Origin of the sequence: Bradyrhizobium sp. U531, assembly GCF_051710265.1 — a bacterium.
Classification (GTDB): Bacteria; Pseudomonadota; Alphaproteobacteria; order Rhizobiales; family Xanthobacteraceae; genus Bradyrhizobium.
Genome location: NZ_JASVEN010000001.1, coordinates 224,882 through 334,225 on the forward strand (window position 1 = coordinate 224,882; position 109,344 = coordinate 334,225).

Consider the following 109,344-nt stretch of genomic DNA (forward strand, 5'->3'; position numbering starts at 1 on the left):
CGACCCGCCGAAACAGCCGGCCCCGAAGGCCTCGGCCGCAACCAGCGCGCCGAAGAAGTCCAAGACCGGTACGGCCGCCAACTGACCCAGTCCTGTCCGGGGGCCATATGGCGCCTTCTGACGAGGGACTCCTCTTCGTTCGGCCGGCGCCCTACATTTGGCAGGGTGTGAGTTTGCGTAGAGGAGGGCAGGACATGGCCGATCGTCCGCGGGATCTCGCCGAGCGGATGGCGCGCCGGCGCAAGCCGGCGGCCGGGCCCGGCCAAGCGGCCGGCGACGGCTATCTGCGCGAGACCTTCACGCTGCCGCGCGCGGCAGCGCGGGAACGGGCCCAGGCCTTCTTCGCCCGCTACCCCAAGGCCGGCTATATGAGCGTGGTCGAGACCTGGCGCGAACTGCCCGGCGGCGACATCGAATTCACCATGCGGCGGCTGCCCAGCGCGGACTGACGCGGGCCTGCTCGAGGGCTCTTGCTAGTCGAGGGTTTCGGCGACGATGCGGATCCGGAACACGGGCTCCTTGGCCTCGTCCAGCAGCTCCATCTGCCATTCGGAATTTTCCTGGAGCTTGCGGGCAAGGCCGGCGGTCATGTCGGCGCAGACGCTGGTCATCTCTTTCCAGGCCGAATCGCGATCGGCGAACTCCGTCGCCTGATCGGCGCAGCCGGAGTATGGGCCATTCCGAATTCGAAAGAAAAACAGCGGCATGGCTGGCACCGATCGCGCGTGACGGCCTCGCCCCAAGGTCCACGGGCGCGCGCAGTCCAATCCCAAACCCGCGTCAGATCAATTCCGGGCGGCTACGGATCATGCCGCCGCGGGCCGTGGCGTAACGGCGCGGCACCGCACGACCATCGACCGCTAGCCGGCCGGCTCGAGCCCTTGTTGCGCGAAGCGCTTCAGCTCCCGATCGATTCGCAATTGCACGCGCCGGATCGCGAGCAGGTCGATCTTGGTCTCGGTCCTGCCGGACTTGACCTGCTCGCCGATGCGGAACTGCCACTGCCAAATGCCGGGACTCGCCGTTTTGGCAACGGTGAACTCAACGCCCCTGTGATTCATGGCAACCTCCCACGATTCACTTTCCATGATTTGCTAACATGTTGGTCGTCATAATATTCCGGCGACGAACAAAATCCGTGGACCTTCAGCCGACCCCGTGGTTCTCCGACCATGAACAGAGTTCCTGGGTTGCGTCCTAACTGTGTTCGCGCAATCGGTTAAAGTGCCTCAAAGGCTCCCGGTTCCCTGCAAGCGGCATGTGCCTTGCTTCGGTCTGGCGACCCGCAAGCAATATGGACCCGACATGCTCGGCATACCCCGGCGCTACAGTCACTTCGTCTTCGGCATCATCCAGTCCGGCTTGACCTCGCTGATCGCGGCGGGGATCGCCAGCCTGCCTGCGGCGAGCGCCACGATCTTCGTCGGACATTGGATGGTGTCGTGGCTGATCGCCTGGGCCGCGATGCTGCCGATCGTGGTGCTGGCCGCGCCTGCGATCCGCGCCTTCTCGCTGCGCCTGACGCGGGAGGAGACGAAGGGGGAAAGCCCGGCATGAAAAAGCCCCGCCTGGGGAGAGCCAAGCGGGGCCGAGAGTTATTGGAGGCTGAGGTGCTGGGCTGCAACACCATAGCCACATCACCCTAGCGGGCTCCGCTTACGACAGCCTGACAGGTCGCGGATTTTGCGTTTGGGGTCGCAGACTGACCCCGCACCCGTCCCAATTTCGACATTCGTTCGCACAACTGCCGACACACCCGTCGGCAAGATTCATCCCGTTCGGCGCAGTCATGGGGGAAACGTGGCACGCCGGCAACGGGGTGGCATCATGGATAACGTAGAGCGGTCTTTCGCCGCCGCGACAGCGGCTGGCTTCGTCGTGCTGGTGATCGGCCTCGTGCTGCTGGCGCTGCTGTAAGGACACGCCGCAGCCGCGCCCTCGTTGATCGCGAGCGCAAGGCCAGACTCAAAACTGGAAAACAACCCCATGCACAGTAGGCGGCATGGAAAATTCTTCGGTTTTTCAAGAGCTTGGAGGTAGTGTTCAGATACCTCTAGAGCCCTGCCGGGGCCGTTCTAGTGGATGTTGATCTCGTTCAGGGGAAGTCGGAGCTCGCTGGCACGCTCTTCGCGGTCCTTCCTGCGGAACTCGTTTTCCTTGCGCTCGAACTTGATGAGCTCGTCATAGGCCGCTTCCAGCCGGGGATTCCGCCCGGTGGTTTCGCGGTGCTTGTCCTCAGTCATGACAGGGGTCCCCACAATTGCGGCTCTCGTCCTGGACAAGACCAAGACCGCGCGATGGTTCAGTGCCGTAAGATTACGGACTTATGACGGCGACCCGGCCGGTTGTCTTTGATGCGCGTCAGCTCACGGGCGGGAAAGCCCCGCGGCATCGCTATTTCGGCGGCTGCAGCCCGGGCGATTTCGCCCAGTCGTGCAGGTGATTAGCCGTCTCGGCCTGGCGCGCCTTCTTGAGCAGGGCGTCCCTTTCAGGGCCGGGAGGCAGCCTGGCGGCATCGTCCTTGACCTGTTTGACCCAGGCGGTGAGCCGGTCCTGAAGCGTCAGCTGATGCTTGAAACGTCGTTGCTTGAACACGGCAGGCTCCTTTCCGTGCGAGGAAGGCGGGAGCGCAACCGGCGTTCTCATCACCGATAATGGCCACGGGTCCGTGCGGTGACAGCTCATTAGGAGGCAGCGCCGGACCGGAGTCTGTTCAATTGTGCGCACAACGCGAATTGAGCTGTGAGGGTTCGAAACCGCAAAAGAACATATTGCGAACCTAGAACAAATGGGGTACGTTGGTTTTATCGACGACCCGCCGCCGCAACCGTTTGTCCCGCACCCGAATCCTCGCCATAAGGAGCACGACCCAATGTCCGCCACTGCCCTGCGTATCGTCGAAGGATCTTCCATGGACAAGAGTAAAGCTCTGGCCGCCGCGCTCTCTCAGATCGAGCGCCAGTTCGGCAAGGGCTCGGTGATGAAGCTCGGCAAGAACGACCGGTCCATGGACATCGAGGCGGTGTCCTCCGGCTCGCTCGGGCTCGATATCGCGCTCGGCATCGGCGGCCTGCCCAAGGGGCGCATCGTCGAGATCTACGGGCCGGAATCCTCGGGCAAGACGACGCTGGCGCTGCACACGGTTGCGGAAGCGCAGAAGAAGGGCGGCATCTGCGCCTTTATCGACGCCGAGCACGCGCTCGATCCGGTCTATGCGAGGAAGCTCGGGGTCAACATCGACGAGCTCCTGATCTCGCAGCCCGACACCGGCGAGCAAGCGCTGGAGATCTGCGACACGCTGGTGCGCTCGGGTGCGGTCGACGTGCTGGTGATCGATTCGGTTGCGGCGCTGGTGCCGAAGGCCGAGCTCGAAGGCGAGATGGGCGATGCGCTGCCGGGCCTGCAGGCCCGTCTGATGAGCCAGGCGCTGCGCAAGCTCACGGCCTCCATCAACAAGTCCAACACCATGGTGATCTTCATCAACCAGATCCGCATGAAGATCGGTGTGATGTACGGTTCGCCCGAGACCACCACTGGCGGCAACGCGCTGAAGTTCTACGCCTCCGTCCGCCTCGACATCCGCCGCATCGGCGCGATCAAGGAGCGCGATGAGGTGGTCGGCAACACCACGCGCGTGAAGGTGGTGAAGAACAAGCTGGCGCCGCCCTTCAAGCAGGTCGAGTTCGACATCATGTACGGCGAGGGCGTCTCCAAGATGGGCGAGATCCTCGATCTCGGCGTCAAGGCCGGCATCGTCGAGAAGTCCGGTGCCTGGTTCTCCTATGACAGCCAGCGCCTCGGCCAGGGCCGTGAGAACTCGAAAGCATTCCTGAAGGCGAACCCCGACATCACCGCCAAGATCGAGACCTCGATCCGCCAGAACTCCGGCCTGATCGCCGAGCAGATTCTCGCCGGCACGCCGGAGCGCGACGCCGACGGCGAGGAGCCTGCGGAGGAGTAAGCTTCAAAGTTAGTTTTTCGCGAGGAGCGGGCGCTGAGGACGTTGAGTTGCCGACGTCGTCAGCGCCCGTTTCGTTTTGGTGCGTTCGTAGAGCGAGAGGCTAATGCCACGTCTGATCCTGGCGACGAGCGATTTTGCGGGCGCAGCGCTCCGGCCGCGTGCGGACCTCGTCATCGGAATTCAGCGGCGTTTCGTTTGGGGACAATTGCCATCTCGAGCCGCACTTGAGACGTTGCTGCAAGCACGTTCGGCCAAGCATCGCGACCTCGGCACGCACTGGCTCGACTTCATCGCTGCGAAATACATCGCGCCGATGGGCGGCACGGATCTCGGTTTGCTCGAACTCTGCGAACGCTGTGACAGCATCGAGCTGTGGGCCGATCCTGCGGCGAACGACCAGTTGATTCTGATCTGGCTGCTCGATGTTCTGCGTCCGCACCGGAACGTTCTATCGAAGCTGGTGCTGGTCCAGACGGACATCGACGTGACAGACAATCGTGATGTTAACCCGGCACAATGGCGATTGCCGAAGCTAGCGGTAACAGACGATCGTCTGAGGCTGGCCAGCCGCGCCTGGAATGCCTATCGCGCGTCCACGCCGGAGTCCTGCTTCGACCTCCTGATGGAGGATTTGACGGCGTTGCCGCGGCTCCGACCGGCGCTCATTGCGCTGCTCGAAGAACTTCCCTACCGGAGGATCGGCCTGGGCGCGTCCGAGTACCGGATGCTGGAGCTGGTGTCCGAGGGGTGGGAGACGCCGGCTCGGCTTGTCTCCGAGGTCTTTAAGGAGCGCGGAGTGTTTGATTTTCGGGAAACGGAATCGATCCCGGATCGGACACCGGTTCTCGCGGGCTTTCCACCGAAAACGGAAAAACCGGATACTGCTCACTGGGAGCGCTTCCTGCAGAGCTGCCTGACGGTGACTGACTTCGGCAAAGCAGTGCTCGGGCGGGAGGTGGATTTCAGCCAGCACAACCCTGTCAATCGCTGGTGGGGCGGCACCGAATTGACCCCCGATCGGCTCTGGCGTTGGGATACCTGTGATCGTTGCCTGATCGCTCCCTGAAGTATTTTGGCGGACAGCCGAAGACCTCTATTCCTGCGCCAGCGCCTTTTTCCCGGCTCGCAATCAACGCCCGCAAAGATTCTTCCACCGCGACCGATTGATGCGTCTTCCGATCTGTCGCCACCCAGATGATCTCTCCGGTGGCGCGAAGGTCGTCGGATCCCTTGGCGAAGATCGCAAGCAGCAGCGTAATCGAGGAGCGGCCGATCTTGGCGACGCGCACGCAGACGTCGATGCCCTCATCGAAGTGGATCGTCGCCTTGTATTCGACCACCGACTTCACGGTGTGGAAGTCGACGCCGGTCCGCTTCACCTCGCCGATACAATGACTGTGGCCTCACTCCGCCGCCTGTGCGTAATCCTCGACCGGCGGGCACGAGCAGACCAGGTTGCGGTCGCCGTAGACGTTGTCGACGCGGCCGACCGGGCACCAGTATTTGTCGGTGCGGGACACGCCGGCGGGGAAGCAACCCTCCGAGCGGCTGTAGGCCCGATTCCAATCGTCGTCCGCGATGTCGTGCACGGTGTGCGGGGCGTGACGCAGCGGCGAGGCCTCGATCTTGAAGCGGTCGGCTTCGACCTCCGCGATCTCCTTCCGGATCGCGATCATGGCGTCGCAAAAACGATCCAGCTCCGCCTTCGATTCCGATTCGGTCGGCTCGATCATCAGCGTGCCCGGCACCGGGAAGCTCATGGTCGGGGCGTGGAAGCCGTAATCGATCAGGCGCTTGGCGATGTCGTCCACCGTCACGCCGGACGTCGTCTTCAGCGCCCGGGGATCGACGATGCACTCGTGCGCGACGCGGCCCTTCGCGTTCTTGTAGAGCACCGGGAAGTGCGCATCGAGGCGGGCTGCGATGTAATTGGCGTTGAGGATCGCGATCTCGGTCGCGCGCTTCAGGCCTTCGCCGCCCATCATCAGGATGTAGATGTAGGAGATCGTCAGGATCGAGGCCGAGCCGAACGGCGCGGCCGAGACCGGACCGACCGGGGCTTCGGCTCGCGCTGCGGGGTGACCGGGCAGGAACGGCGCGAGATGCGACTTGACGCCGATCGGGCCCATGCCGGGGCCGCCGCCGCCATGCGGGATGCAGAAGGTCTTGTGCAGATTGAGATGGCTGACATCGGCGCCGTAATCGCCGGGCCTGGAGAGGCCGACCTGCGCGTTGAGGTTGGCGCCGTCGAGATACACCTGGCCGCCATGGCCATGCACGATGTCGCAGATCTCGCGGATATGCTCCTCGAACACGCCATGCGTCGAGGGGTAGGTGATCATCACCGCCGCGAGGTCGTTCGAATGCTTCTCCGCCTTGGCGCGGAGATCATTGACGTCGACGTCGCCGTTCTTCTCGCAGGCGACCACCACCACGTCCATGCCGACCATCGCGGCCGAGGCCGGATTGGTGCCGTGGGCGGAGGAGGGGATCAGGCAGATCTTGCGGTGGCTCTGCCCGCGCGCGGCATGATAGCCGCGAATGGCAAGAAGTCCGGCATATTCGCCCTGCGCGCCCGAATTCGGCTGCAGCGAGATCGCGTCATAGCCGGTGATGTCGCACAGCCACTTCTCGAGACGCGCGAACAGCGCGTGATAGCCAGCCGCCTGCTCGTGCGGCACGAACGGGTGCAGCGTCGCAAATTCCGGCCAGGTCAGCGGCATCATCTCGGTGGTCGCGTTCAGCTTCATGGTGCAGGATCCCAGCGGGATCATGGCGCGGTCGAGCGCGAGGTCGCGATCTGACAGCTTGCGCATGTAGCGCAGCATCTCGGTTTCCGAACGATGCGCGTGGAACACGGGATGGGTGAGGAATTCGGTGGTGCGCTTCAAATCGTCCGGCAGCGCCTCGCGCGTCTCCGCGTCGATCTCGGCATAGGCGAGCGTGCCGCCAAACGCGCGCCAGACCGCTTCGACCGTCGCCGGCGTCGTGGTCTCGTCGAGCGCAATGCGCAACGCGGTTTCACCGACGCCGAGATTGATCTTTTCGCCCGCCGCGCGTGCGACGATCTCGGCGCGCTTGCCGCCGGCATCGACGCTGATCGTGTCGAAGAAGGTTTCGAACGCCAGCGCAAAGCCGAGCTTGCGCAGGCCGCTCGCGAGCACGGCGGTGCGGCGGTGCACGTTGCGCGCGATCTGCGCCAGGCCCTCGGGGCCGTGATAGACCGCATACATCGAGGCGATCACGGCCAGCAGCACCTGCGCGGTGCAGATGTTGGACGTCGCCTTCTCGCGGCGGATGTGCTGCTCGCGGGTCTGCAGCGCAAGCCGGTAGGCCGGCGCGCCGCGCGAATCCACGGAGAGGCCGACAATGCGGCCGGGCAGCGAGCGCTTGAGCGCATCGCGCACCGCCATGTAGGCCGCGTGCGGCCCGCCATAGCCCATCGGCACGCCAAAACGCTGCGCCGAGCCGATCGCGATGTCGGCGCCGAGCTCGCCGGGCGATGCCAGCAGGGTGAGGGCGAGCAGGTCGGCGGCGACGATCGCGAGCGCGCCCTTGGCCTTCAGTGCGGTGATGGCGGGCCTGAGGTCACGGACCGCGCCCGAGGAGCCCGGATATTGCAGCAGCGCGCCGAGCACGTCCGCCTTGTCGAGATCGGTGAGGGGATCGCCAACGATCAGCGTCCAGCCGAGCGGCTCGGCGCGGGTGCGCATCACCGCCAGCGTTTGCGGATGCACGTCCTTGTCGACGAAGAAGGCTTGCGCCTTCACCTGGGAGTGCCGCTCCGCCAGCGCCATGGCCTCGGCCGCGGCGGTGGCTTCATCCAGCAGCGAGGCGTTGGCGACGTCGAGCCCGGTGAGGTCGCAGATCATGGTCTGGAAGTTGATCAGCGCTTCCAGCCGGCCCTGGCTGATCTCGGGCTGGTAGGGCGTGTAGGCGGTGTACCAGGCCGGGTTTTCCAGGATGTTGCGCTGGATCACCGCGGGCAAAATCGTGCCGGAATAGCCTTGGCCGATCAGCGAGGTGAAGACCTGGTTCTGACGCGCCAGCTCGGCCATATGCGCGATGGCTTCAGTCTCGCTGAGCGGCTTGCCGAGATCGAGCGGAGCGGCCTGACGGATCGAAGCCGGCAGCGTCTCCGCCATCAGCGCATCGACGCTCTTGGCGCCGACGGTCTCGAGCATCGCGCCGACATCGCGCGCGGAGGGGCCGATGTGGCGGCGAACGAAGCTGGCGGTGGTGTCGCCGTTGGATTTGCGGTGCGCGGTCATCATGGGTCCTCGCTAGATTTCGTTGTCGCCGTCATGCCCCGCGAAGGCGGGGCATCCAGTAGACGCAGGCAGTAGTGCTAGAGCCGAGAAGCCGCGGCGTACTGGATCACCCGCCCCAGTGCGCAGTGCGCACAAGGCGGGTGATGACACCGAGTATGGGGCGGCTATTGGCTTCATCTCACGCCGTGTGTGCCTTGTACGCAGCCTCATCCATCAGGCCGCCGAGCTCGCTCTTGTCGGCAATCTTGATCTTGAAGAACCACGCCTTGCCCTGCGCGTCGGAGTTCACCAAGGCCGGCTCGGCCGCGAGCTCGGCATTGGTCTCGAGCACCTCGCCGGTAATTGGCGCGTACACGTCGGACGCCGCCTTGACGGATTCGACGACGGCGGCCGCTTCCGCCTTCTTCAAGCTTCGGCCGACCTTGGGCAGTTCGACGAACACGACGTCGCCGAGCTGCTGCTGGGCGTAGTCGGTGATGCCGACGGTCGCGACATCGCCGTCGATCGCCAGCCATTCGTGATCGGAGGTGTACAGCGTCGTTGTCATTTCAAATCCTCAGCGCTTGTAGGTGTTCTTGACGAAGGGCATGGCGGCGACGGTAAGCGGCAGGCGTTGCCCGCGCACCTCGGCGAAGAGTTTCGTGCCAAGCGCGCTCGATGCGGTGGGCACGTAGCCCATCGCCATCGGGGCGCTCAGGCTCGGGCCGAAGCCGCCCGAGGTGACTTGTCCGATCGGCTCGCCGCCTGCGTCATCCGCGAACAGCAGCGCGCCCTCGCGCACCGGTGCGCGGCCCTCGGCGCGCAGGCCGACGCGACGGCGCGATGCACCATTGTCGAAATGAGCGAGAATCTTTTCAGCCCCCGGGAAACCGCCGGCGCGGGCGCCTCCGGTCCGGCGGCTCTTCTGCACCGACCATTCCAGCGCGGCTTCGACCGGCGTCGTCGCGGTGTCGATGTCGTGGCCGTAGAGGCAGAGACCGGCCTCCAGACGCAGGCTGTCGCGGGCCCCGAGGCCGATCGGCTGCACGTCGGGATTGTCCAGCAGCAGCTTGGCGAGGCGTTCGGCATCGGCAGCCGGCACCGAGATCTCGAAACCGTCCTCGCCGGTGTAGCCGGAGCGCGAGACGAAGCAGTCGATGCCCGCCACCTTGTGCGGGCCGGCATCCATGAATTTCATGGACGGTGCCCCTGCACACAATTTCGCCAGCGCCGCTTCGGCTTTCGGCCCCTGAAGGGCGACCAGCGCGCGGTCGGCGAGCGAATCGATGATGCAGTCACCGGAGAGATTCGCGCGCAGATGCGCCTCGTCGGCGTCCTTGCAGGCGGCGTTGACGACCAGGAACAGGTGGTCGCCGAAATTGGCGACCATGAGATCGTCGAGGATGCCGCCATCCGGATTGGTGAACTGGGCATAGCGCTGCCGTCCCGGCGCGATCGCCACGATGTCCTGCGGCACCAGCCGCTCCAGCGCGCGGGCGGCGTCTTCCACCTTGCCGGATTTCGGCCGGAGCGCGATCTGGCCCATATGGGAGACGTCGAACAGGCCGGCGGCGGATCGGGTATGGAGGTGCTCCTTGAGCACTCCGGCGGGGTATTGCACCGGCATGTCATAGCCCGCGAACGGCACCATCTTGCCGCCGAGGGACACATGAAGCCCATGAAGGGGCGTATGTTTCAGGGAGTCTTTGTCGTCGCGTACGAGCATCTGCAGGGGCCCTCGGCGGTTCCCCGGGGACGATTCCCCGAGACAAACCGGTCGAAGCCCCATCTGTCGCTGTGCCTGAGAGTATTATCCCGTCGGCGGACGCTGGTCCGGGCAAACCTTCCTTAAAAGGTATCTGCCCGTCAGCGCCTCTTTCCAGATGTCGTCAAAGCCACGCGGTCCTTTTGCCTGAGAGTTTCCGGGGCGGTTGCTCCTTCGGCGCCGGCTACCTAGCCGGTCTCTCCCGACGTGGCCGTACGATACAGATGGGTACAGACCACACCGCGGCCAAGCCTGTCAACGCGGCATCAAGGCCTTTCAACGGGATTGCGCGCGGGATGACGCGCCTGCGGCAACCCACTGATCTGCTTGCACATCTGCTTGCACAGTTTCTGGACAGGAAAGCTGGCCTTGTCTAAAAGCGCTTTGGCCCGCAGATATCAGCCTTAATGTCAGGTTTGGATGGCGAGTAGCGGGTCCTGAAGCGCGATGAGAGGCATCGCACTTTAGCTCTTTGTTTGAGCATGATCTTTTCGGAAAACCGCTTCACACTTTTCCGGATCATGCTCTAGCACACCCGATTGGATGAACATGAGCGGCGTCAACGAGATCAGGTCGACCTTTCTGAACTTCTTTGCCGAGAACGGCCACGAGATCGTGTCGTCCTCGCCATTGGTGCCGCGCAACGATCCGACGTTGATGTTCACCAATGCCGGCATGGTGCAGTTCAAGAACGTCTTCACCGGCGTCGAGAAGCGCCCCTATCAGCGCGCCACCACCTCGCAGAAATGCGTGCGCGCCGGCGGCAAGCACAACGACCTCGACAATGTCGGCTACACCGCGCGCCATCTCACCTTCTTCGAAATGCTCGGTAACTTCTCGTTCGGCGACTATTTCAAGGAGCGCGCGATCGAGCTGGCCTGGAAGCTCATCACCAAAGAATACGGGCTGAAGAAGGACAAGCTGCTCGTCACCGTCTACCACACCGACGACGAGGCGCACGGGCTCTGGAAGAAGATCGCCGGCTTCTCCGACGACCGCATCATCCGCATCCCGACCTCGGACAATTTCTGGGCGATGGGCGATACCGGCCCGTGCGGCCCGTGCTCGGAGATCTTCATCGACCGCGGCGATCACATCTGGGGCGGACCTCCGGGCTCGCCGGAAGAGGACGGCGACCGCTTCCTCGAATTCTGGAATCTCGTGTTCATGCAATATGAGCAGGTGACGAAGGAGGAGCGCGTGGACCTGCCGCGTCCCTCGATCGACACCGGCATGGGCCTCGAGCGCATGGCCTGCATCATGCAGGGCGTCGACAGCGTATTCGAGACCGATCTGTTCCGCCATTTGATCGACGCGACGTCGTCCGCGCTCGGCAGCGGGCCGAACGAGCAGACCGTGGCCTCGTTCCGCGTCATCGCCGACCATTTGCGCTCCTCGGCCTTCCTGGTCGCGGACGGCGTGCTACCCTCGAACGAGGGCCGCGGCTACGTGCTGCGCCGGATCATGCGCCGCGCGATGCGCCATGCGCAGCTGCTCGGCGCCAAGGAGCCGCTGATGCACCGGCTGGTCTGGGCGCTGGTCCGCGAGATGGGCCAGGCCTATCCCGATTTGATGCGCGCGGAAAACCTGATCGAGGAAACGCTGCGGCTGGAAGAGACCCGCTTCCGCAAGACGCTTTCGCGCGGGCTCGCGATCCTCGACGAGAAGTCGGCGTCCTTGAAAAAGGGCGACATGTTCGACGGCGACGTCGCCTTCACGCTGTACGACACCTACGGCTTCCCGCTCGATCTGACGCAGGACGCGCTGAAGTCGCGCGGCATCGGCGTCGACCAGGCGTCCTTCACCGACGCGATGGAGCGGCAGAAGGCCAAGGCGCGCGAGTCCTGGAAGGGCTCGGGGGAAGCTGCCTCGGAAGCGATCTGGTTCCCGCTGCGCGAGAAGCTCGGTGCCACCGAATTTTTGGGTTACGAGACCGAGAGCGCCGAAGGCGTCGTCTCCGCGCTGGTGAAGGACGGTGCTGAGGTCGCGAGCCTCAAGGCCGGCGAGACCGGCGCGATCGTGCTGAACCAGACGCCGTTCTACGCGGAATCCGGCGGCCAGGTCGGCGACACCGGCGTGCTGACGGGCGAGGGCGGCATCAAGTTCCGCGTCACCGATACGCAGAAGAAGCTCGGCGATTTCTTCGTGCATGTCGGCACGGTCGAGGGCGGCGAGCTGAAGCTCGGCACCGCGCTGCAGCTCGAAGTGGATCACGGACGCCGCTCGTCGATCCGCGCGCATCACTCGGCGACGCATCTCATTCACGAGGCGCTGCGCCAGGTGCTCGGCGACCACATCGCCCAGCGCGGCTCGATGGTCGCGCCTGACCGGCTGCGCTTCGACTTCGTGCATCAGAAGCCGATCACGCCGGAAGAACTGGCCCGCGTCGAGGACATCGCCAACAACGTGGTGCTTGAGAATGACGAGGTCACTACCCGCGTGATGGGCGTGGACGAGGCCCGCGAAGCCGGGGCGCGTGCGCTGTTCGGCGAGAAATACGGCGACGAGGTCCGCGTCGTCTCGATGGGCCGGACCGCGCGCGAGCGCGGCGCAAACGCGCTCGGCTGGTCGGTCGAGCTCTGCGGCGGCACCCATGTGCGGCGCACCGGCGATATCGGCCTGATCACGCTGACCGGCGAGAGCGCTGTCGCCTCCGGCGTGCGCCGCATCGAGGCCTTGACCGGCAACTACGCGCGAAGACATGCCAACGAGACCATGGCGCTGGCGAAGACCGCGGCAAGCGAGCTGCGCACCTCGATCGACGACGTGCCGGCGCGCATCGCCGCGCTGATGGAGGAGCGCAAGAAGCTCGAGCGCGAACTGTCCGACGCCCGCAAGAGGCTGGCGATGGGCGGCGGCGCTTCGGCCGGAAGCACCGGCGCAGCGAGCGGCGTGCGCGAGGTCGGCGACGTCAAGCTGATGGCGCGCGCGGTCGAGGGCATCGAGATGAAGGATCTCAAGAGCCTTGCCGACGAGGCCAAGAAGCAGATCGGCTCCGGCGTCGTCGCCATCGTCGGCGTCACCGAGGACGGCAAGGCTGGCGTCGTCGTCGGCGTCACCGCCGACCTCACCGCGCGCTTCAACGCGGTGAACCTGGTCCGCGTCGCCTCCGAGGCGCTCGGCGGCAAGGGCGGCGGCGGCCGGCCCGACATGGCCCAGGCCGGCGGCCCCGACGGCGCCAAGGCGACCGAGGCGCTGGCGGCGATCGAAAAAGCGATGGCAGGCGCTTGAGCGCCATGCGCCCTGGTCCGCGAGGGCGTGGGCTTCGCGATCCCGATCTCAGGGATCGCCTCTATGAATTGCTGGAGCACGATCCGCTGGCCTATTCGGCCGGGTCGCGCTTCATCAAGTTCATCATCGGGGTCATCGTGCTCAACGTCCTCACGATGATCCTGACCTCGGTGCCGGAGCTCGACGCACGATTCGGCACGCCGTTCGAAGCCGTCACCATCCTGTCCCTGATCGTGTTCGCGCTGGAATATCTGGCGCGGCTGTGGACCGTGGCGGGACACACCCAGCGCAAGGGATCGGCGCTGTCCGACCGGCTCGGCTACGTGTTCTCGGCGCTCGGCCTGATCGACCTCATGGCGTTCCTGCCCGCCTCGATCGTGCTTGCCACCGGCGGGCACGCGACGCTGGCGGCGCTTGGCGTGCTGCCGTTCTTCAAGCTGATAAGGTACTCGCCGGCGATGCGCTCGCTGCTCGCCGCCGTGCATGCCGAGCGGCGGGCGCTGATCGGCTGCATCGTCATCCTGATCGGCGCGGTCCTGACCTTCGCCTCGCTGCTCTATGCCATCGAGCGCGACGTGCAGCCCAGCAAGCTCGGCACCATTCCGGACGCGATGTGGTGGGCGATCGTGACGCTCGGCACCGTCGGCTATGGCGACGTCGTTCCGGTGACGCCGCTCGGCAAGCTGATTTCCACCTTCGCCATCATGTCGGGCTTCGCCATGATCGCGCTGCCGGTCGCGATCATCTCCACCGCCTTCGCCGAAGAGGTGAAGCGGCGCGATTTCGTCGTCACCTGGGGCATGCTGGCACGGGTGCCGCTGTTCTCGCATCTGTCGGCCGCGGAGATCGCCGACATCATGCGGCTCCTGCGGGCGCGCACCATCGAGCAGGGCGAGGTGCTGGTGCGGCGGGGCGATACGGCCTCGTCGATGTATTTCATCACCGCGGGCGAGGTCGAGATCGCGCTGCCGAGCCAGCATGTGCGGCTTGCCGACGGCACGTTCTTCGGCGAAATCGCGCTGCTGCACAAAACAAAACGCAGCGGCACGGTGACCGCGACGCGAAAGACGCGCCTGCTCGTGCTCGACGCCCAGGATTTTCACGCCCTGATCGCGCGCATGCCGACGCTGGCCGATCACGTCCACACCACCGCCAAGGCACGGCTCGCCGACACCGGCGACCTCGCGCTGGCGGAGTTGGCGCAGGGAGAACAGGAAGAGGGACCGCCCGCGTAGCGCCTAGTTGCGGTCGAGGAAGGGCGCGACGACCTCGCGTGTCTCCTTGCTGGGCACCACAGGCACGATCTCGAAAGTCATGCCGTCGCCCTGGCAGTTCAGCACCCATTCCTGCAGCAGGCGGGCGTCGTCGCATTCCATCAACTGGAAGCAGCGGTCGAAATTCGGCTCGATCCAGCTGCCGTGATATCTCAGGCCGTCCGGAAACTTGACGCCCTCGTCGCGCACGCGCCGGTAGACCGGGATGGGATCGCGGTCTTTGAAACGCTCGATCACCATGAAGAGCATGGAAAGGATCTCCTTGTGCTGGAACGCGTGGCCTGGTCAAGAAGTGTAGCACGTCACATCAGCTCAGCGCGGCTCAAAGCCCGACAGAAACTTGTGAGTCTCGGCATCGATCCTGCTGCCGCGCGCAGCAATCTCCTCACGCGATGATTGGAACGTGTAGCCGAGATGGGTCCCGCCGCGCCATGAGTAAAAGGCGCCGCACCAATAGCCGGTGTTGATTTGGTGACAGCTAAAGGTGAGGGGCTCCGTCCCCGAAGACGCGTCTGATGTGACAAAGACATCCCCTGACTGCGGTGTAGCCTTGAGGGAATCCTGGTAGGTCGAGCGTGTTCCCCCAAACTCACCCAAGATCACCTCGTCCGGCGCAAACAGGTAAATGTTGAGTGGGAAGTCGATCTTGTCATCTCCGCCGCGCTTAGCCGCTTCATGAGCGTTGCAATAGGTCTTGGCCCAGTCCGCGACAGGCCCGGTGCATAGCGCCGGCGTCACCAGTCCGAAGTTGCGCAATCGGAGCCATATGTTCGTGGCCCTGACCGGACGTCGGCCATCATCGCTCGCATTACAGAACTCCCGCTGGCTGATATTGCTCTCGAGGTAATATGCATCCCGGCTGGAAGTCCTGCCGAGATAGATGTTCCAGAATGATGTGGCCGGAATTGAGAGAGCGGCATCGGCGACCGACACGCGAAACGTTGCGGCCCGGCAAGCCTCCGAGGCGGGCCGCATCTTCCAATCATGCCACCATGTCGGGACGACGATCAGGGCGGGCACGATCGAAAATCCCAGAATGCCGACCGCCAGAACGTAGCGCAATCGGAGCCCATAAGCCGCGAAGAGCAGGGTAAAGCCGCGGACGACAACACCGGTTACGAATCCGGTGGTGACGAGCGCCCAAAATGCAACTCCGAGTCCGCCGCCCGGCCCCTCATTGTAGTTGAGGCGGGACGATACGATCCAGTGCTGGATCCACAGTGCTGCCAAAGGGCTGCCGAAGATGCACGTTACCGCCAGCCACCATCGCCAGGTCGGCATCAGCGCAGGCACCGCGTAGGGGACCAGAGCGAGTCCGATAAGGACGAGAGCGAGGTTGGTCGTCACGGAGTTGTTCCTTGTGTCTCGAAACAACCCTTAGATGTGCCTTGTGAGGGCATCGTAAAGGGGCGCAGCGGTAGTGCGTCGGAATCGATAGGAAGCGTTTACCAATCGGTCCCGCGGTCAGCCCTTCTTCAGGAAGACATAGTCGGCGGAATAGGGCGCGCTTCTGAACTCACCCGCCTTGTCGCAGGCGCCGTCGAGCTTGCCGCCATGGGTGTTGATGCGCTGGACCGTGGTGACGGGCATCAGCGTTCCGCTGCCGCGACGGGCGGTGACCTCCAGCTTCAGCCAGGGAATATCGGCCGCGGTCGCGCCCGGCGCGTTGCCAGCGGCCTTGGCGGTGACCGCGCTGCCATCAGTGAGCTCCCAGTTCGGGCCGGCATAGTGGCGGCCGACCGTCTTGCCTTCGGACAGCAGCGTCGCGATCGGTTCGCGGAAGACCCAGGCGAGCTTGCCGTCGCTGGCGGCCTTGCACTCATAGACCTGTGCGCCCTCGGCGTGGACGCTGAGCACGAGGCTCTCGCCAGGTGCGGCGATGGCCGCCGGGAGTGGCTCGGCAGCCCCGGCCGGCCCGATCAGGGCCGCGAGCAGCATCAGGCAGGGGACGGCAAGCTTGATCGACATGGTCGCATCTCCGCGCAAGGTCTCAAAAAGAAACGGGCCGCGCGGTTGCGCGGCCCGTGATGATGTCCGGCCCAGTCGGGCGAAATTGCGGACGGCTTACGCCAGTTCCTTGGTCAGGTTCTCGGCGACCTTGTCCAGGAAGCCGGTGGTCGAAAGCCAGCGCTGGTCGGCGCCGACCAGCAGCGCGAGGTCCTTGGTCATGTAGCCGGCCTCGACGGTGTCGACGCAGACCTTCTCCAGCGTGTTGGCGAACTTGGCGAGCTCGGCATTGTTGTCGAGCTTGGCGCGGTGAGCGAGGCCACGGGTCCAGGCGAAGATCGACGCGATCGAGTTGGTCGAGGTCTCCTTGCCCTTCTGGTGCTCGCGGTAGTGGCGGGTCACCGTGCCGTGGGCGGCTTCCGCTTCGACGGTCTTGCCGTCGGGGGTGAGCAGCACCGAGGTCATCAGGCCGAGCGAGCCGTAGCCCTGGGCGACCGTGTCGGACTGCACGTCGCCGTCGTAGTTCTTACAGGCCCAGACATAGCCGCCGGACCATTTCAGCGCCGAGGCCACCATGTCGTCGATCAGGCGGTGCTCGTAGGTCAGGCCCTTGGCCTCGAATTCCTTCTTGAACTCGCGGTCGTAGATGTCCTGGAAGATGTCCTTGAAGCGGCCGTCATAGACCTTGAGGATCGTGTTCTTGGTCGACAGATAGACCGGGTAGTTGCGCAGCAGGCCGTAGTTCAGCGAGGCGCGGGCGAAGTCGATGATGCTGTCGTCGAGATTGTACATCTCCATGGCGACGCCGGCGCCGGGCGCCTTGAACACTTCCTTCTCGATCACGGTGCCGTCCTCGCCGACGAACTTCATCGACAGGGTGCCCTTGCCCGGGAACTTGAAATCGGTGGCGCGGTACTGGTCGCCATAGGCGTGGCGGCCGATGATGATCGGCTTGGTCCAGCCGGGAACCAGGCGCGGCACGTTCTTGCAGATGATCGGCTCGCGGAAGATCACGCCACCGAGGATGTTGCGGATAGTGCCGTTCGGCGACTTCCACATCTGCTTGAGGTTGAACTCCTTCACCCGGGCCTCGTCGGGGGTGATGGTGGCGCACTTGACGCCGACGCCGACCTTCTTGATGGCCTCGGCCGCGTCGATCGTGACCTGATCGTTGGTGTGGTCGCGGTACTCCATGCCCAGGTCGAAATACATCAGTTCGACATCCAGGAACGGCGTGATCAGCTTGTCCTTGATGTACTGCCAGATGATCCGGGTCATCTCGTCGCCATCGAGTTCGACGACGGGATTGGATACCTTGATTTTTGCCATGATCGGGGAAGCCCTCTTGGGAACGACGCTTCTCGGTGCGCCACGTGAATATCCGCCGCCTCTTAGCACCGCCGCGCGGCGGGCGAAAGCCAAGGGATTATGCACTTTTAGCCGATCCAGCCCCCGCAGATGGGGGGCGGGAAGCGGTCCCCCGGCGGGGCCGCGGCCGACGATCCGGAAGAGATTCAAAAATCGAATCCAACCCGTTATTTCCCTTGAGAATTTCCTCAGGACAGGCAAACGACAGGCGGACGGGGCCGGGCGGTCGCGGCTGATGTTGAATCAATTCCTAAGACGGCCGTGCCAGGGCCTTGAGAGACAGTGTGAAAGCGGAGCGAGATGTCGGGGACTGACAGAAGCAAGGAGGGCCTTTCCCTCGACGGTCCCATCGTGATCCTGGTCGAGCCGCAGCTCGGGGAAAACATCGGCATGGCCGCGCGCGCCATGGGCAATTTTGCCCTGGGTGCCCTGCGCATCGTCAACCCCCGGGACGGCTGGCCCAACATCGCCGCCCAGCGCGCCGCCGCCGGCGCCGACCACATTCTGGAAAAGGTCGAATTGTTCGACACGGTGGAGCAGGCGGTCGCCGACCTCGACCTCCTGTTCGCCACCACCGCGCGCCCCCACGACCAGGCCAAGCCGGTGGTCGGGCCGGAGGCCGCGGCCAGCGAGATCGCCGGGCACGTCGCGACCGGCGGCAAGTGCGGTATCCTGTTCGGCCGGGAGCGCTGGGGCCTAACCAACGAGGAGGTCGGGCTCTCCAACCGCATCATCACTTTCCCGGTCAATCCGGGCTTCGCCTCGCTCAACCTCGCCCAGGCCGTGCTGCTGGTCGGCTACGAATGGTTCAAGCGCGCGACCTCGGGCGAGCTGCCGCACGCCATGCCCGAGCGATCAGAGCGCGCCTCGCAGCACCAGATGCAGGCCTTCTTCGACAACCTCATCCGCGAGCTCGACAAGGTGGAATTCCTGCGCCCTGCCGAGAAGCGCGACACCATGCTGGTGAACTTGCGCAACATCTTCAGCCGGATGGAGCCGACCAAGCAGGACATGCACACCCTGCACGGGGTGGTGATGGCGATCGCTGAGGGGCGCAAGGGCCCGGCCAAGGGCGGCGTGCTCGACGGCGAGCAGGCCACGCGGCTGCGCGCGCTGCTCGCCGAGCATGGCCAGGGCGGCGGCGCCTCCGACAGCGGCTCGACCGTGCGCGGTCTCGCCCGCCTGCTTCGCCGCAACCCGACCGATGCCGAGCGCCTGCTCTGGCAGGCCCTGACCCGCGACCGCCGCTTCGCCGGCGAGTTCAAGCGCCAGACCCCGGTGGGGCGCCACATCCCGGATTTCGTTTCCTTCCCGCACCGGATCGCGATCGAGCTGGTCAACCCGGGCGAGGGCGAGGCGATTGCCGCCGACCGCGCGTCGCGGCGGGCCTGGCTGGAGGCGCGGGACTATCGAGTGCTGGAGATCCGCGCCGCGGATGTCGAGCGCGATCTCGAGGGAGAGCTGGTGCGGCTGCAGGGGATGGTGGAGCAGGGCGGCGCGTAGGTCGCGTCACGCGCAGGTCTTGGTGGGTGAGCAAAGCGACTTGTCCGCCGTAGCTCGGAGAGCGAAGGCGGAAGCGTGCCCACGTTCTGAGTGCGATCAATGAGAGATCGTGGGCATGGCGCTCGCGCGCCTTTGCCCACCCTACGGCACTGCCTGCTGGTCGGCGAACGACGTCAGCGCTGAAACACAACCTTGCCGCCCACGAGCGTCATGTCTGCCTTGATGTCCTTGATCTGGTCCTCCGGCACGGCGGTGTAGTCCGCAGAGAGCACCACCATGTCCGCGAGCTTTCCGGGCTCGATGGTGCCTTTGCGCGCTTCCTCGAACGTGTAGCGCGACGCCGCGCTGGTGTAGAGACGCAGGGCCTGCTCGCGCGTGATGGCTTCTGCCGCGCCGTAGACGATTCCGTTGGGGTCCTTCCTGGTCACCATGACGTACATGTTGAGGAAGGGGTTGATCGGGTTGACGGGAAAATCCGTGCCGGCTCCGAGGCTGTTGATCCCCATTTTTTCGATCAGCGTCCTGGTCGGCACGGCGCGGTCGGCGGTCGCCTTCCCCAAAAATCGTTCAACGGTCGCTGCCTTGTCCCACATGAAAGCGTTCTGGAAATCGACGCGGGCTCCCAGCTTCTGCGCACGCTCCATCTGTTCCGGCCGGATCAGGCTGGCGTGAATGAGGACGAAGCGACGGTCGCGGATCGATTTCTCCTTGTCCGCCGCCTCGAAGGCATCGAGCACCTGGTCGATGCCGAGGTCGCCCACCACGTGAACACCGACCCGCCAGTCATACCGGTTGCAGATGGAGACGAGTTGCTTCAGCCGCTCGGGCGTCTGCTGTGTAACCCCGTGATAGTTGTCGTGTGAATCGGGATAGACGTCGCGCATGAGCGCCGTCTTCAGCGTCATGCCGCCGTCGTAGAAGATCTTGATGCCGGCGAACTTCAGCCAATCGTCGCCGAAACCCGACGAGGCTCCATTGCCCGCCATGATCGCTTCCCATGCTGTCAGATCGGCCGGGGGCTCCGGTCGAAACATCACGCCGGTGCGCAAGGTGGCTTTCCCGGCTGCGGCAAGCTTCTGCAGCGTACGGATATCGCGCGCTTCCGTCGCGCCTTCGACCACGCTCGTGATACCGAAGCTGTTGAGCACGCCTTCGGCAATGGTGAATTGCCGGATTTCGTCGTCTTCCGTCCAGGGCGGGACGGCCTTCTCGACCCGATCGATCGCGGTCTCCTCGAGCACGCCGGTCAGTTCGCCGGCTGCGTCGCGCTCGAACTTTCCACCGCTCGGATCCCCGGTGGTCTTGTCGACCCCGACCCGCTGCAGGGCCATGGTGTTCGCCATCGAGAAATGCCCGACGGTGCGAAGATAGACCGGATTGTTGGGAGCCGCGCTGTCGATCTCCTGCCGCGTTAGGTAGCGCTTCTCGGCCAATTGCGACGGCGGATGCCATGCGCCGCCGATGATCCACTCGCCGGGCTTCTTCTTCGCAGCGAATGCCTTGATGGCATCGAGTGCCTCCGCGACCGTCTTGGCGCGGCCCATGATGACGACATAGTCGCCAAGACCGGCGGCCTTGAAGTGAGCGTGTGTATCGATCAATCCAGGAATGACGGTCTTGCCGGCGACATCGAGCACGCGGGTGCTGGCGCCGGCAAGTGCCCTCATCGAAGAACTGGTCCCCGTTGCGAGGATCTTGCCATCCGCGACGGCGACCGCCTCCGTGACCGTCGATCGATCGTCCAGCGTCAGGATCTTTCCATTGACGAGGACCAGGTCAGGGGCGCTGAACTCAGGTTGCTGCGCCTCGACATTTGCGACGCCGGCGATCCACACGCTCGTGGCAACGATTGCAGATGCCGTCAACTTGCGAACCATGACGCCCCCTTGATCTTGTTTTTGCCGGACGAAGATTTTCGAGGGTATCTTTGATCGTACACGGGTTCAACGCTCGCGATGCCTGGCGGCACTCCACATAGTGGGCAAAGTGGATCGCGCTCTGTGTCATTCTCGGAGGGTGGGTTAGCCGAAGGCGTAACCCACCCCTGTTCGTCCGTCTCTGTGGAAGCTGAGGCGGCGGATTACGCCTGCGGCTAATCCGCCCTACAAACGGGTTGCGAAGTTTACGTTCACGTCCCGGGCTGGTCGAGGAAGACGTAGAGCGCAGCGATCCTGCCGTCCTCCACAATGATCACGTCCCAGCCGGTGTAGTCCGGGGCTTCGCCGCGCGGACCCGATCCCCAGGCCAGGCGCCCCGCGTTGTGAAGCGCCTGCGGCTCGCTCGTCGGCGTGTAGACGAAGTGGGGATGCGTGGCACGGAGCTCGCCTGCGAACTTGTCGATTGCCGCGCGGCCGACAACGACACCGGGCGGTACATAGAGGACAGCGTTCTCCGTCCAGAGCTCGTCGATTACGGCGCGGCGGCGCTTGGCGTCGCCTTCGCCGAAAACTTCCTGAAGATTGCGACGAAGCAGTTCGTGGATTCGATCCGTCGATTCATGGGTCTGGGTCATGGGACGTCTCCAATTTGAAAGGGTGGGGCTGAGGCAGGCGCGGGTTCGCGCTTCAGATCTGGGCCTGACCGCCGTCGACGAACAGCTCGACGCCGTTGACGAAGCTCGCCTCGTCCGATGCCAGGAACAGCACGGCCTTGGCTATCTCCTCGGGCTGGCCGACGCGGCCGGTCGGGATGAGGCCGGCGAGATAGGACTTGGTGCCTTCTGCCTGCTCACCGGCGCCGAACAGATGGTTCAGGCCGGGCGTCTCGGTGACGCCGGGGCTGATGGCGTTGACGCGGATGTGCCGATCCCTAAGGTCGAGGATCCAGTTGCGCGCGAAATTGCGCACGGCGGCCTTGGTCGCCGAATAAACGCTGAAGGCCGGCGTGCCCGAGATGCTGGTGGTCGAGGCGGTCAGCACGATGGATGCGCCGTCGCGGAGCAATGGCAGCGCCTTCTGGACGGTGAAGAGGACGCCCTTCACGTTGGTATCGAAGGTGCGCTGATAGTGCTCCTCGGTGATCGCGCCGAGCGGTGCGAACTCGCCGCCGCCGGCGTTGGCGAAGATCACGTCGATCTGCTGATGCTTCTGCTGGACTGCATCGTAGAGCCGGTCGATGTCGGCAAGGTCAGCCATGTCGCCGCGCACGCCGGTCACGCGACCGCCGATCGATTTCACCGCGGCGTCCAGCGCGTCCTGGCGGCGGCCGGTGATGAACACCGAGGCGCCTTCCGCCGCAAATGCCTTGGCGGTCGCAAGGCCAATACCGCTCGTGCCGCCCGTCACCACCACGACCTTGTTGCTGAACCTGTTCGTCATCGTCCGTCTCCTCTGGGAAGCATTTGGCAGAAGCGCCGTTGCCCTTCGCAGATGCCTACGGAACGATGGTGCGAGTAGTCAGCGAATATGGTACTCAGCGTTCTATGAGAGGAACGATGAAGACCGATCTGAACGACTTTGCCTATTTTGCCGAGGTGGTCGGCCATGGCGGCTTCGCGGCCGCGGGACGGGCGTTGCGAGAGCCGAAATCGAAGCTCAGCCGCCGGATTGCCGGCCTCGAGGAGCGCCTTGGCCTGCGCCTGATCGAGCGATCCAGCCGGCGCTTTCGCGTCACCGAGGTGGGGCAGGCGTTCTACGAGCGCTGCCGTGCGATCCTGGCCGAAGCCGAGCAGGCCGAAGCGCTCGTGACGCAAGCGCAGGCCGAGCCGCACGGTCGCATTCGCTTCAGCTGCCCGACGGGCATGGTCGCGGAAATCTCCGCGCTCACGTCGAGCTTCCTGATCCGCTATCCCAAGGTGCGTCTGCAACTCATCGCCATCGACCGGCCGGTCGATCTGATCGAAGAGCGGGTCGACGTGGCGCTGCGCGTTCGCTCTGTCCTCGTTGGTGATGCCGCGCTCACCATGCGGTCGCTGGGTACATCCACGCGCATCCTCGTCGCGAGCCCGCAACTGGCAAGCCGGCTGCGGACTCCGGATGATCTTGCCGCGCTTCCGACGCTCGCGACGTCAGACGAGGACAATCTGGTCGAATGGCATCTGGAGACGGACGATGGGCAGGCGCGCATTGTCAGGCACGAGCCACGCATGGGGTGCGGTGATTTCGGCGCGGTGCGCGATGCTGCGGTCGCCGGCCTCGGTGTTGCGCTGTTGCCCGATCATCTCTGTCGCGATGCGCTCGCGCAGGGCAAGCTCGTCCATGTGCTCTCGGAATGGCGCGGTCACCGCGGCATGGTGCATCTCGTCTTCACCACCCGGCGCGGCTTGCCGCGCGCGGTTCGCGCACTGATCGACCATTTGGCGACGGGGTTCTCCAAGACGTTGGTCTAGTCGACCTTGCGGACCCCGCCCCACGACAATCCACCCGCTTGAACGATCACCCGCGCCCGAGCTGGATCTCGCGCTCCACCGCGATCCACGTCGTACTTGCCACGGCCAGCAATGTCCCGGCTTCGTCATGAAGCGCGGCGTCGGCCGTGCGTTTGCGGCCGTCGCGGCCGGTGGCCCAGGCTGTGATGATGCAAGGCGTGCCGGGGCGCGGGCGGGACTCGATGCGGGCGGACATCCGTCCGAGCAGGAGCGGGGTCTTCTCGAAGCTGCCGCTTCGTGCATCGTAATTGCAGGCAAAGCCGGTGGGGCAGTCGAGCGCCGACCAGAGAAATTCGGGCGCGACGAGGCCGTCCTCGGCAACAAGCTTCGGATCGGGAGCCCAGCTCGCGGCCAGAGCGGGAGGCCCTGCTGGACGACGAAGCGGTCCGGCGAAGATGCGCAAGCCGTCGCCCTTCGCCCGTGCGGGGCCGCAAACGAAGCAGTGGGGCAGCGGATGCTCCTGCGGCCTGAACAGCGCACGTAGTTCGGCTGCGCGTGCGTCCGGCAAGGTCGCCGTCTCGACCTGCGCGAGCTCGACGCTCGCGGCGCGGCCGGTGGCGACCGCCTTGCCGCCGTCGCGAAGCTCCCAGGTGCCGTCATCCGTTGCGACCGCCGCGAGCGGAGTGTCCAGGGGAGGCGGTGCACGCAGCGTCACCTCGGCAGGTCCGGCAATGTGCCGGGCGAGCCGGCCACAGACATAGCCGCCGTTGCCGGAGTTCGGAGGGCCGCAATAGCGCTTGTCGATGATGATCTCTGTCAACGATCGTGTTCCTGTCTTGCTAGTCCTTCACCACTCTATCGGATCTTGAGCACAATTCTTCCCTGCACGGTACGGCTGGCCACGGCGCGCATGGCGTCCGCGGCCTCCTCCAAAGGGAGGACGCGGTCGATATGCGGACGGATCCGTCCTTCGGCCAGCATCTGCATCAGCGTATCGTTCATGCGCGCGGCCTCCGCGGAGAATTTCTCCGCCCAGGCGCCTGCGAATACGCCGATGATGGAATAGTTCTTCAGCAGCGGGAGGTTCATCGGGATCTGCGGTATCTCGCCGCCGGTGAAGCCGATCGGCATCAGACGTCCGTCCCAGGCCATCAGCCGGGCGATCTGTTCGAAGATCGTTCCGCCGACATTGTCGAAGCCGATATCGATGCCATTTCCGCCCGTGATCGTCTTGATGCGGTCGCGCAGATCCTCGCGGCGATAATTGATGACCTCGCTCGCCCCGTAATCGCGCACCAGGGCCGCCTTGTCGTCGGAGCCGATACCGGCGACGACGCGCAGACCGAGATGGCTGGCGAGATCGACGGCGGCGAGGCCGACGCCGCCGGCGGCGCCGGTGATGAAGACGGTCTCGCCTCGTTCGGCGCGCGCCCGTTCCACCAGGGCGTAATAGGCGGTGCCGTAATTGTGCAGCACCGTGGCCGCGGCTTCGAACGCAATGCCATCCGGCAGGTGCACGCTCTTCGATTCCTTGGCCGTCATCCGTTCGGCGTAGCCGCCGATCCAGCTGCTGCAGGCCACGCGATCGCCGGGGGCGAAGGCGGTGACCTTGTCGCCGACCGCGACGACGGTTCCGGCCGCTTCCGTCCCGGGCACGAACGGCGTCGGCGGCCGCATCTGGTAGAGACCGGACACCAGCAACTGGTCCATGAAGCTCACCGACGCCGCATGGACGTCAATGAGAATCTCGTCGGCGGCAGGCCGTGGATCGGCAATCTCACCGAGACTGAGACCGCCGGGTCCGGTGAACGCGTGGCACAGAACGGCTTTCATCTCAGGTCTCCAGCGCTTCTGAGCGGCGTCGCATAGCCGGCGACGAGCTTGACGAAATCGGCCTGTCGTGCGGCGCCGGTCTTTTCGAACAGGCGGCGCAAATGCGTCTTGATCGTCGAGCCGGCGACGCCGAACGCCGCGGCAACCTCGGGAACGCCGCCGAGCTCGACGATCGCCAGCAGGACGCGCAATTCGGTCGGCGTCAGCCGGAAGACCTGGCCGATCACGTCGGAGCACGGCGGTATGGTCAGCGCCGCCTTGCGAACGAACAGGGCGGCCGAGGCGCGGCAAGCTTCATCCGCGAACAGGCGCGTTTCCGATGCCAGCGGCAGAGCATGGGCGACGTAGCGCTGCCCGTCGGTGCCGATCATCGGCACCGCCGTTTCGCGGGCCGGCCGGGGCGCCGCGAACAGCCGTTGCAGGGTCTGGTTGGCCGCGCCATCGCAGGCGGTGAGGTGGCCGCGAGTTTCGCGCAGGATGTCGTGCGCAATCAGAATGGCGCGCCCGGCCGCATTGGCGTGAATGAGACGCGCATCCGCGGCGACGAGATACAGGCCGATGTCGAGCCCATCGAGCGTATCGGCGAAGGTGGCCGCATCTACCGCCATTGCGGGAAGGGGGAACATGGCGTTCATCGCGGCGCTCCGACAGGCCGGCGATCTTCGTTGCGGCGGCGTGCGAACAGACCCGGCACCAGCATCGGGACGCGCCGGCGATACTCCTGATAGGTCGCGCCGAACAAGGTGATGAGGTCCCGCTCTTCGAACTGCAATGCGACCAGGATGTAGACGGTGTTGGCGAGCGCGAACAGCAGATGACCTTCGGTCATCACGGGCGTGGCCCAGAACGCCAGCAGAAAGCCCAGCATGATCGGATGCCGCACGATCTTGTAGAGCAGCGGGGTCCGGAACGACTGGCCGGGCATCTCGGCGCCGCGCATCGCGAAAAGAGCCTGGCGCAAGCCGAACAGATCGAAATGATCGATCATGTGGGTCGAGGCGAAGGCGATCAGCCAGCCGAGCCAATGCACTGAGGTCAGCACCCAGGCCGCAATGCCGCTCGCCTGCCAGACCGGTACGGGGATCGGCCGCCACTGCCAGAACAGCAACAGGAGGATCAGGCTGGAGAGCAACACATAGGTGCTGCGCTCGTAGGCCGCGGGAATGAATCGAGCCAGCCATCGCTTGAAGGCCGGCCGCGCCATCACCGTGTGCTGGACGGCGAACAGGCTCATCAGCAGCAAATTGACGACGATGGCCTCACCCAAATTCGAGGCGGGGCCGACGTCGATGGACTTCGGCACGACATAATTGCCGACGAAACCGAGCGCATAGAGAAACGAAACCGTGAAGATGGCATAGCTCACGAGGGCGTAGAGCAGGATTGCGAGGCGTGCGAACATGGTTTTTCCTATTGTGCCGAGGACGACGGTGCCGCATGCAGAGCCTGGGCGCTCGCGGGCGAGCAGGCTCGGTCTGGCCCGACCGTACCCACCGGACCGTCCCCTGCGCGTCCCCCGGGGGACGCCGGCCGGAAGAAGGGGATTTCCATGACGGCTTTCTCGCTGGGAACGTTCGGGTTCCCCGAGGTCTACGCCGATGGCCGCCCGATCAAGCTGGCCTTGCGCAAGGGGCTTGCACTGCTGGTTTATCTCGGGGAGGCCAGGGGCGCCGTCGCGCGCGAAATGATGGCGACGCTGTTGTGGCCGGAGACGCCACGGGAGACGGGCCTTGCGCGCCTGCGGCGGCTGCTTCACCGCGTCGAGCTCACGCTCGGCCAGTCGGTGTTCGAGACCGACCGCACCAGCCTGCGATGGTCGCCGGAGATCGCGCTGCAGCTCGACTCGCAGCTGTTCGAGCAGGCCTGCGATCGTGGCGCGTTCGAACAGGCCTGCCAGATTTACCGGGGCGATTTCCTGGCGGGTTTCGCGCCGGAGGACTGCCCCGAATTCGACGACTGGGCGTTCTTCCGCCGCGAGGCGCTGCGGGGGCGGCTGGTACATGCGCTCGAGCGCCTCGTGCAGGACAAGAACGCAGCCGGGGACCATTCCGCCGCGACGGCCCATGCGCAGCGTCTGGTCGAGCTCGATCCGCTCAGCGAGGTCTATGGCCGGCATCTGATCCGCAGTCTGCTGCTGGCCGGCGACCGGAGCGCGGCTGAACGCCATCACGCGGCGCTGACGCAGCGGCTGCGCGATGAGCTCGGCGTCGCGCCGGAGGCCGAGACCGAGGCGCTCATGAGCCCGGCTGCGGCGCCGCACGCCACGCCCACCACGCGTTACGTGAAGGGCGGCGGCGTGCATCTGGCCTATCAGACCTACGGAGACGGGCCGCTCGATATCCTGGTCATGCCCGGCTTCGTGTCGCATGTGGAACGCGCCTGGGAGCACCCGGCGAGCCGGACCTTCCTGGCATCGTTGATGAAGCTGGGGCGGCTGATCGTGTTCGATCGGCGCGGCATCGGGCTGTCCGACCGTGTCGGGTCCGCTCCCGGCATCGACGTCACCGCGGAAGATATCGGCACGGTTCTGCAAGCCGCGGGCTCGCGCCGGGTCGTGCTGTTCGGCGCATCGGAATGCGGGCCGGCCTGCGTCAAGTTCGCGGTCGACGAGCCGCGTCGCGTGGCCGGGCTGATCCTGTTCGGCGCACTGGCAAAGGGCTGCTGGTCAGAGGACTATCCGCACGCCTTGCGCGCCAGCCAGTATGATGCCTGGAGCAAGCACCTGATCGCGCAATGGGGCGGGCCGGTGGGGATCGAGGCCTTTGCACCGAGCCTTGCCAATGACCCGCAGGCGCGCGCCTGGTGGGCCGGGCTGTTGCGTGCCGCATCCAGTCCCGGCGGCATCTCGGCCGTGCTGGAGGCGTTTCGCGACGCCGACGTGCGACACCTGCTGCCGCAAATCGCCGTGCCGACATTGGTGCTGCACCGGACGAACGACAAGGCGGTGCGGATCGCGGCCGGCCGCGATATCGCTGGCAGAATCAAGGGCGCGAAGTTCGTCGAGCTCGACGGCAGCGATCACTGGTTCTTTGCCGGCGACCAGCAGCCGGTGCTGGAAGCGATCGGGCGGTTTACGGATTCGCTGCCGAGACGATAGGGCGCGCCAATAGCCGCTGCGCCGTAGCCCGGATGATCGGAGCGATATCCGGGGAAAGGTCCCGCATGTCGCTCCGCTCATGCGGGCTACGGCAGGGGCCGGAGCGCACTTCGTACCGCATCAGGCCGCGCTTGCGACCTTGTCCGTCGGGCTGCCCTGCTGAAGGCGGTGCAACGCCGCGAGGTTGGTCTCGATCGACGCCAGGCAGCAACGCGACTTGCCGCCCGACTTCGCCTGGTAAAGCGCGGCATCGGCGACAGCGAGCAATCCGGCGACGTCGGCGCCGTGATCCGGTGACAGCGCAATGCCGACGCTGGCGCCGATGCAGGCGTGCATCTCGCCACTGAGCTCATAGGACAGTGCGACCTCGCTGATGAGGCGATGTCCCGTCTGCTGTGCCATCTCCGCAGTGACGCCGTCGAGGAGCACCACGAATTCGTCGCCGCCCATCCGGGCGACCGATGCGTCAGCAGGCAGCATCCGGCGCACGCGCGCGGCCACCGCTTTCAGCACCGCGTCCCCCGCCGCGTGTCCGAACGTGTCGTTGATCGGCTTGAAATTGTCGAGGTCGAAGAACATCACCGCGAACGGCCGCTCGGCGTGCTTGGCAAGCCGGCTGCCGAGCACCTCGACGAAGCCGGCGCGATTGAGCAGGCCCGTGAGGGCGTCGTGATGGGCGCGATGGCTGTTCTCGCGCTCGGCGCGCATGGTGGTGACCAGCATCCGGTTGAGACGGAAAGCCGCGGCCGTCATCGCGGCCAGATACATCGGTACCTGGAGGAAGACGATGTAGAACAGCGGCTCGCCCGCGAGTGCGGCGCCGGGGACGATGGGACCGAGGCTCAACAGGATCATGGTCCCGGCCAGCCTCGGCGCGCCGAAATTGCGGAAGCAGATGCCGCCGACCATCGCCGCCGCCGATAACGACGCCAGCATGGCAACGACCCAGTCGCCGCTGGCAAGGCTGACAATGGCGCCAAATCCGACGCTGGCGCTCCAGGCGACTGCGAGCAGGAGATGAAGATCGGTCGGCGTCGGTCGTTGCAGGCGCGCCGCGCGATGCGCGCTCACGAGCACGACGAGACGGGCGAGGCAGATCGCGATCTCCATCACCAGCCAGATCACGAACGGCGCGGTCTGCTTGCGGCCGGCGATCACGGCGGCAACGGCGATCGTGTTGACTGCGCCGGCGGCAAAGACCGGCAGCGATCCATAGAGCTGGGCGATCAGGGCGGCCCGGATATCGCCGGGCACACCTGGCCCCGGCTCGGCGAGCCAGCGCGTCAGGCGCCAGCGCGGCGTGCTGTAGAGTCCCCTGTTCGATTGCATTGTCGACCGTCCCCGCATTCCGGGCGCCAACAACGATGACCGCTCCTAACAGCCTTTTAAGGCAGCCAGGGATCGCCGGCCGTGCTTGACACAAAGTAAATCGACGCAAGCGAGACCGCGGACGTGCAGGAAGATGCGGTTTGGTGCAAGTGCGAGGTCACACCGCTTCGAGCTGGTCTGCGCCACGCTTCTTCTTCGGCTTCGATTGGCCGAGCAGGGGACCGGCCGTCAGCGCCGCCGTATCGGCCACGGCGGGATCACGCGAGATCATCGCGGCGACGATCGCGCCGTCGATCAGGAGGCCGAGCTGATGGGCGAGCACCACGGGCTCGCTCGAGCCGAGCTCGCCGGCGAGCTTCTCGATGTGGCCGAGCACGATCTTCTTGTGCTTCAGCGCGATGTTGCGGAATTGCTTGGCGTCCTTGTCGTGCTCGCCGACGGCGTTGATGAAGGGACAGCCGTAGAAGCGCTCTTCGGCAAACCAGCTCTTCAGTGCTGGGAAGATGCGCGTCAGCTTGGCCTGCGCATCGCCGCCACCTTGCTCCATGGCGCCGATGAACCATTCGCGCCACTGCTTGCCTTCGCTCTCCAGCACGGCGTTGACGAGATTGGTCTTGGAGCCGAACAGCTTGTAGAGCGTGGTCTTCGCGGTGCCGGCTTCCTCGATGATCGCATCGATGCCGGTGGCGTTGATGCCGTTCTTGCAGAACAGGTGCGAGGCGGCGCTGAGCAGGCGACCGTGCGCGGATTCGTCGTCGCCGGCGCCTGCGTGCGGCGAGCCTGAATTCTTCTTCGATGACGTCTTGTGCAACAAGTGCTTGGCCATAAGCGCCAACTTAATCGCAGCCACGCGGTATCATCAAGCCGCATCTGTCCCGCGCCGAAAAGATTCGCAGCGCAATGCGCATCTGCATCGCCTTTGAGCAATGCGCGACTGATCAATCCGCAGGCGGCGACGCTTAAGCGGCTCCAATGCCTCGCATTTTGTTTTCGGCCCGTTCTGGCACGCTCCATGCAAGGAAACAGACCGTTCGGTATCCTGCCGCGTTCTGCGGCTTGCCAGGGAGAAGAAGATGACTGCCGTCGTTCAGAAGACAGTGCTGACGGGGTGCCTCGCGCCCATCGACAAGAACGGGCTCGAGCAACTGATTGCCAATGGCAAGGCCAATCCGAAGGTCATCAAGACCTTGAAGTGCAAGACGGTCGCGGAAGGCAAGTTCCGCCATGCCAACTACATCCGCAATCTGCAGCCTTATATCGTCGACGAGCCGCCGGGCCTTTTGGGCGACGACACCGCGCCCAATCCGTCGGAAGCCTCGCTCGCCGCGCTCGGCTCCTGTCTTGCGGTCGGTCTGCATGCCAATGCCGTGCATCGCGGCTGGATCGTCAACAAGCTCGAGCTGGAGCTCGAAGGCGACCTTAACATCACCGCCGTGTGGGGCACCGGCGACACCTCCGACAAGCCGGTCGGCTTCACCGATGTCCGCGTCAAGGTCGACATGGAATGCGAAGGCGTCTCGGCGGACGAGATCAACGCGCTGGTCGCTCATGTGAAGCAATGGTCGCCGGTCGCCAACACGTTCACCCGCCCGGTGAATCTCGAGGTGGGCATCTAGCCGACGGCAACCAGGAAGGTGCGGGAGACGATCATGGGTTCACTGGCTTTATCGCGGGCCGACGTTCTGGATCAGCCCGCACCGTCCATCGCGGGCGAGGTGGCGCGGATCGCGCGCGAGCAGCTCGCGCCGCTCGCCACCGGCATCGACGAGGGGACGGTCTATCCGGCCGAGGTGCTGCGCAAATTCGGCGCGGTCGGGGCCTGGGGCAGTCACGTGCCTCACGAGGGTCCGGCCGATCTGCGCTGCGCCATCCAGGCGATGGCCGAGATCGGCCAGGTCTGCGGCGGCACGGCGTTCATGGCCTGGTGCCAGAACACGCTGGTCTGGTACGCCGCCAACTCCACCAATCTGAAGCTCGCCAAACGATTTGGCGACGCATTCTCGACCGGACGCGTGCTCGGCGGCACCGGCCTCTCCAATCCGATGAAGAGCTTCTTCGGCATCGAGAAATTGAAGCTGAAGGGCAAGAAGGTCGAGGGTGGCTACATCGTGCGCGGTGCGCTGCCCTGGGTCTCCAATCTCGGCCCCGACCACTATTTCGGCACGATCTTCGAGCGCGAGGACGACCAGGGCACGGTGATGTTCCTCGCTGATTGCTCGGACCCAGCGATCACGCTGACGCCATGCAAGCCGTTCCTCGCCATGGACGGCACCGGCACCTACGGCGTCCAGTTCCGCGATGTCTTCGTGCCGGACGAGCTGATCCTCGCCGATCCCGCCGGTCCCTTCGTCAAGAAGATCCGCGCCGGATTCATCCTGCTGCAGGCCGGCATGGCGCTCGGCCTGATCAAGGACTGCATCAACATCATGGACGAAGTCGATGCGCCCCTCGGGCACATCAACCGCTATCTGCCGCAGCAGCCGGTGGATTTCCGCGATCTCGCCGCCGAGCTCGAAGCGGAGACCATGGCGCTGGCGCGCGATCCCTACAACGAGGAGGAAACCTACTGGCGCAAGGTGGTCGCGCTCAGGCTTCGCGCCGGCGAGGCCAGCGTCGCGGCGGCCCATGCGGCGATGCTGCACTGTGGCGCGCGCGGTTACCTGAAGAGCCATCGCGCGCAGCGGCGCATGCGCGAGGCCTATTTCGTCGCGATCGTCACGCCGGCCACCAAGCAGCTGCGCAAGATGCTCGCGGAGTCCTGAGCTTACCAAGTCCACCCAGAAGACCCCCCAACCTCAACGGAGAGGCTGCCAATGACGGACGTTCTGATTTCTGCCAGCGAACTTGCCGATCTCTTGAAGCTCGAGCCCTGTGTCGTGATCGACACCCGCAACCCCGACGCCTACGCCGCCGGGCACCTGCCCAATGCCGTGAACGTGCACGAGATCTTCACGTTCCTCGCGACCTCGACGCCCGAGGGCATCAGCGAATTGAAGACCAAATTCGCCGACGCCTTCGGCGCTGCCGGTCTCTCCGGCAAGGAGACGGCCGTAATCTACGAGCAGTCGATGAACTCCGGCTTCGGCCAGTCGTGCCGCGGCTACTATCTCCTCACCATGCTCGGCTATCCCAAGGTGAAGGTGCTGCATGGCGGCTTCGACGCCTGGTCCGCCGCGGGCCTGCCGGTGACGAAGGATGTGCCGACGCCGGCCAAAGCTTCGTTCGGAATCGTGCCGGAAGCCGGCGAGATCCTGATCGACGCCAAGACCATGCTCGGCGCGGTCGGCAAGCCCGGCATCGCCATTCTCGACGTGCGCGACGTCGACGAGTGGATCGGCGACAGCTCCTCGCCCTACGGCAAGGATTTCTGCCCGCGCAAGGGCCGCATCCCCGGCGCGGTGTGGCTGGAATGGTACCGCATGATGAAGCCCACCGCCGAAGGGCCCCGCTTCAAATCCAAGGACGAGATTTTGGCGGAATGCGCCACCGTCGGCATCTCGACGACCACGCCGGTTTATCTCTACTGCTTCAAGGGCGCGCGAGCCTCGAACACCTTCCTGGCGCTGAAGAACGCCGGCGTGAAGGACGTGCGGATGTATTTCGGCTCCTGGAACGAATGGTCGCGCGATCCGTCGCTGCCGATTGAGCAGGGGCTGCCTGTCGCTGCCCAGGTAACAGGCAAGGCGGCATAGAACCTGCATGTTTCCGGTGGCCCGGCTGCGCAAGGCGTAGCCGGGCCACGATGGAATTTTGAGCCGACGCGGCGGACAACGGCGTCCGCCGCGCGGTGTGACAAAGGGGCGCAGCAGCATGTCCACGTTCGACAATCCGTTCGATGCAGACCGCAATCTTCAGCCGGGGTGTGTCTGCGGCCAGCACCGTTCCGCCCTCGAGCACGAGCAGGCGGCGCCGGCACTGCGCTGCGAGCCCGTGGAGAGCGAGGAAAAGCGCTACGAGGGCGTCGTCGCCTCGGCGGTGATGCGCGCGATGTTTCCGCAGGATGTGGCGCGACGTGCCTTCCTGAAGTCGGTCGGCGCCTCGACCGCGCTGGCCGCGCTGTCGCAATTCTTCCCGCTCAAGACCGCGACCGAAGTGTTTGCGCAGACCGGTGCGCCCGAGAAGAAGGACCTCAAGGTCGGCTTCATCCCGATCACCTGCGCCACGCCCATCATCATGGCGGCGCCGATGGGATTTTACGCGAAGCACGGTCTCAACGTCGAGGTGGTCAAGACCGCCGGCTGGGCCGTGATCCGCGACAAGACCATCAACAAGGAATACGACGCCGCGCACATGTTGGCGCCGATGCCGATCGCGATCTCGCTGGGCCTCGGTGCCAATGCCATTCCCTTCACAGTTCCCGCGATCGAGAACATCAACGGGCAAGGCATCGTGCTGGCGGCCAAGCACAAGGACAAGCGCGACCCGAAGGATTGGAAGGGGCTGAAGTTCGCCATTCCCTTCGATTATTCCATGCACAATTACCTGCTGCGCTACTATCTGGCGGAGCACGGGATCGACCCTGACACCGACGTGCAACTGCGCTCGGTGCCGCCGCCGGAGATGGTCGCCAATTTGCGCGCCGACAACATCGACGGCTTCCTTGCGCCGGACAACATCTGCCAGCGCGCGATCTATGACGGCGTCGGCTTCATGCATCTGTTGTCCAAGGAGATCTGGGACGGCCATCCCTGCTGCAGCTTCGCCGCCAGCCGCGAATTCATCACGGCGGCGCCGAACTCCTTTGCGGCGCTGACGCGCGCCATCGTCGATGCCACCGCCTATGCCTCGAAGGCCGAGAACCGCAAGCAGATCGCGGAGGCCATCGCGCCGGCCAACTACATCAACGCGCCGGTCACGGTGCTGGAGCAGGTTTTGACCGGCACCTATGCCGACGGCCTCGGCGGCGTGAAGACCGACGCCAAACGCGTCGATTTCGATCCATTCCCCTGGCAGTCCTTCGCGGTCTGGATGCTGACGCAGATGAAGCGCTGGGGCCAGATCAAGGGCGACGTCGACTACAAGGCGGTCGCCGAGCAGGTGTATCTGGCCACCGACACCAAGAAGCTGATGACCGAGATGGGCCTGTCGCCGCCGGCGAGCAGCTACAAGTCGTTCGCCGTGATGGGCAAGACATTCGATCCGGCCAAGCCGGAGGATTATGTGGCGAGCTTCAAGATCAGGAAGTCGTCGTGATGTTCTCCGCTCTCTTGTCCCGGGCGCGGCGCAGCGCGAAGCGGTGCGACGCAGAACCGGGACCCATGCGGCCCGACTGGGTCCCGGCTCTGCGAAGCAGCACATCGGACGATGCTACGCATCGCCGAGAGTGCTGCATCGCGTCCGGGACACAGGCAGCGGGTCTCGCACCATGACCACCTCCCTCCGTCTCCGTGCCGGCCTCGTCTCCATCGTGCTGCTCGCCGCGTTCCTCGGCGTCTGGCATCTGGCGACGCGCTCGACCGGCACCACCGCGGCGATGAGCCCGGAATACGCCAAGCTGATGGGGCTGACCGCGACGCAGGGCAAATCGGCGATGCCCGGGCCGCTCGATGTCGGTGCCAAGCTGTGGGAGCATTTGAGGCGGCCGTTCTACGACAACGGACCCAACGACAAGGGGCTCGGCATCCAGCTCGGCTATTCCATCGCGCGCGTCGGCACCGGCTATCTGCTCGCGGTGCTGGTTGCGATCCCGCTCGGCTTCCTGATCGGCATGTCGCCACTGCTCAGCAAGGCGCTCGATCCGTTCATCCAGGTCCTGAAGCCGATCTCGCCGCTGGCCTGGATGCCGCTCGCGCTCTACACCATCAAGGATTCCTCGATCTCGGCGATCTTCGTCATCTTCATCTGCTCGATCTGGCCGATGCTGCTCAACACCGTGTTCGGCGTCGCCAGCGTGCGCAAGGAGTGGATCAACGTCGCGCGGACGCTGGAGGTCGGCACGTTGAGGCGCGCCTTCACCGTGATCCTGCCCGCGGCGGCGCCGACGATCCTGACCGGCATGCGGATTTCGATCGGCATCGCCTGGCTCGTGATCGTCGCGGCCGAGATGCTGGTCGGCGGCACCGGCATCGGCTATTTCGTCTGGAACGAGTGGAATAACCTCTCCATCACCAACGTCATCATCGCGATCCTCCTGATCGGGGTCGTCGGCATGCTGCTCGACCAGATCCTCGCGCGCTTCACGCGCATGGTCACGTTTCCGGAGTAGGGCGGTGGGTTCAATGATCATCACTCTCGTGTCCCGGGCGCACTGCGGTGCAAAGCACCGCTGTGCAGAACCGGGACCCAGTCCGGCAGCGTGGGTCCCGGTTCTGCACCGCGTCACTTCGTGCCGCAGTGCGCCCCGGACACGAGACCTGACATGACCGACAAATTCGTCTCCATCGAAGGCATCGCCAAGCGCTATCCCGGCGCGGGCGGTGCGATGACGACCATCTTCGAGAATCTCTGGCTGTCGATGGCGCGCGGTGAGTTCGCTTGCGTGATCGGCCATTCCGGTTGCGGCAAGACCACGGTGCTCAACATCCTCGCCGGCCTCGATGTGCCGAGCGAGGGCGCCGTCATCGTCGACGGGCAGGCGATTTCCGGCACCAGCCTCGACCGGGCCGTGATCTTCCAGAGCCACGCGCTGCTGCCCTGGCGCACCGTTCTCGGCAACGTCGCCTACGCCGTGAGCTCGAAATGGCGGAGTTGGGACCGCGCCAAGGTGAGGGCGCATGCGCAGGAGTTCATCGACCTCGTCGGCCTCACCGGCTCCGAGCACAAGCGCCCGTCGGAATTGTCCGGTGGCATGAAGCAGCGCGTCGGCATCGCGCGGGCGCTGTCGATCACGCCCAAGATGATGCTGATGGACGAGCCGTTCTCGGCGCTGGACGCGCTGACGCGCGGCACGCTGCAGGACGAGGTCCGGCGCATTTGCCTCGAGACCGGGCAGACCGCCTTCATGATCACGCATGACGTCGACGAGGCGATCTATCTCGCCGACAAGATCTTCCTGATGACCAACGGCCCCGGCGCCGTGCTGGCGGAGGTCGTCGAGAACCCGCTGCCCAGGGATCGCGGCCGCACCGATCTGCACCGCCATCCGCTCTATTATGCGCTGCGCAACCACATCGTCGATTTCCTGGTGACGCGCAGCAAGACTTTTGCCGCCGAGACGCCGGGACACGATCCACGCAATGTGCCGGTGATACATATCGGCAAGCCGGGACTCACAATCGCATCAAACGGTGAAGAGCCACGACAGACCTGGATGCCGGGGACAAATCCCGGATTGAGTGCCTAACAAGGAGACGCCAACATGAAACGCGAAGACCTCACCGAGAAGCTGCTCGACATCAAGCGCGAGAAGGGATGGAGCTGGAAGCACATCTGCGAGAAGATCGGCGGCTATTCCGAGGTGCTCATCGTCGGGGCGATCCTCGGCCAGATGAAGCTGACGAAGCCGCAAGCCGCCAATGCTGGCGAGCTGTTCGGCCTGTCTAAGGCGGAAGTCGCGATGCTCAACGAGGTGCCGATGCGCGGCACCGGCACGCCGATGCCGCCGACCGATCCGCTGATCTATCGCTTCTACGAGATGGTGATGGTGAATGGTCCGGCCTGGAAGGCGCTGATCGAGGAAGAATTCGGCGACGGCATCATGTCGGCGATCGACTTCGACATGGCTATGGAACGCGTCGCCAATCCGAAGGGCGACCGCGTCAAGATCACCATGAGCGGCAAGTTCCTGCCGTACAAATATTACGGTGCCAGCGGCAATGTGCCGGAATACGGCTTCAAGGAGGAGTGAGGCGGTTAACCGGTGGTGAAGCGACGCCCCGCTGTTTGCGCTCCAGAGTTTGCCTGATCGCAACCTCTGAGAGCTAGCAACGAGGCGTCACTTCAACCACAGGTAAATGCAATGAAAATTCGCTCGCTCCTGGTTTCCGCAGGCACTGGCCTGCTGGTCATGACTGCTTCCGCCATGGCCCAGTCGCTCGGCCGCGTCGAACAGGGCGGTGGTGGTTTACGACAGGACGGACCGGTCCGTGTGCAGACGTCGATCAACTTCTTTGTCGCCGGTCCGAGCGGAGACAGCGAGGAGGCCCAGAAGCTGCGGGAACGCGCGCGCCGCACGGTTTACGAGATGGCGGCGCGCGAATGCGATGTCCTGCGGGAGGTGCTCGCCCGCGATTGCCGGATGGAGTCGGTCAACACCAACGTCAACCGGCAATTCGGGCCCCAACAAACCGAGGGCTTCAATATCAGCGGCTCGATGAGCTTTCAGATCACGCTGAAATAGAAGCAGGGGCGGGATTATTTCCCCGCCTTCACCTCGGCGGCGGCAACCGCCAGCAATTCGCTCATCTTGGCGCGAATCGCCTGTTCGGTGACGGCGACGTTCTTGGCGGCGAAATCGGCCGAAACCTTGCGCAGGACGTCGGCATCGCCGGCTTCCTCGAAATCGGCTGCGACCACCTCCTTGGCATAGGCCGTGGCGGCATCGCCCGACATGCCGAGCTTCTCGGCGGCCCAGAGCCCCAGCAGCCGGTTGCGGCGGGCCTCTGCCTTGAATTTCTGCTCCTCGTCGAGGGCAAACTTCTTCTCAAAGCCTTCCTCGCGCTTGTTGATCTCGCTCATGCCTGTTGCATTTCCCTGCTGATTGGACCCGGCGTGCCCTCGTTGCGAGGACCCCGGTGCATGCCTAGATAAGGAGCACGAATCGGCAAAACAACGAGCCGTTAAGCCGCAGGGCAAGACGGTATAAGTTGGCGCCGGACGGCCGGATCGATTGTGCTGGGACAGCCAATCGGATAGGTTGCCTAAAGGCTTGGTTCCCGTTTTGTTTCCTCAGGTTTTCCCGGGGGTATGGATCGGTTCCCAGCCGTTCACGGCAGCTCCGCTGTGGGTCGTAATCCTAGTCAACCGGAGCACACCAAATTCATGGATTTCAACAAAACACGGTACATCCCAATGAGCCGTCGGCGTCGCATTTATGAAGGCAAGGCAAAGGTTCTGTATGAAGGCCCGGAGCCCGGTACCCTGATCCAGCACTTCAAGGATGACGCCACCGCGTTCAATGCGAAGAAGCATCAGGTGATCGAGGGCAAGGGTGTCCTCAACAACCGGATCTCGGAGTACCTGTTTCAGCACCTCAACGACATCGGGGTGCCGACCCACTTCATCCGCCGTCTCAACATGCGCGAGCAGTTGATTCGCGAAGTCGAGATCGTGCCGCTGGAAGTGGTGGTGCGGAACGTTGCCGCCGGCTCGCTGTCGCAGCGCCTCGGCATCGAGGAGGGCACCCAGCTGCCCCGTTCGATCATCGAATTCTATTACAAGAACGACCAGCTCAACGACCCCATGGTGTCGGAAGAGCACATCACGGCGTTCGGCTGGGCCACGCCCCAGGAGATCGACGACATCATGGCGCTCGCCATCCGCGTCAACGATTTCCTCACCGGCCTCTTCCTCGGGATCGGCATCCGCCTCGTCGATTTCAAGATGGAGTGCGGGCGCCTGTTCGAGAACGAGATGATGCGCATCATCGTCGCCGACGAGATCTCGCCGGATAGCTGCCGTCTGTGGGACATCAAGTCGAACGAGAAGCTCGACAAGGACCGTTTCCGCAGGGATCTCGGCGGCCTGCTCGAGGCTTACACGGAAGTCGCAAAGCGCCTCGGCATCCTCATGGAGAACGAGCGTCCGCAGGGCTCCGGCCCGGTGCTGGTGAAGAGCTGAAGAGGGTTTTGACGTGAAGGCACGTGTCACCGTTACCTTGAAGACGGGTATCCTCGATCCGCAGGGCAAGGCCATCGAAGGCGCGCTGAAGTCGCTCGGCGTCGACGGCGTCGCCAGCGTCCGTCAGGGCAAGGTGTTCGACATCGAACTCGCCGGCGCCGACAAGGCCAAGGCGGAAGCCGCGCTGAAGCAGGCCGCCGACAAGCTGCTGGCGAACACCGTGATCGAGAATTATCGGGTCGAGCTGATCGGCTAGGTCAGCCTGTTACAGAGCCTTGTAGCCCGGATGGAGCGTAGCGAAATCCGGGTTCGCTCTGCGGGCACTGTTCCGGATTGCGCGGAGCCTGTCATCGGGCGGCGCTTCGCGCCGACCCGTTGGCTCCATCCGGGCTACAAAGCTGGAGCGATTGCTCACAGCCACCCCGCCCGCCGAAACCGCCAATACAGCGCGCCGCAAGCCGTCAGCATCACGCCGAGCAGCATGAAATAGCCGTACTCCCATTCCAGCTCCGGCATGTGCTTGAAGTTCATGCCGTAGATGCCGGCGAGCGCGGTCGGGATCGCGATGATCGCGAGCCACGAGGCGAGCTTCTTAGACACCGCCGTCTCCTGCGCCTGGCCCACCAGCAGGCTTGCCTCGAAGGCGAAGGCCAGCACCTCGCGCATGGAATCGATGCGCTCCTGGATGTTGCGGACGTGGTCGGTGACGTCGCGGAACAGCGGCTGCATCGCCTGGCGCACCATCGACAGCTCGTCATGCTCCAGCCGGCGGCACACCTCCACCAGCGGTCCGATCGCGTTGCGCAGCCGCAACAGGTCGCGGCGCAGCATGTAGAGCCGTTCGATCTGCGCCTTGCTGATCGGCTTCGACAGCACGTCGTCCTCGATGCCCTCGACCTCGTCGTGAATGCTCTCGAGCACGGGTGAGTAATTGTCGACGATGAAATCGAGGATGGCGTAGAGGATGTAGTCCTCGCCGCGGGCGAGCGCCCGCGGGCAGCTCTCGCAGCGCTCGCGCACGGCCGTATAGGAGGTCGAGGCGCCGTGGCGGACCGTGACGAGATAGCCGTCGCCGATAAAGATATGGGTCTCGCCGAAGGCGATACGGCCCTCGATCAATTGCGCGGTGCGCGCGACGATGAACAGGGCCTCGCCATATTGCTCGATCTTGGGCCGCTGATGGGCGTGGTCGGCGTCCTCGATGGCGAGATCGTGCAGGTCGAATTGCTTCTGCACCGCGCCGAGCAGCGCCGTGTCCGGCTCGTGCAGCCCGATCCAGACCACGTGGCCGGGCTTGGCCCGCCAGCTCGAGGCCTCGCTGATGGCGATATTGGCGATGCGCCGGCCGTCGACATAGGCGCCGGCGGCCACGACGCCCTCAGTGGACACCGGCTCGGAATGGGACGTGGGCAGCGACGGGACATTCATGGCTCAAATCCCGGGCAAATCGGCTGGCCGATGCAGATGGCATGGCCTGTGTACAAGGCCGATCCGCAACGCTAGCACTGGTAAAATCCCCGTCAAATGGTTATGCCTCTTGACGAAATGGCCTGTCGGCCAGCCCGATTCCCAAGCCCGTCGGAACCCCTGCCATGAAAGCCGCCATTCTCGTCTTTCCCGGAATCAACCGCGAGCGCGACATGGCGCGTGCGCTGAGGCTGATCTCCGGCCACGAGCCGTCGATGGTGTGGCACGCCGAGACGTCGCTTCCTGCGGGAACCGATCTCGTGGTGGTGCCCGGCGGCTTCTCCTACGGCGATTACCTGCGCTGCGGCGCGATTGCCGCGCGGTCGCCGGTGATGGATGCGGTGCGCGACTATGCGGCCAAGGGCGGCCTCGTGCTCGGCGTCTGCAACGGCTTCCAGATCCTCTGCGAGTCCGGTCTGCTGCCGGGCATCCTGATGCGCAATTCGCGGCTGAAATTCATCTGCAAGGATGTTCACCTGCGGGTCGAGCGTTCGGATACGCCGTTCACGCGCGGCTACAATGCCGGCCAGGTCATTCGCGTGCCGGTCGCGCATGGCGAGGGCAATTATGCGGCCGACGAAGAGACGGTGAAGCGGTTGCTGGGTGAGGGCCGCGTGCTGTATCGCTATTGTTCTCCGGATGGCAGCGTCGACGATCAGTCCAACATCAACGGTGCTGCGCATTCGATCGCTGGCATCGTCAACGACAAGGGCAACGTGCTCGGCATGATGCCGCATCCGGAAAACCACGTCGAAGACATCATGGGCTGCACCGACGGCCGCGGCCTGTTCGCGGGCCTCACCCAGCATCTGGAAAAGGCCGCGTGATCGCGTTCGTGCTGAAGCGTTCGCTCGCCGCGCTCGCGGCGTTGTCGCTTGCGTCATTCTCGCTCGCGACGTCCGCGTTCGCGCAGGATTATCCCAAGCGTCCGATCACCATGATCGTGCCGTTCGCGGCCGGCGGCACCTCGGACGTGATCGCGCGTGCGGTGGCCGAGCAGATGGGCATCGCCCTCGGCCAGACCATCGTGATCGAGAACGTGGCGGGCGCCGGCGGCTCGACTGCGCTGGCGCGCGCCTCCCGCGCCGAACCCGACGGTTACACCATCGCAATCGGCAATGCCGGCACCAATGCCGCGACCTACACGATCTATCCGAAGCTGCCGTTCACGCCGGACTCCTTCGTGCCGATCGCCATGGTGGCGAAGACCTTCGGCATCATCGCGCTGCGCAAGGACTTTCCGGCGAAGGACCTCAAGGAGTTCATCGCCTACGCCAAGGCCAATCCGGGCAAGATCAATCTCGGCCATGCCGGCGTCGGCTCCTCGAACTATCTGATCTGCAAGAGCTTCGTCACGTCGGCGGGGATCGACGCGACGCTGGTCGGCTATCGCGGCGCTGCGCCTGCGCTCACCGACGCCGTCGGCAGCCAGATCGATGGCGTCTGCGACGCGGCCGCCTCGGTCTCGCAGTCGATCAACGAGAAGCTGGTGAAGGGCCTCGTGGTCGGCTCGACCGTGCGGCTCGCCACGCTGCCGGATCTGCCGACCTCCGCGGAGGCCGGCCTGCCCGAATTCGAGGCGCAGGGCTGGAACGGCCTGTTCGCGCCGAAGGGCACGCCTCCGGCCGTGATCGCCAAGCTGAATGCCGCCGCGCGCACCGCCGTGGAAACCGACGCGGTGAAGAAGCGGTTTGCCGACCTGTCGACCGTTGCCCCCGACCCTGACGAGCACACGCCCGACGTGCTGCAAAAGCTCGTGACGCGCGACGTCGAGAAATACCGGAAGATGCTGGCGGACGACGCCAAGTAATCTGCCGGGCCGTGCCCGCGGCTCCGTCCCTTCGTGAACCTGTATCGCGATCGCAGCGACTGATCGTTCGTCGCCATCAAGGCGCGCGCGACCGGGGTGTCGATTTTGTGCGGCGGACAGCAACTCAAAGTTGTTTTGCCGCGATCATTGTTGTATCCGGAATGCTCGCGCCTCATCGTGCTCCCGGATGTCACATGCCCGTTGCTCTCGTCGTTCTGCTGCTCGATATCACGCTGATCTATCACGCCTCCCGGACCGGGCGGCTGCAGCCCTGGGCCTTCATCATCCTGATGGTGCCGCTGATCGGCGCGCTCGCCTATATCGCGGTCGAGCTCCTTCCCGAATGGTTTTCCAGCCCCGGTGCGCGTCAGGCGCGCCAGCGTGTCGCCAATCGGCTCGATCCCGAGAAGCGCTATCGCGAGCTGTCCGACCTGCTGGCCGGCGCCGACACCATCGCCAACCGCGCGGCGCTGGCGGAGGAGTGCGCGAATATCGGCCGATTCGGCGAAGCGGAGGCGCATTACGACCACATTCTGAAGCTGCCCATGGGGCACGATCCCGCCTATGCGCTTCGCAAGGCGCAGGCGGAGTTTTCGGCCAAGCGTCCCGCTGACGCGCTCGCGACGCTGGACGAGCTTCAGAAGCAATGGCCGGACTTCGATTCCGCCGACGCGCATCTGCTCTATGCCCGCGCGCTTGCGGAGGTCGGGCGCCTCGACGAGGCGCTGGAGGAATATCACGCGCTCGCCGGCTACTTCCCCGGCGCCGAAGCGCGGGTGCGCTACGGCATGCTGCTGCAAACGGTCGGCCGCAGCGCCGAAGCCCGCATGGTCTTCAACGAACTCCTGATTCAGATGCGCCGCGCGCCGAAATATCTGCGCCAGGCCCAGGCCGAATGGCTGTCGATCGCCGAGAAGCAGATTTCGGCGTAAGTGGCGGCAGATTGGCCCGGTTCACCTCTCCCTACGGGAGAGGTGAACCGGGCACTGGGCTTGCATCGAGGCAAGGAAAACTCATCGCATCTCAGCGCCGCTTCAGTCGCTCCGCCGGCACCGTCATCGCGGCGACGCCCGCCATCACCAGCAATAGCCCGAGCGCCAGGTTCGACGGCACGCTCTCGCCGAGCAGCAGCACGGAGAGGCCGACGCCGATCGGGATGCGCAGATAGCCTTGCGCGTTCGTGGTCAGCGTACCGAGGCGGCCGAGGCACACATAGAACAGCATCAGGCCGAGCGCGCTCGAAACGATGCCCATGACGACGGTGGCGACGATGGCCGTCGGAGTGGGGTGCAGCGTCCAGGGCTGGTCGATGATCAGCGAGGGCGGCAGCAGGATGAAGCCGCCGAACAGCAGCGAGCCGGCCGCCACCACCATCGGATCGTATTCGGAGAGGCGGAGACCGAAGATGGTCGCGCAGGCAAAGGAGATGGTGGCGAGCAGGATCGCGATCTCCGCCACGATCTCGCTGCCAAAACCGCGCAGCGCATCTAAGCCGACGATGAGGATCGTGCCGGCAAGGCCCAGAATCGCACCGGCGAGCTTGAGCAGCGTGGCCGGCTCGTGCCGGGTGATCAGCGAGGTGATCAGGAAGGCGAAGATCGGCGTGGTCGAGGCCAGCACCACCGTGTTCGACGCCGGCACATAGAGCTGCGACCAGGTGATGATCAGGAACGGGAAGGTCGAGTTGATCAGCTGCTGGGTCGCGAACAGCTTCCAGGCTCTTGCGTCGGTCGGGACCCGGATGCCACGCATCCACAGGATCGCGAACAGGAAGGCGGCCGCGATCAGCGAGCGGGCCGAGATGAAGGTGATCGGCGGGATGGTGGGAAGCGCCAGCTTCGCCAGCGGATAGGTCGAGCTCCAGCAGCAGGCGAGCGCGAGCAGCAATGCGTAGTCGCGCCAGCTGCGGGCACCGGTGGCGGCCATGGACGGCAACGGCTTCGATGCGGCCGCCGTCGCGCGACCCGCCTCCGATGTGCTCTTCGGCACCTTGTTCTTGCTCCCCGGCGCGAAAAGCGCTTGTGGGCAAGTCTGGGCGAGGGCGCGCGAAAAGGGAAGGCGCCGAGCTATGCGTTTGGCTGAGGGAGCGCCTTCCGCTTCATCCGCTTGATCGTGCCGGAAAAGGTCAGCAGCACCCGCGTCCCGGACATCATCTTGCCGCGCAAGAAGATCAGCGAGCCGCCGGCGCGGGTGACCTCGCCGATGCATTCGATCAGTTCGCCCTCGCGTGCAGCGTCGAGGAATTCGCAGGCGAAATTGGTGGTTACCGCCCGGCTGTCCAGGACATGGGTGGCGATCGCGAACAGGGAGTAGTCGGCGAAGGCCATGTAGCAGCCGCCATGGACGTTCCCGGAGCCGTTGAGGTGCTTCTTCTCGACCCGGAAGGCGCTGCGGACGCCGCCGTCCGCCTCGATCCGGTGCCAGAAGGGGCCGACATGGGCTTCAAAACTGTCGCGAATCCAGGTCCGCCAGCCCACAAATTCGCCCTCGGTGGCGACATGGAGGTCGGGGCGGCGGGGCGGGGGCGCTTTGGTCAATTCGTGCAAGGAAATGGGCCTTCAATTGCGGGTCTTTAGCCCTTAAATCCGATCTATCCGCGCCGTGCAATTCCTGTTCCCGCCGCCCCCGCCTGCAAAACGTGGGACAGCGGGAAAATGGGCCATAAAGGGCTTTTCGCGAGCCCCGGATGTTCCTAAGAACGGCCAAACCGCCGCCGAAAGCCCCTGAAGCCATGAAGAACGAACCCAAGATCACCCCCGAACTGGTTGCCGCCCACGGGCTCAAGCCCGACGAATATGAGCGCATCCTGAAGCTGATCGGGCGCGAGCCGACCTTCACCGAGCTCGGCATCTTCTCGGCGATGTGGAACGAGCACTGCTCGTACAAATCCTCGCGCATCCATCTGAAGGGCCTGCCGACCAAGGCGCCCTGGGTGATCCAGGGCCCGGGCGAGAATGCCGGCGTGATCGACATCGGCGACGGCCAGGCCGTGGTCTTCAAGATGGAGAGCCACAACCACCCGAGCTACATCGAGCCCTACCAGGGCGCGACCACCGGCGTCGGCGGCATCCTGCGCGACGTCTTCACCATGGGCGCGCGCCCGATCGCCTGCCTCAATGCGCTGAGCTTCGGTGCGCCAGAGCATGCCAAGACGCGGCACCTCGTCTCCGGCGTCGTCGCCGGTGTCGGCGGCTACGGCAATTCCTTCGGCGTGCCGACGGTCGGCGGCCAGGTGCGCTTCCATACCCGTTATGACGGCAACATCCTCGTCAACGCGATGGCGGTCGGCCTCGCCGATACCGACAAGATCTTCTACGCGGCGGCCTCCGGCGTGAACATGCCGATCGTCTATTTGGGCTCAAAGACCGGCCGCGACGGCATCCACGGCGCCTCGATGGCGTCGGCCGAGTTCGACGACAAGTCGGAGGAGAAGCGCCCGACCGTGCAGGTCGGCGATCCCTTCGCCGAAAAGCTGCTGCTGGAAGCCTGTCTCGAGATCATGGAGAAGGGCTGCGTCATCGCGATCCAGGACATGGGTGCGGCGGGCCTGACCTGCTCGGCCGTGGAAATGGGCGCCAAGGGCGACCTCGGCGTCGACCTCGATCTGGACGCAGTGCCGACCCGCGAGACCGGCATGAGCGCCTACGAGATGATGCTCTCGGAGAGCCAGGAGCGCATGCTCATGGTGCTCAAGCCCGAGAAGGAAAAGGAAGCCGAGGCGATCTTCAAGAAGTGGGGCCTCGACTTCGCGGTGGTCGGCTACACCACGCCGAGCAAGCGTTTCGTGGTCAAGCATGGCGGCGACGTCATGGCCGATCTGCCGATCAAGGAACTCGGTGACGAGGCGCCGCTCTACGACCGCCCGCATGTGCCCTCGGCGGCGCTGCCGGTCGTGCACGCCCGCGACGTGCCGGCGCCGATGGCGCTCGGAGCCGCGCTGGAGAAGCTGATCGGCACGCCCGACATGTGCAGCAAGCGCTGGGTCTGGGAGCAGTACGATCACGTCATCCTTGGCAACACCATGCAGCGTCCCGGCGGCGATGCCGCGGTGGTGCGCATCGAGGACGGGCCGAAGGGGCTGGCGCTGACCGTCGACGTCACGCCGCGCTATTGCGAGGCCGATCCGTTCGAGGGCGGCAAGCAGGCCGTCGCCGAAGCCTGGCGCAACATCACCGCGGTCGGCGGCAAGCCGCTGGCGATTACCGACAATCTCAATTTCGGCAACCCTGAGCGGCCCGAGATCATGGGCCAGTTCGTCGGCTGCCTGAAAGGTATTTCGGAAGCCTGCCGCACGCTCGACTTCCCGGTCGTCTCCGGCAACGTCTCGCTCTACAACGAGACCAACGGCCGCGCGATCCTCCCGACACCGTCGATCGGCGGCGTCGGCCTGCTCGACGATTTCACCAAGTCGGCGTCGCTGGCCTTCAAGGCCGAGGGCGAAGCGATCCTGCTGGTCGGTGAGACCCATGGCTGGCTCGGCCAGTCCGTTTACCTGCGCGACATCTGCGGTCGCGAGGAGGGCGCGCCGCCGCCGGTCGATCTCGCCGCCGAGAAGCGCAACGGCGATTGCGTGCGCGGCATGATCCATGCGGGCACCGCGACCGCCGTCCACGACCTCTCCGACGGCGGCCTCCTGATCGCGCTGGCGGAGATGGCGATGGCTGGCGGCATCGGCGCCAAGCTGCTGGCCGCGCCGACGGCGCTGGTCTCACAGGCCTATTGGTTCGGCGAGGACCAGGCGCGCTATCTCGTCACCGTGCCGGAGACCGAAGCCGGCCGCGTGCTCGCCAAGATGCGCGGCTGCGAGGTGCCCTGCGTGCGCATCGGTACCACCGGCGGCGATGCCGTCGCGATCGCGGGCGAAGCGCCGGTCACGATCGATGCCCTGCGCAAATCGTTCGAGCGCTGGCTCCCGGAATATATGGGCGGCAAGGCGGCGTAAGGGGGCGCCACATACGCCGTCATTGCGAGCGCAGCGAAGCAATCCAGACTACCTCCGCGGAGGTAGTCTGGATTGCTTCGTCGCAAGGGCTCCTCGCAATGACGTGGAGAGAGTTCACCTCACAACACGTGCGACGCGCCCGGGATCTTCCGTAACGCCGCCGTCAAGCCCCAGCTCAAGATCACCGTGAGCACGAAGCCGATCGCCGCCTTCGCGATCGCCGGCAGGCTGTAGTCGAACAGCACGTACTGAATCCAGAGCGCGATCGGATAGTGCACCAGGAAGATGCCGTAGGCATCCGCCTGCATGCGATCGAGCAGGGTCGGCCCCGGCGCTTTCGAATGCAGGAAGAAGGCGAGGATCGCGAGCAGGATCGAGGCCGAGAACAGCACCAGGAACGTGCCGTAGAACACATGATACCAGTGCGGCAGCGGATCGGGATTCCCGAGGATTTCGCGCTTGATGTAGATCATGCACCACATCAGGCAGTACGGAACGAGCGTGATGAACACCCATGACCAGCGGCTCTTGGGGAGCTGGCCGTCGGCGCCGAGAATGCCGCGATCGAAATTCGCCGAACCGACGCTGGCGCCGATGAAGAAGTAGCTGAAGTAGAGCAGGATGCGGCTCGCCTGCACTGAGAACGGCCCGAACTCGAACCATTTGTTGGCGCCGAAATAGACCAGCGCCGGCACGTAGACGAGCACGCTGATTCCGGCGAGCAGCAGCCAGAACATTGCGGGCTGCTGAAATCCGCGCAGCGAGACGCGGTTGCCGGGATCGACCAGATGCGCGGAGACCCGGTAGAGCAGGCTCGCGGTGAGGTCGAACGCCAGCAGCACCCAGACGAACCAGATCGGGCCGCTCGGCCACGGTCCCACCGTCACCGTCTTCCACCAGAACGCAGCGAAGGTCACGTCCGGATCCTGCCGCAGCGCGATGGCGAAATAGGCGAGCGGGATGACGGTGAAAGCCGCGATGGTGAAGGGCAACCCGAGCCGCAGCAGGCGGTCGCGCAGGAAGACCGACGGCGCCTTGCGCGCGATGCCCGGCCAGGTGAACAGGCCCGACAGGAAGAAGAACATCGCCATGAAGAAGCTGTCGGTGGCCAGCACGATCATGTCGAAGCCGGCAAACGACGTCGGATCGGTGTGACCGAAATGGGTGTAGGGGATCACTGCGTGATGCAGCAGCACCACGAACGTCAGGAAGGTGCGGGCGCGATCGAGCGACAGATTGCGCGCCTTGCTCTTGGGCGCGGCATGCGCTTCCGCGCCGATCGTCGCTGAATGTGACATCGTGGTCATGGCCGCCCCGCGCTCCTGCTCCCGGCGGGACTGTGCCGCTGGGAACCAGATTCAGCAAGGGTCGTTTCGACCCCGGCAACGCGAGGAACCAGTTCCGCGCAGCAAAGTTAGCATCCGCGAAAAGGGCGTAGAGAGCCGCTGGGCAAGCGGCGCTGACTTGCGGAGCTGGCGATGACTATTCTGAAATGGGCGCTGATCTTCCTGTTGATCTCGATCGTGGCCGGCGTGCTCGGCTTCACCGGCCTCTCGGCTGCGTCCGCCGATGTCGCCCGTTTCCTGTTCTACGTCTTCGTGGTGATCTTCCTGGTGCTGCTGATATTGGGGCTGACCATCTTCAGGGCGTAGCGGCTGCGTCAAGCACACTCAGCCGTCATGCCCGGGTGTCCCGGGCATCCACGAACTTTCTGATCATAGGCCGCCAACAACGTGAATGGCCGGGACGAGGCCCGGCCATGACGGAAAGACCTGTGCTGGTCTCTACCCCACTTCCTCGATCTTCACCTTGTCCGGATAGAAGGCGAGATGGCCCGAAATTTCCGTCATCGCGGGGAAAGGCGTCTCATAGGTCCAGATTGCGTTGTCGAGCGTCTTGCCGTCGGCCTTGACGCTGTAATAGCTGGCGTCGCCCTTGTAGGGGCAGTGGGTGGTGCGCTCGGTGCGCTCCAGCAGGGCCATGTTGGTGTCCTCCCGCGGCACATATTGCACCGCCGGATATCTGGCCTCCTTCAGCGTCAGCGCCCTCGTGGTGTCGGCGATGACGATGTTGCCCGCGGTGACGCGGACGCGCCGGGGATTTTGGGTGATGGTGATGGGGTGGTCCGGCCCTGGAAGCTTCATGATTTCACGCCTTTTCGATCGATCTGCCGCGCGCGGCACTTTGTCGTGCCTTTATCCCGATGGGATCAGGGATATAGTGCCTGAGTGCGTGACGTAGAAGGCCATTCACGCTAAGTTTGGCCCTGGCCGGCGAGGGGACCCCGGCGCGTGATTCGACGATATGGCGACAAGCCGAGACAAGGAGCTAGACCCGAATGCCCATGGACGCCCACGATATCGAGGCGATGATCAAGGCGGCGATCCCCGATGCCGAGGTGACCATCCGTGACCTCGCCGGTGACGGCGATCACTATGCCGCGACCGTGATATCGGAATCCTTCCGCGGCAAGTCCCGCGTCCAGCAGCACCAGATCGTCTATCAGTCCCTGCGCGGCCAGATGGGCGGCGTCCTGCATGCGCTTGCGCTGCAGACCGGCGTACCCGGTACTTGACGAAGCTGCATCCGACCTGACCAGCGCAACGGGGGCACGATGATGGCTGCGGACAATCCGCGCGGCGCGATGTTTCGTGTCATCACGCCTGATCAGCACAGCCGCGTCACCAATGTCGAGTTGTTCTTCGACCTCGTCTTCGTCTTCGCGGTCACGCAAGTCTCGCACACGCTGCTGCACCATTTTACGCCGCTCGGGGCCGTGCATGTCACGATGCTGTTCCTCGCGGTGTGGTGGGTGTGGGTCTACACCGCCTGGGTCACCAACTGGCTCAATCCCGAGCTGACGCCGGTCCGCATCCTTCTGTTTACGATGATGCTGGGCGGCCTCGTGCTGTCGACGACGATCCCGACCGCCTTCGAGGGACGGGGCCTGTGGTTCGCGATCGCCTACGCGACCATGCAGGTCGGCCGCACGGCGTTCTGGCTGTTCGCAACGCCGCGGCACCGGACGGCCGTCCGGCACAATGCAATCCGCATCCTGGTCTGGCTCTGCATCTCCGCGGTGTTCTGGATCCTCGGCGGCCTCGCCCATGACGAGGCCCGTCTGTGGTTCTGGATCGTCGCCTTGACGATCGAATACATCTCGCCTGCGGTGCGCTTCTGGGTTCCCCGGCTCGGCTTCTCCTCGGTCGAGGCCTGGGCGGTCGAGGGCGGACACATGGCCGAGCGTTGCTCCCTCTTCGTCATCATTGCGCTCGGCGAAGCCGTCGTCGTCAATGGTGCGACCTTTGCCGAGCTGGAATGGACCTCGGCCAACATCCTGGCCTTCGTCTCGGCGCTGGTCGGCGCCATCGCGATGTGGTGGGTTTATTTCCACAGAGGTGCCGAGGCGGGCGCCGAGTGGATCTCGAAGTCCACCGAATCCGGCCGGCTGGCCCGGCTCGCCTACACCTATCTGCACCTGCCGATCGTCGCCGGCATCATCCTGACCGCGGTGTCGGACGAGCTGGTGCTCAAGCATCCATCCGGCCATTCCGACATCCGCACCATCATCAGCACGATCGGCGGCCCGCTGGTTTTCCTGGTCGGCACCATCCTGTTCAAGCACTCGGTCCGCGGCTTCCTGCAACTCTCCCACGGCATCGGCATCGTCCTGCTGCTGGCGCTGTGGTGGTTCGCCGCCGATCTCTCACCGCTCTGGCTGTCGGCCGCGACGAGCGCGATCATGGTCGTGGTCGCGGTGTGGGAGTCGGTGTCGCTGGGGCCGAAACCGGAAGAGGCGGAGGCGCCTTGAACTGGAGAGGCACGAGCAAGCGCCTCGTCCTTCGAGACGACCGCTGCGCGGTCTCCTCAGGATGAGGCTAATCAGCTCAGGTGCTTGTTGAAGCTGCCGCCACGCACTCCGCCCTCATCCTGAGGAGCCCGCCGAAGGCGGGCGTCTCGAAGGATGTGCCGCGGAAAAGGCCCTAACAACGCCGGAGCGCTTACTCCGCCACTTCCAGCGCATGCACCGAGAACATCCCGGCCGCGTCCGTCCAGCTCTCGCGCACGCGCCAGCCGGCGCCCTGCGCCAGCGCGGCGAAGCGTTCGATGCTGTATTTGTAGCTGTTCTCGGTGTGGATGCTCTCGCCGGTCCGGAACGAGAAGGTCGTACCCAGCAGGCGCACCGTCTGGTTCTTCTTGCTGAACAGATGCATCTCGATCCGGTGCCGCTCGCGGTTATAGATCGCGCGATGGGTGAAGGCAGACAGGTCGAAATTGCCGCCGAGCTCGCGGTTGATGCGCACGAGCACATTGAGGTTGAAGCGCGCGGTGACGCCGGCGGCGTCGTTATAGGCGTCGAACAGCACGCGCTCGTCCTTTTCGAGGTCGGCGCCGATGATCATCTGCGCACCCTTGCCGAGGATCCGGCGCGCACTCTTCAGGAACGCCTGCGCCTCGTGCGGCTCGAAATTGCCGATGGTCGAGCCGGGGAAGAAGCCGACCTTGGGCAGGGATGCGACCGCCTTGGGCAGCTCGAACGGCGCGGTGAAATCGGCGGCGACCGGGTAGATGCCGAGCGAGGGGAAATCCCGCTTCAGGCCGTTGGCCTGAGCCTTCAGGAAATCGCCGGAGATATCGACGGGCACATAGGCTGCGAATTTGCAGTGATCGAGCAACAGGCGGACCTTCGTGGTCGCGCCGGCGCCGAACTCGACCAGAGCCGCATGCTCCGGAATGAGCTTTGCGATCTCGCTGCCGCGCTCCTTCAGGATCGCAAGCTCGGTGCGCGTCGGGTAGTATTCCGGCAACTTCGTGATCGCCTCGAACAGCTCCGATCCCGTCGCGTCATAGAAATATTTCGGCGACAGCTTTTTCGGCTGCTGCGAGAGGTCCTCGATCGCCTCGCGGGCGAAAGCGGTGGTCTGCTCGTCGGGAAGATGGGCTTCGGCCAAAGCGCTGGCGTGCACATTCATGATACTCTCCTGAACGCGCTGTCCGGCGCGCATTGTCGTCGGATGAAGGTCTACTCGTAGTCGGCGAGCCGCAGTCCCGTGAACTGCCAGCGGTGGTGCGGGTAGAAGAAGTTACGATAGGTGATACGGCTGTGGCCTTCCGGAGTTGCAAGCGAGGAGCCGCGCAGCACCAATTGGTTGACCATGAACTTGCCGTTGTACTCGCCGAGCGCACCCTCGATGGCGCGGTAGCCCGGGTAGGGCGAATAGGAGCTGCGGGTCCACTGCCAGACGATGCCAAAGGCGTCGTTGAGCTGATGGGACCGTGCGGCGACCTCCCATTCCATCTCGGTCGGCAGGTGCTTTCCGGCCCAGCGCGCATAGGCGTCGGCCTCGTAATAGCTGATGTGGCAGACCGGTGCGTCGAGATCGACCGGCCTGAGGCCGGCGAGCGTCATCACCTGCCACCCGCCATCGGCCTCGCGCCAATGGCCGGGAGCCTGCCAGTCTTCCTTGCTGGCTGCGGCAAAGCCGTCCATCAGCCATAGCGTTGCGGTCCGGTAGCCGCCGTCACGCATGAAGGCGAGCCATTCGCCGTTGGTGACGAGATTGCGTGCGATCTTCACCGGGCCGACCAAAGCGCGATGGGCCGGCTTCTCGTTGTCGAAATGGAAGCTGTCGTCGACATGGCCGACGGTGTGGATGCCTTCGTTCAGCGTCAGCCAGTCGTCGCCGGTGCGCGTCGCGGAGGGAAAGCGCCAGTCGGCATCGTAGGCCGGATAGACCGGGTTCTGCGCAAAGGCGTGCAGGATGTCGGTGAACATCAACTCCTGATGCTGCTGCTCATGGTTGAGCCCGACCTCGACCAGCGGCGCGATCTCGCGCAGCTTGTCGGCAGTGGCCTCGCGGAAGAATTTGACGACGGCCGCATCGACATATTTCCGGTAGGCCCCGACCTGATCGGCGCTGGGGCGGGTGATGTCGCCGCGATGATTGCGGGCATGACGCGGGCCGGCGCTGACGTAATAGGAATTAAACAGGAATGCGAAATCGGGGTGGAAGGGCCGATAGCCGGTGGTGTGCTCGCCAAGCAGAAATTGCTCCCAGAACCAGGTGGTGTGGGCCCGGTGCCATTTCGTCGGGCTCGCATCCGGCATCGACTGGATCTGCTGGTCCTCCGGCGAGAGCGGCGCGGACCGGCGTTCAGTCTCGTGGCGGACGGCGATAAAGCTGTCTTCCAGCCTCCGGGCAAGGCTGCCCTGACTGGACGGTGACGAAAGCGGGGCGGCGGCCGTGGCGGAGGCTTGTTTCGTCACGTTTTTCTCCAGACAGGACAAGAGAACGTTGTTGGCGTTGCCCGGTTCCAAAACCAGGGTTCGTCCTAGATAGGGGCTCCGTTACGGTATGAAAGTCCTCTCCGGCGATGATATTGATGTCATCAGCCTATGGACCTACCTGGGGTCAGAGCCGCCGCCAGGGGGGCCGTCGCCGCCATTTTACTTTGGATGCACAACGGTTTGGGCTACATATATGGGCAGGTATCGGGTTAGATCGGCTGAGCCGGCCCGAGATGATTGGTGAGGGCTCCGCCCCGGAAGGACATCGAAATGAGCATTGAGGAATTCATCGCCAACGAAGTGAAGTCGAACGACGTGGTCCTGTTCATGAAGGGCACGCCGCAGTTTCCGCAGTGCGGCTTCTCCGGCCAGGTCGTCCAGATCCTCGACCATATCGGCGTCGGTTATAAGGGCCTCAACGTCCTCGAATCCGCCGAGCTGCGCAACGGCATCAAGACCTTCTCCAACTGGCCGACCATCCCGCAGCTCTATGTGAAGGGCGAATTCGTCGGCGGTTGCGACATCGTCCGCGAGATGTTCCAGGCCGGCGAACTGCAGCAGCTCTTCACCGAGAAGGGCGTCGTCGTCGCGGCCTGATGACGTGACCGTGCTGACGCGCCGGATTGGCGGCGCCGAGCTTGAGGTCATCGTTGCCGACATCACCACCTTGAACGTTGACGCCATCGTCAACGCGGCCAACACGTCGCTCCTTGGCGGGGGCGGCGTGGACGGTGCGATCCATCGGGCCGCCGGGCCCGATCTGGTCGCCGAATGCCGCATGCTCCACGGCTGCAAAACGGGCGACGCCAAAATCACCGGGGGTTATCGGCTCAAGGCCGCCCATGTGATCCACACCGTCGGACCGGTGTGGAACGGCGGCACGCTGGGGGAGGACGATCTGCTCGCCTCCTGCTATCGCCGCGCGATGGAGCTGGGCGGGAAGCACAATCTGACCTCGGTGGCATTCCCGGCGATTTCGACCGGCATTTTCCGCTTCCCCGCCGATCGGGCGGCCGACATCGCCGTGCGTACAACGATCGAAGGGCTCTCTGCCGCGCCGTCCGTCGCCCGTGTCGTGTTCTGCTGTTTCGCCGAGCCCAGCGCCAGGCTGCATGCCGAGGCGATCGAGCGACATAGCGGCTCTTGTGCCTGATCACGTCCCCGGTACACTCCGCCGGACCATGTTCCGGGGAGGGGATATGATTTCGAAGTCTGGACTGCGTGCGCTCGTTTGCGGTGCGCTTCTGTCGGCTGGTGCGATCTCGCTCGCGCGCGCCGAGGGCACTTACGAGATTCCCGCCGGCGCTCATTTCAATCAGGACAAGCTCGCCAAGGTGAGCGAGTTCTTCAAGAACGAGGTCGCGACCGGCAAGATCGCCGGCGCAACCGTCCTGATCCGGCAGCACGGCAAACCGGTCTACCACGAAGCCTTCGGCGTGCAGGACGTGGTCAGCAAGGCGCCGATCACGGACAAGACCATCTTCCGCCTGTTCTCGATGAGCAAGGCGATCACCTCGGTAGTCGCGGTGCGGCTGATCGAGGACGGCAAGATCAAGCTCGATGATCCCGTCTCGAAATACATCCCGTCCTTCGCCAACGTGAAGGTCGGCGTCGAGAAGAAGGCCGAGGACGGCACCAAGTCGCTCGAGCTGGTGCCGCCGAACCGTCCGATGACGGTGCACGACCTCATGACGCACACCTCGGGCATCACCTATGGCTTCTATGGCGACAGCCTGGTGCGCAAGGCCTATCGCGAGGCCAATATCTACGCCGGCGATTTCGACCTTGCCGAGTTCGCCGAGCGTATCGCGAAACTGCCGCTGCACAACCAGCCGGGCGCGCTCTGGCAATACGGCCATTCCACCGACGTCCTGGCGCGCGTGATGGAGATCGCGGCCGGCAAGCCGCTGATCGACATCATGCGCGAGAAGCTGCTCGATCCGCTCGGCATGGTCGATACCGGCTTCTTCGTCACCGCCCCCGAGAAGCAGAAATTGCTGGCACAGCCGGTGCCGAACGATGCCGATTTCCGGGTCGGCCGCATCAACGATCCGACGGTGGTCAAGAAGATCCAGTTCGCCAGCGGCGGCATGGTGACGACCATGGCCGATTACGAGCGCTTCGCGCAGATGCTGCTCAATGGCGGCAGCCTCGACGGCAAGACCATACTCAAGCCCGAGACGTTCAAGCTGATGACGACCGACAAGATCGGGCCGGGCTCGGGCGTCGATCGGGACTATTTCTATTTTCCCGGCGACGGTTTTGGCTTTGGTCTCGGCCTTGCCGTCCGCACCGATCCCGGCAACGCGAAGCCGCCGCCGCCCGGCGATCTCGGTGAGCTGAAATGGGATGGCGCCTCCGGCTGCTATTTCGTGATCGATCCCAAGCAGGACATGTTCTTCGTCCTGCTCGAGCAGACCCCGACCGAGCGCCAGCGCGTGCAGCGGACGCTGAAGCAACTGGTCTATGAAGCCATGGAGAAGTGACATGAACGGGCGCCGCGCGCTCATCGTGGCGCTCGTTCTTCTGGCCGGCGTGGTCGGTGCAAAAGCCGGCTCCGAAACGCGCGCGGCGCGTTCGCTCTCGGCCGAAGGGCTGGCCAAGGTTTCCGATTACATCAGGAACGAGGTTGCGACCGGGAAGATCCCCGGTGCCGTCCTGCTGCTGCAGCAGCACGGCAAGCCGGTCTATTACGAGAATTTCGGCGTTCGCGACGTCGCGACCAAGACGCCGATGAGCGCGGACACGATCTTCCGCCTCTATTCGATGTCGAAGCCGATCACATCGGTCATGGCGATGATGCTGGTCGAGGAGGGCAGGCTCTCGCTCGACGATCCCGTCGCAAAATACATTCCCGCCTTTGCCGCGATGAAGGTCGGCATCGAGAGGAGAGGCGCCGGCGACAAGGTCGCGCTGACGCAGGAGCCGCTCGAACGTCCCGTCACGATCAAGGACCTGCTGCGCCATACGGCGGGGCTGCCTTATGGCGGCTTTGGCGGCAGCGGCGTGCGCGAGCTCTATGCCGCGGCCGATCTCTTCAACAGCGATCTGTCCAATGCCGACTTCGTCGCGAAGCTCACGACGCTGCCGCTCGCCGAGCAGCCGGGTACGCTCTGGGATTACGGCTTTGCCACCGACGTGCTCGGCCGCGTGGTCGAGGTGGTCTCGGGAAAGACGCTGTTCCAGTTCGAGAAGGAAAGGCTGCTCGATCCGCTCGGCATGGCCGAGACAGCCTTTTTCGTCGCCGATCCCGCCAAGTTTCCGCGCATCGCCGAGCCGATGCCGGAGGACCGCAACATCAGCGCGTCGACGCAGGTACGTGACATCAGACGCCCGGCCCGATGGGAATCGGGTGGCGCCGGCATGGTCGGCACGGCAGGTGACTACGCCCGTTTCGCCCAAATGCTGCTGAATGGCGGCACGTATGAGGGGCGCCGCTATCTCAAGCCCGAGACCGTTGCGCTGATGGCGTCGGATCACGTTGGGCCCGAGACCAACATCGCGCGCGACCAGAACTATTATCCCGGAGCCAGCTCCGGCTTCGGCCTCGGCTTCGCGGTGCGCACCCAGGTGCCGCCGGGCACGTCATGGCCAACAGGCGAATATCGCTGGGACGGCGTCGGCGGCACCTTCTTCTTCATCGATCCCGAAGATGATCTGTTCGGGGTCTTCATGGTGCAAACGCCCTCGCAGCGCGGCCGGATTCAATTGGCGCTGAAGACGCTGATCTATCAGGCGATGGGACGGTAGAGCGTTTCCCCGCTGTCGTAGCCCGGATGAGCGAAGCGACATCCGGGATCGGTGGGAGTGAAGTCCCGGGTGTCGCTTCGCTCACCCGGGCTACGGGATCGGGTGTTACGCCCCTCGCACGATCTCGCGCACGTATCCGATCGTCTCCTCGATCTGGCTCGCATTGACGTCGAGATGGGTGCAGGCGCGGATGCGGCCGTCCATCATGGCGAGCGTGACGCCGCGCTGGCGCAGCGCCGCCACCATCTTGTCGCCGGCAATGCCGGCGCCATCTGGCTTGAAGAACACGAGATTGGTCTCGGGCTCCTGCACCTCGATGCCGGCGATCTGCGACAGTCCGCGGGCGAGCGCGCGCGCATTGGCGTGATCGTCGGCGAGGCGTTCGACATGATGGTCGAGCGCGTAGATGCAAGCGGCCGCGCAGATTCCGGCCTGCCGCATCGAGCCGCCGAGGCGCTGCTTCCACTGCCAGACCGCATCGATGAAGGCGCGCGAGCCCGCCAGCACGCCGCCGATCGGGGCGCCCAGGCCTTTGGAGAAATCGATCCAGGCCGAATCCCAGCCGGCGGTCATGTCGCGCGGGGAGATGCCGCTCGCCACCGTGGCATTGAGTAAGCGGGCGCCGTCCATGTGCGTAACGAGGCCGTGTTGTTTGGCGATCGCGACGATCTCGTCGAGTGCCGCCTTCTTCCAGATCGTGCCGCCGCCGATATTGGCGGTCTGCTCGACGCTGACGACCGTCTGCGCTGCCTGGTAGCGCGTGCGCGGATGCAGCGCCTTGCGGAACGTCTCCGGCGTGAACTGGCCGTCGGGTCCCTTGAGTTGCGTCACCTGGAAACCGCCGATCGCGGCATGCGCGCCGCCTTCGCGGGCGATGATATGCGCGGTCTCGTGCGCCAGGATCTCGTCGCCGGGGCGGCAATGCACCAGCGTCGCGGTGACGTTGCACATCGTGCCCGAGGGCATGTAGACCGCGGCTTCCTTGCCCATCAGATCGGCGACGCGCTCGCACAGCGCGTTCACGGTCGGATCGTCGCCGACCTGCTCGTCGCCGACCTCCGCCCGCGCCATCGCCTCGCGCATTCCAGCCGTCGGCTTGGTCTGCGTGTCCGAGAGCAGATTGATGCGCACCGGCGGCGCCTTGGGATCGATGGGGGGAGGGGTGTAGAGCATCAACTTGCTCCCTTGGGAAATGGCACTCACTCGCGTTCAGCGAGTTTTGGGTGGACGCCGGGCGGCGTGACGAAACCGCATAATAACGATTTCTGTCTCGGTCACACGATAATCGATCAGATAGGGATAAGGGTTGACCGGCAAGCGACGGACGTATGCACGAGTGGTCTGCCGCCCGGCATAAGGGTGATCCCCAAGCAGCGCGATGAGAGCGAGAATGCGGTCGCGCAAGTGGCTGGCTCCCAGGGGAGAGCGCGCCTCAATGTAGGTCAGAACTTGATCGATCTGGGCGAGCGCCCGCTTTGTGTAGCGGACCTTCACAGCCCGTGCTTGGCCCACATCGCACGGACCTCGTCAGAGCTGGCCAGCTCGCCGCGGGCAATTTCCGCCTCGGCCTCGGCGAGATCGGCCTCCTCGGCCGCCGTTAGCTGGATCGGTGGCTGATCGACCCCGGCAAGCTCAAGCAGGGCGCGCGCCAGCTCGTCCTGCTCTGAATCGGGCAAGCCGGAAACCTTGCTGAAGGCCTCTTCCAGAAGACGCGTCATGGTCAACTCCGCCTCATGCAAACATAGCACGGGTGGGCTGAGACATGGGAGTGCTTGCCTCAAACAAAAAGGCCCCGGAAAACCGGGGCCTTTGAATGTCGTTCTGCTGCGCCTATCAGCGCGAATAGAATTCGACCACCAGATGCGGCTCCATCTGCACCGGGAACGGCACGTCGGTGAGCGCGGGGATGCGGATGTACTTCGCGGTCATCTTGCCGTGGTCGACTTCAAGATAGTCGGGCGTGTCACGCTCGGGAAGCTGGCTGGCCTCGAGAACGTGGGCGAGCTGCTTGGAGGCTTCCTTGACCTCGATCACGTCGCCGACCTTGAGCTGGTAGCTCGAGATGTTGACCTTGCGGCCGTTCACCTTGATGTGGCCGTGGTTGATGAACTGGCGGGCGGCGAAGATCGTCGAGACGAACTTGGCGCGGTACACGACCGCGTCGAGACGACGCTCCAGCAGGCCAATCAGGTTCTCGCCGGTGTCACCCTTGAGGCGGCTGGCCTCGACATAGATGCCGTGGAACTGGCGCTCGGAAATGTTGGCGTAATAGCCCTTCAGCTTCTGCTTGGCGCGCAGCTGCACGCCGAAGTCGGAGAGCTTGCCCTTGCGGCGCTGGCCGTGCTGGCCGGGGCCGTACTCGCGGCGGTTCACGGGGCTCTTCGGGCGGCCCCAGATGTTCTGGCCCATACGGCGATCGATCTTGTACTTCGCCTCACTGCGCTTAGTCATCGCGTCCTCTTCGGTTGCATGGTTTGAGGAAACGCGCCCTCCTGTGTGACAGGCCGAAGCCCGGCACCGACAGGTCCGATCCCCAAAGCTTAAGGAACAGGACCACGGGTCGCGAAACGCTTCGCGGGCCGAAATCGGCCCGCGAGCAGGCGGCTTTTAGGGGAATTTGGGGTTCGCTGTCAATGCGAATGGCCCCGGAATCAGGTCCCAACGGCCCGGATCGGTTTCGCCCCGGCTGCGCGCAATTCGGCTGCGATTTCAGTGTTCAGGACCTGCTCAAGACGGGTCAGGACCCGGGCGATCGGGGCGGCGTCGGTAACCCGGTGGTCCCAGCGGATCACGACGTGAATGGTCTGGTCGCCTTCGACCACCCCATAGCTGACGATGTAGGGGCCGGGCGTGATCGGATGGAGCTCGCCGCCGCCATAGGCGGCCACCGAGCTGACCGCGAAGCTGCCGAACCAATTGCCCCGCTGCCGGCCGAAATTGAGGCCCACCGCCCAGGACAGGCGCCGCAATGGCAGGGGCAGGCGGGTTGCCCGCATGATCTTGCGGAACATCGGGACGTCGGCGATCGGCGCCGTCTTGCCGTGCCGGATCTCGGCGTCCACAGCGGCCAGCGGCAGGGTCTCGGGGGCCGCGATTCGCTGCGGCATCACGCATTCTTCGCCGTCCTCGACCCGGGCAATGGCCACCAGCGCCACGCTCTTGGGCAGCTCGTAGAGCATGGGGCGGGGCCATTTGGCGTAGACGGTGCGCAGGATCGGCTCGTCCCTGGCGACGAGGGCGAAGGCTTTGACGAACATCGCCGCCCAGCCGGCCGGGGCGCCCGCGCCGGCACGGGCCTCCAGCAGGGGGCGGATATGGAGCGAACGGGACAGCGAGACGAACGGCACGTCCATCGACGCGTGCATGAGGTCGCAAATCAGCCGGCGCGGCAGCGAAATGGTCTTTGGCGTCCCGCGCATCGCTCTTTCAGGTCCCGCAGATGAAAAAATGTGCAGCGAGCGGGTTCCCGCTCGCCGCGTGCTTTAGCACGAACCAACCCGCTTGGGGCCGGTCGGTTCGCCGCATCAGGGCGCCGGGGACGCCAGCGGCTTGGTCTTGTCCACGACGTAAACTCCGAGCACTTTCATGGCCTTATCGCCATGAGCCTTGGCGTCATGCACGGCGCCGGCCGGAATTTGGTAAGAATCGCCGGCCTTTAGGGTCTTTTCCGGCTGGCCGTCGATGAGCAGGTTCAGCTCTCCTTCGAGCACGTAACCAGTCTCGATTCCCGGATGAGTATGGCGCCCGGCCGCGCCACCGGCCGGGACCTCGGCGATGGCGGTGATGGTGTTGTAGCCATCGGGAAATTCGACCTTCTGGAGCGGGGTGCGCTTGATGCCGGGCTGCTGGGCGAAGGCGGCGACGGCGAGGCCGGTCAAGGTCAGAGCGAGCAAAGTCTTTTTGAGCATGGTTTTTCCTCCCTGGTACGGCGGGAGCCTAGCAGCGCCCCCGTTCCCGGCAAGGTGGCAACCGGGCTGCTCAGCGCCTTACGCCGTCGAATGCCGCCATGATGCCGCGCTGGAACAGCGACCAGTCGAAGCCGAGCGCGATGGCGCGGTAGCCGCGGTCGATCAGGGCGTTGGCCTGGTCGGCGGTGCGGGCGACGCCGCCGATCGGCACGCCGCTTCTGAGGATGCCGGCTTCAGCGCGCGCGACCAGCTCCAGCAATTCCGGATCCTCCATCTGGCCGCGTTTGTTGATGGATGTGGCGAGATCGCCGGGGCCGATCACCGCGACGTCGATGCCCGGCGTCGCCATGATCTCGTCGATGCGGTTGACCGCCTCGACATGCTCGATGGTGACCATGCAGATCATCTCGTCGTCGGCGCTGGCCATGTAGTCCGGCATCGACTGGCCCCAGCGGAACGGGGCGTGGAACGGACCCCAGAGCCGGTCGCCGCGCGGCGGATAGCGCACGCTGCGCACCGCCTTCTCCGCTTCCGCGCGGTTCGTGATCATCGGAAAGTTGATGCCGAAGGCGCCGATGTCCATCGGGGCCTTGGCAAGCCACGGCTCGTTGGCCGCGATCCGGACCAGCGGCGTGCACGGCGTGCCTGTCGTCGCCGCGATCATCGCATGCGCTTCAGTGAGCCCGATCGGTCCGTGTTCGAGATCGACGATGATCCAGTCGAGCGAGCGCGCCATGATCTGCACCATCTGCACGCTCGGGATGGTCGCAATTGCGCCAAAGGCGGGACGGCCCTCGCTCCACAATTGGCGGAGGCGATTGAGCGGCGTTGCGGGGACCGGCATGTGATGACCTTGCGCGAAATGACGACGCGCGAAGCCTAGAGCCTTTTCCGTTCCGATGAAATCGGAACGAGGCTCTGGTTTTTGTCTTGACGCGTTTTCTCAATGCGAAGCGGCATCCGCTTCACTCGAAAACGCGTCTGCAGCGCGCCGTGTCCGCGAAAGTCAGGCCAGCGCGCGGCCGCCGAAGAACGGCGTCAGCGTGGCGCTGAGGCCATGCGCGCGGTTCGACGTGAAGATCATCTCGGCGCCGGCCTGTGCGATGGCGCCCGTTTGCGCGCCGAGCAGGTCGGAGACACGGCGGGCGATCGCCGGCGCCGGGTCGATCCACTCCACCGGCCAGGGGGCGAGCTGCTTCAGCCTGTCGAGCAGCAGCGGATAATGCGTACAGGCGAGCACGACGGTGTCGGTCCGTGCGCCCGCTTCTTCGCCGACGAAGCAGGGCGCCAGCTCGGCGCGGATGGCCTCGTCACTGATTGGGTGGCCGCTCAGCTCGGCCTCAGCCAGGGAGGCAAGCTCGGGCGAGCCGACCAGCGTGACTTCACATCCCTGTGCGAAATCGCGGATCAGCGCCTTGGTGTATTCGCGCTTCACCGTGCCCTTGGTGCCGAGCACCGAGACGCGGCGGGTCTTCGATTGCGCGCAGGCGGGCTTGATCGCCGGCACGGTGCCGACGAAGGGCAGGGAATAAGCGGCGCGCAGGTGCGATAGGACCAGCGTAGAGGCCGTGTTGCAGGCGATGACGACGAGGTCCGGATCATGGGTGCCGATCAGCTCCCCCATCAGCGGCACGACACGGGCGATGATCTCGTCCTCGCTGTGATGGCCGTAGGGGAAGAAGGCGTCGTCAGCGACGTAGACGTAATGCGCGTCGGCGCGCGCCGCCACGACCTCGCGCAGCACCGAGAGCCCGCCAAGGCCGGAATCGAACACCAGGATCGTCGGAGAATGGGTCACGTCGATACCTTAAAAGCCCATGGTTACCATTCGGTTTTTGGGGCGGTTTTGCGGCGGCGGGAGGTTCGCCCCAGTTTGGAACGATTCAATTTCGTAATTGCCGGGTCTTCCCGCTATCAGCTGCCATGCTGCGGTGCGGACGGGGCAATATATCCGCAGAATTCCGGGGAGCCGACATGATCAGGAACACGAAAGCCGGCTGGGGCAGCGTTTCGCGGTGGCTGCACTGGGGCCTGGCGCTGGCCATTCTCGGCATGATCGGCTTCGGCTGGTGGATGAACCATTTCCCGGCGCGGCCCGACCGCTTCTTCTACCGCTCGATCCATGCCGATATCGGCTATCTGATCCTGCTGTTCACCCTGCTGCGCCTGGTCTGGCGCCTGGTGAACCCGACGCCGGCCATGCCGGCCGACACCGCGCGCTGGCAGAAGATCGTGGCCCATGTCAGCCACGGCGCGCTGTACCTCGCCGTCATCGTGGTCGTCATGCTCGGCTGGGCCCATTCCGGCGCGCACACGCCGGATTACTCCAGCTTCTTCGGCTTGTTTCACGTTCCGCAATTCACCTCGCCGGACAAGGCGGCGGCGAACGCCTACGAGGATCGCCACATCCTCTTTGCCTATGTGTTGCTGGCCCTGATCGGGGTTCACGTCGTCGCCGCCCTCTGGCACCACTTCATCCGCCGCGACCGCGTCGTGGCGCGGATGGTGACGGACGAGGCGGGGTAGGGGCGGTCTCGTGTCCCGGACGCGCTGCAGCGTGCAACGCTGCTGCGCAGAGCCGGGACCCAGCAGGCCGCGGCATTCGCTGCAGGATGGCCCCGGACGCAGCGCATCACGTCGTGCGGCGCAGCGTCCGGGGTACGAGACCAGAATTTCCGGCGCAGATATGTATCAATGACGGAGTATGATGCAGCGTCACGACTGATCCAACGCTCGCAGGGAGTCCGCATGCTCACCGTCCATCATCTTGGCAAGTCGCAGTCCGAACGCATCGTCTGGCTTTGCGAGGAGCTTGGCATTCCCTACGAGCTGAAGCGCTATGCCCGCGATCCCGTCACCATGCTGGCGCCGCCCGACTACAAGGCGCTGCACCCGATCGGGGCGGCGCCCGTGATCACGGACGGCGATCTGGTGCTGGCCGAATCCGGCGCCGTCGTCGACTACATCGTTGCAAGATACGGCAACGGCCGACTTGTGCTCGGCCCGACGGATCCCGCCTTTGCGCAGTTTCTGTATTGGCTCCATTTCGCCAACGGCACCTTGCAACCCGGCATGGGGCGGATGATGATTCTAGGCCGGCTTGAGCTCGCCAAGGACAACCCGACACTGCGCGCGATGAAGGGGCGCCTCGATCGCGCTTACGACCTTCTCGATGCGAGGCTTCACGATGCGGAATATCTGGCGGGGAGCGCCTTCACCACCGCTGACATCATGACGGTGTTCTCGCTCACCACGATGCGCTACTTCCAACCCTACGACATCCAGCGCTGCCCGAACGTGGTCAAATATCTGGGCCGGATCAGTGCGCGGCCGGCCTATCGCCGTGCGATGGAGAAGGGCGATCCGGGCATGGCGCTGCTGCTGACCTGAGCGGGGATCAGGCGATCTTGTTGGTGGTCGCCGCCTGCGCGCTCGCCAGCTGCTTCTGCAGCCGGTCGATGTTCTGCAGCAGGCGCTGGCTGGTCAGCACCAGGAAGTAATAGCCGAACTGCGGGTCCTGGAAGTAGATCTCGAGCAGCCGGTCATAGGTGATCGTCAGCACCTGGCCGTCCTCGATGCATTCGATCGTTCCGGTGCGGCGGTTGTCCGGCGTGAGGAAGCCGAGCTCGCCCATCAGCGCGCCAGGCCCGATCTCGACGGTGATCTCCTTGACCAGGAACTTGCCGGTGACGGTGAGCAGCATCTCCTTGGCGGGATCGCCGAGCTTGAACAGCGTGTCGCCGCGGCGATATTTGCGCTCGGTCATGAACGGCTTGAGCCATTCGATCGACATGTCGCCTTCGGCAGCATGGCGCGCCTTCTTGACCAGCTTGAGCATCTGCCGCAGGCGCAGCGCGTTGATGGGCAGCATCAGCAGATAGAGCAGGAACGTCGCGACGTTGGCGGAGAGCGCGCCGAAGATGGCGAAGAACGCGCAGCCGATCATGTTGGCGACGCGCAGCGGCACCATCGTCCGCATCAGGATGGTGGCGACGAAGAAGCCGGCTCCGACCGCTGCGAACATATTGGCGAGCGTGATGTTGTGGACGAAGATCTCCAGCAGCCGGTTGAAGATCGCATCCCAGGTGACGTCGTTGGGGTCGAGCCCCATCTGGACCAGGATCTTCGCGATCCTGAGGTTGTCCGTCGCCGCTTCGAGAATGCGGTCGAGGATCGAGGAAATGTCTGCGCTGCCGGACGGCATGGTACTAACCCCGCGTAAGGCCTTCAGTCCTGGTCGGTATTTGTATAGCCGAAATCGAATGACGACCGCTTGAATGACGCCTTCGGCCGTCATGCCGCAAGAGGCAAATTTTAGCCCGATCCAGCGTTTCGGCAATTGCCCGTTGGTTGTGCGTATGACCCGGACGCGCCCGTGATTCGGCGCTTCCGGCATGGGCTTTGGGGCTTGTAAACGGAGCTTGCACGCCCCGGCGAGCCCGGCTGCGGGCCGATGGCCGCCTTACGGCTTGGCGGTGGGCTGCAGGACCCGCTGTTCGACGAGGTCGAGATGGCCGGGGAGCGAGCCGGCGCGCAGCATCATGGCGACGCTGTTTGCTTCCTCCAGGGTGAAACTGCCGGAGATCTGGCCCGAGCCGCCGGTGATGGGTTCGCGGATCACGGGGGCGGATATCACCTTGTCGTCGAGCACGATGGCGAAGGGCCTTCCGACATTCTCTGCGGTGGCGTGGGCAAAGCGCCGCGTGCCGCGGCCGTTGAAGCGGAACGAGGCGATCGGCTCCTTCGTGCCGGCCCCGAAGCCCGGGCCCGCATAGCTGATGTCGTCGCCCTCGAGCGCGCTGTCCTTGGCAACGAGATAGGGCTTGTTGTCCTTGAAGCCGAGCAGGACCTCGGTGCCTTCGGGGGGCGTGCCGGATTGCGCCTGCTCGCCCGGCATCGAAAGGTCCACGAGGCGGAGGCTGACCCTGACCTTCCGGGCAAGGATTGCAGTCACCGGCGCCGGGTTCATTTCGCCGGGCATGAAGATCCGGATGCGGTCGGTGCCGTCGGGCTGGACGCTGGCGAGCTTGATGCCGGCGTCCTTGAGGCGCTGCTCGATCATGGCGATGCAATCTTCGACGAGATCGTGCAGCCGTGCGGCGGATGCAGCCTCGGTCGGCGCGAGCCTGACCTGTCCGTCGCCGCCATCGGTCACGGCAAGCGCAGCCGACGGCAATCCTTCCGCGGCGGATGCGAGCTTGCGCGCGAGCTGCTCGCGGCCCTTGGCGTCCGCGATCTTCAGTTCAACGCCGCCATCGCGAATCGCAAGTCCGGAGAAGGCGATCTTGCCTTCGCGCAGGGTCTTGTAGACGTCGTCGCGCAAATCCGTGACGACGCTCTCGCGCAGGCCGTCGGCATCGACCCGGTAGACGATGAGCGAGCCGCCGAGTTTTTCCATCTTGTCGCCGACGAAGGCCACGATCCTGGCGCGCATCTTGTCGAGCTGGCTGTCTCCGGCGAGCGAGGCCTGGGGCAGGGCCATCACGGCCGCCACGGCGAGCGTGAACATCAGCGCTCGATTGCGGTTTCGCCGGGGCCTCGTCATGATCACCTCGAGTCTTGCGGCAGGACGCTGGCAGGCGAATCCCATGCCTGTTCTTGGTGCCCGGACCGGGCGCGGAGGTTCAAAGTCCTCTCGGGCAAGTCCGATCGTCGCGGCCGCTGGGCCATGGACGAACGCTCAATCATCCATCATTCTGTTCCCGCCCGACCGGCCTTCGGTCGGGGCCTCGCCGAACCAAGATGTCGAAAAGACAAGCAGCGGGGCAATGAACAGAGGGAGGACGGAATTCCATGGCGGGCATCCACGCGCTCGATCGCTTTATCGGCAATGAACATCCGGAGCTGTTGACGGACGCGGAAGTCCGCGCATTCGAGCAGGTCCCTTATGCAGAGCGCGTTGCAGCCGAGAGCACCTATGACGCCATCACATTGGGTGCGGCGCTCAACCCCGACGGCGCGGCGATCCAGTTTCTGCAAAACGCCGATCCCGCCGACACGCCGCAGGTCGTCACCTACCGCGATTTCATCGCGCGCGTCACGCAGGCCGCCAATATGTTTCACGCGCTCGGCGCGGAGAAGGGCGACGTCATCAGCTTCATGCTGCCGCTGGTGCCCGATGCGTTCGTGACGTTGTTCGGCGCCGAGGCCGCCGGCATCGCCAATCCCGTCAACCCGCTGCTCGAGCCGCATCAGATCGCGGAGATCCTGGACGCCGCAAAGACCAAGATCCTGGTGGCGCTTGGGCCTTTGCCCGGCACCGACATCTGGCAGAAAGTCGAACAGATCCGCCCGCAACTCAAGCACCTCAAGGCGATCGTGCAGGTGTTCGGCGGCGGCGATCCGGACAAGGGCATCTTCGCCTTCAACGATCTGATCAAGCAGCAGCCGTCCGACCGGCTTGTCAGCGGGCGCAAGATTCTCGGCAGTGACGTTGCCGCCTACTTTCACACTGGCGGCACGACCGGCACGCCGAAGCTGGTACGGCACACCCATGCCAACCAGGTCTATCAGGCCTGGGGGCTCAATCTTCTGTTGAAGTCGAAGCCGGGCGCCAATCTGCTGTTCGGCATGCCGCTGTTTCACGTCGGAGGCTCGCTGACGCAGGTGCTTACGACGCTGGCGAGTGGGGGCTCGCTCGTCGTGCTGTCGCCGAGCGGCTGGCGCAATCCGAATGCGGTGAAGAACATCTGGAGATTGGTCGAGCGCTTCAAGCCGGAGGCGCTGTCGAGCGTGCCGACGGTGCTGGCCGCGACGCTCTCTGTGCCGCCGGGTGATGCCGACATCTCCAGCCTGAAATATGCCGCCGGCGGCGGCTCGGCGATTCCCGTCGCCGTCGGCTCGGCGATCCAGGAGAAGCTGAAGCTGGGCGTCGTCGAGGTCTATGGCATGACCGAGACCTCGAGCGTGCACACGCTCGCTTACCCGGACCGGCCGATCCGGCTCGGCTCGGTCGGCCTTCCCATGCCTTACGCGCGCGTGCGCATCGTCCACCTCGACGCCGACGGCCGCCTGATCCGCGACTGCAAGCCGGACGAAATCGGTGTCGTCATCATGGCCGGGCCCGGCGTGTTCGGCGGCTATCTCAACGACGAGCACAACAAGGCCGCCTTCGTCGACGGGGTCTGGGTCAATTCCGGCGATCTCGGCCGCCTCGATGCCGATGGCTATCTCTGGATCACCGGCCGCGCCAAGGACCTCGTGATCCGCGGCGGTCACAACATCGACCCGGCGCCGATCGAGGAGATCATGTTCCGCCATCCCGCGGTCGGCTTTGCCGCCGTGGTCGGCCAGCCCGACGCTTATGCGGGCGAATTGCCGGTGGGTTACGTGCAGCTGAAGCCGGGCGCGACCGTGGAGCCCGGCGAGCTTGAATCGTGGGTGCGCGAGCGTACGCCGGAGCGGGCCGCGGTGCCGGTGCAGGTCATCCCGATCGATCCGATGCCGGTGACGGGCGTCGGCAAGGTGTTCAAGCCGCAGCTGCGCTGGGACGCGGCCGAGCGCGTGTTCGCCAATGTGCTGGCACCGCTGGTCGAGCGCGGCATCGATTGCAAGGTGAAGGTCGGCGCCCATGGCAGTCACGGATCGATCGCCACCGTGACGCTCGCAGGCCTGCCGGCCGATCAGCGTGAGCTGGTCGCCGGTGAGGTGCACACATTGCTCGCGCCCTTCGTGATGCGGCACGAGGTGGTGCAGGCTTAGGCGAGGGCGGCGACGCGAGGCTTGCACGCCTCGCTGCAAGCGCGCATCATCCTTCCAAAAAGAATGGGAGGAAATCGATGCGTCACGTCTCTCGCCGTCGTCACCTTCAACATCTGTCGGCCGTGCTCGGCTCGGCCGCTCTGTCCGGATGGTCAGGGGCCGCATCGGCCGCAGATGCGGACATTCCGCCGGAAGGCGTCGGCAAGGGCATCAAGCACATCTCCTACAGCGACATCGGCGGCCGGCCCGACAGCGTGCAGGTGATGTTCAACCGCCAGCACGTCTATGTCGGACACATGTTCAGCGACGGTGTGACGATCCTGGACGCGTCAGATCCGCGTGCGCTGAAGCCGGTCAATTTCTTCACCGCAGGGCAATACACCCGCACCCACCATCTCCAGGTGGCAGAAGACATGCTGCTGCTCGCGAACGGCGCCAACATCGTCGCGATGCAGTCCTACGACAACATGCGCGGCTATTTCGAGAACACGCTGGTCGACAGCATCACCAAGGCCAAGAAATTCCGCTGCGGCCTGTCGATCCACGACATCTCGAAGCCTGGCGAGATGCGCGAGATCGCGTTCCTCGAGATGCCCGGTTTCGGCATCAACCGCCTGTGGTGGCCGGGCGGCCGCTACGCCTATGTGTCGGCGCATTTCGACGGCTTCACCGACCACATCCTCTGCGTTGTCGACCTCAAGACCATCACGAAGCCGGAGATCGTCGCCAAATGGTGGCTGCCGGGCATGAACCGCGCGGCCGGCGAGCCGGCGACGCCGAAGGGCAAGCGCTTTGCGCTCCATCATATGATCACGGCGGGCGATCGCGGCTATGCCGCCTGGCGCGATGGCGGCTTCACCGTCCACGACATCAGCGATCCCGCCAATCCAAAACTGCTGTCGCACATCAACTGGTCGCCACCCTTCGCCGGCGGCACGCACACGCCGCTCCCGCTGCCGAAGCGACAACTTGCAATCGTCGCGGACGAGGCGAATGCGGATCAATGTGCCAAGGGCCTGTTCCACACCTTCGTGCTCGACATCCGCGCGCCGGAAAATCCGGTGCCGATCGCGACGCTGCCGACGCCTCGCGACCGCGATTTCTGCACGAAGGGCACTTTCGGCCCGCATAATCTGCACGAGAACCGCCCCGGCTCGTTCCAGAGCGAGGAGACGATCTTCGCAACCTACAACAATGCCGGCGTCAGGGTGTTCGACATCCGCGATGCCTTCGCGCCCAGGGAGATCGCGTATTGGGTGCCGCCGACACCCAAGAAGCTGATCGATCCCCGCCCGAACATCGCGCTCGCCGCCAAGACCTGTGACGCCTATGTGCGGCCCGATGGGCTGATGTTCGTCTCCGACTGGAACGCGGGCATGCACGTGCTGCAGTACGAGGGATAAGCGGCGAGCGGACTTGTAGCCCGGATGAGCGAAAGCGATATCCGGGACAGCGACTATCGGGGATGAAGCTGTTCCCGGGTGTCGCTTTCGCTCACCCGGGCTACAGTGGCAGCGTGTGCGGCCCCGGCTACGCCGGCATCCGCGTCTCGATCATGCGCACCCAGAATGACGCGCCGTGACCCAGGATGTTGTCGTTGAAGACGTAGGCGGGGTGGTGGCACTCGTTGCCGTCGCCCATGCCGACCAGCACCATCGCGCCGGGGCGTGCCTCCAGCATGAAGGAGAAATCCTCGGCGCCCATCATCGGGATGAACTTGTCGTTGACGCGCTCAGTGCCGACGATGTCGCGGGCGACGTCGGCGGCAAGGCCGGCTTCGCGCGCATGGTTCATGGTCACCGGATACATCCGCGTATATTTCGTCTCGGCCGAGCCGCCATAGGCGCGGGCGACGCTGTCGGCGACTTCGCCGATGCGGCGCTCGACGAGATCGCGCACCTCGGGATCGAGCGTGCGCACGGTGCCGCCGAGCTCGGCGATTTCAGGGATGATGTTGAAGGCCGTGCCGGAGTGGAATTGCGTGATCGAGATGACCGCCGACTTCAGCGGATCGACGTTGCGTGCCACGATCGACTGCAGCGCGTTGACGATCTGCGAGCCGATCAGCACGCTGTCGACGGATTTGTGCGGGCCCGCGCCGGCGTGGCCGCCCTTGCCGTGAACCGTGATCTGGATGTTGTCGGAGGAGGCGAGCATCGCACCGGGGGTGGTTGCGAAATGGCCTTCCGGCAGGCCCGGCATGTTGTGCATGCCGTAGACCTCTTCGATGTTCCAGCGGGTCATCAGCCCGTCCTCGACCATGGCCTTGCCGCCGCCGCCGCCTTCCTCGGCAGGCTGGAAGATCATGATCGCCGTGCCGTCGAAATTGCGTGTCTCGGCGAGATATTTGGCCGCGCCCAGCAGCATCGCGGTGTGGCCGTCATGGCCGCAGGCGTGCATCTTGCCGGGCACCTTCGATGCATAAGGCACGCCCGAGGTTTCCATGATCGGCAGCGCGTCCATGTCGGCGCGCAGGCCGATGGTCTTGCCCGAGGACGACTTGCGGCCGCGGATCACGCCGACCACGCCGGTGCGGCCGATGCCGGTTACCACCTCGTCGCAACCGAACTCGCGCAGCTTCTCGGCGACGATGCCGGCGGTGCGGTGGACTTCGTAGAGCAGCTCCGGGTTCTCGTGGAAGTCATGGCGCCAGGCGGCCATTTCGTCGGAGAGGGCGGCAACACGGTTGACGATGGGCATTGGAAGGTCCGTTTCTTCTGTGTTCGCGGGGGATGATGACGGCAAGCGTACTCCGCGTCGTCGTCGTCCGCAAATGGTCGCCTAGGCTTTCGCCGTCCCGTTCCGTGGCTATAAGGTGAGGCCGCGACAGGCCGGGGACGGGGGGCAAGCCATGAAGTTCGGACGCGATAGTCTTGTGCTGGCGGCCTGCCTTTCGATCATGGCCGGCCCGGCCTTTGCCTGCGATATCGGCGCCGCTGCGGCGGTGATCGCATCGGTCAGCCAGAAGATCCAGGCCGGCCAGATCAAGCGGCTCGATCTGTCGAAGATCTCCGACCGTCTGCTCGCCAGTATTCCGATTTCGCCGGAGCATTTTGCGAGCTATGCGAGCGAACGCAAGACGCTGGTGCTGACCCCGCGCGATGCGACCGAACTGGCGGCCGCGGTCAATGCGCTGGCGCCATCGCAACTATCTTACCAGCCCGATCTGCGCTGGCAGCTCGTCTTCCTCGATGAGGCCGGCAAAAAGCTGCACACTTTCTTCTTCAGCAAGCGTTACGTGCAGGGGCGTGGCCGCGCGGGCTATCTCGACGGCAACATGTGCGCGTTCGGCACCGCCGCGATCGGCAGCCCTGCGCTGGTGAAATGGCTGCAGAAGCGGTTGTAGCTCGTCGTTCCGCGGCGGCGGCGTAGCCCGGATGAGCGAAGCGACATCCGGGATTTCTATGAGAGGGGTCCCGGGTATCGCTGCGCTCACCCGGGCTACAGAACGTGCTCAGCTCTCGCCGAACACGCGCTTGAAGATCGTGTCGACGTGCTTGAGGTGGTAGCCGAGGTCGAACAGCTCCTCGAGCTCGGCGTCGCTGAGATATTTCCTCACCTCCGCGTCCTTCTTCAGCAGCTGGAGGAAGTCGCCTTCGCCGCGCCAGACCGGCATCGCGTTGCGCTGGACCAGCTTGTAGGAGTCCTCGCGGCTCGCGCCCTTTTGCGTGAGCGCCAGCAGCACGCGCTGCGAATGCACGAGGCCGCCGAGACGGTCGAGGTTCTTCTGCATGTTGGCGGGGTACACCAGCAGCTTGTCGACCAGGCCGGCGAGGCGCACCAGCGCGAAGTCGAGCGTGACGGTCGCATCCGGGCCCATCATGCGTTCGGCCGAGGAGTGCGAGATATCGCGCTCGTGCCAGAGCACGACGTTCTCCAGCGCCGGCGTCACGTAGGCGCGCACCATGCGGGAGAGGCCGGTGAGGTTCTCCGACAGCACCGGGTTGCGCTTGTGCGGCATGGCGGAGGAGCCCTTCTGCCCTTCCGAGAAGAACTCTTCGGCCTCGAGCACCTCGGTGCGCTGCATGTGACGGATCTCGACCGCGATGCGCTCGACCGAAGAGGCGATCACGCCGAGTGTCGAGAAATACATCGCGTGGCGGTCGCGCGGGATCACCTGGGTCGAGATCGGCTCGGGGACGAGGCCCATGGCCTTCGCCACGTGCTCTTCAACGCGCGGATCGATCTGCGCAAAGGTGCCGACGGCACCTGATATGGCGCAGGTCGCGACCTCCTTGCGGGCCGCGATCAGGCGTTCCTTGGCGCGCGTAAACTCGGCATAGGCGTAAGCGAGCTTGAGGCCGAAGGTGACCGGCTCGGCATGGATTCCGTGGCTGCGGCCGATGGTCGGCGTCATCTTGTGCTCGAACGCGCGCTTCTTCAGGGCGGCCAGCACCTTGTCGAGGTCGGCGAGCAAGAGGTCGGCGGCGCGGGTGAGCTGGACGTTGAGGCAGGTATCGAGCACGTCGGAGGAGGTCATGCCCTGGTGCACGAAGCGCGCCTCGGGGCCGACGATCTCGGCGAGATGGGTGAGGAAGGCGATGACGTCGTGCTTGGTCTCGCGCTCGATCTCATCAATGCGCGCGACGTCGAAGGTGGCGTCCTTGGCCTTGGCCCAGACCGTCTTGGCGGCCTCCTTGGGGATGGTCCCGAGCTCGGCAAGGGCGTCCGCCGCATGCGCCTCGATCTCAAACCAGATCTTGAACCGGGTCTGCGGCTCCCAGATCGAGGCCATTTCCGGGCGGGTATAGCGGGGGATCATCTGACGGCTCCAGGAAGGTGGGCGGACACCCCAAGGGGGTGTGGGCTCCGGCCAAAATGCTTTTTACGCCGCGATTTAGCAGAGCGGGGAGGGCGAAACAAACGGTCCGGCTCGTGGGAGTGGGGGATCGCCGAGCTATCCACCGGCCCGGATCCCAAGGGAGCCCCGACCCGCTCGCAGATATTAACTGTCAATCACGGATCATTGACTGACAGATATTGAAATCTGTTAGCTAGACGTGTATATCCGTTCTCGGACGCTCTGGTTGGGCGTCCCGCGACAAGTCCCGGGGAGCCTGACATCCGCGCAAAGCACGGATCGGAGGGCGGATTGAAGAACGGGAACCGCGGACGAATGGAGACTTACGACAATGACGACCGAAATCCTCAATTTTACCGGTGTGATTGGGCATTGGCTCAATTTGCTGGTGGCGCGCCAGATCGCGGCGCAGGCTGCAAAACTGCCGCATTAAGGCATAGGCTTTCCGAACCGACCGGCCCGGGCGCTTCGGAAGCAGCCTTGGTGCCGGAGTAACTGAGCCCTGAACGGGAACATGGTGCTGGCATGAATGAAGCCGTTGTCTTGACGCCGGAGCGGATCCTCGATGTCACCGAGGACGTGCTGCGGCGCTTTGGACTTGCCAAGGCCACCGTGGTCGACGTGGCCCGTGCGCTCGATGTGAGCCACGGCAGCGTCTATCGCCATTTCCCGAGCAAGGCCTCGCTGCGCGAGGCCGTTGCCAAACGCTGGCTGGATCGCATCGATGCGCCGCTCCTGGCGATTGCCAGGGAGCAGGGGCCGGCGGCCGACAGGCTCGACCGCTGGCTACGCACGCTGTTCGCCGCCAAGCGGTCGCGCGTGCTCGACGACCCCGAAATGTTCGAAACCTACCTGACGCTGGCGCGCGAAGCCTGCGCGGCCGTGAAGTGCCACAAGGACACCATGATCGACCAGATCGCGGCGATCCTGACTGACGGCGTCAAGCAGGGCGAGTTGAGTGTCGCCGACGCCAAGGTCACGGCGCGCGCAATCTTCGATGCCACCAGCCGTTTCCATCATCCTGCCCATGCCGATGAGTGGAAAGATGCCGATCTGCCGGCGCGCGTCGATGCGATCCTCGCGCTGGTGCTGCGCGGATTGAAAGTCTGCTAGACGGCCGACGCCGTTCGATGCGCCGAGGCCGATCAGCCTCTCGCTTTTTGAAGGTGGGTGCCGTCGTCAAGCGATGGCGAAGACGTTCGTGCGCGGAAAGCGCCGTCGGATGACGGCACGACCGGCGGACTCTCCGGATAGGCATTGATCGCGATCTCGACGTCGTCCTTCGACCGCTTTCGAAGGCGTTCGAATGCCAGCTCCTGACCGAGCATGGGGCAGCGGAAATGGACGATCGCGGTATCCGGCAGGCGGCAGAGTTCGTCGATGAGCTCGCCGACGGTGATGATCGAGGGAGCGACGACTGCCTTGTGATGACCCTTACTCATGACCTTTGACTCCTTCACTCTGCTGCTAACTGGAACGGAATAGGCTCTGTTCCAATTGATCCGGCAGATTGAGAAATCTCACGTCATTTGAAGCAATGCGGCAGCCCTGCTGCTAAATCCTGGTCAGCCCGCAGGTCGCGGCCAGCCGCACCAGCTGCGCGTCCGTGCGCGCGCCGGTCTTGGTCTTGATCAAATAATGATAATTCTGCACCGTCTTCACACTGAGATTGAGATGCGCGGCGATCTGCTCGGTAGTGGCGCCGCCGGCGAACTGGCGCAGGATCTCGATCTCGCGTTCGCCCAGTTGATCCAGCGCCGAGCCCGCCGACAAACTGTCCTCGGCCAGAATATGCGCGATGTCGTCGCTCATGGCGCGCTCGCCGCGCGCAACCGCGCGGATGGCGCCGACCACGGCGGAGGGCTCACTGCTCTTGGTGACGAAGCCGCTGGCCCCCGCGCTGAAGGCTGATTTCACCAGCACGGCCTCGTTGTGCATGGTGAAGACCAGGATTCGCGCCCGCGGGCTGCGCGCGCGGATGTTGCGGATCGCCTCCAGCCCGCTCGCGCCGGGCATCGAGATATCGAGCACGACGACGTCGGGGTCATGCGCCTTGAAGGCGCCGTAGGCATCGGCGGCGTTGTCGGCTTCCGCCACGACATGCAGGTCGCCCTGGCTTTCCAGCACGCGCCGGTAGCCTTGGCGGACGATCGGATGGTCGTCGACCAGCAGCACGGAGATGCCTGTTGCCGCCACCTCGCTCATGTCGGCCTCACGCGGCGAGCGGGATGGTGGCGGCGACGCTGAGGCCGCGGCGGGCCGGCAGGATCGACAGCGAACCGCCCGCCGCCGCGACGCGCTCGCGGATGCCGGTGAGGCCAAAGCCGGCCGATTGCGCGACGCGCTCCGCATCACCGCCGCCGTCGTCTTCGACGCGGATCAGCAGGGCGTCATCCTCGCCGGCGCGCCGCTCGACGCGCAAGGAGATCTCGCGTGCCGCGCTGTGACGCAGCGCGTTGGTCAGGCATTCCTGTGCGACGCGATAGGCGGTGGTTGCGGCCGCCCCGCGCACATCCGCAAGATCACCCCTGAGGTCGAGCTGGATCGTCGGCCGTGCCGCGCTCTGCGAGCGCCAGCTGTCCACGAGATTGACGAGGCATGCCTCGAGCCCGAGCTCCTCGGGCAGGGGATTGCGCAGCCGCTTCAGCGCATCGCGCAGCGAGGCCATCAGGTGATGGGTGGCCTGCGAGATCATGCGCGCATCCTGTGCGATGCCATCGTTCTTGCTGTCCTTCGCGCTCGCGGTCTCGATCGTGTTGGCGAAGGCGAGGATGGCGGACAGATTTTGCCCAAACTCGTCGTGGAGCTCGCGGGCCAGCGCACGGCGCTCGTCGTCGCGGATCTCGATCAGGCGCCGTGTCAGCGTCGCGCGCTGCTCGGTGGCTTCCTCCAGCCGGCCGCCAAGCTCGCCGACGGCGTTGCCGATCATGGCCAGCTCCATCGAGCGGAACCGGGGCAGCTTGGTGCGATACTGGCCGCGCGCCATGCGCTGCAAGGCGGTGACGATCGCTCGCGCCGGGGCCAGCGCATGCGCGATCGCGAGCGATGCCAGTAAGGCGATGGCAGCCGCCATCAACAGCGCGACGTCGATCACGTTGAGGATGTACTCCCAGGCCAGCGAGATCGCGGCCGCGGCATCCGGCGTTGCGACCACCGTGCCGGCCGATGCGGCACGGGGGCTGACCGGCCGCACCACTTCGGCGTGACTGCCCAGGAAGATCGGCACGATCGATGCGAACCAGCGCGGCGGGGTCTTGCCCAGGCCCTCGCTCTGGCCGCAGAGCGGCTTCTCAAATGCGATGGCCGGCTGGAACTCGACACAGACGCCCGGCGAAATCAGCTTCATCGTCTCCAGCGTGCGCCATTCCGGAACCGGCAGGAGCTGTTCGCGCGTTCTGCTGCTGCGCAACAAGAACTCGTGCCAGTACAAGGCCTGAAGAGCCTGCCCGACCCGCTGCGCCGAGGCCGCAGTCGCCCGGTCGACGCTGCGATAGGCGTCGAACGTAGCCCACACCGTCGCGGCCCCCAGGCACAGAGCCACGATGAGCAGCAGACGGGCGACAAGCTGAAGCACGAGGCGCATGCGATCATCCCCGACGTTTGATAAGCTCAGCCTAACAACGCCGCCGCGCCTTGCCAATTGCGGGGTGTGGCGGGATTGCAGCTCGGGCAAATTTCCCAAGCCGGATTGGGCATGGGTCTTTGGACCTGATACGGCAGCTTTGATCTAATCGGGCAGGAATCTCGACAGGCCCAACGTGGCGCGCAAGGAGCGGTGCAGCATGAGTTCGATGACGATTGGACCGATCGCGCCGGCCGCGACCGACCCATCCGAGCGCAGCGCGCTGCTGTTCTGGATGATCTTCACCGGGCTTTCGATCTTCGCCGTGGTGCTGCTGTGGCGGTTCGGCCTGATCCGCCTGATGCTGAACTCCGACCGCACCTACATTTCCAGCGTCATCGCGGTGCTCTATATCCTCACCTGCGGTCACTGCTTCGTGCGCACGCGGGCGATCGCGCGGGAGGGGGCGGCGGCGCGGCGCTGCCGCGCGGCGCTCGCGGCGCCTGATGGCGGCAAGGTGCTCGATGCCGGTGCGACGGCGCTGCCGCGCGGGCTGGTGCGCGATCACATCGAGAGCCTGGTGACCAAGGCCGCCGCGCAGGATTACCGCCCGGTCGACCAGACCCTGCTGCTGCGGACGCTTGCCGACCGCCTGCGCGGCTCCAACGGGTTTGGCGCCTTCGTCTCGGATACGCTGATGAAGCTCGGTCTGCTCGGCACCATCGTCGGCTTCATCATCATGCTGGCGCCGATCGCGGGATTGGATGCCGCCGACAAGGTCGCGATGCGGTCCTCGATGGGGCTGATGAGCGACGGCATGGCGGTCGCGATGTACACCACGCTGGCGGGCCTCGTCGGCTCGATCCTGGTCCGCATCCAGTATTACATGCTGGATGCCGCGACCCAGCGGGTGTTCTCGGATGCGGTGGTGCTGACCGAGACCTATGTGACGCCGGCGCTGGAGCGCAAGGGTGCGGGACATGAAGGCGCCGGGACCACGTCATGATGGATGATTTCGGTCTCTATCCGCGCGAGGAGCCGTTCGATCCGCTGGGCGTGATGCTGTTCAAGGCGCTCCAGGTCATCGCATTCCTGTTCTTCCTGGCGCTGCTCGCGGTCTCCCCGGACGCCAAGGACGGCAAGATCGACTCCAAGGCCGAGTTCATCATCACGCTGGACTGGCCGGACAATCACCCCGACGATCTCGACCTGTTCGTGCAGGATCCCGCCGGCAATATCGCCTGGTATCGCCACCGCGAGGCCGGCTTCCTCACCCTCGACCGCGACGACCGCGGCGGCTCCAACGACTTCATCATGGTCGCCGGCAAGAAGATCGCCTCGCCCATCCGCGAGGAGATCGTCACGCTGCGCGGCATGATCCCCGGTGAATACACCGTCAACGTCTCGCATTTCGTGGCGACGACCGGGGAGCCCGTCACGGCCAATATCAAAGTGCAGAAGCTCAATCCGACGGCGCAGGTCGTGTTCGACAACAAGTTCACGCTCGACCACACCGGCGACGAGAAGACCGCGGTGAGGTTCCGGCTCGACACGGAGGGCAAGGTCGTCGATGTGAACCAGCGGCCGAAATCGCTGCTCGAGACGTTCCGCAGCAGCTGGCGCAACGGGGCCGATCTCGATCCGAGGACCGGTGTGAGCAGCAACGCCAAGAGGATACGCCGTGATTGATTTGCAGACGGTCATCCTCACGCTGTCGGTCGCCTACGCCGTGATCGGCGCGCTGCTGCTGGTCGTGCTGGTCTATGCGCGGCTGCACTGGTCGCTGAAGGCGATCGCGGTGGTGGTGACCAGCGCCTTCTATGTCGTCAGCTTCACCGAGATGCGCGGATTGCTCGGCTGGGCCAGTTCCGACCGGCTGCCGACGACCTTTAAGCTGTTGAAGGCCCGCATCGTCGAGCCGCATTCGCTTCAGGGCGATCCCGGCTCGATCTATCTGTGGGTCGAGCAGCTCGACGAGGATAATCGTCCGAGCGGTATCCCGCGGGCGTTTCGCGTGCCCTATAACGACGCCCTTGCCGACAAGACCCATGCTGCGGAGAACGAGATCGCGCTGGGACATCCGCAAGGCGGCCGCGCGGCGGATTTCGGCGGCGGCGATGGCAGTCTCATCGACATGGTCCGGGAGTATGTGACGCCGAAAACCATTCTGGAGACCACCGGCGGAGATTCATCGACCGGCGAATTCCTCGCCCCGCCGGCCGGCGCGCAAGGCAGCGTATTCACGCCGATACCTCCGCCGCGGATGCCCGCGAAAGACGAGCAATAGGCTCTTCACCATCGTGCCGCCGGGCGCTGGTCAACCGCCCGGCGCTGGCGCATCTTGTTGACATCCCTCAATTTGGCCTTATCGGCCTTCGATAAGAATTGGAGGGTGGAGGGTGCGTGCTTCTCGCTGTCTTTTCAGATATCCACGGCAACCGGCAAGCCTTCGAGGCTTGCCTGAAGGTCGCCCGTGCGAAGGGTGCGGAGCGCTTCGTCCTGCTCGGTGATTTCGTCGGTTATGGCGGCGATCCCGAATGGGTGGTGGATACCGCGATGGAGCTCGTCGCCCAGGGGGCGATCGCCGTGCGCGGCAATCACGACCAGGCGGTGAATTCCTCCGCCGAGACCATGAACGCGGAGGCCCAGGTCGCGATCGAGTGGACGCGTGGCCGGCTCGACACCGCGCAGCGCCGGTTCCTGAGCGAATTGCCGATGCTGGTCGAGGACAGCGATCGCCTGTTCGTGCATTCGGAAGCCTCGAGTCCCCAGCGCTGGCACTATGTCCGCTCGACGCTGGACGCCGCCAAGAGCCTGATCGCGACGCCCGCCCATGTCACCTTCTGCGGCCATATCCATCGTCCCGCTCTCTATTCGATGTCGGTGACGGCGAAGATGACGAGCTTCACACCGAAGACCGATGTCCCGGTGCAGCTGCTGCGCGGACGGCAATGGCTCGCTGTGATGGGGTCGGTCGGCCAGCCTCGCGACGGCGATCCGTCGGCAGCCTTTGTGTTGTTCGACACCGAGTCGTGCCAGATCACCTATTGCCGCGCGCCCTATGACATCGCGACCGCTGCGGGTAGGATCCGCGACAATGGCCTGCCGCACTGGCTTGCCGACCGGCTGTCGCAGGGGCGCTAGGGGCCGATGCCGAAATCACTGGTCAAGTCCGGCGCGGAGATCGACGGTTACACCATCGGCGAATGTGTTCACGCCGGCGGCATGGCGACGCTTTGGACGGTCACCCATCCCGGCATCGACGTACCCTTGCTGATGAAGATCCCGCGGGTGTCCGAGGGTGAGGATCCCGCCGCGATCGTCTCCTTCGAGATGGAGATGATGATCCTGCCGCGACTGGCGGGGCCGCACGTCCCGACCTGTTTCGGCACCGGCGATTTCGCACATCAGGCCTATGTCGTGATCGAGCGGATTTCCGGGACCACGCTCTACAAGCGGCTGTCCGACCTGCCGCTGCCCTATGACGAGGCGCGGCAGCTCGTCGCCAGGATCGCAACCGCGCTCGCCGATCTGCACCGGCAGAACGTGATTCATCACGACATCAAGCCGAGTAGCATCATGTTCCGCGAGAGCGGCGAGGCGGTGCTGATCGACTACGGCCTGTCGCATCACAACCATCTGCCGGATCTGTTGCAGGAGGAATTCCGCCTGCCTTACGGCACCGCGCCCTACATGGCGCCCGAGCGGCTGTCGGGGGTGCGCGACGATCCACGCAGCGACCTGTTTTCGCTCGGCGTGCTGCTTTACTTCTTCACGACCGGCGAGCGGCCGTTCGGCGAGGGCGAGACGCTGCGCGCGATGCGGCGCCGGCTGTGGCGCGATCCGCATCCGCCGCGAAGCCTGCGCGCCGACTACCCGCCCTGGCTTCAGGAAATCGTGCTGCGCTGTCTCGAGATCGAGCCGGTGTGGCGCTATCCGACGGCGTCCCAGCTCGCCTTCGATCTCGCCCATCCGGACCAGGTCAAGCTCACCAAACGTGCGGAACGGCTGAAGCGCGATCCCCTCAGCGTCGCCTGGCGCCGCCGCTTCAACCTCGGCGTCATGGCGCCGCGCGCAAAATCGGATGTCGCCGCCCAGATCGCATCGAGCCCGATCCTCGCCGTCGCGCTCGATACGGAGGAAGGCGCAGCCGAGCTGAACGAAGCGCTGCGCATGACGACCGAGCGCATCCTCGCCACCTTGCCGTCAGCGCGGCTTGCCTGCGTCAACGTGCTCAAGCTGAACCGGATCGCGATCGACCGGACACTGGACGAGCAGGGCTCCAACAAGCATATCGACCGCCTGGTCGCGCTCAGGCATTGGGCGACGCCGCTCAAATTGGATCAGAGCCGGCTATCGGTTCACGTGCTGGAGGCGGTCGACCCCGCCGCCGCGCTGCTGGAGTTCGCCGAGGTCAACCAGGTCGATCACGTCATCATCGGCGCCCGGCAGAGCTCGTTCCGCCGTACGCTGCTCGGCAGCGTCTCGGCCAAGGTGGCTTCGGAAGCGAGCTGCACGGTCACCGTGGTGCGGCCGCCGCGGATGGCAGGGGATGTCGGTGAGAGCGAGGCCGGCGAGGCAGCCGGATAGGGCTGCGCTCTTTCCGCGTCGATCAGGCCGCGTGGGCGGAGTGGGCGACGCGCTTGCGGCGGATCGGCCAGGAGAATTGCGGGCCGGGCTCGCCGTGATCCGCGCTGCCGCCGAAATACTGGATGATCTCGCGGCAAGGCTCGCAATTGAACAGGTTACGCGAGGCGGATGCCTTGGTCATTTCCTTCAGGCAGTTCGGGCAGTGCGGTTTCATGGGCGGTCCGGAAAGTAGATCTTAGTGTCGGCGTTGAGAAGGAAACGAGTGGTCGAGGTCCGTCGTGTCGAGCCCCGCATCGTCGTCCAGCGTGCCCTCGGTGCGCTCGAGGCGGCCGAAGAAGTAATCGAGGCCCGGATGCGGGCGGCGCGGAATGCGGCACCTGCGTTTCGGTTGACGCTTCACGAGGGCGATCTGCATGGCGCTCAGCCCCGGCGGCGTTGAAGGTGGATGATGCGGGCGGAAGCCGCGATCTTCACCGGTTGCGCCACATAGAGGCTGCGCGCCGCAACCACCACGTTGAACCCGAGCCACAACGCTACACCAGTCCAAATCAGGGTCGTTGCCATGATGTGCTCCCGTCAAAAGCAGGCAGGAGTCACTTGCGGTGATTTGCGCGAATCAGTGAAGTCCGGATGAGTACGGATCAAGGTTGCAAATTTAGGCATTGCGCGTCGCAACACCCGTAAAAACCGCGAAAAATTACCGTCGCTTGCGCGTGTGTTTGATCTAGCTCAAATCGCTTCGCCGCGCGCTCCCATCGCCGCGTTGCGGATCGCGATGATATTGGCCTTGTAGGCGTCCTGCGTGCCGCCCTTGAACACGGATGTGCCGGCAACGAAAGCGTTGGCGCCGGCCGCGGCGAGCGCGCCCGCGACGTCCGGACCGACGCCGCCGTCAACCTCGATGTCGATCGGGCGTCCCGCGGTCATCGCGCGGATGTCGCGGATCTTGCCGATCGCGGAGGTGATGAACTTCTGGCCGCCGAAGCCGGGATTGACCGACATCACCAGCACGAGGTCGACGAGGTCGAGGACATATTCGAGCGTGCTGACCGGCGTGCCGGGATTGAGTGAGACGCCGGCCTTCTTGCCGAGCGCGCGGATCGCCTGAAGCGAGCGGTGCAGATGCGGACCGGCCTCCGCATGCACGGTGATGTGGTCGCAGCCGGCTTTCGCGAACGCCTCGAGATAGGGATCGCAGGGCGAGATCATCAGATGCGCGTCGAACACCTTCTTGGTGTGGGGACGCATCGCCTTGATCACGTCGGGGCCGTAGGAGATGTTGGGAACGAAGTGGCCGTCCATGACGTCGAGATGGATCCAGTCGGCTCCGGCGGCGTCCACGCTGCGCACCTCCTCGCCGAGCCTGGAGAAATCCGAGGCCAGGATCGAGGGGGCGATGGCCAGAGGGCGGGGGGCGAAAGCTTGGGTCATGGCGCGGTTTCCCGGAAAGGCAGCCGTGAAAGATGGCCTCGCCTAACATGCGCCTCCAGCGCGGGCAATGCGGGGGAGGCGCGCTTTCTGTGGGCGGAAATTTCTGCCGCGACCGGCACGAATTGCCGATGTTCCCGGGCCATCCGAAACGCGGCAGCGGCGGATTTCATTGAGCTTTTTGCGCTGGCACGACGCTTGCTGACATCTCCTGCAGAACATTGACCCGCGGCGTGCCGCTTTGGTTGGAGTTGTGCAATGTTGTTCGCCCTTGGTGCCGTCTCGAGCGCCCTCGATGCGATCCAGTCGCTGACGAACTCGAAATCGTCCTCCTCGACCCACAAGACGGGGTCAGCGCAGGGCGCGAGCAATCCGTTTGCGATCAACAGCAGCAGCAACAGCGCGACGAGCGGTGCTACCTCCTCCGTCAACTCGGGAAATTGCGCGCAGATTTCGCCGGAGACGATGAGCGCGCTGATCGCCGCGCAGAGCCAATCGTCCGACGGCACCAGCAGCGCGGCGACCTCGACTTCCGCGAGCTCGACATCTTCGACCTCGAAGGGCCGGGATGCAGCGCTCAAGGACCTGTTCTCGCAGATCGATGCGGACGGCGACGGCAGCATCACCAAATCCGAGTTCGAGGACGCGCTGGGCGCCGGCGGGACCAACCTCGCGCAGGCCGACGACGTGTTCTCCAAGCTGGACTCGAATACGGACGGCAGTGTGAGCCTGGACGAGATGTCGAAGGCGCTGAAGAGCGGCCACCACGGCCACCATCAGGCCCAAGGCACGGACGGCTCGGGCGATGGATCGGATTCCTCGTCGAAGTCCGCTGGCGGGTCGACTTCGACCACGACGACGGCCGCCGACGGCTCGACCACCACCACCGTCACCTACGCCGACGGCTTCAAGATGTCGACGACCGTGCCTGGCGCGAACGCTCCCCGTAACTCGGCTTACGATCTGTTCGCGCAGTTGATGCAGCAGCAGGGCGGGCAGGGCCAGGGCGCCTCAGCGACGGCCGGCTCGTCCATGTCGATGAGCGTGTGAGCTAAAGCGCTCTCCGCGAAAGACGCTGTCATGCCCCGCGAAGGCGGGGCATCCAGTACGCCGCGGCCTCTCGGTTTGACCCCTGTCGTCTCTGGAATACTGGATCGCCCGGCCTTCGCCGGGCGATGACACCTGATGTGTGGCGGGATAGGCGCCTCACTACCCGCCGAACCGATCCTTCCACGCCGCTTGCGCGCCAGTAAACGGCAGCGCGCTTGCGTTGTACACGCCGCGTGCGATGGCGCGCGCGACCACGTTGGCGGCGACGGTGCCGAGCTCGGTGAGGCCGACCAGCGGCTCGATCGGCTTCTCACCGGTCGCAGCCGCGAACAGCACGTCGCCGTCGGTCGGGGCATGCACCGGATAGATCGCGCGGGCCATTCCGGTATGCGCGATCATCGCGAGCCGCTTGGCCTGGGCCTTGGTCAGTGTCGCATCGGTGACGACGGCGCCGATCGTGGTGTTCTCGCGCGCGCTCGCGGCGGGACCACCCTTGATGCGCATCGCCAGCATGTCCGGCGTGAATTTGGGCGGCAGGCCGCGCCCGCCGAACTCGCCGTTCTCCTCGAACGGCGCTGCCCAGAACCACGGCCCTTCGCCGACGGTCGTGCTGCCGACCGCGTTGACGACCATGATCGCGGCGACCTTTATGCCGTTGGCGAGAACCGCCGAAGCCGAGCCGAGCCCGCCCTTGAAGGTCGCGGTGGTGGCTCCGAGGCCCGCGCCGACGCTGCCGAGAGCGAAGTCGTCACGCGCGGCCGCCGCCGCGGCGTAGCCGAGATCGCGATACGGCGCGAAGCGGCCCCAGGACTTGTTGCCGCCGTTGAGCAGGTCGAACATGATCGCACCCGGCACCAGCGGGATCACCGCACCGCGGATATTGAGACCGCGGCCCTGCTCGGCGAGCCAGGCCTGCACGCCGCCGCCGGCCTCGATCCCGAAGGCGGAGCCGCCGGACAGCGCGATCGCATCGACGCGTTCCTGTGTGCTGGCAAGATCGAGCAGCGCATCCTCCCGCGTGCCGGGGGCTCCGCCGCGGACGTCGATCGCTGTGATCGCCGGTTGGTCGAAAACAATCGCTGTGGTGCCGGAGGCGACTTTCGCGTCCTGGGCATGGCCGACGCGGATGCCGGCGATGTCGGTGAGCAAATTTTTCAAGGCCGGCACTCCCTACGCTACGATCACCAGCGATAGCGTACGAACACCGCAGGCTCAACTGGCGAGCGCGGTCCTCAGCATCTTGGCGAGCTCGGACTTGCGGTAGGGCTTTGCCAGCAGCAGCACGCCGGAATCGAGCCGGCCGTGATGGACGATGGCGTTCTCGGTGTAGCCCGAGGTGAACAGCGTCTTGAGGTCGGGGCGGCGCCGGGCCGCTTCGTCGGCAAGCTGGCGGCCGTTCATGTTGCCCGGCATGATGATGTCGGTGAAGAGCAGGTCGATGGCCTTGTCGCTGTCGATGATGGTGAGGGCGTCCGCGCCGTTGGCGGCCTCGAGCGCGGTGTAGCCGAGGCTCTTGACCTGCGTCACAACATATTGCCGCACCAGCGCGTCGTCCTCGACGATCAGGATCCTCTCGTTGCCGCCGGCGATGGGCGTATTCTGCAGCACCTCGAACTCGGTCTCCTGCACGCCGCTCGAGCGCGGCAGGTAGATCTTCACGCTCGTGCCGTGGCCGACCTCGCTGTAGATCTTGATGTGGCCGCCCGACTGCTTGACGAAGCCGAACACCATGCTGAGGCCAAGGCCCGTGCCCTTGCCGACCTCCTTGGTGGTGAAGAACGGGTCGAAGACCCGGTCGATCAAATCGGGCGGAATGCCGCTGCCGGTGTCGCTGACGGCGATCATCACGTAATTGCCGGCGACGACGTCGGGGTTCATGCTGGCATAGCCGTCGTCGAGGAAAATGTTGCGGGTCTCCAGCACCAGGGTGCCGCCGTCGGGCATGGCATCGCGCGCGTTCAGTGCCAGATTGAGGATCGCGGTGGAGAGCTGGCCGGGGTCGACCAGCGTCGGCCAGGCGTCCTCGGTGAGCTGCGGCATGATCGTGATCTGCTCGCCCAGCGTCGGGTGCAGCAGCTTGGCGGCTTCGAGCGCCAGCGCGTTGACGTCGATCTCGCGCGGCTGGAGCGGCTGCTTGCGGGCGAAGGCGAGCAGATGCTTGGTCAGCTGCGCGCCGCGTTCGGCGGCGTCGTCGATCAGCTTGGTGATCGCAGCCAGCTCGGGGCGGTCGGCAACCGCGTCGGCCAGGATGCCGATCGTGCCGGTGATGACGGTCAGCACGTTGTTGAAATCGTGAGCGACGCCGCCGGTCAGCTGGCCGATCGAGTCCATCTTCTGGACCTGCCGGAACTGGGCTTCGGCGGCTTGTTTCTCCGTGAGATCCCGGCCGATGAAGAAATGACGTTTCACGGGCTCCGACCAGGTGCCCATCCAGTTCAGCGAGACCTCGTGGCCGTCAAAATGATAGTAGCGCGCCTCGAAGCTGCGCTTGGTCGCGCCGCGGCGCGCGACGCGCATCTCGTCCCGCGTCTTCTCGAGGTCCTCGGGGTGGATGAATTCGGTCGCGCTGTGCCCGATCAGGTCTTCCGGATTGAAGCCGAGGATGTCCTTCACGCTCGGGCTGACCTGGACGAAATTGCCGAAACCGTCGGTGACCAGGATCAGGTCCTGCGAGGTCTCGAAGATGCGCTGACGCTCTTCGATCTCGCGGCGCAGCTTCTCCTGGGCCTGCTTTTCCTCGGTAATGTCATGGGCGATCTTGGAGGCGCCGATGATCTCCCCGTTGTCGGCTCTCAAGGGCGAGACATTCAGGACGACATCGAGCGCGCGGCCGTCCTTTCGGATCCGCACCGTCTCGTGCTGGGCGATCGTCTCGTTGCCGGCGATGCGGTTGAGGATGCTCCTGATTTCGCCCTTTCTATCCTGCGGCACGATGATGTCGATCGACCTGCCGACAGCCTCAGCGGCGGAGTAGCCGAACAGGTGCTCGGCAGCCTTGTTCCAGCCGGTGATGACGCCGTCGAGCGTCTTCGTGATGATGGCGTCGTTGGAGGACTCGACGACGGCGCCGTAGAGCGCGAGGCGCTTGCCGTAGAAGTCGCGATCCGACGCCGATTGCTCGCGCAGCCTGCCGACGAGACCCACCGTCCGGGCCTGCAGGCGAACGTTCTCGATCAGCAGCACCGCGAGCACGAAGCTCGACGCGCAGAGCCCGTAGAGGCGGCCGGCGTAGAACCCGAGATCGAAACGCGCGACGTTGACGATCGCGGACAGCGCGATGTCGAACAGCCATGCGCACATCACGACCATGAGCCAGACGTCGATCACCGAATGAGGGCGGCGGAACCAGAGCGAAACGAGCGCTGCAAAGCTCAGCGACCACACGAAGGACACGACCCCGATCATGGCCGGCGTGTACCGGCCGTCGCGCAGCAGGACCGGCAGCAGATCGTGCTGGGCCGTGACGAGCCAGGTGAAGAGACCCATGGTCGCGACCACGCCGAGCACGATGGCGCCGATCGCGGTGTTCGTGGCGCCTCTGATCCTGGGGCCGCCGTCATGTTCCTTCAGCCAGGCATAGCCCAGGACGAAGAGCGGGAAGACACCGTGCCAGATCATGTAGAGCCAGACCGTGGTCTGGCCGCCGGCGCCAAATAGCCCGGTCGGTGCGAACAGGCCGGGGAAGGTGAGGGCGTGGACCAGGGCTGCCGCCGCGGTGAACAGGTAGCCGCTCGACAGCCACAGCAGGGCGCGGGTTCTCAGCACCGAAAACTGTGACAGCAGGAGCACGGCCGTGACGATGTCGCTCACCGCGAGGGCGGATTGATAGCTCGCGACGAAGGCGGGGACTGGAAGTAACGGGGTACCGGCGAACGGAACGGCCAACGCGAACAGGATCGAGGAAATGCCGACGATCCATAAAGCCGCGGTGCGGTCGGCCGGCGTGGCCGGCAGGGTCGAAAGGAAGGTGCTTCGGTCGATCGCAGGCGCGTTCATCTCGTGCAGACCCGTTTTGAGCATCTCCGCAGTTCCAACGGTAGTCTTTACTTTCACGACCTGCACGGTAGCCCGTTCCGGGCGTGTGTCGTGAACTGATGCAGCGACGACTCAACCGACGGTTACAGCTTACTTAATTTGGGTAGGAACGCGGAATAGGGATCAGGTAAGATGCGCTTTACTGGGCGGTGTCATAATGCCCTGCGGCTGTGCCGGGTTCCAGGTTTGAATCATATCATTTGATCGATCTGCGGGAGTTGTTCCCATGCCTCGCGTTCTCATTATCGACGACCAGAAGGACGTCCGCGCCATGGTCGCGATCGTGCTCCGGGTCAATCATTACGAGGTGGCCGAGGCCGACAGTGGCGCGGCCGGGCTGAAAACCTTCGCGGAAAGCCCCTTTGACGCTGCGATCGTCGACATTTTCCTCGGTGACATCAGCGGTGTCGACGTCATCGCAGCGCTTCGGGAGCGTGCGCCGGGGCTTCCCGTCGTGGCGGTGTCCGGAATGACGGCGCTGGATTTCATGGAAGAATCGCCGCACCTCGCCAGCGTCGTTTGCCTGCAAAAGCCGTTTCGGCCGAATGATCTCCTGCAAGCGCTTCGGAAGGCACAGGCCGCGGCCGCCGGCGAGCTGCCCGCAGCGGTCTGATCCTGCCGCGACAAAAAAAACGCCCCGGGCAAGCCGGGGCGTTGGGGTCGATCGCAAGGCGGAGCCTGAGCCCCGGAGCCGCGCTCAGGTGCCGTTGCCCTTGATCTCGGCGTAGCCGCCCTTGGCGTCCCACTTGTAGACGACGTAGTCGAGCTGCTTGATGTCGCCCTTGGCGTCATACTCGATCGGGCCGATGACGGTGTCCCACTTGCCGGCCTTCATCGCTTCCATGACCTTCTTGGCGTCGGTGGTGCCGGCCTTCTTGGCTGCCTGCGACCAGACCTGCATCGCCGCGTAGGTATAGAGCGTGTAGCCTTCGGGATCGATGTTCTTGGCCTTGAAGGCGTCGACGATCTTCTTGGCGGTCGGCTTCTCGCGCGGATCGGGACCGAAGGTGAACAGCGTGCCTTCGCCGGCGGGGCCGGTGATGGAGGCGTATTCCTTGTCGGCGAGCGCGTCGCCGGCCATCAGGATCGTCTTGAGACCCTGGTCGCGCATCTGGCGCAGGATCAGCCCGCTCTCCTGATGGTAGCCGCCGACATAGACGAGGTCGATGTTGTCGCGCTTCAGGCGGGAGACGATCGCGTTGAAGTCCTTGTCGCCCTTGTTGTAGGACTCGTACATCTTCTCGGTGACGCCCGCCTTGTTGAGCGCCTTCTTGGTCTCGTCCGCCAGACCCTTGCCGTAGGTGGTCTTGTCGTTGAGGATCGCGATGTTCTTGCCCTTGAAGTTCTTGGCAATGTACTGCGCCGCGATCAGGCCCTGCTGATCGTCACGGCCGCAGACGCGCGCCACGTTCCAGAGCTTGCGCTCGGTGAACAGCGGATTGGTCGAGGCCGGGGTGATCTGCAGAACGTTGCCGTCTGCATAGGCTTCCGACGCCGGGATCGACGACGACGAGCAATAATGTCCGGCGACGAACGGGATCTTCGCGCCGGCGATCTTTTCGGCGATCGAGCGCGCCTGCTTCGGATCGCAGGCGTCGTCCTCGACGGACAGCGCGAGCTTCTTGCCGTTGACGCCGCCGGCGGCGTTGATATCGGCCACGGCCATTTCGGCGCCGTTCTTCATCTGGCGGCCGAAGGCGGACTCGCCGCCGGTCATCGGGCCTGCGACTGCGACGGTGACATCCTGCGCGAATGCCGCGCTCGACAGCGCGAGCGATGCGCCGAATGCCAGACCGATGAGCTTCAGTGATTTCATGAGATACCTCGCGGGTGGTCGCCTGTGGACGTTGCCGGGCATGCCCGGTTCAAACCGGCGCCATTCTTGAATGAATTCGAGGAGAAGTCACCGGCAAAATACGGGCATTGGCGCAGATATCTCGCCACATTCGGCCGCATGCGGGAGGGCCTCCCGGCTCGGTCAGCCGTGCCGGCCGCCTTCCAGGTAGGCAGCGCGAATCTCGGGGCGCTGCAGCAATTCGGCGCCGGTGCCCGCCAGCGTGATCAGGCCATTGACCATGACATAGCCGCGATGGGCAAGCTTGAGGGCGTGGTTGGCGTTCTGCTCGACGATCAGCACGGTCAGCCCGTCCTGCCGGTTCAGGGTGCGGATCGCATCGAAGATCTGGCGCGCGATCAGCGGCGCAAGGCCCAGCGAGGGCTCGTCGAGCAGCAGCAGCCGGGGACGGCTCATCAGGGCTCGCCCGATCGCCAGCATCTGCTGCTCGCCGCCGGACAGGGTTCCGCCGCGCTGCGCGTAGCGCTCCTTGAGCCGCGGAAACAGCGAGAAGACGCGTTGCAGCGTCGCCTCGCGTTCGCCCTCGGTACACTCGGTGGCGTCCGCTCCCATCTGGAGGTTTTCCGCGACGCTCATGCGCGGGAAGATGCGGCGTCCCTCCGGCGATTGCGCGATGCGCAAATGCGCGATCTCGTGGGTCGGGACGTCGGTGATGTCGCGGCCTTCGTAAAGGATCTGGCCGGCGCGGGCGCGCGGCTTGCCGAAGATCGTCATCATCAGCGTCGACTTGCCGGCGCCGTTGGCGCCGATCAGCGCCACGATCTCGCCGGCGTTGATCTCGACGTCGACGCCCTTCAGCGCCTCGATCTTGCCGTAGGCGGCGCGCAAGCCCCGGATCGCGAGCAGAGGAGAGGGCGCTGACGTCACGAGCCGCCCTCCATCACGGCCGCTGCCTCTTCCTCGTCGGCGCCGAGATAGGCGGCGATCACCTTGGGATCGTCGCGGATCTCGCGCGGCGTACCTTCCGCGATCTTGACGCCGTGATCCATCACCACGATGTGGTCGGAGATCTCCATCACCACGGACATGTCGTGCTCGATCAGCAGGATCGAGGTGCCGAGTTCGTCGCGGATCGAGAGCAGGAGCTCGCTCAAGGCCGCGCTCTCGCGCGCATTGAGGCCGGCGGCGGGCTCGTCCAGGCACAGCAGCGCGGGCTCGGTGCACATCGCGCGCGCGATCTCGAGCCGGCGCTGGTCGCCATAGGCGAAATTGCCGGCGGCATCGTCGGCGCGGTCGAGCAGGTTGACCCGCTTGAGCCAGTCGGTGGCGAGATCAATCGCGCGCTTCTCGGCGTCGCGATAGCCGGGGGCCCCGATCAAGCCGAGAAAGGTGAAGCCGGAGGCGCGCATCAGTGCATTGTGCTGCGCCACCATCAGGTTTTCCAGCGCGGTCATGCCGGGAAACAGCCGGATGTTCTGGAAGGTGCGGGCAACCTTGGCCTGCTTGGCAATGCGGAAATCGTTCAGCCGCTCCAGCGCGACCGTGCTGCCGTCGTCATGGGTGAGGCGGATGGCGCCGCCGCTCGGCTTGTAGAAGCCGGTGATGCAGTTGAACACGGTGGTCTTGCCCGCACCGTTCGGCCCGATCAGCGCGGTGATCTTGCCCCGCGCTGCCGAGAACGACAGGTCCTGCACGGCGATGATGCCGCCGAAGCGCATGGTGAGCCGGTCGACGCCAAGGATCTTTTCGCCAATCTTGTTGCCCATCCCGTCGCCGCTCATCCGTGCCCTTCCTTGACGAGGTCGGAGGAGATCGCCTGGGCCTTGGTCAGATAGACGGTCGGGGCGCGATGGCCGATCAAGCCGCGCGGCCGCCAGATCATGATCAGCACCATGGCCATGCCGAACACCAGCATGCGATAGCCCTCGAGGCTCCGGAACAATTCGAAGCCGCCGATCATGGCGAGTGCCGCAAGCGCGACACCGAGCTGCGAGCCCATGCCGCCGAGCACGACGATGGCGAGCACCAGCGCCGATTCCTGGAAGGTGAAGGATTCCGGGCTGATGAAGCCCTGGCGGGTGGCGAAGAACGCACCGGCGAAGCCGCCGAACATCGCGCCCGTCGCGAACGCCGTGAGCTTGGTGGTCGTGGTGTTGATGCCGAGCGCGCGGCAGGCGACCTCGTCCTCGCGCAGGGCTTCCCAGGCCCGGCCGATCGGCAGACGGCGCAGCCGTATCGTGGCCCAGTTGGTGAGCAGCGCCAACGCCAGGATCAGATAGAACAAAAACACGATGCGATGTGTCGTCGAATATTCGATGTGAAGCCAGGCCGCGAGCCCGTCGTCGCTGTTGTCGAGCGGAATGCCGAAAAAGCTGGGACGTGGAATGCCCGAGACCCCGTTGGGGCCGCCGGTCAGGTCCTGCCAGTTGATGATGACGAGACGGATGATCTCGCCGAAAGCGAGGGTCACGATGGCGAGGTAATCGCCGCGCAGGCGCAGCACGGGGAAGCCGAGCAGCACGCCCCAGAACGCGGCGAGGATGCCGGCAAGCGGCAGGCAGACCCAGAACGACCAGCCGAAATTGGTGGCGAGCAGTGCGTAGGAATAGGCGCCAACCGCGTAGAAGGCGACGTAGCCGAGATCGAGCAGGCCGGCGAGCCCGACGACGACGTTCAATCCCCACCCCAGCATGACATAGGTGAGCACGAGGATCGCGAGGTCGAGAATGTAGCGCTGGTTATAGAATATCACCGGCACCAGCAGCGTGAAGATCAGGAGCGCCGGGGCGAGGTAACGACCGATGAACGACATGCCGTTTTTCACCGCCGGCGGCACCAGCTTCTCGGCGCCGGTCGGGCCGATCCATTGCCGCAGCAGCTCGATCACGATCGAGCCGCCGAAGACCGCGGCGACGAGGGAGAAGAGGTCGCCGAAGCGCGTCCAGTAGGTGAGCTGGCCGGAGGCGCCCGCCTCGGTGCGGATGCCGACCATCAACGAGAACAGCACCAGCGCGACCAGCGCGTTGACGGCAGCCGTCTTCAGGATGGAGGGGATGCCCGGTTTGGCCGTCTTGGGTGAGAGATCTGCCACGCGCGACCGTCAGACTTTTTCGACTTCGGGACGACCGAGCAGGCCGGTCGGCATGAAGATCAGCACCACGATCAGGATCGAGAACGCGGCAACATCCTTGTACTCGACCGAGAAATAGGCCGACCAGAACGTCTCGATCAGGCCGATCGCAAGGCCGCCGAGCATGGCGCCGGGCAGCGAGCCGATGCCGCCGAGCACGGCGGCGGTGAACGCCTTGATGCCGGCGACGAAGCCCATGAAGAAGTCGACCAGACCGTAATAGAGCAGGTACATCAGGCCGGCGACTGCGGCGAGCGCTGCGCCGATCACGAAGGTCATGGAGATGGTGCGGTCGACGTTGACGCCGAGCAGCGCCGCCATGGTCTGGTCCTGCTCGCAGGCACGCATGTCGCGCCCGAGCCGGGTGCGCGACACCAGCCAGGTGAAGAGCGCCAGCAGCACGATGGTGGTGACGACCACCATGATCTGGATGTTCGAGAGCTGGATGACGAAACCGTCGGTGCTCTCGTGCAGGGTGTAGCCGCCGGTGATGAAGGGCGGGATCGGCTTGACCCGCGCGCCCTGCGCCACTTGCGAATAGTTCGTCAGCACGAAGGACATCCCGATCGCCGACAGCATCGGGGCCAGGCGGAAGGAATGGCGCAGCGGCCGGTAGGCGATGCGCTCGATGGTCCAGCCATAGAGCGCGGTGATCGCCATCGAGACCAGGAGCACCACGAGCAGGATCAGCGGGATCGCGGTCAGCCCGAGCGAGATCAGGATCAGGAAGGTGATCAGGGCGATGAACCCGCCGATCATGAAGACGTCGCCATGTGCGAAGTTGATCATGCCGACGATGCCGTAGACCATCGTGTAGCCGATCGCGATCAGGCCGTAGATCGAGCCCAGGACGAGACCGTTGATGAGCTGCTGGGTGAAATAATCCATGGGCTGCCGTACCAAACCTGAGGCGGGCTCAAAAGGGAGAGCTCTTAGGAGAGTGGGTTCTTGGGCCGTTTCTTGGGCCCCGGCAGCCCCTAAGCATTCTTCCGGTTTTGTAACAGGAGGGAACTGGCGGCTGCAACAGGTCAACGCCTCGGCAGAAGGTCTTGTACAGAGGTGATTTGGCGCGTCCGGTTCCGCACCTGCGAGGAACTGGGTTCCCAGGGGCAACCAAAATGGAAGGCGGCAGTTGTTTCGTCTCTGACGTCCAACAAGGGAGTTCCCCCGAATGACGAAGCAGCAGAACCAGAATCCGGGTCAGCAGAGTCAGAACCCCGGCCAGCGGCCAGGGCAGCAGCAGGGCGGCGGTCAGAAGCCCGGCCAGCAGCAGCAGAATGACCCGATGCGCCAGGGCGATCGGCCCGGCCAGCAGCAGGGCGGCCAGCGCGATCAGGAATAGCGAGTTTGGGAGCCCGGCAGATCAGGGCAAGTGAGGGTAGTGAGGAGGGCCCCGCCGAAAGGCGGGGCCTTTTTTCGTCGTGGCCGTGCCCCCGTCAATCCGGGCTCGGCTCCCTGGGCCGTCACGGATTGGCAGGCAAAACGGGCCGGTTAAGGTAAACAAAGGGTTTAAATTGCCGGCACAGTCCGATGCGAGTTAGCTCCCCGCAAAGCCTTCGGTCGAAGGCGGATGGCAGGCTCAAGCGGGAAGCGGCATGTTCGGAAATTGGCGGATCGGCTCGGTCAACGGTGCGCTGCTGGCGGCCTATTTCATTCCGGCCTGGAGCCTCGTTGCCTTCAACATCATCATTGCGCCGGTGCACGGTCTCTATGAGCGGCCGAGCGTCGCCGTCGCGCTGTATCTCAGCGACCATCTCCAGATGGCTGGGATGGAAACGGTGCGCGCGGCCTGGCTGCTCGCGCTGGGCCGCCTGACGGTGGTGGCGTTCTTTGCAATATATCTCGTTCTGCTCTGCATCCCCCGCACCCGCAAATCCGGCGGCAGCGACGAGGCCCTCGGCATCGCGCTGGCGATCGGCAGCCTGCTTTCGTTTGCAAGCATGGTGATGGCTTCGAAGGTCGGCGAGCTGGCCGCGCTCCGGCTGCATGCCACCGAGCTGTTGCTGCTGCTCGGTGCCGCCATTGTGGTCGTGATCGAGAAGCCGGCGGCCGCGCCCAAAACGGTCGAGAACACCGTCGAGGCCGCCGCGCCGCTAGCCCTTGAGCAGGCCGAGTTCCTGCACAATCGCTGAGGCTTCCTTCACGGCGTGGTTCGCGGCGGGCACGCCGCAATAGATCGCCTGCTGCAGCAGGATTTCCTTGATGTCCTCGGGCGTGAAGCCGCCCTCGGCGAGCGCCGCCCGCACGTGCAGGCGGAATTCGTCCCATTGCCCGAGCGCGACCATGGTGCCGATCACCAGCACCCGCCGCGTGCGCTCGTCGAAATGGGGGCGGGTCCAGATCTCGCCCCACGCATAGCGCGTGATCAAATCCTGGAAGTCGGTGTTGAACGCGTTGCGGTTCGCGATCGATTTGTCGACCCAGGCATTACCCAGCACCTTGCGGCGAACATTCATGCCGGCGTCGCGGCGCTTCTGGTCGTCCATTCTGTCCTCCTCCGCGCCATTGCGAGGAGCGTAGCGACGAAGCAATCCAGTCTGTCACCGCGGAGGGATTTCTGGATTGCTTCGCTACGCTCGCAATGACGGTTAGCGCTGCGTCAAAAATCCCACCACCGCATCCGTGAATGCGTGCGGCTGCTCGACGTTGGAAATGTGGGCGGCGTCGATGATGGTCATGCTGGCGCCGGGAATGTTGGAGCGGATCAATTCACCCGCCGAGATCGGCGTCGCCTGATCGTGGCGGCCGGCGATGACGAGCGTCGGGCTCTTGATCTTTGGCAGCAGCGCGCGCTGGTCGAGCGTCGACAGCGCCTCGCAGCAGGCGAGATAGCCTTCGACGGGCGTCGCCAGCAGCATCGATTTCATCTTCGCGGTGATCTCGGGCTCACGCTCGCGAAAATCCTGCGTCAGCCAGCCTGCGATCACGGCATCGGCGACCGCGGCGATGCCGCCCTTCTTCACGGCGTCGATGCGCTCCAGCCATTTGGTCGGTTCGGCGTAGTAGCAGGAGGTGTTGGCGAGAATGAGCTTGCCGAAACGCTCGGGCGCATTGGCGCCGAGCCATTGCCCGACCATGCCGCCCATCGACAGGCCGCACCAATGCACCTTCTCGATGTTGAGGTCGTCGAGGATCGCGAGCACGTCGCGGCCGAAGCGCTCCATCGTATAGGGGCCGGGCGGGACGTTGGACCGGCCGTGGCCGCGGCGGTCGTAGCGAATGACGCGGAACACCTGCGTCAGCGCCTTCATCTGCGGCTCCCACATCTGCAGCGTGCAGCCGAGCGAATTGGACAGCATCAGGGTCGGTCCGCCGTCGCGGCCCTCGACGGAGACGTTGAGCAGGCATCCGTCGGCATCGATCATGGGCATGCGGCGTCTCCGTCGTCTTGTGCAGGTCTTATTCGCGGTCGAGGCTGTCGAGCAGCCGGTCGATCAGGGCTTGGGAAGCTCCCTGATAAGCCATCGGCTCGAACAATGCCGCAATTTTTTCCGGCGAAAGCTGCGCAGTGACCTGCGAATCAGCCGACAGCACCTCGCGCAGGTGCTTCTTCTCGGCGACCGCGCGCTTGCTGGCGGCTTCGACGAGGTGATGCGCATCGCTCTTGCCGATCATCTCCGCCAGCGCAAAGGTGACGGCCTCTGCCATGATCAGCCCGTGCGTCGCGTCGAGATTGCTGCGCATGCGCGCGGCGTCGACGTCCAGGCCCTCGGCGATGTCCACGATGGCAGCGAGCGCGCCGGATGCAACCAGCATCAGTTGCGGCAGCGTCGGCCATTCCGCGTGCCAGGGGCCGGCGCTGCGCTCATGGTCCTGCACCTGGGCCGCGAAGATCGTCGCCGCGAGTTGCGGAGCCATTGTGGCTGCGCCCAGCGCGCTTGCGGCGGCAACCGGGTTGCGCTTGTGCGGCATGGTCGAGGAGCCGCCGCGGCCTTCGCCGGCCGGCTCGAACGCTTCGGCGACGTCGGTCTGCATCATCAGCGAGACGTCGCGCGCGATCTTGCCGCAGCTTCCGGCGAGGATCGCCAGGCAGGACGCGGCCTCCGCGATCCGGTCGCGATGCGTGTGCCAGGGCGCTTCCGGCAGCGGCAGGTCGAGCTCCCGCGCGAGGCGTTCCGCCACGGCAAGGCCCTTGTCGCCGAGGGCGGCCAGCGTGCCGGCGGCGCCGCCGAATTGCAGGGCGAGGCCCTCGCGCCGCAGCCGCCGCAGGCGGCAGCGGGCGCGAGCGAGGCTCGCGGCATATTCGGCGGCCTTGAGGCCGAACGGCATCGGCAGCGCGTGCTGAAGCCAGGTCCGTGCCACCATCGCGGTATTGCGATGGCTGCGCGCCAGCGCCGCAAAGCCCTTGATGGCGCGGCTGAGATCGGCGTCCAGCGCATCGATGCCGGCGCGAAGCGTGAGCATGGTCGCGGTGTCGATGACGTCCTGGCTGGTTGCGCCCCAATGCACGTAGCGCGCGGCCTCCTTGTCGGCCTTGCCGACGCCGGCCGTCAGCATCTTGACCAGCGGAATCGCCAGATTGCCCGATCGTGTCGCGGCCTCCGCCAGTGCGGCCATGTCGAAACGATCAGCCTTGCACGCGGTCTCGATCGGCCTGACCGCAGACGCCGGAATCACATCCGTGGCAGCTTCGGCGCGTGCCAGGGCTGCCTCGAAATCAAGCATATTCTGCAGGGTGGACCGGTCGTCGCAGATCGCCCGCATGGCGGCGCTCGACAGCATCGGTGCGAGCAGGGGGGAGAGGGATGTGCTCATGTTGCGCGCGACCTAATCATCATGGCCCGGCCGTGCCAATCCCCCACCGCCCGCACACGTCTTTTTGCAGTTGCGAATATGCATTGCACGTGACCGGGCGTCGGCCTTTCCTTTGCCGCGTCCCTGCGTTACTTGAACAGCACTATAATTACGCGATCCGGGAGGTACTCTCATGGCCATGACGATGAACGGCGAAGTCCAGCTTGCGGCGCCGCGCGAGGCCGTCTGGGCCAAGCTCAACGATCCCGAGGTGCTGAAGGCCTGCATCCCCGGCTGCGAAGAGCTCGAGAGGACCGAAGACGGCGGCTTTCGCGCCACCGCGAAGATGAAGGTCGGTCCGGTGTCCGCCCGCTTCAAGGGCAAGGTCACGCTGTCCGATCTCGATCCGCCGAACGGCTACAAGATCTCCGGCGAGGGCGAGGGTGGGGTCGCCGGCTTCGCCAAGGGCGGCGCGGTGGTCAAGCTGGCGGAGAAGGACGGCGGCACGCTGCTCTCCTACGAGGTCGAGGCGCAGATCGGCGGCAAGTTGGCGCAGCTCGGCCAGCGCCTCATCAACGGCGCCGCCAAGAAGCTGGCCGACGAGTTTTTCACGAACTTCGCCAAGGCCGTACAGAGCTGAAGGTCCAAGACCTTTAGCATGGCGTCTTCGGCATGGCGCCTTGCGCCCCGGGCGATGTTGCCCCGGGGCATATTGGCCCATATGATGGGTTGGAATAATTATAAGAACCGCTTCGACGGGACCCGTTGGGGCGCTGATAGAGAGTGCTTATGGCAAAAATCTCCCTCATCGTGAACGGCAATCCTGTTACGGCCAACGTCGATCCCCGCACCCTGCTGGTGCAGTTCCTGCGCGAGAATCTGCATCTGACCGGCACCCATGTCGGCTGCGACACCTCGCAGTGCGGCGCCTGCGTCGTGCATCTCGACGGCAAGGCCGTGAAGTCCTGCACCACGCTTGCGGTGATGGCCGACGGCCACGAGGTCAAGACGATCGAGGGACTGGCCGCCGACGGTGCGCCGCTGCATCCGATGCAGGAGGCTTTCCGCGAGCACCATGGCCTGCAGTGCGGCTTCTGCACGCCCGGCATGATCATGACCGCGATCGACATCGTCCATCGCAAGGGCCACGAGCTCGACGACCATACGATCCGGGAAGAACTGGAAGGCAATCTCTGCCGCTGCACCGGCTACCAGAACATCGTCGCCTCGATCTCCGCCGGCGCCAAGGCGATGGCGAAATCCGATCTCGCGTAACGCGCATCCCGCGACCAGGACATTCAGATGTACGAATTCAGATATCATCGCCCCGGGACCGTTCGGCAGGCTGCCAACCTTCTGGTGAAGAACGAAGACGCCAAGCTCATCGCCGGCGGTCACACGCTGATTCCCGTCATGAAGCAGCGCCTCGCGAGCCCTCCGCATCTGGTCGACCTCTCCCATATCGAGGGGCTCAACACGATCGAGATGAAGGGCCGCTCGCTGGTGATCGGTGCCACCGCCAAGCACGCCGAGGTCGCGACCTCCGCGATCGTCGGTGAGGCTATCCCCGCACTGGCCAATCTCGCGAGCCAGATCGGCGATCCCGCCGTGCGCCACAAGGGCACGCTCGGCGGCTCGCTCGCCAACAACGATCCGACCGCGGACTATCCGGCTGCCGTGCTTGCGCTGGGGGCGACCATCGTCACCAACAAGCGCCGTCTCAAGGCCGAGGAATATTTCCAGGGCCTGTTCTCGACCGCGCTGGAAGCCGACGAGATCATCACCAAGGTGATGTTTCCGCTGCCGAAGAAGGCGGCCTACATCAAGTTCCGCAACCAGGCCTCGCGCTACGCGCTGGTCGGCGTGTTCGTGGCGCGGCGTCCGTCGGACGTGCGGGTCGCCGTGACCGGCGCCGGCTCCGAGGGCGTATTCCGCGTCACCGCGTTCGAGGAAGCGCTGAAGAAGCGCTTCGCGTCGAAGGCGATTGAGGGCATCGACGTGCCGGCGGAAGGTCTCAACAGCGACATCCATGGCAGCGCCGAATACCGCGCACATCTCATCGGGGTGCTGACGCGCCGTGCCCTCGATGCCGCCAACGCCAAGGAGTGAGTGAACCTCACGCCTCGGCCAAACTTGTCCCGGTAGGGGCATAGCGAGACTGGCTTTTTCATGACTTCAGCGACCAGTTCTACCGGTGCCAATACTTCAGTTGTATTGCCGGCATCGGTCGATGCGATGCTCGAACTCTTGACCTCGCGCGGCTATCTCGCCGAGCGATCGCTGGCCACGGTGACGTATCTGTCGCTGCGCATGGGCCGGCCGCTGTTCCTCGAAGGCGAGGCCGGCGTCGGCAAGACCGAGATCGCCAAGGTGCTGTCGGCAGCGCTGGGGCGGAAGCTGATCCGCCTGCAGTGCTATGAGGGCCTCGACGTATCCTCCGCGGTCTACGAGTGGAATAGCGCGGCGCAGATGATCGCGATCCGGATGGCGGAAGCCGCCGGCGATACCGATCGCGATCAGCTCTCCTCGGACATCTTCGCCGACCGCTACATGATCAAGCGGCCGCTGCTGCAGGCGCTGGAGCCCGACGTGGCAGGACCGCCGGTGCTGCTGATCGACGAGCTCGACCGCGCCGACGAGGCCTTCGAGGCGTACCTGCTCGAGATCCTCAGCGACTTCCAGGTGACGATCCCCGAATTCGGCACGGTGAAGGCGCCAAGCCCGCCGATCGTCATCATCACCTCCAATCGCACCCGCGAGATCCACGACGCGCTGAAGCGGCGCTGTCTCTATCACTGGGTCGACTACCCCGCGGCCGAGCGCGAGCTCGCGATCGTCAAGACACGCGTGCCCGGCATCTCCGCAAAACTGTCGCAGCAGGTCGTGCGCTTCGTGCAGGCCTTGCGCAACCAGGACTTCTACAAGTCGCCTGGTGTCGCCGAGACCATCGACTGGGCGACCGCCTTGTCCGAGCTGGACGCCCGCTCGCTGACCCCGCAAGTGGTCGGCGACACGCTGGGCGCGCTGCTCAAATATCAGGACGACATCACCCGCATGCAGGGCGAGACCTTGCAGAAGGTGCTGAAGGAAGCGACGAGCGAGAATTGACGCGCGTCAAATTGCGCTCGTCATTCCGGGGCGCGCGGAGCGCGAACTAGGTGCGCAATTGCGCACCTGAGAATCCATCGTTCTGCGGAGTTGGTGGATGAATGGATTCCGGGTTCGCGCCCAAGAGGGCGCGCCCCGGAATGACGACCGAGAGTGCTGAAACATGGCCATCAACCACTTGGCGCCCGAGCAGACCGAGCAGTTCGCCGACAACATCGTCGGCTTCGCCCGCGCGCTGCGCTCTGCCGGCATGCCGGTCGGGCCCGGTGCCGTCATCGATGCCATGAGCGCGCTGCAGGTGATCGACATCGGCAATCGCGCCGACGTCTTCGCCACGCTGGAGGCGATCTTCGTCAAGCGTCATGAGCATGCGCTGATTTTCAAGCAGGCCTTCAACCTGTTCTTCCGCGCGTCGGAAGAATGGAAGCACATGCTGGATTCGGTGCCGCTCCCGGAGCAGGCCAAGAAGAAGCCGCAGGCCGGCGCACGCCGCGTGCAGGAGGCGATGTCGCAGCCGCGCATGACGGAGACGCCGCAGCACCAGGAGCAGGATCTGCGCCTGTCGGTCTCCGATAAGGAAATTCTTCAGAAGAAGGATTTTGCGCAGATGAGCGCGGCGGAGATCACCGAGGCGCTGCGTGCCATCGAGCGGATGCAGCTTCCGCAGGCCGAGCTGATCACGCGCCGGCATCGGCCCGATCCGCGCGGACTTCGCCTCGACCTGCGCCGTACGCTGCGCGCATCCCTGCGCACCGGCGGCGACATCGTCGACATTCATCGGCTCGGGCGGATCGAGAAGCCGGCGCCGATCGTCGCGCTGCTCGATATCTCGGGTTCGATGAGCGAATACACCCGCCTGTTCCTGCATTTCCTCCACGGTATCACCGATGCCCGCAAACGGGTCTCGGTGTTCCTGTTCGGCACCCGCCTCACCAACGTCACCCGCGCGCTGCGGCAGCGCGATCCTGACGAAGCGCTCGCGAGCTGCTCGGCCTCGGTCGAGGACTGGGCCGGCGGTACGCGGATATCGGCCTCGCTGCACAACTTCAACAAATTGTGGGCGCGGCGCGTGCTAAGCCAGGGCGCCATCGTGCTGCTGATCTCCGACGGGCTGGAGCGGGAGGCCGATTCCAAGTTGGCCTTCGAGATGGACCGGCTGCACCGGTCCTGCCGCCGGCTGATCTGGCTCAACCCGCTGCTGCGGTTCTCCGGCTTCGAGGCCAAGGCGCAAGGCATCAAAATGATGCTTCCGCACGTTGACGAATTCCGCCCGGTGCATAATTTGAGTTCGATCCACGAGCTGATCAGCACGCTCTCCCGGCCGCTGCCGCCGCATCACCGCAGCCTGATCCGCTCCGCAGCCTGAGAGGAAAAACCATGCTCGATCGCGACGAGGATATCCTGAAGGCGGCGGAGGACTGGCAGAAGGCCGGCCGTGGCGTCGCATTGGCGACTGTCGTTGAGACCTGGGGTTCGGCGCCGCGCCCGGCTGGTTCGAGTCTCGTCATCAACGACGAGGGCTCGTTTCTGGGGTCGGTCTCCGGCGGCTGCGTCGAGGGCGCGGTGGTCACCGAGGCCATGGATGTGATCCAGAGTGGCAAACCGCGCATGCTGGAGTTCGGCGTCGCCGACGAGACCGCCTGGAATGTCGGGCTGTCCTGCGGCGGCACCATCCGCGTCTTCGTCGAGAAGGTCGGTTAGCCGTGAAGCTCGCAATCCTGCACGAACTCAATGCCGAGCGCACCGCGCGCCGGCCGGCGATCCTGGTGACCGACACCGAGAGCGGCGAGCAGCGCCTGGTGAAGGCGCAGGATTTTGCCAGAGATCCTCTGCGCGCCGAGCTGGAGAAGCAGCTTCGCATGGGCAAGAGCGCCAATGTTGAAGCCGGCGGCAAGAAGCTCTTCCTCAACGTCTACGCGCCGACCGCAAAGCTCGTCATCATCGGCGCGGTCCATATCAGCCAGGCGCTGGCGCCGCTGGCGCGCTCGCTCGGCTATGACGTGACGGTGGTCGATCCGCGCACGGCCTTTGCGAGCCCCGAGCGCTTCCCCGACATTCCGCTCGTCGCCGAATGGCCGGACACCGCGCTGCCGCCGCTCAATGTCGATGCCTACACGGCGTTCGTCGCGGTGACGCACGATCCCAAGATCGACGATCCCGCGTTGCTGCATGCGTTCGAGCGCGGCTGCTTCTATATCGGAGCGCTCGGTTCGCGGAAGACGCACGCCAAGCGCGGCGACCGGCTGCGGGCGCAGGGCGCGAAGGAAAGCGACATCGCGCGCATCCACGCGCCGATCGGGCTTGCGATCGGCGCGGTGTCACCGTCCGAGATCGCGGTGTCCATCATGGCCGAAATCACGGCGGTGCTCCGCCTGCCTCCCAAAGAAAAAGAAGAAGCGGCATGAAATTCGGCCCGGCGAACCCCAAGGATGCCATCGGCGGGGTGACCGTCCACACCCTGCGCCAGGGACCGCTGGTGCTGAAGAAGGGCACGACCATCGGCCCCGCCGAGGTCGAGGCGCTCACCCGCGCCGGCATCAAGGAGATCGTCGTGGTGCGCATGGAGGCGGGCGACGTCTCCGAGGACGTCGCGGCCGCGGGAATCGCGCTGGCCGTCGGCGGCGAGGGCATCCATGTCGAGCGCGCCTTCACCGGCCGCGCCAATTTGTTCGCCGCGCGCCCCGGCGTGCTGGTGATCGACCGCGCTGCGGTGGATCGCATCAACAACATCGACGAGGCCATCACCTTTGCAACGCTCACCGCCTACAAGCCGGTGGTCGAAGGCGAGATGGTCGGCACCGTCAAGATCATCCCGTTCGGGGTCGAAGGCGACTTGCGCGATGCCGCGGTGAAGGCGGCGGGCAGGGACGTGCTGAAGGTCGCGCCTTACGTGATCAAGCGCGTCGGCGTGGTTTCGACGCTGCTGCCGGGCCTGTCCTCCAAGGTGATCGACAAGACGCTGCGCGTCACCGCCGAGCGGCTTGCGCCGGCCGGCGCCGGCATCATCGCGGAGCGACGGGTGCAGCACGAGGAAGCTGCGCTGTCGGCTGCGATCAAGGAACTGCTCGGCCTCGGTGCCGAGCTCGTCATCGTGTTCGGGGCCTCCGCGATCGCGGACCGCCGCGACGTGATTCCCGCGGCCGTCACCGGTATCGGCGGCGAGATTGAGCATTTCGGCATGCCGGTCGATCCCGGCAATCTCCTGCTGATCGCGCGGGCCGGCGGCGTGCCGGTGCTGGGCGCGCCGGGCTGTGCGCGCTCGCCGGTCGAGAACGGGTTTGACTGGGTGTTGATGCGGCTGCTCGCCGGCATCAAGGTGACGCGGTCCGAGTTGATGGGCATGGGCGTCGGCGGCCTGCTGATGGAGATCGTGACGCGGCCGCAGCCACGCGCCAAACCCGAAACCGAGGGCAACAGCCACGTCGCCGCCATTGTGCTCGCGGCGGGACGCTCCACGCGCATGGGCGGCCCGAACAAGCTGCTCGCCGAGCTCGACGGCAAGAAACTGGTGCGCCTTGCGACCGAGCAGGCGCTGGCGTCGAAGGCCTCCGAGGTGATCGTCGTCACCGGCCATCAGGCCGATCTGGTCGAGCAGGCGCTGCAGGGCCTGAAAGTGCGCTTCGTCCGGAATCCGGATTTCGCCGGCGGCATCGCAAGCTCGGTCAAATCCGGCATCGCCGCCGTGTCCGATGCCAGCGACGGCGCCGTGGTCTGCCTCGGCGACATGCCGCTGATCGATGCCGGCCTGATCGACCGCCTCATCGACGGCTTTGCGCCGGATCGCGGCAATCTCATCGTCGTGCCCGTCAGCGAAGGCCGCCGCGGCAACCCCGTGCTGTGGTCGCGCCGCTTCTTTAGGGAATTGATGACCCTCGACGGAGATATCGGCGCGCGGCATCTGATCGCCAAGCATACCGAGGCCGTGGCCGAAGTGCCCGTGGATGGCGAGAGTGCCTTCCTCGACATCGACACGCCTCAGGCGCTGGAAGCTGCCCGGCGCGGATGAAGCTGCGTAGGGCGGATTAGCCGAAGGCGTAATCCGCCGTTGTGTTTCCCCGCGGAAACGAAAGAGGCGGATTACGCTCCGCTAATCCGCCCTACGGGACCTCTCAACTCGTCGATTTCAACTCCCCGTTCACCATCTGGAAACGACCGCCGCTTAGAGTACCTCCGCCTGCCTTGGGGGGAGGGGTTTTTTCCATGGCTTCGAACGTCGTCGCGCGCCGCTGCGCGATGTTTTTCTTTGTGCTGTCGATTTGTGTCGCCGGCGCCCGCTATATTACAGAAGCCCACGCCGCCGGCGCGTTTGCGGTCGGCAAGTGCGGCGCTTATGGCCAGGCCTTCGACTATGGCCACGAGCACGACGCGCGTGCCGCGGCGCAGAAGCAGTGCAAGGGCGATTGCACCACCGTGACCATGAAGCGCGCGTGCGCCGCGATGTCGGTCGATCTCGCCAATCCCTGCGGCGCCTACGGCTACGCCGTCAAGCCGAAGATCTCCGCCTCGCTCAACGCCGCCACGCGCGAATGCTACAAGTTCGGCGGCAAGGAATGCGTGATCCGCGCCTGGGCCTGCGACGCGAAGGGCTGATTTGTCTTGCTGTCAGTCCTGGGCGATGCGTAGCATCGCTATCAGGAATGACAGTCGAGGAATTGCATGCAGTTCGATACCAAGATCGCGGTCGTGATCCGCACCGATCTTCAGGCTTGGCAGAAGCTCAACGTCGCCTCCTTTCTCACCAGCGGCATCGCCGCGGCCTTTCCCGAATGCATCGGCGAAGCCTATGAAGACGCTTCCGGCACGAACTATCATGCGCTGATCGGCCAGCCGATCCTGATCTATGGCGCCGACGGCCCGGCCTTGTCGCGCGCGCTGGACCGCGCGCTCGCGCGCAGCGTCAAGCCGGCGGTCTATACCGAGGACATGTTCAGCACGACGCACGATGCCGCCAACCGTGAAGCGGTGAGGGCGGTGGCCCGCAACGATCTCAATCTCGTCGGCATCGCGATGCGTGCGGAGCGCAAGGTGATCGACAAGATCCTCGATGGTCTCAAGTTCCATAGCTGACATGTCGGCATTCGTCGGTGTCACCGTGGTGTCATGGTGAGGGCGGCCTTGCGCAAACTTTGGGCTGTTTGACCCCCATCAAAGGCGTGCCGGGCGGCGTCGCTATCCTGTTTCGCAAGCACAACAGGAGCAGACAGATGCCGACCATGAAAGCCGCAGTCGTCAAGCAATTCGGCAAGCCGCTGGTGATCGAGGACGCGCCGGTGCCGCAGCCCGGTCCCGGCGAGGTTCTGGTCAAGGTGAAGGCCTGCGGCGTCTGCCATACCGACCTGCATGCAGCCTCCGGCGACTGGCCGGTGAAGCCAGTGCCTCCTTTCATCCCGGGCCATGAGGTTGCCGGGATCGTCGCCGCGCTCGGATCCGGCGTGAAGAATCTAAAAGTCGGAGATGCCGTCGGCGTTGCCTGGCTGCACGACGCCTGCATGTCCTGTGAATATTGCGAGACCGGCTGGGAGACGCTGTGCGAGCATCAGCACAACACCGGCTACAGCGTGAATGGCGGCTTCGCCGAATATGTCATCGCCTCGGCCGCCTTCACGGCAAAGCTGCCGGCGACGGTCGATTTCGCCGCGATTGCGCCGATCCTGTGCGCCGGCGTCACGACCTACAAGGGCCTGAAGGAGACCGAAGCCAGGCCCGGCGAGTGGGTGGTGATCTCAGGCGTCGGCGGGCTCGGCCACGTCGCGGTTCAGTACGCCAAGGCGATGGGGCTCAAGGTTGCGGCCGTCGACATCGCCGAGGACAAGCTCGCGCTTGCCCGCGAGACCGGCGCCGATCTTGCGGTGAACGCGCTCGCAGCCGATGCGGTGGACAAGGTGCTGGCGGCGACCGGAGGCGGAGCCCACGGCGTGCTGGTGACGGCGGTCTCGACCCCGGCGTTCGCCCAGGCGCTGAAGATGGTCCGGCGGAAAGGCACCGTCAGCCTCGTCGGCCTGCCGCCGGGAGAATTCCCGACGCCGATCTTCGACGTCGTGCTCAAGCGCATCACGGTGCGCGGCTCGATCGTCGGCACCCGCCGCGACCTCGATGAAGCCATCGCTTTCGCCGCCGACGGCAAGGTCAAGGCCGAAGTCGCCAAGGTGCCGCTCTCGGAGATCAACAACGTCTTCGACCGGATGAAGGCCGGCAAGATCGAGGGCCGCATGGTGCTCGATTTCGGCTGAAGCGTTTTCGAGCGAAGTGGATTCCAATTCGCGCAAAGAAAACGCGTGAATCCATCGCTTCACCCCGGCGGCATGCCCGCAAATTTTGGCAGGCTGGGATCTAGGTGATCCCAGCCGTGCCCCCGCGCGGCGTAGGTGACGACTTGCGGCTTGTAGCGGGCGGGCTCGTCGAGGCTTGCGGCGCGAATGGTGAAGATGTCGGGCATGGCCGCGAAGGTCATGTAAACGGCCGTGCCGCAAACCGGGCAGAAGCCACGCGTCTTCACATTGCCGCTGTCGCCAACCATGTCCCAGCGCGCGGCCTGGCCCGTCAACGTGACGCCGGCGCGCGCGAACGTCGCATATGAGCCGTGGCCGCTGCCGCTATCGCGCTGGCAGTCCCTGCACTGACAGTGGTTGCTGAACAGCGGCGCACCTTCAATCGAATAGCGGATCGCGCCGCAGGCGCAGCCGCCGGTATAGGGCTTGTCCATTGCGATGCGTCCTCAACTGTCTTCACCCGCGATGGCATCGAGGCGCTGCAGCACCTTGACCCAGCCGTCGCTCATGTTGCGATAGGCGGTATCGTTCTTGGGCGTCACGAAGCCCGAATGCACCACGCGCACGCGCGTGCCTGCTTCGACCGGGGTGAGGGACCAGGTGACGACCGTGTCGAGCGCCGAGCCGTAACCCGTATTGCTTTCGTCGCCGCCCTTCCAGGCATAGGCGAAGCGCTGGTTCGGCACGACCTCCAGGACGCGGCAACGGATCGTGCCGTCCCACGCGCCGGCCGGATTGGTCTTGAACGTGAAGGTGTTGCCTTCGACGGCCTCGAAGCCGGTCGGTGGCATCAGCCAGCGCGAGATCAACTCGGCGCTGGTCAGTGCCTTCCAGACGGTTGTGACCGCGTGAGGGAAGACCTCGTCGATGACGATGTTCTGAGTCTGGACCTTGGAAGCAACTGCACTCACGGATCGATCTCCTTCAACAAGTCACGCAGGTTCTGGAAGCGCTCGCGCCAGAACACGCCGTAATGGTCGATCCAGGTGACCAGGGGCTCGAGCCCTTGCGGCGCGGCGCGGTAATAGACATTGCGGCCCTCGGCCCGCTCGGCCACGAGGCCGGCCTGCTTGAGGGACTTCAGGTGCTGCGAGATCGCGCCCTGGGTGACGCCACTGCCGCGGGTCAGCTCGGCGACGCTGATCTCCTTGCTCTCGAACACGCGCTCGAACACCGCGCGCCGCGTCGGATCGGCGAGGGCGCGCATCACGGTGGTGACGGGGTTTGGAGCGGCTTCGGTCATGCCTTTCAATTAGCGATAGCTAATGAATTAGTCAAGGCTAATTCATTCCGCTCCACTCAGACGGGCGGCAATCATTGACTATGACTGACTAGTCAGTCATAAATTGCGTCATGACGAAGAAGTCGACGAAGTTGGCAAAACCGCCCGCAGA

General features: G+C 65.0%; 119 protein-coding genes and 1 riboswitch (2 of these 120 only partly in view). Of the genes, 58 read left to right on the forward strand and 61 right to left on the reverse strand.

The features are described 5' to 3' along the window. On the forward strand, nucleotides 1-85 hold the end of the coding sequence (locus QRQ56_RS01025; protein ID WP_438736954.1) for a hypothetical protein. The gene continues 209 nt to the left of window position 1, outside the view; the window shows 85 of its 294 coding nt (coding positions 210-294); the start codon falls outside the window, past its left edge; its stop codon occupies nucleotides 83-85. 109 nt (nucleotides 86-194) lie between these two features. Further along, complete coding sequence (locus QRQ56_RS01030) at nucleotides 195-449, forward strand: hypothetical protein (RefSeq protein ID WP_438736956.1); 255 nt, start codon at nucleotides 195-197, stop codon at nucleotides 447-449. Between the two features lie 24 nt (nucleotides 450-473). Here QRQ56_RS01030 and QRQ56_RS01035 read toward each other — a convergent pair whose 3' ends face one another. Together QRQ56_RS01035 and QRQ56_RS01040 are read right to left on the reverse strand one after the other, a co-directional pair. Next, a complete protein-coding gene (locus QRQ56_RS01035; protein ID WP_438736958.1) occupies nucleotides 474-707 on the reverse strand; it encodes a DUF6894 family protein in 234 nt (77 codons plus the stop codon). A gap of 153 nt (nucleotides 708-860) precedes the next feature. Further along, nucleotides 861-1,061: a hypothetical protein gene (locus QRQ56_RS01040; RefSeq protein ID WP_438736960.1), complete on the reverse strand. Its 201-nt coding sequence runs from the start codon at nucleotides 1,059-1,061 to the stop codon at nucleotides 861-863. A gap of 244 nt (nucleotides 1,062-1,305) precedes the next feature. Between QRQ56_RS01040 and QRQ56_RS01045 the strand changes: the two genes are divergently transcribed. Further along, nucleotides 1,306-1,557, forward strand: a complete 252-nt coding sequence (locus QRQ56_RS01045; protein ID WP_438736962.1) for a DUF2798 domain-containing protein — start codon at nucleotides 1,306-1,308, stop codon at nucleotides 1,555-1,557. A 518-nt stretch (nucleotides 1,558-2,075) separates the two neighbouring features. On the opposite strand, the gene QRQ56_RS01050 is transcribed toward QRQ56_RS01045, so the two are convergent. Then, the gene (locus tag QRQ56_RS01050) at nucleotides 2,076-2,243 is read right to left on the reverse strand and encodes a hypothetical protein (protein ID WP_438736964.1); all 168 of its coding nucleotides are present in this window, start codon (nucleotides 2,241-2,243) and stop codon (nucleotides 2,076-2,078) included. A 151-nt stretch (nucleotides 2,244-2,394) separates the two neighbouring features. Continuing rightward, on the reverse strand, nucleotides 2,395-2,595 hold the full coding sequence (locus QRQ56_RS01055) for a hypothetical protein (RefSeq protein ID WP_438736966.1): 201 nt from the start codon (nucleotides 2,593-2,595) through the stop codon (nucleotides 2,395-2,397). Nucleotides 2,596-2,872: 277 nt separating this feature from the next. Between QRQ56_RS01055 and recA the strand changes: the two genes are divergently transcribed. Both recA and QRQ56_RS01065 read left to right on the forward strand, forming a co-directional pair. Then, the gene (gene recA, locus QRQ56_RS01060) at nucleotides 2,873-3,961 is read left to right on the forward strand and encodes a recombinase RecA (protein ID WP_100176636.1); all 1,089 of its coding nucleotides are present in this window, start codon (nucleotides 2,873-2,875) and stop codon (nucleotides 3,959-3,961) included. A gap of 103 nt (nucleotides 3,962-4,064) precedes the next feature. After that, nucleotides 4,065-5,027 (forward strand): hypothetical protein, encoded by a 963-nt coding sequence (locus tag QRQ56_RS01065; protein WP_438736968.1) that lies wholly within the window; start codon nucleotides 4,065-4,067, stop codon nucleotides 5,025-5,027. Here the strand turns inward: QRQ56_RS01065 and QRQ56_RS01070 are convergent. The 4 genes from QRQ56_RS01070 to gcvT form a co-directional block, all read right to left on the reverse strand. Then, nucleotides 4,942-5,280, reverse strand: a complete 339-nt coding sequence (locus QRQ56_RS01070) for an acyl-CoA thioesterase (protein ID WP_438740036.1) — start codon at nucleotides 5,278-5,280, stop codon at nucleotides 4,942-4,944. The genes QRQ56_RS01065 and QRQ56_RS01070 overlap by 86 nt on opposite strands. 84 nt (nucleotides 5,281-5,364) lie before the next feature. Further along, nucleotides 5,365-8,232, reverse strand: coding sequence for an aminomethyl-transferring glycine dehydrogenase (gene gcvP / locus QRQ56_RS01075; protein ID WP_438740038.1), 2,868 nt, complete (start codon nucleotides 8,230-8,232; stop codon nucleotides 5,365-5,367). A 178-nt stretch (nucleotides 8,233-8,410) separates the two neighbouring features. Beyond that, nucleotides 8,411-8,779 carry a glycine cleavage system protein GcvH gene (gcvH, locus tag QRQ56_RS01080; RefSeq protein ID WP_438736970.1) on the reverse strand — a complete coding sequence of 123 codons (369 nt, stop codon included), beginning with the start codon at nucleotides 8,777-8,779 and terminating at the stop codon, nucleotides 8,411-8,413. Nucleotides 8,780-8,788: 9 nt separating this feature from the next. After that, nucleotides 8,789-9,937 (reverse strand): glycine cleavage system aminomethyltransferase GcvT, encoded by a 1,149-nt coding sequence (gene gcvT, locus QRQ56_RS01085; protein WP_438736972.1) that lies wholly within the window; start codon nucleotides 9,935-9,937, stop codon nucleotides 8,789-8,791. Between the two features lie 165 nt (nucleotides 9,938-10,102). After that, a riboswitch (glycine riboswitch) is annotated at nucleotides 10,103-10,191 on the reverse strand. A gap of 334 nt (nucleotides 10,192-10,525) precedes the next feature. On the opposite strand from gcvT, the gene alaS reads away from it, so the two are divergent. After that, nucleotides 10,526-13,207: an alanine--tRNA ligase gene (gene alaS, locus QRQ56_RS01090; RefSeq protein ID WP_438736974.1), complete on the forward strand. Its 2,682-nt coding sequence runs from the start codon at nucleotides 10,526-10,528 to the stop codon at nucleotides 13,205-13,207. A gap of 5 nt (nucleotides 13,208-13,212) precedes the next feature. Beyond that, nucleotides 13,213-14,442, forward strand: coding sequence for a cyclic nucleotide-gated ion channel (locus QRQ56_RS01095; protein WP_438736976.1), 1,230 nt, complete (start codon nucleotides 13,213-13,215; stop codon nucleotides 14,440-14,442). Between the two features lie 3 nt (nucleotides 14,443-14,445). On the opposite strand, the gene QRQ56_RS01100 is transcribed toward QRQ56_RS01095, so the two are convergent. The 4 genes from QRQ56_RS01100 to QRQ56_RS01115 all read right to left on the reverse strand — a co-directional run bounded on the left by QRQ56_RS01100 (nucleotide 14,446) and on the right by QRQ56_RS01115 (nucleotide 17,757). Next, nucleotides 14,446-14,730: a DUF3303 domain-containing protein gene (locus QRQ56_RS01100; RefSeq protein ID WP_438736978.1), complete on the reverse strand. Its 285-nt coding sequence runs from the start codon at nucleotides 14,728-14,730 to the stop codon at nucleotides 14,446-14,448. A gap of 63 nt (nucleotides 14,731-14,793) precedes the next feature. Then, complete coding sequence (locus QRQ56_RS01105; RefSeq protein WP_438736979.1) at nucleotides 14,794-15,828, reverse strand: hypothetical protein; 1,035 nt, start codon at nucleotides 15,826-15,828, stop codon at nucleotides 14,794-14,796. A 117-nt stretch (nucleotides 15,829-15,945) separates the two neighbouring features. Continuing rightward, nucleotides 15,946-16,449, reverse strand: coding sequence for a DUF3455 domain-containing protein (locus QRQ56_RS01110; protein WP_438736981.1), 504 nt, complete (start codon nucleotides 16,447-16,449; stop codon nucleotides 15,946-15,948). A gap of 96 nt (nucleotides 16,450-16,545) precedes the next feature. Next, nucleotides 16,546-17,757: an NADP-dependent isocitrate dehydrogenase gene (locus tag QRQ56_RS01115; protein WP_438736983.1), complete on the reverse strand. Its 1,212-nt coding sequence runs from the start codon at nucleotides 17,755-17,757 to the stop codon at nucleotides 16,546-16,548. Between the two features lie 339 nt (nucleotides 17,758-18,096). On the opposite strand from QRQ56_RS01115, the gene QRQ56_RS01120 reads away from it, so the two are divergent. Further along, nucleotides 18,097-19,299, forward strand: a complete 1,203-nt coding sequence (locus tag QRQ56_RS01120) for a TrmJ/YjtD family RNA methyltransferase (protein ID WP_438736985.1) — start codon at nucleotides 18,097-18,099, stop codon at nucleotides 19,297-19,299. Nucleotides 19,300-19,472: 173 nt separating this feature from the next. On the opposite strand, the gene QRQ56_RS01125 is transcribed toward QRQ56_RS01120, so the two are convergent. The 3 genes from QRQ56_RS01125 to QRQ56_RS01135 all read right to left on the reverse strand — a co-directional run bounded on the left by QRQ56_RS01125 (nucleotide 19,473) and on the right by QRQ56_RS01135 (nucleotide 22,616). After that, nucleotides 19,473-21,176: an amidohydrolase gene (locus QRQ56_RS01125; protein WP_438736987.1), complete on the reverse strand. Its 1,704-nt coding sequence runs from the start codon at nucleotides 21,174-21,176 to the stop codon at nucleotides 19,473-19,475. A gap of 251 nt (nucleotides 21,177-21,427) precedes the next feature. Beyond that, the gene (locus QRQ56_RS01130) at nucleotides 21,428-21,811 is read right to left on the reverse strand and encodes a nuclear transport factor 2 family protein (RefSeq protein WP_438736989.1); all 384 of its coding nucleotides are present in this window, start codon (nucleotides 21,809-21,811) and stop codon (nucleotides 21,428-21,430) included. 52 nt (nucleotides 21,812-21,863) lie between these two features. Beyond that, nucleotides 21,864-22,616 carry an SDR family NAD(P)-dependent oxidoreductase gene (locus QRQ56_RS01135; RefSeq protein WP_438736991.1) on the reverse strand — a complete coding sequence of 251 codons (753 nt, stop codon included), beginning with the start codon at nucleotides 22,614-22,616 and terminating at the stop codon, nucleotides 21,864-21,866. A 116-nt stretch (nucleotides 22,617-22,732) separates the two neighbouring features. Here QRQ56_RS01135 and QRQ56_RS01140 point away from each other — a divergent pair, with 116 nt between their 5' ends. Then, nucleotides 22,733-23,626: a LysR family transcriptional regulator gene (locus QRQ56_RS01140; RefSeq protein WP_438736993.1), complete on the forward strand. Its 894-nt coding sequence runs from the start codon at nucleotides 22,733-22,735 to the stop codon at nucleotides 23,624-23,626. Between the two features lie 46 nt (nucleotides 23,627-23,672). Here the strand turns inward: QRQ56_RS01140 and QRQ56_RS01145 are convergent, their stop codons facing one another. From QRQ56_RS01145 to mddA, 4 genes are read right to left on the reverse strand one after another with little or no spacing between them, the layout of a single operon-like run. Further along, nucleotides 23,673-24,425, reverse strand: coding sequence for a hypothetical protein (locus QRQ56_RS01145; RefSeq protein ID WP_438736995.1), 753 nt, complete (start codon nucleotides 24,423-24,425; stop codon nucleotides 23,673-23,675). 35 nt (nucleotides 24,426-24,460) lie between these two features. After that, on the reverse strand, nucleotides 24,461-25,438 hold the full coding sequence (locus QRQ56_RS01150) for an NADPH:quinone oxidoreductase family protein (protein WP_438736997.1): 978 nt from the start codon (nucleotides 25,436-25,438) through the stop codon (nucleotides 24,461-24,463). After that, nucleotides 25,435-26,073 (reverse strand): helix-turn-helix transcriptional regulator, encoded by a 639-nt coding sequence (locus QRQ56_RS01155; protein ID WP_438736999.1) that lies wholly within the window; start codon nucleotides 26,071-26,073, stop codon nucleotides 25,435-25,437. The genes QRQ56_RS01150 and QRQ56_RS01155 overlap by 4 nt, the downstream gene beginning before the upstream one ends. Next, nucleotides 26,070-26,840: a methanethiol S-methyltransferase gene (mddA, locus tag QRQ56_RS01160; protein WP_438737000.1), complete on the reverse strand. Its 771-nt coding sequence runs from the start codon at nucleotides 26,838-26,840 to the stop codon at nucleotides 26,070-26,072. The genes QRQ56_RS01155 and mddA overlap by 4 nt, the downstream gene beginning before the upstream one ends. 147 nt (nucleotides 26,841-26,987) lie before the next feature. On the opposite strand from mddA, the gene QRQ56_RS01165 reads away from it, so the two are divergent. Then, nucleotides 26,988-28,535, forward strand: a complete 1,548-nt coding sequence (locus QRQ56_RS01165; RefSeq protein WP_438737002.1) for an alpha/beta fold hydrolase — start codon at nucleotides 26,988-26,990, stop codon at nucleotides 28,533-28,535. 120 nt (nucleotides 28,536-28,655) lie between these two features. Here the strand turns inward: QRQ56_RS01165 and QRQ56_RS01170 are convergent, their stop codons facing one another. Together QRQ56_RS01170 and QRQ56_RS01175 are read right to left on the reverse strand one after the other, a co-directional pair. Continuing rightward, entirely contained in the window at nucleotides 28,656-29,864 is a 1,209-nt protein-coding gene (locus tag QRQ56_RS01170; RefSeq protein ID WP_438737004.1) for a diguanylate cyclase domain-containing protein, read from the reverse strand. A gap of 157 nt (nucleotides 29,865-30,021) precedes the next feature. After that, complete coding sequence (locus tag QRQ56_RS01175; RefSeq protein WP_438740040.1) at nucleotides 30,022-30,690, reverse strand: TetR/AcrR family transcriptional regulator; 669 nt, start codon at nucleotides 30,688-30,690, stop codon at nucleotides 30,022-30,024. A 247-nt stretch (nucleotides 30,691-30,937) separates the two neighbouring features. On the opposite strand from QRQ56_RS01175, the gene QRQ56_RS01180 reads away from it, so the two are divergent. The 8 genes from QRQ56_RS01180 (at nucleotide 30,938) to QRQ56_RS01215 (ending at nucleotide 38,142) form a co-directional block, all read left to right on the forward strand. After that, nucleotides 30,938-31,480: an OsmC family protein gene (locus QRQ56_RS01180; protein ID WP_438737006.1), complete on the forward strand. Its 543-nt coding sequence runs from the start codon at nucleotides 30,938-30,940 to the stop codon at nucleotides 31,478-31,480. Nucleotides 31,481-31,513: 33 nt separating this feature from the next. Then, complete coding sequence (locus tag QRQ56_RS01185) at nucleotides 31,514-32,626, forward strand: acyl-CoA dehydrogenase family protein (protein WP_438737009.1); 1,113 nt, start codon at nucleotides 31,514-31,516, stop codon at nucleotides 32,624-32,626. A 51-nt stretch (nucleotides 32,627-32,677) separates the two neighbouring features. Further along, entirely contained in the window at nucleotides 32,678-33,556 is an 879-nt protein-coding gene (locus QRQ56_RS01190; protein ID WP_438737010.1) for a sulfurtransferase, read from the forward strand. 118 nt (nucleotides 33,557-33,674) lie between these two features. After that, nucleotides 33,675-35,057: a CmpA/NrtA family ABC transporter substrate-binding protein gene (locus QRQ56_RS01195; RefSeq protein ID WP_438737011.1), complete on the forward strand. Its 1,383-nt coding sequence runs from the start codon at nucleotides 33,675-33,677 to the stop codon at nucleotides 35,055-35,057. 172 nt (nucleotides 35,058-35,229) lie between these two features. Beyond that, nucleotides 35,230-36,069: a nitrate ABC transporter permease gene (gene ntrB, locus QRQ56_RS01200; protein WP_438737013.1), complete on the forward strand. Its 840-nt coding sequence runs from the start codon at nucleotides 35,230-35,232 to the stop codon at nucleotides 36,067-36,069. Between the two features lie 153 nt (nucleotides 36,070-36,222). Further along, complete coding sequence (locus QRQ56_RS01205; protein ID WP_438737014.1) at nucleotides 36,223-37,146, forward strand: ABC transporter ATP-binding protein; 924 nt, start codon at nucleotides 36,223-36,225, stop codon at nucleotides 37,144-37,146. A gap of 15 nt (nucleotides 37,147-37,161) precedes the next feature. Further along, nucleotides 37,162-37,650 (forward strand): cyanase, encoded by a 489-nt coding sequence (cynS, locus tag QRQ56_RS01210; RefSeq protein WP_142251064.1) that lies wholly within the window; start codon nucleotides 37,162-37,164, stop codon nucleotides 37,648-37,650. Between the two features lie 111 nt (nucleotides 37,651-37,761). After that, a complete protein-coding gene (locus tag QRQ56_RS01215) occupies nucleotides 37,762-38,142 on the forward strand; it encodes a hypothetical protein (protein ID WP_438737015.1) in 381 nt (126 codons plus the stop codon). Nucleotides 38,143-38,156: 14 nt separating this feature from the next. Here QRQ56_RS01215 and QRQ56_RS01220 read toward each other — a convergent pair whose 3' ends face one another. Then, entirely contained in the window at nucleotides 38,157-38,480 is a 324-nt protein-coding gene (locus QRQ56_RS01220) for a DUF1476 domain-containing protein (RefSeq protein ID WP_438737016.1), read from the reverse strand. A 333-nt stretch (nucleotides 38,481-38,813) separates the two neighbouring features. Between QRQ56_RS01220 and purC the strand changes: the two genes are divergently transcribed. Further along, the gene (purC, locus tag QRQ56_RS01225; protein ID WP_173015815.1) at nucleotides 38,814-39,581 is read left to right on the forward strand and encodes a phosphoribosylaminoimidazolesuccinocarboxamide synthase; all 768 of its coding nucleotides are present in this window, start codon (nucleotides 38,814-38,816) and stop codon (nucleotides 39,579-39,581) included. 13 nt (nucleotides 39,582-39,594) lie between these two features. Then, entirely contained in the window at nucleotides 39,595-39,837 is a 243-nt protein-coding gene (gene purS, locus QRQ56_RS01230; protein WP_438737017.1) for a phosphoribosylformylglycinamidine synthase subunit PurS, read from the forward strand. 155 nt (nucleotides 39,838-39,992) lie between these two features. Here purS and corA read toward each other — a convergent pair whose 3' ends face one another. Beyond that, entirely contained in the window at nucleotides 39,993-41,009 is a 1,017-nt protein-coding gene (gene corA, locus QRQ56_RS01235) for a magnesium/cobalt transporter CorA (RefSeq protein ID WP_438737018.1), read from the reverse strand. Nucleotides 41,010-41,173: 164 nt separating this feature from the next. On the opposite strand from corA, the gene purQ reads away from it, so the two are divergent. From purQ to QRQ56_RS01250, 3 genes are all read left to right on the forward strand, one after another. After that, nucleotides 41,174-41,875, forward strand: coding sequence for a phosphoribosylformylglycinamidine synthase subunit PurQ (gene purQ / locus QRQ56_RS01240; protein ID WP_438737020.1), 702 nt, complete (start codon nucleotides 41,174-41,176; stop codon nucleotides 41,873-41,875). After that, nucleotides 41,872-42,858, forward strand: a complete 987-nt coding sequence (locus tag QRQ56_RS01245; RefSeq protein WP_438737021.1) for a tripartite tricarboxylate transporter substrate binding protein BugD — start codon at nucleotides 41,872-41,874, stop codon at nucleotides 42,856-42,858. The genes purQ and QRQ56_RS01245 overlap by 4 nt, the downstream gene beginning before the upstream one ends. Nucleotides 42,859-43,052: 194 nt before the next feature. After that, a complete protein-coding gene (locus QRQ56_RS01250; protein WP_438737023.1) occupies nucleotides 43,053-43,790 on the forward strand; it encodes a tetratricopeptide repeat protein in 738 nt (245 codons plus the stop codon). Nucleotides 43,791-43,881: 91 nt separating this feature from the next. On the opposite strand, the gene QRQ56_RS01255 is transcribed toward QRQ56_RS01250, so the two are convergent. Both QRQ56_RS01255 and QRQ56_RS01260 read right to left on the reverse strand, forming a co-directional pair. Continuing rightward, the gene (locus QRQ56_RS01255) at nucleotides 43,882-44,847 is read right to left on the reverse strand and encodes a DMT family transporter (protein ID WP_438737024.1); all 966 of its coding nucleotides are present in this window, start codon (nucleotides 44,845-44,847) and stop codon (nucleotides 43,882-43,884) included. Between the two features lie 77 nt (nucleotides 44,848-44,924). Beyond that, complete coding sequence (locus QRQ56_RS01260) at nucleotides 44,925-45,404, reverse strand: PaaI family thioesterase (RefSeq protein WP_438737025.1); 480 nt, start codon at nucleotides 45,402-45,404, stop codon at nucleotides 44,925-44,927. Between the two features lie 185 nt (nucleotides 45,405-45,589). On the opposite strand from QRQ56_RS01260, the gene purL reads away from it, so the two are divergent. Further along, nucleotides 45,590-47,800 (forward strand): phosphoribosylformylglycinamidine synthase subunit PurL, encoded by a 2,211-nt coding sequence (purL, locus tag QRQ56_RS01265; RefSeq protein WP_438740041.1) that lies wholly within the window; start codon nucleotides 45,590-45,592, stop codon nucleotides 47,798-47,800. 119 nt (nucleotides 47,801-47,919) lie between these two features. On the opposite strand, the gene QRQ56_RS01270 is transcribed toward purL, so the two are convergent. Then, nucleotides 47,920-49,107, reverse strand: a complete 1,188-nt coding sequence (locus QRQ56_RS01270; RefSeq protein WP_438737026.1) for an acyltransferase family protein — start codon at nucleotides 49,105-49,107, stop codon at nucleotides 47,920-47,922. Nucleotides 49,108-49,278: 171 nt separating this feature from the next. On the opposite strand from QRQ56_RS01270, the gene QRQ56_RS01275 reads away from it, so the two are divergent. Next, nucleotides 49,279-49,452, forward strand: coding sequence for a DUF1328 domain-containing protein (locus tag QRQ56_RS01275; RefSeq protein ID WP_211388242.1), 174 nt, complete (start codon nucleotides 49,279-49,281; stop codon nucleotides 49,450-49,452). A gap of 132 nt (nucleotides 49,453-49,584) precedes the next feature. Here the strand turns inward: QRQ56_RS01275 and QRQ56_RS01280 are convergent, their stop codons facing one another. Beyond that, entirely contained in the window at nucleotides 49,585-49,944 is a 360-nt protein-coding gene (locus QRQ56_RS01280) for a DUF427 domain-containing protein (RefSeq protein ID WP_438737027.1), read from the reverse strand. Nucleotides 49,945-50,138: 194 nt separating this feature from the next. Between QRQ56_RS01280 and QRQ56_RS01285 the strand changes: the two genes are divergently transcribed. Both QRQ56_RS01285 and QRQ56_RS01290 read left to right on the forward strand, forming a co-directional pair. Further along, nucleotides 50,139-50,375 (forward strand): BolA family protein, encoded by a 237-nt coding sequence (locus QRQ56_RS01285; protein ID WP_011088461.1) that lies wholly within the window; start codon nucleotides 50,139-50,141, stop codon nucleotides 50,373-50,375. 42 nt (nucleotides 50,376-50,417) lie between these two features. Beyond that, nucleotides 50,418-51,611, forward strand: coding sequence for a low temperature requirement protein A (locus tag QRQ56_RS01290; protein WP_438740043.1), 1,194 nt, complete (start codon nucleotides 50,418-50,420; stop codon nucleotides 51,609-51,611). A gap of 190 nt (nucleotides 51,612-51,801) precedes the next feature. Here the strand turns inward: QRQ56_RS01290 and egtD are convergent, their stop codons facing one another. Further along, nucleotides 51,802-52,773: an L-histidine N(alpha)-methyltransferase gene (egtD, locus tag QRQ56_RS01295; protein ID WP_438737028.1), complete on the reverse strand. Its 972-nt coding sequence runs from the start codon at nucleotides 52,771-52,773 to the stop codon at nucleotides 51,802-51,804. A 50-nt stretch (nucleotides 52,774-52,823) separates the two neighbouring features. Then, on the reverse strand, nucleotides 52,824-54,119 hold the full coding sequence (gene egtB / locus QRQ56_RS01300; RefSeq protein WP_438737029.1) for an ergothioneine biosynthesis protein EgtB: 1,296 nt from the start codon (nucleotides 54,117-54,119) through the stop codon (nucleotides 52,824-52,826). Between the two features lie 240 nt (nucleotides 54,120-54,359). Here egtB and grxD point away from each other — a divergent pair, with 240 nt between their 5' ends. From grxD to QRQ56_RS01320, 4 genes are read left to right on the forward strand one after another with little or no spacing between them, the layout of a single operon-like run. Beyond that, entirely contained in the window at nucleotides 54,360-54,686 is a 327-nt protein-coding gene (gene grxD, locus QRQ56_RS01305; protein ID WP_018316580.1) for a Grx4 family monothiol glutaredoxin, read from the forward strand. 4 nt (nucleotides 54,687-54,690) lie between these two features. Further along, nucleotides 54,691-55,242 carry an O-acetyl-ADP-ribose deacetylase gene (locus tag QRQ56_RS01310; RefSeq protein ID WP_438737031.1) on the forward strand — a complete coding sequence of 184 codons (552 nt, stop codon included), beginning with the start codon at nucleotides 54,691-54,693 and terminating at the stop codon, nucleotides 55,240-55,242. Between the two features lie 46 nt (nucleotides 55,243-55,288). Next, nucleotides 55,289-56,575 (forward strand): serine hydrolase domain-containing protein, encoded by a 1,287-nt coding sequence (locus tag QRQ56_RS01315; protein WP_438737032.1) that lies wholly within the window; start codon nucleotides 55,289-55,291, stop codon nucleotides 56,573-56,575. Nucleotide 56,576: 1 nt separating this feature from the next. Continuing rightward, complete coding sequence (locus QRQ56_RS01320) at nucleotides 56,577-57,839, forward strand: serine hydrolase domain-containing protein (RefSeq protein ID WP_438737034.1); 1,263 nt, start codon at nucleotides 56,577-56,579, stop codon at nucleotides 57,837-57,839. Between the two features lie 105 nt (nucleotides 57,840-57,944). On the opposite strand, the gene QRQ56_RS01325 is transcribed toward QRQ56_RS01320, so the two are convergent. The 8 genes from QRQ56_RS01325 to murI all read right to left on the reverse strand — a co-directional run bounded on the left by QRQ56_RS01325 (nucleotide 57,945) and on the right by murI (nucleotide 63,545). Continuing rightward, nucleotides 57,945-59,012: a threonine aldolase family protein gene (locus QRQ56_RS01325; protein ID WP_438737036.1), complete on the reverse strand. Its 1,068-nt coding sequence runs from the start codon at nucleotides 59,010-59,012 to the stop codon at nucleotides 57,945-57,947. Between the two features lie 36 nt (nucleotides 59,013-59,048). Next, nucleotides 59,049-59,333 (reverse strand): type II toxin-antitoxin system RelE/ParE family toxin, encoded by a 285-nt coding sequence (locus QRQ56_RS01330; protein WP_438737038.1) that lies wholly within the window; start codon nucleotides 59,331-59,333, stop codon nucleotides 59,049-59,051. Then, nucleotides 59,330-59,557 (reverse strand): hypothetical protein, encoded by a 228-nt coding sequence (locus QRQ56_RS01335; RefSeq protein ID WP_438737040.1) that lies wholly within the window; start codon nucleotides 59,555-59,557, stop codon nucleotides 59,330-59,332. Before QRQ56_RS01335 ends, QRQ56_RS01330 begins: the two co-directional genes overlap by 4 nt. 115 nt (nucleotides 59,558-59,672) lie before the next feature. Beyond that, complete coding sequence (gene rpsD, locus QRQ56_RS01340) at nucleotides 59,673-60,290, reverse strand: 30S ribosomal protein S4 (protein ID WP_438737042.1); 618 nt, start codon at nucleotides 60,288-60,290, stop codon at nucleotides 59,673-59,675. 200 nt (nucleotides 60,291-60,490) lie between these two features. Beyond that, nucleotides 60,491-61,258, reverse strand: a complete 768-nt coding sequence (locus QRQ56_RS01345) for an acyltransferase (RefSeq protein ID WP_438737043.1) — start codon at nucleotides 61,256-61,258, stop codon at nucleotides 60,491-60,493. A gap of 105 nt (nucleotides 61,259-61,363) precedes the next feature. Beyond that, a complete protein-coding gene (locus tag QRQ56_RS01350; RefSeq protein WP_438737045.1) occupies nucleotides 61,364-61,747 on the reverse strand; it encodes a cupin domain-containing protein in 384 nt (127 codons plus the stop codon). A gap of 70 nt (nucleotides 61,748-61,817) precedes the next feature. Then, nucleotides 61,818-62,591, reverse strand: a complete 774-nt coding sequence (locus QRQ56_RS01355) for an HpcH/HpaI aldolase family protein (RefSeq protein ID WP_438737046.1) — start codon at nucleotides 62,589-62,591, stop codon at nucleotides 61,818-61,820. Nucleotides 62,592-62,753: 162 nt separating this feature from the next. Further along, on the reverse strand, nucleotides 62,754-63,545 hold the full coding sequence (gene murI, locus QRQ56_RS01360; RefSeq protein WP_438737048.1) for a glutamate racemase: 792 nt from the start codon (nucleotides 63,543-63,545) through the stop codon (nucleotides 62,754-62,756). A 176-nt stretch (nucleotides 63,546-63,721) separates the two neighbouring features. Between murI and QRQ56_RS01365 the strand changes: the two genes are divergently transcribed. Together QRQ56_RS01365 and QRQ56_RS01370 are read left to right on the forward strand one after the other, a co-directional pair. Next, nucleotides 63,722-64,273, forward strand: a complete 552-nt coding sequence (locus QRQ56_RS01365) for a cytochrome b (protein ID WP_438737049.1) — start codon at nucleotides 63,722-63,724, stop codon at nucleotides 64,271-64,273. Nucleotides 64,274-64,495: 222 nt separating this feature from the next. Further along, the gene (locus tag QRQ56_RS01370; RefSeq protein ID WP_438737050.1) at nucleotides 64,496-65,137 is read left to right on the forward strand and encodes a glutathione S-transferase family protein; all 642 of its coding nucleotides are present in this window, start codon (nucleotides 64,496-64,498) and stop codon (nucleotides 65,135-65,137) included. A gap of 7 nt (nucleotides 65,138-65,144) precedes the next feature. Here QRQ56_RS01370 and QRQ56_RS01375 read toward each other — a convergent pair whose 3' ends face one another. Both QRQ56_RS01375 and QRQ56_RS01380 read right to left on the reverse strand, forming a co-directional pair. Continuing rightward, nucleotides 65,145-65,951, reverse strand: coding sequence for a Crp/Fnr family transcriptional regulator (locus tag QRQ56_RS01375; protein ID WP_438737052.1), 807 nt, complete (start codon nucleotides 65,949-65,951; stop codon nucleotides 65,145-65,147). A 258-nt stretch (nucleotides 65,952-66,209) separates the two neighbouring features. Further along, nucleotides 66,210-67,292, reverse strand: a complete 1,083-nt coding sequence (locus QRQ56_RS01380; protein WP_438737054.1) for a SecDF P1 head subdomain-containing protein — start codon at nucleotides 67,290-67,292, stop codon at nucleotides 66,210-66,212. 248 nt (nucleotides 67,293-67,540) lie between these two features. Here QRQ56_RS01380 and QRQ56_RS01385 point away from each other — a divergent pair, with 248 nt between their 5' ends. Beyond that, nucleotides 67,541-69,448: an acyl-CoA synthetase gene (locus QRQ56_RS01385; protein WP_438737056.1), complete on the forward strand. Its 1,908-nt coding sequence runs from the start codon at nucleotides 67,541-67,543 to the stop codon at nucleotides 69,446-69,448. A 77-nt stretch (nucleotides 69,449-69,525) separates the two neighbouring features. Continuing rightward, entirely contained in the window at nucleotides 69,526-70,851 is a 1,326-nt protein-coding gene (locus QRQ56_RS01390) for an LVIVD repeat-containing protein (RefSeq protein ID WP_438737058.1), read from the forward strand. Between the two features lie 127 nt (nucleotides 70,852-70,978). On the opposite strand, the gene QRQ56_RS01395 is transcribed toward QRQ56_RS01390, so the two are convergent. Beyond that, nucleotides 70,979-72,148: a M20 aminoacylase family protein gene (locus tag QRQ56_RS01395; protein ID WP_438737060.1), complete on the reverse strand. Its 1,170-nt coding sequence runs from the start codon at nucleotides 72,146-72,148 to the stop codon at nucleotides 70,979-70,981. Nucleotides 72,149-72,299: 151 nt separating this feature from the next. On the opposite strand from QRQ56_RS01395, the gene QRQ56_RS01400 reads away from it, so the two are divergent. Next, nucleotides 72,300-72,794 carry a hypothetical protein gene (locus QRQ56_RS01400; protein ID WP_438737062.1) on the forward strand — a complete coding sequence of 165 codons (495 nt, stop codon included), beginning with the start codon at nucleotides 72,300-72,302 and terminating at the stop codon, nucleotides 72,792-72,794. A gap of 108 nt (nucleotides 72,795-72,902) precedes the next feature. Here the strand turns inward: QRQ56_RS01400 and purB are convergent, their stop codons facing one another. Further along, a complete protein-coding gene (purB, locus tag QRQ56_RS01405; RefSeq protein WP_438737063.1) occupies nucleotides 72,903-74,210 on the reverse strand; it encodes an adenylosuccinate lyase in 1,308 nt (435 codons plus the stop codon). A gap of 564 nt (nucleotides 74,211-74,774) precedes the next feature. Between purB and QRQ56_RS01410 the strand changes: the two genes are divergently transcribed. Beyond that, on the forward strand, nucleotides 74,775-75,362 hold the full coding sequence (locus tag QRQ56_RS01410; RefSeq protein WP_438737065.1) for a TetR family transcriptional regulator: 588 nt from the start codon (nucleotides 74,775-74,777) through the stop codon (nucleotides 75,360-75,362). A gap of 32 nt (nucleotides 75,363-75,394) precedes the next feature. On the opposite strand, the gene QRQ56_RS01415 is transcribed toward QRQ56_RS01410, so the two are convergent. The 3 genes from QRQ56_RS01415 to QRQ56_RS01425 all read right to left on the reverse strand — a co-directional run bounded on the left by QRQ56_RS01415 (nucleotide 75,395) and on the right by QRQ56_RS01425 (nucleotide 77,832). Further along, nucleotides 75,395-75,691 (reverse strand): hypothetical protein, encoded by a 297-nt coding sequence (locus tag QRQ56_RS01415; RefSeq protein ID WP_438737068.1) that lies wholly within the window; start codon nucleotides 75,689-75,691, stop codon nucleotides 75,395-75,397. 112 nt (nucleotides 75,692-75,803) lie between these two features. Next, a complete protein-coding gene (locus QRQ56_RS01420) occupies nucleotides 75,804-76,454 on the reverse strand; it encodes a response regulator (RefSeq protein ID WP_438737070.1) in 651 nt (216 codons plus the stop codon). Between the two features lie 7 nt (nucleotides 76,455-76,461). After that, nucleotides 76,462-77,832, reverse strand: coding sequence for a sensor histidine kinase (locus QRQ56_RS01425; RefSeq protein ID WP_438737072.1), 1,371 nt, complete (start codon nucleotides 77,830-77,832; stop codon nucleotides 76,462-76,464). Between the two features lie 199 nt (nucleotides 77,833-78,031). On the opposite strand from QRQ56_RS01425, the gene QRQ56_RS01430 reads away from it, so the two are divergent. From QRQ56_RS01430 to QRQ56_RS01450, 5 genes are all read left to right on the forward strand, one after another. Next, nucleotides 78,032-78,817 carry a MotA/TolQ/ExbB proton channel family protein gene (locus tag QRQ56_RS01430; protein ID WP_438737073.1) on the forward strand — a complete coding sequence of 262 codons (786 nt, stop codon included), beginning with the start codon at nucleotides 78,032-78,034 and terminating at the stop codon, nucleotides 78,815-78,817. Continuing rightward, on the forward strand, nucleotides 78,814-79,500 hold the full coding sequence (locus QRQ56_RS01435) for a hypothetical protein (RefSeq protein WP_438737075.1): 687 nt from the start codon (nucleotides 78,814-78,816) through the stop codon (nucleotides 79,498-79,500). The genes QRQ56_RS01430 and QRQ56_RS01435 overlap by 4 nt, the downstream gene beginning before the upstream one ends. After that, nucleotides 79,493-80,098 (forward strand): hypothetical protein, encoded by a 606-nt coding sequence (locus QRQ56_RS01440; protein WP_438737077.1) that lies wholly within the window; start codon nucleotides 79,493-79,495, stop codon nucleotides 80,096-80,098. Before QRQ56_RS01435 ends, QRQ56_RS01440 begins: the two co-directional genes overlap by 8 nt. 116 nt (nucleotides 80,099-80,214) lie before the next feature. Next, nucleotides 80,215-80,955 (forward strand): metallophosphoesterase family protein, encoded by a 741-nt coding sequence (locus QRQ56_RS01445; RefSeq protein WP_438737079.1) that lies wholly within the window; start codon nucleotides 80,215-80,217, stop codon nucleotides 80,953-80,955. 6 nt (nucleotides 80,956-80,961) lie between these two features. Continuing rightward, a complete protein-coding gene (locus tag QRQ56_RS01450; RefSeq protein ID WP_438737081.1) occupies nucleotides 80,962-82,401 on the forward strand; it encodes a serine/threonine protein kinase in 1,440 nt (479 codons plus the stop codon). Between the two features lie 22 nt (nucleotides 82,402-82,423). Here the strand turns inward: QRQ56_RS01450 and QRQ56_RS01455 are convergent, their stop codons facing one another. From QRQ56_RS01455 to rpe, 4 genes are all read right to left on the reverse strand, one after another. Next, nucleotides 82,424-82,615, reverse strand: coding sequence for a hypothetical protein (locus tag QRQ56_RS01455; RefSeq protein ID WP_298241234.1), 192 nt, complete (start codon nucleotides 82,613-82,615; stop codon nucleotides 82,424-82,426). A gap of 21 nt (nucleotides 82,616-82,636) precedes the next feature. Continuing rightward, nucleotides 82,637-82,816, reverse strand: coding sequence for a hypothetical protein (locus QRQ56_RS01460; protein WP_438737083.1), 180 nt, complete (start codon nucleotides 82,814-82,816; stop codon nucleotides 82,637-82,639). 5 nt (nucleotides 82,817-82,821) lie between these two features. Continuing rightward, complete coding sequence (locus QRQ56_RS01465) at nucleotides 82,822-82,965, reverse strand: hypothetical protein (RefSeq protein WP_438737085.1); 144 nt, start codon at nucleotides 82,963-82,965, stop codon at nucleotides 82,822-82,824. 165 nt (nucleotides 82,966-83,130) lie between these two features. Further along, nucleotides 83,131-83,832, reverse strand: coding sequence for a ribulose-phosphate 3-epimerase (gene rpe / locus QRQ56_RS01470; RefSeq protein ID WP_438737087.1), 702 nt, complete (start codon nucleotides 83,830-83,832; stop codon nucleotides 83,131-83,133). A gap of 255 nt (nucleotides 83,833-84,087) precedes the next feature. On the opposite strand from rpe, the gene QRQ56_RS01475 reads away from it, so the two are divergent. After that, the gene (locus tag QRQ56_RS01475; protein WP_438737089.1) at nucleotides 84,088-84,879 is read left to right on the forward strand and encodes an EF-hand domain-containing protein; all 792 of its coding nucleotides are present in this window, start codon (nucleotides 84,088-84,090) and stop codon (nucleotides 84,877-84,879) included. A 159-nt stretch (nucleotides 84,880-85,038) separates the two neighbouring features. On the opposite strand, the gene QRQ56_RS01480 is transcribed toward QRQ56_RS01475, so the two are convergent. Both QRQ56_RS01480 and QRQ56_RS01485 read right to left on the reverse strand, forming a co-directional pair. Continuing rightward, complete coding sequence (locus tag QRQ56_RS01480; RefSeq protein ID WP_438737090.1) at nucleotides 85,039-86,037, reverse strand: P1 family peptidase; 999 nt, start codon at nucleotides 86,035-86,037, stop codon at nucleotides 85,039-85,041. A 54-nt stretch (nucleotides 86,038-86,091) separates the two neighbouring features. Continuing rightward, nucleotides 86,092-88,899, reverse strand: coding sequence for a PAS domain S-box protein (locus QRQ56_RS01485; RefSeq protein ID WP_438737092.1), 2,808 nt, complete (start codon nucleotides 88,897-88,899; stop codon nucleotides 86,092-86,094). A gap of 241 nt (nucleotides 88,900-89,140) precedes the next feature. Between QRQ56_RS01485 and QRQ56_RS01490 the strand changes: the two genes are divergently transcribed. Next, nucleotides 89,141-89,527, forward strand: coding sequence for a response regulator (locus tag QRQ56_RS01490; protein WP_438737093.1), 387 nt, complete (start codon nucleotides 89,141-89,143; stop codon nucleotides 89,525-89,527). An 84-nt stretch (nucleotides 89,528-89,611) separates the two neighbouring features. On the opposite strand, the gene QRQ56_RS01495 is transcribed toward QRQ56_RS01490, so the two are convergent. From QRQ56_RS01495 to QRQ56_RS01515, 5 genes are all read right to left on the reverse strand, one after another. Next, nucleotides 89,612-90,730 carry a branched-chain amino acid ABC transporter substrate-binding protein gene (locus QRQ56_RS01495; protein WP_438737095.1) on the reverse strand — a complete coding sequence of 373 codons (1,119 nt, stop codon included), beginning with the start codon at nucleotides 90,728-90,730 and terminating at the stop codon, nucleotides 89,612-89,614. Between the two features lie 162 nt (nucleotides 90,731-90,892). Continuing rightward, nucleotides 90,893-91,636 carry an ABC transporter ATP-binding protein gene (locus tag QRQ56_RS01500; protein ID WP_438737097.1) on the reverse strand — a complete coding sequence of 248 codons (744 nt, stop codon included), beginning with the start codon at nucleotides 91,634-91,636 and terminating at the stop codon, nucleotides 90,893-90,895. Then, a complete protein-coding gene (locus QRQ56_RS01505) occupies nucleotides 91,633-92,490 on the reverse strand; it encodes an ABC transporter ATP-binding protein (protein WP_438737099.1) in 858 nt (285 codons plus the stop codon). The genes QRQ56_RS01500 and QRQ56_RS01505 overlap by 4 nt, the downstream gene beginning before the upstream one ends. After that, on the reverse strand, nucleotides 92,487-93,800 hold the full coding sequence (gene livM, locus QRQ56_RS01510; RefSeq protein WP_438737101.1) for a high-affinity branched-chain amino acid ABC transporter permease LivM: 1,314 nt from the start codon (nucleotides 93,798-93,800) through the stop codon (nucleotides 92,487-92,489). Before livM ends, QRQ56_RS01505 begins: the two co-directional genes overlap by 4 nt. A 9-nt stretch (nucleotides 93,801-93,809) precedes the next feature. After that, entirely contained in the window at nucleotides 93,810-94,727 is a 918-nt protein-coding gene (locus tag QRQ56_RS01515; RefSeq protein ID WP_438737103.1) for an ABC transporter permease subunit, read from the reverse strand. A 283-nt stretch (nucleotides 94,728-95,010) separates the two neighbouring features. Here QRQ56_RS01515 and QRQ56_RS01520 point away from each other — a divergent pair, with 283 nt between their 5' ends. Beyond that, nucleotides 95,011-95,181: a hypothetical protein gene (locus QRQ56_RS01520; RefSeq protein ID WP_438737105.1), complete on the forward strand. Its 171-nt coding sequence runs from the start codon at nucleotides 95,011-95,013 to the stop codon at nucleotides 95,179-95,181. A 253-nt stretch (nucleotides 95,182-95,434) separates the two neighbouring features. After that, nucleotides 95,435-95,971 carry a hypothetical protein gene (locus QRQ56_RS01525; RefSeq protein WP_438737107.1) on the forward strand — a complete coding sequence of 179 codons (537 nt, stop codon included), beginning with the start codon at nucleotides 95,435-95,437 and terminating at the stop codon, nucleotides 95,969-95,971. Here the strand turns inward: QRQ56_RS01525 and QRQ56_RS01530 are convergent. From QRQ56_RS01530 to QRQ56_RS01540, 3 genes are all read right to left on the reverse strand, one after another. Then, nucleotides 95,933-96,325, reverse strand: coding sequence for a carboxymuconolactone decarboxylase family protein (locus QRQ56_RS01530; protein ID WP_438737108.1), 393 nt, complete (start codon nucleotides 96,323-96,325; stop codon nucleotides 95,933-95,935). The two genes, QRQ56_RS01525 and QRQ56_RS01530, sit on opposite strands and share 39 nt — an antisense overlap. Before the next feature lie 102 nt (nucleotides 96,326-96,427). Then, nucleotides 96,428-97,210, reverse strand: coding sequence for a 3-oxoadipate enol-lactonase (gene pcaD, locus QRQ56_RS01535; RefSeq protein WP_438737110.1), 783 nt, complete (start codon nucleotides 97,208-97,210; stop codon nucleotides 96,428-96,430). A gap of 28 nt (nucleotides 97,211-97,238) precedes the next feature. Beyond that, on the reverse strand, nucleotides 97,239-98,594 hold the full coding sequence (locus QRQ56_RS01540; protein WP_438737112.1) for a 3-carboxy-cis,cis-muconate cycloisomerase: 1,356 nt from the start codon (nucleotides 98,592-98,594) through the stop codon (nucleotides 97,239-97,241). A gap of 172 nt (nucleotides 98,595-98,766) precedes the next feature. Here QRQ56_RS01540 and QRQ56_RS01545 point away from each other — a divergent pair, with 172 nt between their 5' ends. The 11 genes from QRQ56_RS01545 (at nucleotide 98,767) to adhP (ending at nucleotide 107,911) form a co-directional block, all read left to right on the forward strand. After that, the gene (locus QRQ56_RS01545; protein WP_438737113.1) at nucleotides 98,767-99,213 is read left to right on the forward strand and encodes an SRPBCC family protein; all 447 of its coding nucleotides are present in this window, start codon (nucleotides 98,767-98,769) and stop codon (nucleotides 99,211-99,213) included. A 149-nt stretch (nucleotides 99,214-99,362) separates the two neighbouring features. Continuing rightward, entirely contained in the window at nucleotides 99,363-99,848 is a 486-nt protein-coding gene (locus tag QRQ56_RS01550; protein ID WP_438737115.1) for a (2Fe-2S)-binding protein, read from the forward strand. Nucleotides 99,849-99,875: 27 nt separating this feature from the next. After that, on the forward strand, nucleotides 99,876-100,682 hold the full coding sequence (locus QRQ56_RS01555; protein WP_438737117.1) for an FAD binding domain-containing protein: 807 nt from the start codon (nucleotides 99,876-99,878) through the stop codon (nucleotides 100,680-100,682). A 60-nt stretch (nucleotides 100,683-100,742) separates the two neighbouring features. Then, nucleotides 100,743-101,681, forward strand: a complete 939-nt coding sequence (locus QRQ56_RS01560) for an AAA family ATPase (RefSeq protein WP_438737118.1) — start codon at nucleotides 100,743-100,745, stop codon at nucleotides 101,679-101,681. A gap of 163 nt (nucleotides 101,682-101,844) precedes the next feature. After that, a complete protein-coding gene (locus QRQ56_RS01565) occupies nucleotides 101,845-103,047 on the forward strand; it encodes a vWA domain-containing protein (protein ID WP_438737120.1) in 1,203 nt (400 codons plus the stop codon). Between the two features lie 11 nt (nucleotides 103,048-103,058). Continuing rightward, nucleotides 103,059-103,382, forward strand: coding sequence for an XdhC family protein (locus QRQ56_RS01570; RefSeq protein ID WP_438737122.1), 324 nt, complete (start codon nucleotides 103,059-103,061; stop codon nucleotides 103,380-103,382). Between the two features lie 2 nt (nucleotides 103,383-103,384). Beyond that, entirely contained in the window at nucleotides 103,385-104,086 is a 702-nt protein-coding gene (locus QRQ56_RS01575; RefSeq protein ID WP_438737124.1) for an XdhC family protein, read from the forward strand. Then, nucleotides 104,083-105,687, forward strand: coding sequence for an NTP transferase domain-containing protein (locus QRQ56_RS01580; protein ID WP_438737126.1), 1,605 nt, complete (start codon nucleotides 104,083-104,085; stop codon nucleotides 105,685-105,687). The genes QRQ56_RS01575 and QRQ56_RS01580 overlap by 4 nt, the downstream gene beginning before the upstream one ends. A gap of 194 nt (nucleotides 105,688-105,881) precedes the next feature. Continuing rightward, nucleotides 105,882-106,271, forward strand: coding sequence for a DUF4189 domain-containing protein (locus tag QRQ56_RS01585; RefSeq protein WP_438737128.1), 390 nt, complete (start codon nucleotides 105,882-105,884; stop codon nucleotides 106,269-106,271). A 66-nt stretch (nucleotides 106,272-106,337) separates the two neighbouring features. Then, on the forward strand, nucleotides 106,338-106,748 hold the full coding sequence (locus QRQ56_RS01590; protein WP_438737130.1) for a DUF2000 family protein: 411 nt from the start codon (nucleotides 106,338-106,340) through the stop codon (nucleotides 106,746-106,748). Nucleotides 106,749-106,885: 137 nt separating this feature from the next. Next, entirely contained in the window at nucleotides 106,886-107,911 is a 1,026-nt protein-coding gene (gene adhP, locus QRQ56_RS01595) for an alcohol dehydrogenase AdhP (protein ID WP_438737132.1), read from the forward strand. A gap of 59 nt (nucleotides 107,912-107,970) precedes the next feature. On the opposite strand, the gene QRQ56_RS01600 is transcribed toward adhP, so the two are convergent. Genes QRQ56_RS01600 through QRQ56_RS01610 form a run of 3 tightly spaced genes read right to left on the reverse strand, consistent with a single transcriptional unit; the run spans nucleotide 107,971 to nucleotide 109,193 of the window. Continuing rightward, a complete protein-coding gene (locus QRQ56_RS01600) occupies nucleotides 107,971-108,384 on the reverse strand; it encodes a GFA family protein (RefSeq protein WP_438737134.1) in 414 nt (137 codons plus the stop codon). A 12-nt stretch (nucleotides 108,385-108,396) separates the two neighbouring features. Beyond that, nucleotides 108,397-108,861, reverse strand: a complete 465-nt coding sequence (locus QRQ56_RS01605; protein ID WP_438737136.1) for an SRPBCC family protein — start codon at nucleotides 108,859-108,861, stop codon at nucleotides 108,397-108,399. Then, nucleotides 108,858-109,193, reverse strand: a complete 336-nt coding sequence (locus tag QRQ56_RS01610) for an ArsR/SmtB family transcription factor (RefSeq protein WP_438737138.1) — start codon at nucleotides 109,191-109,193, stop codon at nucleotides 108,858-108,860. Before QRQ56_RS01610 ends, QRQ56_RS01605 begins: the two co-directional genes overlap by 4 nt. Before the next feature lie 110 nt (nucleotides 109,194-109,303). On the opposite strand from QRQ56_RS01610, the gene QRQ56_RS01615 reads away from it, so the two are divergent. After that, a protein-coding gene (locus QRQ56_RS01615; RefSeq protein WP_438737139.1) for a TetR/AcrR family transcriptional regulator crosses the window boundary here: on the forward strand, nucleotides 109,304-109,344 show its beginning. Its footprint extends 646 nt past the window's final position; 41 of the gene's 687 nt are visible here — the first part of the coding sequence; the start codon lies at nucleotides 109,304-109,306; its stop codon lies beyond the right edge, outside the window.

Coding starts and splice junctions, on each gene's coding strand:
- QRQ56_RS01355 (WP_438737046.1), bottom strand. CDS start 62,591: ATGCCGGTCCCCGCAACGCCGCTCAATCGCCTCCGCCAATTGTGGAGC.
- cynS (WP_142251064.1), top strand. CDS start 37,162: ATGAAACGCGAAGACCTCACCGAGAAGCTGCTCGACATCAAGCGCGAG.
- QRQ56_RS01040 (WP_438736960.1), bottom strand. CDS start 1,061: ATGAATCACAGGGGCGTTGAGTTCACCGTTGCCAAAACGGCGAGTCCC.
- QRQ56_RS01130 (WP_438736989.1), bottom strand. CDS start 21,811: ATGACCCAGACCCATGAATCGACGGATCGAATCCACGAACTGCTTCGT.
- QRQ56_RS01315 (WP_438737032.1), top strand. CDS start 55,289: ATGATTTCGAAGTCTGGACTGCGTGCGCTCGTTTGCGGTGCGCTTCTG.
- QRQ56_RS01335 (WP_438737040.1), bottom strand. CDS start 59,557: ATGACGCGTCTTCTGGAAGAGGCCTTCAGCAAGGTTTCCGGCTTGCCC.
- QRQ56_RS01420 (WP_438737070.1), bottom strand. CDS start 76,454: ATGAGCGAGGTGGCGGCAACAGGCATCTCCGTGCTGCTGGTCGACGAC.
- QRQ56_RS01190 (WP_438737010.1), top strand. CDS start 32,678: ATGACGGACGTTCTGATTTCTGCCAGCGAACTTGCCGATCTCTTGAAG.
- QRQ56_RS01455 (WP_298241234.1), bottom strand. CDS start 82,615: ATGAAACCGCACTGCCCGAACTGCCTGAAGGAAATGACCAAGGCATCC.
- grxD (WP_018316580.1), top strand. CDS start 54,360: ATGAGCATTGAGGAATTCATCGCCAACGAAGTGAAGTCGAACGACGTG.
- QRQ56_RS01275 (WP_211388242.1), top strand. CDS start 49,279: ATGACTATTCTGAAATGGGCGCTGATCTTCCTGTTGATCTCGATCGTG.
- QRQ56_RS01215 (WP_438737015.1), top strand. CDS start 37,762: ATGAAAATTCGCTCGCTCCTGGTTTCCGCAGGCACTGGCCTGCTGGTC.
- QRQ56_RS01125 (WP_438736987.1), bottom strand. CDS start 21,176: ATGGTTCGCAAGTTGACGGCATCTGCAATCGTTGCCACGAGCGTGTGG.
- QRQ56_RS01580 (WP_438737126.1), top strand. CDS start 104,083: ATGAAATTCGGCCCGGCGAACCCCAAGGATGCCATCGGCGGGGTGACC.
- QRQ56_RS01430 (WP_438737073.1), top strand. CDS start 78,032: ATGAGTTCGATGACGATTGGACCGATCGCGCCGGCCGCGACCGACCCA.
- QRQ56_RS01320 (WP_438737034.1), top strand. CDS start 56,577: ATGAACGGGCGCCGCGCGCTCATCGTGGCGCTCGTTCTTCTGGCCGGC.
- QRQ56_RS01460 (WP_438737083.1), bottom strand. CDS start 82,816: ATGCAGATCGCCCTCGTGAAGCGTCAACCGAAACGCAGGTGCCGCATT.
- QRQ56_RS01375 (WP_438737052.1), bottom strand. CDS start 65,951: ATGCCGTCCGGCAGCGCAGACATTTCCTCGATCCTCGACCGCATTCTC.
- QRQ56_RS01545 (WP_438737113.1), top strand. CDS start 98,767: ATGGCCATGACGATGAACGGCGAAGTCCAGCTTGCGGCGCCGCGCGAG.
- QRQ56_RS01600 (WP_438737134.1), bottom strand. CDS start 108,384: ATGGACAAGCCCTATACCGGCGGCTGCGCCTGCGGCGCGATCCGCTAT.
- QRQ56_RS01560 (WP_438737118.1), top strand. CDS start 100,743: ATGACTTCAGCGACCAGTTCTACCGGTGCCAATACTTCAGTTGTATTG.
- QRQ56_RS01120 (WP_438736985.1), top strand. CDS start 18,097: ATGTCGGGGACTGACAGAAGCAAGGAGGGCCTTTCCCTCGACGGTCCC.
- gcvP (WP_438740038.1), bottom strand. CDS start 8,232: ATGACCGCGCACCGCAAATCCAACGGCGACACCACCGCCAGCTTCGTT.
- QRQ56_RS01185 (WP_438737009.1), top strand. CDS start 31,514: ATGGGTTCACTGGCTTTATCGCGGGCCGACGTTCTGGATCAGCCCGCA.
- QRQ56_RS01150 (WP_438736997.1), bottom strand. CDS start 25,438: ATGAAAGCCGTTCTGTGCCACGCGTTCACCGGACCCGGCGGTCTCAGT.
- QRQ56_RS01385 (WP_438737056.1), top strand. CDS start 67,541: ATGGCGGGCATCCACGCGCTCGATCGCTTTATCGGCAATGAACATCCG.
- QRQ56_RS01175 (WP_438740040.1), bottom strand. CDS start 30,690: ATGGCCAAGCACTTGTTGCACAAGACGTCATCGAAGAAGAATTCAGGC.
- QRQ56_RS01205 (WP_438737014.1), top strand. CDS start 36,223: ATGACCGACAAATTCGTCTCCATCGAAGGCATCGCCAAGCGCTATCCC.
- QRQ56_RS01465 (WP_438737085.1), bottom strand. CDS start 82,965: ATGGCAACGACCCTGATTTGGACTGGTGTAGCGTTGTGGCTCGGGTTC.
- QRQ56_RS01165 (WP_438737002.1), top strand. CDS start 26,988: ATGACGGCTTTCTCGCTGGGAACGTTCGGGTTCCCCGAGGTCTACGCC.
- QRQ56_RS01610 (WP_438737138.1), bottom strand. CDS start 109,193: ATGACCGAAGCCGCTCCAAACCCCGTCACCACCGTGATGCGCGCCCTC.
- QRQ56_RS01370 (WP_438737050.1), top strand. CDS start 64,496: ATGCTCACCGTCCATCATCTTGGCAAGTCGCAGTCCGAACGCATCGTC.
- QRQ56_RS01030 (WP_438736956.1), top strand. CDS start 195: ATGGCCGATCGTCCGCGGGATCTCGCCGAGCGGATGGCGCGCCGGCGC.
- corA (WP_438737018.1), bottom strand. CDS start 41,009: ATGAATGTCCCGTCGCTGCCCACGTCCCATTCCGAGCCGGTGTCCACT.
- mddA (WP_438737000.1), bottom strand. CDS start 26,840: ATGTTCGCACGCCTCGCAATCCTGCTCTACGCCCTCGTGAGCTATGCC.
- QRQ56_RS01285 (WP_011088461.1), top strand. CDS start 50,139: ATGCCCATGGACGCCCACGATATCGAGGCGATGATCAAGGCGGCGATC.
- purC (WP_173015815.1), top strand. CDS start 38,814: ATGAGCCGTCGGCGTCGCATTTATGAAGGCAAGGCAAAGGTTCTGTAT.
- QRQ56_RS01050 (WP_438736964.1), bottom strand. CDS start 2,243: ATGACTGAGGACAAGCACCGCGAAACCACCGGGCGGAATCCCCGGCTG.
- QRQ56_RS01425 (WP_438737072.1), bottom strand. CDS start 77,832: ATGCGCCTCGTGCTTCAGCTTGTCGCCCGTCTGCTGCTCATCGTGGCT.
- ntrB (WP_438737013.1), top strand. CDS start 35,230: ATGACCACCTCCCTCCGTCTCCGTGCCGGCCTCGTCTCCATCGTGCTG.
- alaS (WP_438736974.1), top strand. CDS start 10,526: ATGAGCGGCGTCAACGAGATCAGGTCGACCTTTCTGAACTTCTTTGCC.
- QRQ56_RS01450 (WP_438737081.1), top strand. CDS start 80,962: ATGCCGAAATCACTGGTCAAGTCCGGCGCGGAGATCGACGGTTACACC.
- QRQ56_RS01585 (WP_438737128.1), top strand. CDS start 105,882: ATGGCTTCGAACGTCGTCGCGCGCCGCTGCGCGATGTTTTTCTTTGTG.
- QRQ56_RS01590 (WP_438737130.1), top strand. CDS start 106,338: ATGCAGTTCGATACCAAGATCGCGGTCGTGATCCGCACCGATCTTCAG.
- QRQ56_RS01180 (WP_438737006.1), top strand. CDS start 30,938: ATGACTGCCGTCGTTCAGAAGACAGTGCTGACGGGGTGCCTCGCGCCC.
- QRQ56_RS01140 (WP_438736993.1), top strand. CDS start 22,733: ATGAAGACCGATCTGAACGACTTTGCCTATTTTGCCGAGGTGGTCGGC.
- egtD (WP_438737028.1), bottom strand. CDS start 52,773: ATGAATGTGCACGCCAGCGCTTTGGCCGAAGCCCATCTTCCCGACGAG.
- QRQ56_RS01365 (WP_438737049.1), top strand. CDS start 63,722: ATGATCAGGAACACGAAAGCCGGCTGGGGCAGCGTTTCGCGGTGGCTG.
- QRQ56_RS01220 (WP_438737016.1), bottom strand. CDS start 38,480: ATGAGCGAGATCAACAAGCGCGAGGAAGGCTTTGAGAAGAAGTTTGCC.
- QRQ56_RS01195 (WP_438737011.1), top strand. CDS start 33,675: ATGTCCACGTTCGACAATCCGTTCGATGCAGACCGCAATCTTCAGCCG.
- QRQ56_RS01270 (WP_438737026.1), bottom strand. CDS start 49,107: ATGACCACGATGTCACATTCAGCGACGATCGGCGCGGAAGCGCATGCC.
- recA (WP_100176636.1), top strand. CDS start 2,873: ATGTCCGCCACTGCCCTGCGTATCGTCGAAGGATCTTCCATGGACAAG.
- QRQ56_RS01540 (WP_438737112.1), bottom strand. CDS start 98,594: ATGAGCACATCCCTCTCCCCCCTGCTCGCACCGATGCTGTCGAGCGCC.
- QRQ56_RS01035 (WP_438736958.1), bottom strand. CDS start 707: ATGCCGCTGTTTTTCTTTCGAATTCGGAATGGCCCATACTCCGGCTGC.
- QRQ56_RS01435 (WP_438737075.1), top strand. CDS start 78,814: ATGATGGATGATTTCGGTCTCTATCCGCGCGAGGAGCCGTTCGATCCG.
- QRQ56_RS01350 (WP_438737045.1), bottom strand. CDS start 61,747: ATGCTCAAAAAGACTTTGCTCGCTCTGACCTTGACCGGCCTCGCCGTC.
- QRQ56_RS01415 (WP_438737068.1), bottom strand. CDS start 75,691: ATGAGTAAGGGTCATCACAAGGCAGTCGTCGCTCCCTCGATCATCACC.
- QRQ56_RS01485 (WP_438737092.1), bottom strand. CDS start 88,899: ATGCTCAAAACGGGTCTGCACGAGATGAACGCGCCTGCGATCGACCGA.
- QRQ56_RS01155 (WP_438736999.1), bottom strand. CDS start 26,073: ATGAACGCCATGTTCCCCCTTCCCGCAATGGCGGTAGATGCGGCCACC.
- QRQ56_RS01250 (WP_438737023.1), top strand. CDS start 43,053: ATGCCCGTTGCTCTCGTCGTTCTGCTGCTCGATATCACGCTGATCTAT.
- QRQ56_RS01280 (WP_438737027.1), bottom strand. CDS start 49,944: ATGAAGCTTCCAGGGCCGGACCACCCCATCACCATCACCCAAAATCCC.
- rpe (WP_438737087.1), bottom strand. CDS start 83,832: ATGACCCAAGCTTTCGCCCCCCGCCCTCTGGCCATCGCCCCCTCGATC.
- adhP (WP_438737132.1), top strand. CDS start 106,886: ATGCCGACCATGAAAGCCGCAGTCGTCAAGCAATTCGGCAAGCCGCTG.
- gcvH (WP_438736970.1), bottom strand. CDS start 8,779: ATGACAACGACGCTGTACACCTCCGATCACGAATGGCTGGCGATCGAC.
- QRQ56_RS01290 (WP_438740043.1), top strand. CDS start 50,418: ATGGCTGCGGACAATCCGCGCGGCGCGATGTTTCGTGTCATCACGCCT.
- QRQ56_RS01395 (WP_438737060.1), bottom strand. CDS start 72,148: ATGCCCATCGTCAACCGTGTTGCCGCCCTCTCCGACGAAATGGCCGCC.
- QRQ56_RS01475 (WP_438737089.1), top strand. CDS start 84,088: ATGTTGTTCGCCCTTGGTGCCGTCTCGAGCGCCCTCGATGCGATCCAG.
- QRQ56_RS01110 (WP_438736981.1), bottom strand. CDS start 16,449: ATGTCGATCAAGCTTGCCGTCCCCTGCCTGATGCTGCTCGCGGCCCTG.
- QRQ56_RS01565 (WP_438737120.1), top strand. CDS start 101,845: ATGGCCATCAACCACTTGGCGCCCGAGCAGACCGAGCAGTTCGCCGAC.
- QRQ56_RS01530 (WP_438737108.1), bottom strand. CDS start 96,325: ATGGACGACCAGAAGCGCCGCGACGCCGGCATGAATGTTCGCCGCAAG.
- purL (WP_438740041.1), top strand. CDS start 45,590: ATGAAGAACGAACCCAAGATCACCCCCGAACTGGTTGCCGCCCACGGG.
- QRQ56_RS01095 (WP_438736976.1), top strand. CDS start 13,213: ATGCGCCCTGGTCCGCGAGGGCGTGGGCTTCGCGATCCCGATCTCAGG.
- QRQ56_RS01065 (WP_438736968.1), top strand. CDS start 4,065: ATGCCACGTCTGATCCTGGCGACGAGCGATTTTGCGGGCGCAGCGCTC.
- QRQ56_RS01390 (WP_438737058.1), top strand. CDS start 69,526: ATGCGTCACGTCTCTCGCCGTCGTCACCTTCAACATCTGTCGGCCGTG.
- rpsD (WP_438737042.1), bottom strand. CDS start 60,290: ATGACTAAGCGCAGTGAGGCGAAGTACAAGATCGATCGCCGTATGGGC.
- QRQ56_RS01515 (WP_438737103.1), bottom strand. CDS start 94,727: ATGGATTATTTCACCCAGCAGCTCATCAACGGTCTCGTCCTGGGCTCG.
- pcaD (WP_438737110.1), bottom strand. CDS start 97,210: ATGCCCATGATCGATGCCGACGGATGCCTGCTCAACGTCTCCGTCGAG.
- QRQ56_RS01570 (WP_438737122.1), top strand. CDS start 103,059: ATGCTCGATCGCGACGAGGATATCCTGAAGGCGGCGGAGGACTGGCAG.
- QRQ56_RS01525 (WP_438737107.1), top strand. CDS start 95,435: ATGTTCGGAAATTGGCGGATCGGCTCGGTCAACGGTGCGCTGCTGGCG.
- QRQ56_RS01520 (WP_438737105.1), top strand. CDS start 95,011: ATGACGAAGCAGCAGAACCAGAATCCGGGTCAGCAGAGTCAGAACCCC.
- QRQ56_RS01170 (WP_438737004.1), bottom strand. CDS start 29,864: ATGCAATCGAACAGGGGACTCTACAGCACGCCGCGCTGGCGCCTGACG.
- QRQ56_RS01555 (WP_438737117.1), top strand. CDS start 99,876: ATGTACGAATTCAGATATCATCGCCCCGGGACCGTTCGGCAGGCTGCC.
- QRQ56_RS01400 (WP_438737062.1), top strand. CDS start 72,300: ATGAAGTTCGGACGCGATAGTCTTGTGCTGGCGGCCTGCCTTTCGATC.
- purQ (WP_438737020.1), top strand. CDS start 41,174: ATGAAAGCCGCCATTCTCGTCTTTCCCGGAATCAACCGCGAGCGCGAC.
- gcvT (WP_438736972.1), bottom strand. CDS start 9,937: ATGCTCGTACGCGACGACAAAGACTCCCTGAAACATACGCCCCTTCAT.
- purB (WP_438737063.1), bottom strand. CDS start 74,210: ATGATCCCCCGCTATACCCGCCCGGAAATGGCCTCGATCTGGGAGCCG.
- QRQ56_RS01045 (WP_438736962.1), top strand. CDS start 1,306: ATGCTCGGCATACCCCGGCGCTACAGTCACTTCGTCTTCGGCATCATC.
- QRQ56_RS01495 (WP_438737095.1), bottom strand. CDS start 90,730: ATGAAATCACTGAAGCTCATCGGTCTGGCATTCGGCGCATCGCTCGCG.
- QRQ56_RS01135 (WP_438736991.1), bottom strand. CDS start 22,616: ATGACGAACAGGTTCAGCAACAAGGTCGTGGTGGTGACGGGCGGCACG.
- QRQ56_RS01345 (WP_438737043.1), bottom strand. CDS start 61,258: ATGCGCGGGACGCCAAAGACCATTTCGCTGCCGCGCCGGCTGATTTGC.
- QRQ56_RS01550 (WP_438737115.1), top strand. CDS start 99,363: ATGGCAAAAATCTCCCTCATCGTGAACGGCAATCCTGTTACGGCCAAC.
- QRQ56_RS01100 (WP_438736978.1), bottom strand. CDS start 14,730: ATGCTCTTCATGGTGATCGAGCGTTTCAAAGACCGCGATCCCATCCCG.
- QRQ56_RS01490 (WP_438737093.1), top strand. CDS start 89,141: ATGCCTCGCGTTCTCATTATCGACGACCAGAAGGACGTCCGCGCCATG.
- QRQ56_RS01505 (WP_438737099.1), bottom strand. CDS start 92,490: ATGAGCGGCGACGGGATGGGCAACAAGATTGGCGAAAAGATCCTTGGC.
- QRQ56_RS01115 (WP_438736983.1), bottom strand. CDS start 17,757: ATGGCAAAAATCAAGGTATCCAATCCCGTCGTCGAACTCGATGGCGAC.
- QRQ56_RS01325 (WP_438737036.1), bottom strand. CDS start 59,012: ATGCTCTACACCCCTCCCCCCATCGATCCCAAGGCGCCGCCGGTGCGC.
- QRQ56_RS01410 (WP_438737065.1), top strand. CDS start 74,775: ATGAATGAAGCCGTTGTCTTGACGCCGGAGCGGATCCTCGATGTCACC.
- QRQ56_RS01380 (WP_438737054.1), bottom strand. CDS start 67,292: ATGACGAGGCCCCGGCGAAACCGCAATCGAGCGCTGATGTTCACGCTC.